101 protein-coding genes and 4 pseudogenes are annotated in these 112,990 nt (G+C 61.3%); 41 read left to right on the plus strand and 64 right to left on the minus strand.

What is annotated here, in order from left to right; translation table 11 throughout:
* Positions 1–46: 46 nt before the first annotated feature.
* Positions 47–1,210, minus strand: coding sequence for an acyl-CoA dehydrogenase family protein (locus VVT58_RS15705; protein ID WP_327754014.1), 1,164 nt, complete (start codon positions 1,208–1,210; stop codon positions 47–49).
* A gap of 2 nt (positions 1,211–1,212) precedes the next feature.
* Entirely contained in the window at positions 1,213–1,956 is a 744-nt protein-coding gene (locus tag VVT58_RS15710; protein WP_066563056.1) for a GntR family transcriptional regulator, read from the minus strand.
* A gap of 175 nt (positions 1,957–2,131) precedes the next feature.
* Between VVT58_RS15710 and VVT58_RS15715 the strand changes: the two genes are divergently transcribed.
* Positions 2,132–2,488: a hypothetical protein gene (locus tag VVT58_RS15715; protein WP_066563057.1), complete on the plus strand. Its 357-nt coding sequence runs from the start codon at positions 2,132–2,134 to the stop codon at positions 2,486–2,488.
* Between the two features lie 55 nt (positions 2,489–2,543).
* Here the strand turns inward: VVT58_RS15715 and VVT58_RS15720 are convergent, their stop codons facing one another.
* The 3 genes from VVT58_RS15720 to VVT58_RS15730 are packed head-to-tail and all read right to left on the minus strand — an operon-like array spanning position 2,544 to position 4,889.
* Entirely contained in the window at positions 2,544–3,251 is a 708-nt protein-coding gene (locus VVT58_RS15720) for a TetR/AcrR family transcriptional regulator (protein ID WP_066563063.1), read from the minus strand.
* Positions 3,252–3,258: 7 nt separating this feature from the next.
* Entirely contained in the window at positions 3,259–3,624 is a 366-nt protein-coding gene (locus VVT58_RS15725) for a hypothetical protein (protein WP_066563922.1), read from the minus strand.
* 14 nt (positions 3,625–3,638) lie between these two features.
* On the minus strand, positions 3,639–4,889 hold the full coding sequence (locus tag VVT58_RS15730) for an acyl-CoA dehydrogenase family protein (protein WP_206377302.1): 1,251 nt from the start codon (positions 4,887–4,889) through the stop codon (positions 3,639–3,641).
* 226 nt (positions 4,890–5,115) lie between these two features.
* On the opposite strand from VVT58_RS15730, the gene VVT58_RS15735 reads away from it, so the two are divergent.
* The 5 genes from VVT58_RS15735 to VVT58_RS15755 all read left to right on the plus strand — a co-directional run bounded on the left by VVT58_RS15735 (position 5,116) and on the right by VVT58_RS15755 (position 11,121).
* Positions 5,116–5,952 carry an SDR family oxidoreductase gene (locus tag VVT58_RS15735; RefSeq protein ID WP_066563066.1) on the plus strand — a complete coding sequence of 279 codons (837 nt, stop codon included), beginning with the start codon at positions 5,116–5,118 and terminating at the stop codon, positions 5,950–5,952.
* A gap of 26 nt (positions 5,953–5,978) precedes the next feature.
* Positions 5,979–7,556: an NAD(P)/FAD-dependent oxidoreductase gene (locus VVT58_RS15740; RefSeq protein WP_066563924.1), complete on the plus strand. Its 1,578-nt coding sequence runs from the start codon at positions 5,979–5,981 to the stop codon at positions 7,554–7,556.
* A 12-nt stretch (positions 7,557–7,568) separates the two neighbouring features.
* Positions 7,569–8,663 carry a phosphotransferase gene (locus VVT58_RS15745; RefSeq protein WP_327754016.1) on the plus strand — a complete coding sequence of 365 codons (1,095 nt, stop codon included), beginning with the start codon at positions 7,569–7,571 and terminating at the stop codon, positions 8,661–8,663.
* Positions 8,664–8,679: 16 nt separating this feature from the next.
* The gene (locus tag VVT58_RS15750; protein ID WP_327754018.1) at positions 8,680–9,822 is read left to right on the plus strand and encodes an epoxide hydrolase family protein; all 1,143 of its coding nucleotides are present in this window, start codon (positions 8,680–8,682) and stop codon (positions 9,820–9,822) included.
* A 150-nt stretch (positions 9,823–9,972) separates the two neighbouring features.
* On the plus strand, positions 9,973–11,121 hold the full coding sequence (locus tag VVT58_RS15755; protein ID WP_102999824.1) for a phosphotransferase: 1,149 nt from the start codon (positions 9,973–9,975) through the stop codon (positions 11,119–11,121).
* 81 nt (positions 11,122–11,202) lie between these two features.
* Here the strand turns inward: VVT58_RS15755 and VVT58_RS15760 are convergent, their stop codons facing one another.
* Positions 11,203–12,417: an aromatic ring-hydroxylating dioxygenase subunit alpha gene (locus VVT58_RS15760; RefSeq protein ID WP_066563070.1), complete on the minus strand. Its 1,215-nt coding sequence runs from the start codon at positions 12,415–12,417 to the stop codon at positions 11,203–11,205.
* 143 nt (positions 12,418–12,560) lie between these two features.
* On the opposite strand from VVT58_RS15760, the gene VVT58_RS15765 reads away from it, so the two are divergent.
* Positions 12,561–13,655, plus strand: a complete 1,095-nt coding sequence (locus VVT58_RS15765) for a phosphotransferase (RefSeq protein ID WP_066563072.1) — start codon at positions 12,561–12,563, stop codon at positions 13,653–13,655.
* 15 nt (positions 13,656–13,670) lie between these two features.
* Here VVT58_RS15765 and VVT58_RS15770 read toward each other — a convergent pair whose 3' ends face one another.
* The 3 genes from VVT58_RS15770 to VVT58_RS15780 are packed head-to-tail and all read right to left on the minus strand — an operon-like array spanning position 13,671 to position 15,767.
* Entirely contained in the window at positions 13,671–14,498 is an 828-nt protein-coding gene (locus tag VVT58_RS15770; protein ID WP_066563074.1) for an SDR family NAD(P)-dependent oxidoreductase, read from the minus strand.
* 59 nt (positions 14,499–14,557) lie between these two features.
* Complete coding sequence (locus tag VVT58_RS15775; protein ID WP_066563076.1) at positions 14,558–14,938, minus strand: VOC family protein; 381 nt, start codon at positions 14,936–14,938, stop codon at positions 14,558–14,560.
* Between the two features lie 16 nt (positions 14,939–14,954).
* A complete protein-coding gene (locus tag VVT58_RS15780) occupies positions 14,955–15,767 on the minus strand; it encodes an SDR family NAD(P)-dependent oxidoreductase (protein ID WP_226869983.1) in 813 nt (270 codons plus the stop codon).
* A 159-nt stretch (positions 15,768–15,926) separates the two neighbouring features.
* On the opposite strand from VVT58_RS15780, the gene VVT58_RS15785 reads away from it, so the two are divergent.
* On the plus strand, positions 15,927–16,559 hold the full coding sequence (locus VVT58_RS15785) for a glutathione S-transferase family protein (RefSeq protein ID WP_222886158.1): 633 nt from the start codon (positions 15,927–15,929) through the stop codon (positions 16,557–16,559).
* 4 nt (positions 16,560–16,563) lie between these two features.
* On the opposite strand, the gene VVT58_RS15790 is transcribed toward VVT58_RS15785, so the two are convergent.
* The 4 genes from VVT58_RS15790 to VVT58_RS15805 form a co-directional block, all read right to left on the minus strand.
* Positions 16,564–17,346, minus strand: a complete 783-nt coding sequence (locus VVT58_RS15790; protein ID WP_066563090.1) for a hypothetical protein — start codon at positions 17,344–17,346, stop codon at positions 16,564–16,566.
* A 34-nt stretch (positions 17,347–17,380) separates the two neighbouring features.
* On the minus strand, positions 17,381–18,223 hold the full coding sequence (locus VVT58_RS15795) for an SDR family NAD(P)-dependent oxidoreductase (RefSeq protein ID WP_066563091.1): 843 nt from the start codon (positions 18,221–18,223) through the stop codon (positions 17,381–17,383).
* An 81-nt stretch (positions 18,224–18,304) separates the two neighbouring features.
* Complete coding sequence (locus VVT58_RS15800) at positions 18,305–19,678, minus strand: phosphotransferase (RefSeq protein ID WP_102999822.1); 1,374 nt, start codon at positions 19,676–19,678, stop codon at positions 18,305–18,307.
* Positions 19,675–20,067, minus strand: coding sequence for a nuclear transport factor 2 family protein (locus VVT58_RS15805; RefSeq protein WP_066563095.1), 393 nt, complete (start codon positions 20,065–20,067; stop codon positions 19,675–19,677). Before VVT58_RS15805 ends, VVT58_RS15800 begins: the two co-directional genes overlap by 4 nt.
* Before the next feature lie 170 nt (positions 20,068–20,237).
* Here VVT58_RS15805 and VVT58_RS15810 point away from each other — a divergent pair, with 170 nt between their 5' ends.
* The 3 genes from VVT58_RS15810 to VVT58_RS15820 are packed head-to-tail and all read left to right on the plus strand — an operon-like array spanning position 20,238 to position 21,790.
* Entirely contained in the window at positions 20,238–20,939 is a 702-nt protein-coding gene (locus VVT58_RS15810) for a hypothetical protein (protein WP_066563097.1), read from the plus strand.
* Positions 20,939–21,520, plus strand: a complete 582-nt coding sequence (locus VVT58_RS15815) for a cytochrome c oxidase subunit 3 (protein ID WP_327754019.1) — start codon at positions 20,939–20,941, stop codon at positions 21,518–21,520. Before VVT58_RS15810 ends, VVT58_RS15815 begins: the two co-directional genes overlap by 1 nt.
* Before the next feature lie 12 nt (positions 21,521–21,532).
* The gene (locus tag VVT58_RS15820; RefSeq protein WP_327754020.1) at positions 21,533–21,790 is read left to right on the plus strand and encodes a cytochrome C oxidase subunit IV family protein; all 258 of its coding nucleotides are present in this window, start codon (positions 21,533–21,535) and stop codon (positions 21,788–21,790) included.
* 5 nt (positions 21,791–21,795) lie between these two features.
* Here VVT58_RS15820 and VVT58_RS15825 read toward each other — a convergent pair whose 3' ends face one another.
* From VVT58_RS15825 to VVT58_RS15845, 5 genes are all read right to left on the minus strand, one after another.
* The gene (locus VVT58_RS15825) at positions 21,796–22,236 is read right to left on the minus strand and encodes a nuclear transport factor 2 family protein (RefSeq protein ID WP_082749142.1); all 441 of its coding nucleotides are present in this window, start codon (positions 22,234–22,236) and stop codon (positions 21,796–21,798) included.
* Between the two features lie 41 nt (positions 22,237–22,277).
* Complete coding sequence (locus VVT58_RS15830) at positions 22,278–23,084, minus strand: SDR family NAD(P)-dependent oxidoreductase (protein WP_066563107.1); 807 nt, start codon at positions 23,082–23,084, stop codon at positions 22,278–22,280.
* Between the two features lie 71 nt (positions 23,085–23,155).
* On the minus strand, positions 23,156–24,208 hold the full coding sequence (locus VVT58_RS15835; RefSeq protein ID WP_066563109.1) for a hypothetical protein: 1,053 nt from the start codon (positions 24,206–24,208) through the stop codon (positions 23,156–23,158).
* Entirely contained in the window at positions 24,201–25,223 is a 1,023-nt protein-coding gene (locus VVT58_RS15840) for an LLM class flavin-dependent oxidoreductase (protein WP_066563111.1), read from the minus strand. Before VVT58_RS15840 ends, VVT58_RS15835 begins: the two co-directional genes overlap by 8 nt.
* 11 nt (positions 25,224–25,234) lie before the next feature.
* Positions 25,235–25,609, minus strand: coding sequence for a limonene-1,2-epoxide hydrolase family protein (locus tag VVT58_RS15845; protein ID WP_237230098.1), 375 nt, complete (start codon positions 25,607–25,609; stop codon positions 25,235–25,237).
* A gap of 218 nt (positions 25,610–25,827) precedes the next feature.
* Here VVT58_RS15845 and VVT58_RS15850 point away from each other — a divergent pair, with 218 nt between their 5' ends.
* From VVT58_RS15850 to VVT58_RS15860, 3 genes are read left to right on the plus strand one after another with little or no spacing between them, the layout of a single operon-like run.
* Positions 25,828–27,204, plus strand: coding sequence for a hypothetical protein (locus tag VVT58_RS15850; protein WP_066563113.1), 1,377 nt, complete (start codon positions 25,828–25,830; stop codon positions 27,202–27,204).
* Positions 27,205–27,220: 16 nt separating this feature from the next.
* On the plus strand, positions 27,221–28,633 hold the full coding sequence (locus VVT58_RS15855) for an acyl-CoA reductase (protein ID WP_066563115.1): 1,413 nt from the start codon (positions 27,221–27,223) through the stop codon (positions 28,631–28,633).
* Entirely contained in the window at positions 28,630–29,709 is a 1,080-nt protein-coding gene (locus VVT58_RS15860) for an aldo/keto reductase (protein ID WP_102999821.1), read from the plus strand. The genes VVT58_RS15855 and VVT58_RS15860 overlap by 4 nt, the downstream gene beginning before the upstream one ends.
* Here VVT58_RS15860 and VVT58_RS15865 read toward each other — a convergent pair whose 3' ends face one another.
* Genes VVT58_RS15865 through VVT58_RS15875 form a run of 3 tightly spaced genes read right to left on the minus strand, consistent with a single transcriptional unit; the run spans position 29,710 to position 34,318 of the window.
* Positions 29,710–31,422, minus strand: coding sequence for an amidohydrolase family protein (locus VVT58_RS15865; protein WP_066563116.1), 1,713 nt, complete (start codon positions 31,420–31,422; stop codon positions 29,710–29,712).
* Positions 31,423–31,436: 14 nt separating this feature from the next.
* Positions 31,437–32,894, minus strand: coding sequence for an acyl-CoA reductase (locus tag VVT58_RS15870; RefSeq protein ID WP_066563120.1), 1,458 nt, complete (start codon positions 32,892–32,894; stop codon positions 31,437–31,439).
* Between the two features lie 8 nt (positions 32,895–32,902).
* Positions 32,903–34,318, minus strand: a complete 1,416-nt coding sequence (locus tag VVT58_RS15875; RefSeq protein ID WP_066563121.1) for a hypothetical protein — start codon at positions 34,316–34,318, stop codon at positions 32,903–32,905.
* A gap of 256 nt (positions 34,319–34,574) precedes the next feature.
* Here VVT58_RS15875 and VVT58_RS15880 point away from each other — a divergent pair, with 256 nt between their 5' ends.
* Positions 34,575–34,976 (plus strand): nuclear transport factor 2 family protein, encoded by a 402-nt coding sequence (locus VVT58_RS15880; RefSeq protein ID WP_066563122.1) that lies wholly within the window; start codon positions 34,575–34,577, stop codon positions 34,974–34,976.
* Between the two features lie 14 nt (positions 34,977–34,990).
* Here VVT58_RS15880 and VVT58_RS15885 read toward each other — a convergent pair whose 3' ends face one another.
* The 6 genes from VVT58_RS15885 to VVT58_RS15910 form a co-directional block, all read right to left on the minus strand.
* Complete coding sequence (locus VVT58_RS15885; RefSeq protein ID WP_066563124.1) at positions 34,991–35,878, minus strand: AraC family transcriptional regulator; 888 nt, start codon at positions 35,876–35,878, stop codon at positions 34,991–34,993.
* Between the two features lie 84 nt (positions 35,879–35,962).
* Positions 35,963–37,261, minus strand: a complete 1,299-nt coding sequence (locus VVT58_RS15890; RefSeq protein ID WP_327754021.1) for an MFS transporter — start codon at positions 37,259–37,261, stop codon at positions 35,963–35,965.
* Between the two features lie 354 nt (positions 37,262–37,615).
* A complete protein-coding gene (locus VVT58_RS15895; RefSeq protein WP_066563125.1) occupies positions 37,616–37,873 on the minus strand; it encodes a hypothetical protein in 258 nt (85 codons plus the stop codon).
* Positions 37,874–38,064: 191 nt separating this feature from the next.
* Entirely contained in the window at positions 38,065–40,497 is a 2,433-nt protein-coding gene (locus VVT58_RS15900) for a TonB-dependent receptor (protein WP_066563126.1), read from the minus strand.
* 268 nt (positions 40,498–40,765) lie between these two features.
* Positions 40,766–42,160, minus strand: a complete 1,395-nt coding sequence (locus VVT58_RS15905) for a phosphotransferase (RefSeq protein WP_066563129.1) — start codon at positions 42,158–42,160, stop codon at positions 40,766–40,768.
* A 120-nt stretch (positions 42,161–42,280) separates the two neighbouring features.
* Complete coding sequence (locus tag VVT58_RS15910) at positions 42,281–44,656, minus strand: TonB-dependent receptor (protein ID WP_066563130.1); 2,376 nt, start codon at positions 44,654–44,656, stop codon at positions 42,281–42,283.
* A gap of 350 nt (positions 44,657–45,006) precedes the next feature.
* Between VVT58_RS15910 and VVT58_RS15915 the strand changes: the two genes are divergently transcribed.
* The 3 genes from VVT58_RS15915 (at position 45,007) to VVT58_RS15925 (ending at position 49,123) form a co-directional block, all read left to right on the plus strand.
* On the plus strand, positions 45,007–45,918 hold the full coding sequence (locus tag VVT58_RS15915; protein WP_066563942.1) for an SMP-30/gluconolactonase/LRE family protein: 912 nt from the start codon (positions 45,007–45,009) through the stop codon (positions 45,916–45,918).
* A gap of 95 nt (positions 45,919–46,013) precedes the next feature.
* Positions 46,014–47,636 carry a GMC family oxidoreductase gene (locus VVT58_RS15920; protein WP_102999818.1) on the plus strand — a complete coding sequence of 541 codons (1,623 nt, stop codon included), beginning with the start codon at positions 46,014–46,016 and terminating at the stop codon, positions 47,634–47,636.
* The gene (locus VVT58_RS15925; RefSeq protein WP_327754022.1) at positions 47,633–49,123 is read left to right on the plus strand and encodes an aldehyde dehydrogenase family protein; all 1,491 of its coding nucleotides are present in this window, start codon (positions 47,633–47,635) and stop codon (positions 49,121–49,123) included. The genes VVT58_RS15920 and VVT58_RS15925 overlap by 4 nt, the downstream gene beginning before the upstream one ends.
* A 133-nt stretch (positions 49,124–49,256) precedes the next feature.
* Here VVT58_RS15925 and VVT58_RS15930 read toward each other — a convergent pair whose 3' ends face one another.
* The 4 genes from VVT58_RS15930 to VVT58_RS15945 form a co-directional block, all read right to left on the minus strand.
* The gene (locus VVT58_RS15930; protein WP_237230100.1) at positions 49,257–50,012 is read right to left on the minus strand and encodes an SDR family NAD(P)-dependent oxidoreductase; all 756 of its coding nucleotides are present in this window, start codon (positions 50,010–50,012) and stop codon (positions 49,257–49,259) included.
* Between the two features lie 108 nt (positions 50,013–50,120).
* Entirely contained in the window at positions 50,121–51,299 is a 1,179-nt protein-coding gene (locus VVT58_RS15935) for a hypothetical protein (RefSeq protein WP_237230102.1), read from the minus strand.
* Positions 51,286–52,431, minus strand: coding sequence for a sulfotransferase (locus VVT58_RS15940; RefSeq protein ID WP_237230104.1), 1,146 nt, complete (start codon positions 52,429–52,431; stop codon positions 51,286–51,288). Before VVT58_RS15940 ends, VVT58_RS15935 begins: the two co-directional genes overlap by 14 nt.
* A 135-nt stretch (positions 52,432–52,566) precedes the next feature.
* Positions 52,567–53,460 carry an AraC family transcriptional regulator gene (locus tag VVT58_RS15945; protein WP_237230106.1) on the minus strand — a complete coding sequence of 298 codons (894 nt, stop codon included), beginning with the start codon at positions 53,458–53,460 and terminating at the stop codon, positions 52,567–52,569.
* Positions 53,461–53,796: 336 nt separating this feature from the next.
* Here VVT58_RS15945 and cysD point away from each other — a divergent pair, with 336 nt between their 5' ends.
* From cysD to VVT58_RS15960, 3 genes are all read left to right on the plus strand, one after another.
* Positions 53,797–54,714 carry a sulfate adenylyltransferase subunit CysD gene (gene cysD / locus VVT58_RS15950; protein ID WP_066563138.1) on the plus strand — a complete coding sequence of 306 codons (918 nt, stop codon included), beginning with the start codon at positions 53,797–53,799 and terminating at the stop codon, positions 54,712–54,714.
* Between the two features lie 122 nt (positions 54,715–54,836).
* Positions 54,837–56,750, plus strand: a complete 1,914-nt coding sequence (gene cysN, locus VVT58_RS15955; RefSeq protein WP_102999817.1) for a sulfate adenylyltransferase subunit CysN — start codon at positions 54,837–54,839, stop codon at positions 56,748–56,750.
* Positions 56,747–57,517 (plus strand): 3'(2'),5'-bisphosphate nucleotidase CysQ, encoded by a 771-nt coding sequence (locus VVT58_RS15960; RefSeq protein ID WP_066563142.1) that lies wholly within the window; start codon positions 56,747–56,749, stop codon positions 57,515–57,517. Before cysN ends, VVT58_RS15960 begins: the two co-directional genes overlap by 4 nt.
* A 520-nt stretch (positions 57,518–58,037) precedes the next feature.
* On the opposite strand, the gene VVT58_RS15965 is transcribed toward VVT58_RS15960, so the two are convergent.
* From VVT58_RS15965 to VVT58_RS15980, 4 genes are read right to left on the minus strand one after another with little or no spacing between them, the layout of a single operon-like run.
* Positions 58,038–58,559, minus strand: a complete 522-nt coding sequence (locus VVT58_RS15965; RefSeq protein ID WP_082749146.1) for a lytic transglycosylase domain-containing protein — start codon at positions 58,557–58,559, stop codon at positions 58,038–58,040.
* Complete coding sequence (mobF, locus tag VVT58_RS15970) at positions 58,556–61,471, minus strand: MobF family relaxase (protein WP_066563145.1); 2,916 nt, start codon at positions 61,469–61,471, stop codon at positions 58,556–58,558. The genes VVT58_RS15965 and mobF overlap by 4 nt, the downstream gene beginning before the upstream one ends.
* A complete protein-coding gene (locus VVT58_RS15975; protein ID WP_066563148.1) occupies positions 61,468–63,534 on the minus strand; it encodes a type IV secretion system DNA-binding domain-containing protein in 2,067 nt (688 codons plus the stop codon). The genes mobF and VVT58_RS15975 overlap by 4 nt, the downstream gene beginning before the upstream one ends.
* Positions 63,531–63,830, minus strand: coding sequence for a CopG family transcriptional regulator (locus VVT58_RS15980; RefSeq protein ID WP_066563150.1), 300 nt, complete (start codon positions 63,828–63,830; stop codon positions 63,531–63,533). The genes VVT58_RS15975 and VVT58_RS15980 overlap by 4 nt, the downstream gene beginning before the upstream one ends.
* 548 nt (positions 63,831–64,378) lie before the next feature.
* Between VVT58_RS15980 and VVT58_RS15985 the strand changes: the two genes are divergently transcribed.
* Both VVT58_RS15985 and VVT58_RS15990 read left to right on the plus strand, forming a co-directional pair.
* Positions 64,379–65,605 carry a tyrosine-type recombinase/integrase gene (locus VVT58_RS15985; protein WP_327754025.1) on the plus strand — a complete coding sequence of 409 codons (1,227 nt, stop codon included), beginning with the start codon at positions 64,379–64,381 and terminating at the stop codon, positions 65,603–65,605.
* Positions 65,598–66,752, plus strand: coding sequence for a tyrosine-type recombinase/integrase (locus tag VVT58_RS15990; protein ID WP_327754026.1), 1,155 nt, complete (start codon positions 65,598–65,600; stop codon positions 66,750–66,752). Before VVT58_RS15985 ends, VVT58_RS15990 begins: the two co-directional genes overlap by 8 nt.
* Before the next feature lie 87 nt (positions 66,753–66,839).
* Here the strand turns inward: VVT58_RS15990 and VVT58_RS15995 are convergent, their stop codons facing one another.
* From VVT58_RS15995 to VVT58_RS16005, 3 genes are all read right to left on the minus strand, one after another.
* Positions 66,840–67,769 carry a HEPN domain-containing protein gene (locus tag VVT58_RS15995; protein WP_327754027.1) on the minus strand — a complete coding sequence of 310 codons (930 nt, stop codon included), beginning with the start codon at positions 67,767–67,769 and terminating at the stop codon, positions 66,840–66,842.
* A gap of 76 nt (positions 67,770–67,845) precedes the next feature.
* Positions 67,846–68,046, minus strand: a complete 201-nt coding sequence (locus tag VVT58_RS16000; protein ID WP_327754028.1) for a sigma factor-like helix-turn-helix DNA-binding protein — start codon at positions 68,044–68,046, stop codon at positions 67,846–67,848.
* On the minus strand, positions 68,033–68,227 hold the full coding sequence (locus tag VVT58_RS16005) for a zincin-like metallopeptidase domain-containing protein (RefSeq protein ID WP_327754029.1): 195 nt from the start codon (positions 68,225–68,227) through the stop codon (positions 68,033–68,035). The genes VVT58_RS16000 and VVT58_RS16005 overlap by 14 nt, the downstream gene beginning before the upstream one ends.
* A gap of 168 nt (positions 68,228–68,395) precedes the next feature.
* Between VVT58_RS16005 and VVT58_RS16010 the strand changes: the two genes are divergently transcribed.
* Positions 68,396–68,620 carry a hypothetical protein gene (locus VVT58_RS16010; RefSeq protein ID WP_062118092.1) on the plus strand — a complete coding sequence of 75 codons (225 nt, stop codon included), beginning with the start codon at positions 68,396–68,398 and terminating at the stop codon, positions 68,618–68,620.
* Here the strand turns inward: VVT58_RS16010 and VVT58_RS16015 are convergent.
* From VVT58_RS16015 to VVT58_RS16035, 5 genes and pseudogenes are all read right to left on the minus strand, one after another.
* Positions 68,611–69,473 (minus strand): annotated as a pseudogene (locus tag VVT58_RS16015) (ArdC family protein). The gene VVT58_RS16010 and the pseudogene VVT58_RS16015 overlap by 10 nt on opposite strands.
* A 168-nt stretch (positions 69,474–69,641) precedes the next feature.
* Positions 69,642–71,803 (minus strand): annotated as a pseudogene (locus VVT58_RS16020) (integrase).
* Positions 71,800–73,587, minus strand: a complete 1,788-nt coding sequence (locus VVT58_RS16025) for a hypothetical protein (RefSeq protein WP_020818726.1) — start codon at positions 73,585–73,587, stop codon at positions 71,800–71,802. Before VVT58_RS16025 ends, VVT58_RS16020 begins: the two are co-directional and overlap by 4 nt.
* A complete protein-coding gene (locus VVT58_RS16030) occupies positions 73,584–74,933 on the minus strand; it encodes a site-specific integrase (protein ID WP_352000113.1) in 1,350 nt (449 codons plus the stop codon). The genes VVT58_RS16025 and VVT58_RS16030 overlap by 4 nt, the downstream gene beginning before the upstream one ends.
* 157 nt (positions 74,934–75,090) lie before the next feature.
* Positions 75,091–75,834 (minus strand): ArdC-like ssDNA-binding domain-containing protein, encoded by a 744-nt coding sequence (locus VVT58_RS16035; RefSeq protein WP_327754297.1) that lies wholly within the window; start codon positions 75,832–75,834, stop codon positions 75,091–75,093.
* A 1,048-nt stretch (positions 75,835–76,882) separates the two neighbouring features.
* Between VVT58_RS16035 and VVT58_RS16040 the strand changes: the two genes are divergently transcribed.
* From VVT58_RS16040 to drt3b, 8 genes are all read left to right on the plus strand, one after another.
* On the plus strand, positions 76,883–77,995 hold the full coding sequence (locus tag VVT58_RS16040; protein ID WP_352000115.1) for a reverse transcriptase/maturase family protein: 1,113 nt from the start codon (positions 76,883–76,885) through the stop codon (positions 77,993–77,995).
* A gap of 38 nt (positions 77,996–78,033) precedes the next feature.
* Entirely contained in the window at positions 78,034–78,588 is a 555-nt protein-coding gene (locus VVT58_RS16045; protein ID WP_352000117.1) for a group II intron reverse transcriptase/maturase, read from the plus strand.
* Positions 78,589–79,017: 429 nt separating this feature from the next.
* Positions 79,018–79,305 (plus strand): hypothetical protein, encoded by a 288-nt coding sequence (locus VVT58_RS16050; protein ID WP_327754378.1) that lies wholly within the window; start codon positions 79,018–79,020, stop codon positions 79,303–79,305.
* Between the two features lie 112 nt (positions 79,306–79,417).
* The gene (gene dcm, locus VVT58_RS16055; protein WP_327754379.1) at positions 79,418–80,638 is read left to right on the plus strand and encodes a DNA (cytosine-5-)-methyltransferase; all 1,221 of its coding nucleotides are present in this window, start codon (positions 79,418–79,420) and stop codon (positions 80,636–80,638) included.
* A gap of 3 nt (positions 80,639–80,641) precedes the next feature.
* Positions 80,642–81,094 carry a DNA mismatch endonuclease Vsr gene (locus VVT58_RS16060; protein ID WP_327754380.1) on the plus strand — a complete coding sequence of 151 codons (453 nt, stop codon included), beginning with the start codon at positions 80,642–80,644 and terminating at the stop codon, positions 81,092–81,094.
* The gene (locus tag VVT58_RS16065; protein WP_327754381.1) at positions 81,095–82,414 is read left to right on the plus strand and encodes an MvaI/BcnI family restriction endonuclease; all 1,320 of its coding nucleotides are present in this window, start codon (positions 81,095–81,097) and stop codon (positions 82,412–82,414) included.
* Between the two features lie 92 nt (positions 82,415–82,506).
* A complete protein-coding gene (drt3a, locus tag VVT58_RS16070) occupies positions 82,507–83,745 on the plus strand; it encodes an antiviral reverse transcriptase Drt3a (protein ID WP_327754382.1) in 1,239 nt (412 codons plus the stop codon).
* Positions 83,738–85,708 (plus strand): antiviral reverse transcriptase Drt3b, encoded by a 1,971-nt coding sequence (gene drt3b, locus VVT58_RS16075; RefSeq protein ID WP_327754383.1) that lies wholly within the window; start codon positions 83,738–83,740, stop codon positions 85,706–85,708. The genes drt3a and drt3b overlap by 8 nt, the downstream gene beginning before the upstream one ends.
* A 358-nt stretch (positions 85,709–86,066) precedes the next feature.
* Here the strand turns inward: drt3b and VVT58_RS16080 are convergent, their stop codons facing one another.
* The 5 genes from VVT58_RS16080 to VVT58_RS16100 form a co-directional block, all read right to left on the minus strand.
* The gene (locus VVT58_RS16080) at positions 86,067–86,315 is read right to left on the minus strand and encodes a hypothetical protein (RefSeq protein ID WP_157801323.1); all 249 of its coding nucleotides are present in this window, start codon (positions 86,313–86,315) and stop codon (positions 86,067–86,069) included.
* Positions 86,316–86,383: 68 nt separating this feature from the next.
* Complete coding sequence (locus tag VVT58_RS16085) at positions 86,384–86,746, minus strand: putative toxin-antitoxin system toxin component, PIN family (protein WP_327754384.1); 363 nt, start codon at positions 86,744–86,746, stop codon at positions 86,384–86,386.
* A gap of 156 nt (positions 86,747–86,902) precedes the next feature.
* Positions 86,903–87,793 (minus strand): plasmid partitioning protein RepB C-terminal domain-containing protein, encoded by an 891-nt coding sequence (locus tag VVT58_RS16090; RefSeq protein ID WP_327754385.1) that lies wholly within the window; start codon positions 87,791–87,793, stop codon positions 86,903–86,905.
* 2 nt (positions 87,794–87,795) lie between these two features.
* Positions 87,796–88,674, minus strand: a complete 879-nt coding sequence (locus VVT58_RS16095) for a plasmid partitioning protein RepB C-terminal domain-containing protein (RefSeq protein ID WP_327754386.1) — start codon at positions 88,672–88,674, stop codon at positions 87,796–87,798.
* Positions 88,671–90,221, minus strand: coding sequence for a recombinase family protein (locus tag VVT58_RS16100; RefSeq protein ID WP_327754387.1), 1,551 nt, complete (start codon positions 90,219–90,221; stop codon positions 88,671–88,673). The genes VVT58_RS16095 and VVT58_RS16100 overlap by 4 nt, the downstream gene beginning before the upstream one ends.
* 65 nt (positions 90,222–90,286) lie before the next feature.
* On the opposite strand from VVT58_RS16100, the gene VVT58_RS16105 reads away from it, so the two are divergent.
* On the plus strand, positions 90,287–90,652 hold the full coding sequence (locus VVT58_RS16105) for a hypothetical protein (protein WP_327754388.1): 366 nt from the start codon (positions 90,287–90,289) through the stop codon (positions 90,650–90,652).
* Between the two features lie 646 nt (positions 90,653–91,298).
* On the plus strand, positions 91,299–91,559 hold the full coding sequence (locus VVT58_RS16110) for a hypothetical protein (RefSeq protein WP_066563959.1): 261 nt from the start codon (positions 91,299–91,301) through the stop codon (positions 91,557–91,559).
* A 185-nt stretch (positions 91,560–91,744) separates the two neighbouring features.
* Here VVT58_RS16110 and VVT58_RS16115 read toward each other — a convergent pair whose 3' ends face one another.
* The 7 genes and pseudogenes from VVT58_RS16115 to VVT58_RS16145 form a co-directional block, all read right to left on the minus strand.
* Entirely contained in the window at positions 91,745–92,284 is a 540-nt protein-coding gene (locus VVT58_RS16115; RefSeq protein WP_352000150.1) for a DUF2493 domain-containing protein, read from the minus strand.
* Positions 92,241–93,047: pseudogene (locus VVT58_RS16120) on the minus strand (DUF2493 domain-containing protein); the annotation flags it as partial. The gene VVT58_RS16115 and the pseudogene VVT58_RS16120, both read right to left, overlap by 44 nt.
* 69 nt (positions 93,048–93,116) lie before the next feature.
* Complete coding sequence (locus VVT58_RS16125) at positions 93,117–93,605, minus strand: DUF736 domain-containing protein (RefSeq protein WP_066563159.1); 489 nt, start codon at positions 93,603–93,605, stop codon at positions 93,117–93,119.
* Positions 93,606–94,101: 496 nt separating this feature from the next.
* Positions 94,102–94,425 carry a hypothetical protein gene (locus tag VVT58_RS16130; protein ID WP_066563162.1) on the minus strand — a complete coding sequence of 108 codons (324 nt, stop codon included), beginning with the start codon at positions 94,423–94,425 and terminating at the stop codon, positions 94,102–94,104.
* Positions 94,426–94,447: 22 nt separating this feature from the next.
* On the minus strand, positions 94,448–96,142 hold the full coding sequence (locus tag VVT58_RS16135) for an ATP-binding protein (RefSeq protein ID WP_327754391.1): 1,695 nt from the start codon (positions 96,140–96,142) through the stop codon (positions 94,448–94,450).
* Between the two features lie 36 nt (positions 96,143–96,178).
* Positions 96,179–96,550, minus strand: a complete 372-nt coding sequence (locus VVT58_RS16140; protein ID WP_197672815.1) for a hypothetical protein — start codon at positions 96,548–96,550, stop codon at positions 96,179–96,181.
* A gap of 23 nt (positions 96,551–96,573) precedes the next feature.
* Positions 96,574–97,116, minus strand: a complete 543-nt coding sequence (locus tag VVT58_RS16145) for a hypothetical protein (RefSeq protein ID WP_327754392.1) — start codon at positions 97,114–97,116, stop codon at positions 96,574–96,576.
* 138 nt (positions 97,117–97,254) lie between these two features.
* On the opposite strand from VVT58_RS16145, the gene VVT58_RS16150 reads away from it, so the two are divergent.
* Positions 97,255–97,476, plus strand: coding sequence for a hypothetical protein (locus VVT58_RS16150; RefSeq protein ID WP_066563178.1), 222 nt, complete (start codon positions 97,255–97,257; stop codon positions 97,474–97,476).
* Here the strand turns inward: VVT58_RS16150 and VVT58_RS16155 are convergent.
* From VVT58_RS16155 to VVT58_RS16175, 5 genes are all read right to left on the minus strand, one after another.
* Positions 97,464–97,706 (minus strand): hypothetical protein, encoded by a 243-nt coding sequence (locus VVT58_RS16155; protein ID WP_066563183.1) that lies wholly within the window; start codon positions 97,704–97,706, stop codon positions 97,464–97,466. The genes VVT58_RS16150 and VVT58_RS16155 overlap by 13 nt on opposite strands.
* A gap of 233 nt (positions 97,707–97,939) precedes the next feature.
* Positions 97,940–98,146: a hypothetical protein gene (locus VVT58_RS16160; protein WP_066563186.1), complete on the minus strand. Its 207-nt coding sequence runs from the start codon at positions 98,144–98,146 to the stop codon at positions 97,940–97,942.
* Positions 98,147–98,231: 85 nt separating this feature from the next.
* Positions 98,232–99,428: a hypothetical protein gene (locus tag VVT58_RS16165; protein WP_066563187.1), complete on the minus strand. Its 1,197-nt coding sequence runs from the start codon at positions 99,426–99,428 to the stop codon at positions 98,232–98,234.
* 108 nt (positions 99,429–99,536) lie between these two features.
* Positions 99,537–100,286, minus strand: a complete 750-nt coding sequence (locus tag VVT58_RS16170; protein ID WP_066563961.1) for a hypothetical protein — start codon at positions 100,284–100,286, stop codon at positions 99,537–99,539.
* Positions 100,287–100,450: 164 nt separating this feature from the next.
* Positions 100,451–100,657: a hypothetical protein gene (locus VVT58_RS16175; protein WP_066563192.1), complete on the minus strand. Its 207-nt coding sequence runs from the start codon at positions 100,655–100,657 to the stop codon at positions 100,451–100,453.
* Between the two features lie 210 nt (positions 100,658–100,867).
* Here VVT58_RS16175 and VVT58_RS24420 point away from each other — a divergent pair.
* A pseudogene (locus tag VVT58_RS24420) lies at positions 100,868–101,242 on the plus strand (MucR family transcriptional regulator); the annotation flags it as partial.
* Positions 101,243–101,849: 607 nt separating this feature from the next.
* Here VVT58_RS24420 and VVT58_RS16185 read toward each other — a convergent pair.
* The 4 genes from VVT58_RS16185 to VVT58_RS16200 all read right to left on the minus strand — a co-directional run bounded on the left by VVT58_RS16185 (position 101,850) and on the right by VVT58_RS16200 (position 109,467).
* Positions 101,850–106,145, minus strand: a complete 4,296-nt coding sequence (locus VVT58_RS16185) for a strawberry notch-like NTP hydrolase domain-containing protein (protein ID WP_327754393.1) — start codon at positions 106,143–106,145, stop codon at positions 101,850–101,852.
* Between the two features lie 131 nt (positions 106,146–106,276).
* The gene (locus VVT58_RS16190; RefSeq protein WP_066563202.1) at positions 106,277–108,295 is read right to left on the minus strand and encodes a ParB/RepB/Spo0J family partition protein; all 2,019 of its coding nucleotides are present in this window, start codon (positions 108,293–108,295) and stop codon (positions 106,277–106,279) included.
* Positions 108,296–108,327: 32 nt separating this feature from the next.
* Complete coding sequence (locus VVT58_RS16195; protein WP_237230108.1) at positions 108,328–108,657, minus strand: toprim domain-containing protein; 330 nt, start codon at positions 108,655–108,657, stop codon at positions 108,328–108,330.
* Positions 108,658–109,230: 573 nt separating this feature from the next.
* Positions 109,231–109,467 carry a sigma-70 family RNA polymerase sigma factor gene (locus tag VVT58_RS16200; RefSeq protein ID WP_145907674.1) on the minus strand — a complete coding sequence of 79 codons (237 nt, stop codon included), beginning with the start codon at positions 109,465–109,467 and terminating at the stop codon, positions 109,231–109,233.
* Positions 109,468–110,201: 734 nt separating this feature from the next.
* Here VVT58_RS16200 and VVT58_RS16205 point away from each other — a divergent pair.
* The 5 genes from VVT58_RS16205 to VVT58_RS16225 all read left to right on the plus strand — a co-directional run bounded on the left by VVT58_RS16205 (position 110,202) and on the right by VVT58_RS16225 (position 112,914).
* A protein-coding gene (locus VVT58_RS16205) for an IS5 family transposase (protein WP_351999964.1) occupies positions 110,202–110,962 on the plus strand; the annotation gives its coding sequence in 2 pieces (ribosomal slippage) (positions 110,202–110,529 and positions 110,529–110,962; 762 coding nt in all).
* Positions 110,950–111,435 (plus strand): hypothetical protein, encoded by a 486-nt coding sequence (locus tag VVT58_RS16210; protein WP_352000120.1) that lies wholly within the window; start codon positions 110,950–110,952, stop codon positions 111,433–111,435. The genes VVT58_RS16205 and VVT58_RS16210 overlap by 13 nt, the downstream gene beginning before the upstream one ends.
* 64 nt (positions 111,436–111,499) lie before the next feature.
* On the plus strand, positions 111,500–111,844 hold the full coding sequence (locus VVT58_RS16215; protein WP_066563214.1) for a hypothetical protein: 345 nt from the start codon (positions 111,500–111,502) through the stop codon (positions 111,842–111,844).
* 57 nt (positions 111,845–111,901) lie between these two features.
* A complete protein-coding gene (locus tag VVT58_RS16220) occupies positions 111,902–112,342 on the plus strand; it encodes a hypothetical protein (protein ID WP_102999815.1) in 441 nt (146 codons plus the stop codon).
* Positions 112,285–112,914, plus strand: a complete 630-nt coding sequence (locus tag VVT58_RS16225; RefSeq protein ID WP_082749149.1) for a RadC family protein — start codon at positions 112,285–112,287, stop codon at positions 112,912–112,914. The genes VVT58_RS16220 and VVT58_RS16225 overlap by 58 nt, the downstream gene beginning before the upstream one ends.
* Positions 112,915–112,990 lie beyond the last annotated feature (76 nt).

Here is a 112,990-nt window from a genome sequence, read left to right on the forward strand (position 1 = left end):
TTCGGGTGGACATTGGGACACCGTCCACCCGCCAGGCACCTGTCTTTCAGAAGGATCGCGGCAGGCCGAGGCTCTCCGCAATGCCATTGCGCACCATTTCGTTGGTGATGGGGCCAATGCGCCACAGGCGGCTGTCGCGCCAGTAGCGCTGCATGTCGGTTTCCGCCGAATAGCCCATGCCGCCCAATATCTGGATGCCCATATCGGCTGCGGCATTGGCGTTTTCGGACGCCATGAGCTTGAGCATATTGGCCTCGACGCCGACATTCTCGCCCCGGCTCTGCTTGTCGGCGCAGTAATGCAGCATCAGTTCGGTCGTCTTCTGCATGGTCGCGATGTCGGCGATATAATGTTGCAAGCTCTGGAACCGGCCGATGATCCCGCCAAAGGCCTTGCGCTGCTTCATATAGTCGAGCGCGTCTTCCAGCACGCCGTCGATGACGCCCAGGCAGAAGGCGCCTACCATGATGCGCTCATTGTTGAGCGTGGGCAGCAGCATGTACCAGGCCTTGTCCGCTTCACCCAGAACATGCTCGTCCGCGACGAACGCATCCTCGAAATGAACGGAGCAGCTGCCCATCGATCGCATGCCAAGCTTGGCCAGCGGCGTGATCTTCACGCCCTGCGTATTTGTCGGCACCCAGAAGAGGGTCAGGCCCTGATGCTTCTTCTCGACGGTCCTGTCGCTGCGCGCAATCACCAGCAGATAGTCGGCGACATGCGCGGAGGAAGACCAGATCTTCTCGCCATTGAGCTTCCACCCGCCATCGACCCGATCCGCGGTGGTGGCCATCGCGCCCAGCAGGTCCGTGCCGCCGCCCGGCTCGGTAAAGGCGATTGCGGCCTTCAACTGGCCTGTCGCGATCAGTGGCAGATATTTCGCTTTCTGTTCGGCCGACCCATAAAGCCCGATGGATTTGGACCCGGCGAAGCTGGTGATGCCCCATATCCACGCCAGCCCGCCCAGCGACCGGGCCAGTTCCCGCGCCAGTAGCATCTGCATGACGACGTCGCCGCCCTGCCCGCCATAGTCTTCCGATATGCCGACGCCGTGGAAACCCGCTTCGGTGAACTTGTCCCAAAGGGCGAAGGGATAGTTATGCTCGTCCTTCTCCAGTGCGCGCGCCCAGTCCTTGGGCACTTCCTTGTCCACCCAGCGGCGCACCATGTCGCGGAAGGAACGATATTCTTCGGGCAGTTCGAAATCCATTGTCAGTCCTTTTGGTGTTGATCTTGATCGTCGCCCGGCACGGCTTCGCTATCACATAGGGCGATCAGACGCGCCGCCATCCGGTCGAGGCAGGCCAGCACGCCGTCCCGATCACCCTCCAGGAACGCCTGCAATATTGCCTCATGGTGGCGCAGACCGCTTTCGCTCAGAGTTGCAATGCCGTGCAGGAAAATGAAGCGGGCGATCAGCCCGCGCCGGTCCAGCGTCGAGCGCAACAGTTCGCGGCTCTCCGAGGCCTTGATGAAAATGGTATGGAAATCGAGGCTGGCCATGACCGCGGCCATATATTCGCCGCTCTCCACTGCCGCCCGATAGCGCGCGATCGCCCGCTCCAGTGCTACGATCTCCGCCGCGCCGATACGGGGCATGCCCCAGCCATAACCCAGCCGCCACAGTTCGGCCTGCACGCGGATCAGGTCCCGGGTCACGTCAGGGTCGATCGGTGTCGCCCGCTTCAGCCGGTGCGTTTCGACCTCGACCAGCCCCTCCGAGGCCAGCGTGCCCAGCGCCTCCCGAATGGGTGTCGCGCTCACATTCAGATCCTGCGCCAGCGCCGTTTCCCGCAGCAGAGCGCCGGGCGGAATGGCGCCGGACACGATCCTTGACCGCAGCACGGCCGCCACGGCCTGACGCCGCGTCGCCGGGGACTGTAACGGCTCGGCCGAATCGCGCCAATCCGGGGTCAAACCCCAATAGGGTTCGGAATATATGTCCTGCGATTCCATATTCTATAGAATGGAGCAGCGCAGAGCGGTCCGTTCCTCTCCAAGGATAGGGTGTCGTTGGGCCGGGCGCCTGTAGAGCGGCATGATGAAATGTCCCAGATGCAAAACGCCGCAGGAAGGTTATGGAGGGTGGTGCCGCGCATGCGGCCATGCCGGCGGTAACATTCGTCGCGCGATGCTGTGGACGCTGCTGCCCACAGCAATGATCGCGGTCATATTGCTCGTCCGGATCGGCTATGCCGAAATGACGCGGCAGGGCAGCAGCCGCAACATCTACAGCAACGCCATCGAAACCCAGAGTGCGACCGGCCGGAGCGCGGCCTTCGCCAAGCTCATGCATGATGCGGGACAGACATGCACGCGCACGTCCAAGGCTCTGTTCAGGGGCGATATCGGTCCCAATGCCGCCTGGGCGCTGCGGTGCGAGGATAGCGGCGACTGGCTGATCCTGATCGCTTCCAACGGCGCGACGCGCGTGGCCAGTTGCGGTCCGCTGGACAAGGCCGGGACGCCTTGCTGGACCCGGCTCTAGGGCATCGGCCACTCCTGGAGCCAATTCCTCTCCGATTGCATTCGGGGTCCGTCGGTCAGCCCAGCCCCTCCCCACTTCGCCACCAGCCAAGGCCGGGCGCGGCCTGTATCATCACATCCCATGCCCGCACGCTTGCCGCTTCGATGGCGGCAGGGTCCGCCCGAAGCCCGGCGAAGGTGCGTTCAATCATCTCGTCAATATAGGCGCGTGGCTCGACCGATCGGAGCATCAGGCGCCGCCGCGCCTCGATCGTCATGCCGACGATCAGATCCACCGCCACGTCGAGCGACCGGAACGTCATCTGCCCGCCATTCCGCGCGGCATCCAGCGCGTCGCGCACCAGCAGGTCGAACATGCTCGCCCGCGCGAAATAATCGACATAGTCGACGCGGCAGGTAAAACCGCCCCAGCGCGGATCATGCCATCCCCGCGCCATCGCCATGGCCGCGCCGCCGACCGCCCGGACCAGCGGGTCCGTCACATCGTCGAACAGCCTGCGGAAATCGGCGATCAGGTCCGCCGTCATCCGCTCGCCCAGTTCATTCACCGCAGCGTCAAGGGAGTCGAAATATTTGTAGAAACTGCCGCGCGACACGTCCGCGGCGCGGATCACGTCGTCGATCACCAGACTGCCGCTGCCCTGCCCCGGCTGATACAGGTCGAGCACGGCGTCCAGCAACCGCTCACGCATCCGTGCACGCCTGATTGCCGCCGCCGCCGTGCGCGGATCGACAGTGGGGGAAGCAGGCACGGCGTTGGTCATCGCCTCCCTATTGCATCGGGTGGAAATAGCGCGCAAGCAGGCTGCCATCCTCGCCGAATATATAATGTTCGATGCTGTGCACGCTGACAGGATGCCCGTTATAGTCGCCTTCATTGCGGACATAGATGACCGCTTCGTTGCCGCTCACCTTCACATCCTCGACGATCAGCTTCCATCCGACATATTGCCCGCACAGCGCCTCCAGCTTGTCCCAGCCTTCCTGCACCGGGCCGGTGGCCGGGTCCTGCACCTTGAAGCCGCCCGGCGCGATCGCGCGGAACGCCGCAATGAAATCGTCAATACGGCCCTCGCTGAACAGGTCGGCCTGCGTCTTCAGGAATGTCGCCATCTCCTGCGCGGTCGGTTGTGCCATGATATGTCCTCCTGTCATTTCGGTTCCGCCCAGACCGGGGCCGGCGTGATGTCGGGCAGCAGGGCAATATTGGACGGAAGGCCCGTGATCGCCCGGCCGTAAAGCTCCAGCGAAAGCTGACCGTTCAGTGCATTGTGGCGGGTGCCGACGCTCAGGTCGCGCCACATCCGCTGCAAGGGGCTGGAAAGGGCGAAGGCGCCCGGCCCGGCGACATCCATCAGCCGGTTGCCCGCCGCGCGCAGCAATTCCATCGCATAGCCGCAATCGGCCTGGAGCTGCGCCTTGTCAAAGCCCGTGAGCACGCGGCGTTGCGCGGTTTCGTCCAGCATCCCGGCGGCCCGGCGCACATGCAGCCAGGCCGAATCGATCTCCATCGCCGCGCGGCCGGTCATGCCGACCAACGCCTCCGAACCGCTCTGCCCGGCATAGGTCCAGCCCACCACCTGCCGCTTGGGCATCGCCTGCACCACACCTTCGAGCAGCGCCGTCGCCGCGCCCAGCATCGGCGCGAGCACGCCGAGGGGAAATAGCGGCTCCATTGGCCAGCGGTCGCGCGGCTCCAGCCCCTCCATCGCCAGGATCGCCTCGGCGGGCGGCCTGCGCGACGACCAGAGGATCAGTTCCTCCGGCACGAACAAATCCTGCGCGACAATCATGTTGCTGCCGGAGCCGGCCATGCCCGCGACATGCCAGTTGTCCTCGATCGAACAGGCCGCATCGCGCAGGTCCAGAAACGCCAGAGCCTGTTCGGCGCCCCGATCCGTATCGATCATGACGCCGTTCAGCGCCCAGTCGGCATGCAGGCATCCCGATCCATAGCCCCACCGCCCCGAAACGCGATAGCCGCCCGGCACCGCGACCGCTTTGCCAGAAGGCGCGGAGGCGCTGCAAAACAGTTCCTCGCCGGTTCGGAACAGCCGCCCAGTCATGGTCGGCGGCAGTGCGAGCGCGGTCCCGGTGATCCCCGACAAAAGACCATAGGCCCAGGCGGTGCCGACGCAGCCTTTGGCCAGTTCGACCACGGTCTCGATATGGGTGGTCAGCCTGTGTCCGGGGCCGCCCGCGCGCTGGGGCGCCGTGATATGGAACAGGCCGGACGCGCGCAACGCCGCCATCACCGGCGGAACGATCCGCCGCTCGCGTTCGCAGGCGGCGGCATGGTCCTCCAGCAAGGACCGCAGCGATGCGGCGATGCCCACGGGATCAGCGACGAAGGCCACAGGCCGCTTGTCCGCCATGCGCTTTTCCACTGCTTCAGATCGCATCCGAATCACCTCCTCTCATTAGCATTTTCATTTAATGACGTTTTTGTCATTATACGACAAGCACCCCTCCGACATTCTTTTGCCATGTGCCTCCCCATGGGCCGTTTCATTCCGATTTGATGCGGCCCTGCCTCCCGATAGGCTGTCGCGGGGCGCTCCTCTTCTAGGGTCCGCGCAATCGCCGACAGCGCCGATAAGGCCGGCACCAAGAGAGGACTTGCACGCGATGCGTAAAATCGACCTTCCGCCCTTCGACCGCGCCGCTTTCGCCGAAAAATACGGTCCCTGGGCCGTCATCGCCGGCGCTTCCGAAGGGACCGGCGCCTGCTATGCGGAACAGCTCGCCGCCATGGGCATCCATCTGGTACTCGTCTCACGCCGGCAGGAGGCGCTCGATGCGCTGGGCCAACGGCTGGCGGCCGAACATGGCATCGAATATCGGGCCATCACCGCCGACCTCACCGAACAGGGCATGGGCAGCCGACTGGTCGAGGCGACCGCCGATCTCGACATCGGCCTCTATATTTCCAATGCCGGCGCCGACGGCGCGGGCAACAGCTTCCTGGGCGCACCGGTCGATCGCTCGTTGCGGCTGCTGACGATGAACGCCGCCAATGTGCTGGAGGCGGTCCATGGTTTTGGCAATCGCTTCCTGAAGCGCGGCAAGGGCGGCCTCGTCGTCATGTCATCCGGCGCGGGCCTTGGCGGGCAGCCCTGGCTTGTCATGTATTCCGCAACCAAGGCTTTCGAACTCAATTTCGTCGAATCGCTCTGGGCGGAACTGGACGGGCAGAATGTCGACATCGTCGGCATGGCCGCGCCGATCATGGACACGCCGACCCTGCGCCGCGCCACCGAGGGGCTGGGGATGGATTATTCCATTGCCTATGATCCCGCCGAGGTCTGCGCTCTTGCCCTCGCCAGCCTCGGCAAGGAACCGCTGGTGATCGTGCCCGATGGTCCGGATGAGGGGAAAATCCCGCAGATCCAGGCCGATCGCAAGACCCGCCTCGTTGCGCTGGCCGAATGGGGCAAGGCCTATACCGCCGCCGCGAAGGGCTGACCGGGCACGAAGAAGGGGAACAGGAAATGACGGATCAGGTCGACGTCGTCGTCATCGGCGCAGGGCATAATGGCATGGCCGCCGCCGGATATCTGGCGAAGGCAGGCAAGAAGGTCGTCGTGGTCGAGCGCCTGGCCAAGGTCGGCGGCATGACCAGTTCGGGCTATATGATTCCCGAAGCTCCGGAGCATATGGTGACGCCCTGCGCCGTCGAACTGCTGTTCGCGCGCAAATCCGGCATCATTGAGGACTTCGACCTGCACAAATACGGCCTGCGCACTGTCGATCCCGATCCGACCTACGCCTATCTCCATCCCGACGGCAGCTCCATCGCGCTTTTCTACGACTATCATCGCACGGCCGAGGATATTACGCGCATCAACCGCAATGACGGCAAGGCCTATCTGGAGTTCATGAAGACACTGAACGTCATGATGGACATTGGCTTTCCGCTCATGATGGCCGAGCCGGGGCGGCCGGACGTCAGAAATCTCTCCAAGATGATCGGCAGCGCGGTCCGCAATGTCCGGTTGAAGGACGAGCTGATCGCCATGTCGAAGGCGACGGCCGACCAGATCGCGTGCGAGCGGTTCGAGCATCCGGCAACGATCGCCCTGCTGCTCGGCATCGCGGCAGGGGCTGGCCCCGTCGACGATGACGGCAATGCCGCCGCCTATATGATCTTCGCCGTCACCCATAAATATGGCACCGGCAAGCCGATCGGGAGCCTGCAATCCTTCTCCGACGCGCTCGCGCGCAGCATCGAGGCTTCGGGCGCGACGATCGAACTCAATGCGCCCGTCGCCGAGATCATCGTCGATGACGGCGCGGCAAAGGGCGTGCGGCTGGAGGACGGTCGGGTCATCCGCGCCAAAATGGTGATCGCGACCTGCGATCCCCGCACGGCCATGCGCCTCACGACGCCCGGCGGCGTGCCGCGTGCGCTGACACAGCGGATCGAACATGCCCCGGCGAACCGGTCGAACGCCGCGCCCTTCCTCGCCAACATCGCCATGTCGGGTCCGCTCAGCCTCAAGAAGCATCAGGACCTGCGCCATGATGACGCCGATCTCAACAAGGCGGTCGGCCTGATCGGCACACCGGAGGAAGTGCGCCAATCCTTCGCCATGGCGCGGCGCGGCGACATTCCCGACCGGCATGCCATGTCGCTCAGCCCGCTGTCCAATTCCGATCCGACGCAGGCGCCTCCCGGCGGCTCGCTCGCCTATGTCTACCTGCCGGGCGTGGCCGTGGATGCGCGGGAAGGCTGGTCGCCCACGCTCAAGGACAGGACCATGGCCTCTGTCATCAGCCATCTGGGTGAATTTTACGACGGTCTGGACACGGAGGTCGGCCGCTTCGTCGAGACCGCGCGGGAACGCGAAACGCGCCTCAACGTCACCAATGGCTGCGTGACCCATATCGACTTCGGCGCGCTGCGCTCGGGCGTCCATCGCCCTGCCACCGGCTTTGGCGGCCCCAAGCCGCCTTTCCCCGGCTTCCTGATCGGTGGCGCGGGCGCGCATCCGGGCGGCGGCGTATCGGGCATTGCCGGGCGGATCGCAGCCAACCGGGCGCTGCGCGAACTCAAGAAAATCAGATAAGGAACTTCCCGCATGTCGAGCATGCCCAATCCGGTCGGCATTCCCGCCCATCTGGACGATGTGACAGCGCAATGGCTGACGCAGATCATGCAGCCGCGCTATCCCGGCATCGTGGTCGAGGGGATGGAGGAGGTGTTCCTCCGCAACAGCCACACCACCAAATATCAGGTGAGACTGACCCTCAACGATGTCGGCAAGGCGGCGGGCATTCCCGAAAATGTCTGCCTCAAGGCCAATTGGGCGCAGTTCGACAGTCAGGGCATCTGCCGCCTCGAAGCCCGTTTCTATGAGGATTTTCGCCGCCACGTCGCCTTCCCCGCCCCGCGATCCTATTTCGAGGCATGGGACCCGCGCCCCGACAGCGGTCAGGGACTGGTCGTGATGGAGGATCTGTCCATTGAGGGCGGCCATTTCGGCATCAGCACCGACCATATGGGCGTGGAGGAAGCGGCGCGCGCGGTCGCCAGCCTCGCCCGCATTCATGGCGCCTTCTGGGACAGCCCCGTCCTTCACGCGGCTGACTGGCTGCCCGTCTCCATGGCGACGCCGGTGGACACGCAGCAACTGACCATGATGTACGGCTTTGCCGAGCAGAACCATGCCAAGCCTGACTATCAGGCCTTCCTGCCGGGCTGGATCAAGGGCGATCTCTCCCGCCTGCATCACGTCTACAACGCCCTGATCGATTTCGCGCGGACCAAGGAACAGGGGCCATGGTGCCTCGTCCATGGCGACAGCCATCAGGGCAACAGCTATGTCCGCCCCGATGGCGAGCGCGTTTGGCTCGACTGGCAGCTCGTCCGCAAGGGACGGCCGATCCGCGACTTCACCTATTTCGTGCTGGGCGCCCTCACGATCGAGGAACGGCGCGCCCATGACCGGGAATTGCTGCGCCACTATCGCCGCTGCCTGGTCGAAACGGGGGCGCTCGGCGTGCCGGACGACGACACGCTGTGGGAATATTATCGCCGCTGGCCGCCCTATGCGATGCAGGCGTGGATCGCGAACATGGACGAATGGGGCCAGAAGGGCACGCATATCGTCGAGCGCATCTTCGTGGCGGGCGAGGATCTGGGCACCGTCGCGGCGCTCAGCATCCAGTTTTGACGAGGGGGGTGATCGGATGACCGCCGCCATCACCGCCTTCCGCGCCAATGTTCCACAGGAGGCTCTGGACGATCTGCGCCAAAGATTACGCCGCACCCGCTGGCCCGAGACGCAGACGGTCAGCGACTGGAGCCAGGGGGTGCCACTCGCGGCGCTGCGCGATCTGTGCGCCTATTGGGCGGAGGGCTATGACTGGCGGCGGTGCGAAAGGACGCTCAATGCCCTGCCCCAGTTCACCACCCCGATAGACGGTCTTTCGATCCATTTCATCCATGTGCGCAGCCCCCGGCCGGATGCGCTGCCGCTGATCCTGACCCATGGCTGGCCGGGATCGGTGCTGGAGTTTCTGAAGGTGATCGGACCACTGACCGATCCCGCCGCCCATGGCGCGCCGGATGCCCCGGCCTTCCATGTCGTCATACCCTCCCTGCCCGGCTACGGCTTTTCGGATAAGCCAATGGCCACCGGCTGGGGCGTCGAGACAATCGCGGATGGCTGGATTCAGCTCATGCGCCGGCTGGGCTATGACCGCTTCGTCGCGCAGGGCGGCGACTGGGGCGCGGCGGTCACGACCGCCATCGCCATGGCGGCGCCGCCGGAATGCATCGGCGTCCATCTCAACATGCCGCTCGTCTTTCCGGTGGAAAGCGACTTTGCCGATCTGACCCCCGCCGAGGCCAAAACGGTCGAGCGGATGCAATATTATCAGGATCATGATTCCGGCTACGCCAAATTGCAGGGCACCCGCCCGCAGACGATCGGCTATGGCCTTGCCGATTCACCCGTCGCGCAGGCCGCCTGGATCTACGAGAAGTTCCAGGCGTGGACCGACAATCAGGGTGTGCCGGAGGATGCCCTGACGCAGGACGAAATGCTGGACGTGATCAGCCTCTACTGGTTCACCAACAGCGGCGCCTCATCGGCGCGGCTTTATTGGGAAAGCGCCAGTGCGTTTCAGGCCCGAAAACTGGACCTTCCGGTGGGCGTGAGCATCTTTGCGCAGGAAATCTTCCGTCCATCGCGTCGCTGGGCGGAACGCAGCTACCCGCGTCTGATTCACTGGAACGAACTGGATGCCGGCGGCCATTTCGCGGCCTTCGAGCAGCCGGCGCTTTTCGTCGAAGAATTGCGGACCTGTTTCGGCGCGATGCAAGGCTGACGCCCCCACGCAACGGCGGCTCCAATCGACCTACCGCCCGGCAGGCTCGATTTCCGTTCGGGCGACCAAAATCGCCTCTGCACCAGGATCATGCCGGATGACTGCATCGATGCAGAGCTGCGGCACGGTCCCCAAGAGAGAGGACATTGCATGAGCGAGCCTGCCGTCGCCCCCGTTGCCGTCATCGACCGGCATCTTGTCCCCCGTCCCTATCCCGCCCGCGCCGCCGCCCTGCCCCGCGGCCGGTTCACGCCGGACGCCGCGTGGCTGGGATCGTTGCTGGCCAACAAATATCCGGGAGTCGTCGCGCAATCGATGGAGGTCGTGCAACTGTTCGACAGCCACACCACGAAATTGCGCGTTGCCGTGGACTGGAACGAGGCCGGGCAGGCCGCCGGATTGCCGCGCAATCTGTGCATCAAGTCGAACTGGTCGGGCATGTTCGATGATGTCGACATCCATGCGCTTGAAGCGCGCTTCTATCATTTCCTGACGGACAAACTCACCGCCAACACGGCCAGCTGCTATTATGCCGACTGGGATGACGACGGGTCGGCGCAGGGCGTCATCGTGCTGGAGGATCTCACCGATCGGGGCGGGAAGTTCGGCCATTCGACCCAGCATGCCGGTGTCGAAGGGGTCGCGACCGCGCTGGCGGATCTAGCAAAACTGCATGCGGGTCTGTGGGACAGCCCATTGATCACCCCTCAAGCGGCGCCCTGGCTGCCGACATCCATGGCGGTTCCGGTCGATTATAATCAGGTTCGCATCATGTGGCACTGGATCGGCGAGAATCTGAAAGACCCCAATTTCCGCGCCATCGCGCCCAGACATTATCTGGACGACGCACGCCGGGTCGAGCGCGCCTATGACCGGCTGGTGGAATTCGAACGCGCCTTCGATGCCCCCTATTGCATCATCCTGGGCGACTGCCATCAGGGCAACACCTATATCCTGCCCAATGGCGAGCGCATGTGGGTCGACTGGCAATTGGGCCGGCGCGGGCGGCCATGGCGCGACCTCACCTATTTCACCGTCGGATCGCTGACGATCGAGGAGCGCCGCCAAAATCATCGCGACCTGATCGCCCATTATCGCGACTGCCTGATCAGGGAAGGCGCGACCAACGTCATCGATCTCGACACCATCTGGAATGAACAGGTACCGCGCTGGGTGATGTACGGTATTCAGGCCTGGGTGGCGAACATGGACCATTGGGGCCAGAACGGCCTGCCGATGAACGAGCGGTTCTTCGCCGCGGGCGAGGATCTGGGCAGCTGGAAACTGCTGGGCGAATGACGGTCATGGCCCCCTGCCGCGCACGGGCCGCGGCTGGGGGCCATCGATTCTAACGCCGCCGCCCCGCCTCGACCGGCGCGATCATGCGCTGCGCGGCGCCATGAAGGACGCGATGCGCGGCTGGACACGCAAGTCGGCGGGCACCCGGTCCGGCCCGATGCGCCGATCGATTTCTTCCTCGAACCAGTAAAGCGCGCGCTCCTGATAGCCCGCCCAGATTGACGGGATCGTCCCGTTCCTCAGCGATTGCTGGATATTTTCGAACAGGCACAGATCTTCGGACAGGATATGTTCGGTCGCCTCGCGCATGCCCTGCCAATAAAGCCTGTCATCCTCACTCTCGGTTGCCCACCCCATCTGACGCACTTCCATGATCGACCGATCGGAACCCACCGGCCAGAAGCATTGCAGGTTGAACCCCACCGGATCGAGCGAGAAAAACGTGTTGGGGAAGGTCGGCAGCGCAACCGTATTTTCCAGAAAAACCGGCGCGATGTCGTCCGGTTTGATCGGCGGGGTCTTGAACAGCGACTCCCCGCCCTTTTTGCGCGTGCCGAACCGCATATGACCGCCTTCATAGAGGGCAATCACGAAACTGCGGGAATCCAGATGCGGTGCCAGTGTTTTAGGATGAACCGTATTGACGTGATAGATCTCAAGGAAATTATGATAGGCGATTTTCCAGTTGCACGCCATTTCGATGAAGAAATGATCCTTCACCACCATTCGATCCAGCGGATATCCTTCGGTCAGCGCGACGAATTCACCCAGAAACTCCTGTAACGGTTCCGCGTCATCATCGAAATTGATGAAGATGAAACCGCGATAGGTGTCGCATCGCACTTCGATCAGGCCGTTCTCCGCCTTGTTGAGACAGGCGAAATCATGCTGGCTTGGCACCGATTTGAGTGTTCCTTCCAGATCGTAACCCCAGGCATGATAGGGGCAGATAAAGCGCATGGCCCGCCCCTGCGGTTCGAGCAGAAGCGGCGACCCCCGGTGACGGCAGGCATTATGGAACGCCCGTATCCGGCCATCCTTGCCGTGCGAGAGAATGACCGAGCGGTCCAGATGCTGGAACAGACGATAGGAACCCGGCTCCGGCAGGTCGGACGCAATGCCGGCCAGCAGCCAGGTCCGATTCCAAAGCCCGTCTTTTTCCAGCGCCTCGAAACGCGGGTCGGTGTACCGGCCGGCGGGAATCGGGGGAAGGGCCGGAAAATCGCTGGGATGCTCGGATCGCTTCAACTGCTCGTCCATCGTCCGGTTGAGCAGTTCCAACGCAGCTTCACGCATAGCTCTCTCCTGTACCAAAAGCCCGCAGGCTCCGTTTCGGTCAGACTGGCCACGTCGTCGATCAAGGAACCTGCAATTGGATAGGGTCGCTGTTGTCACGCCCTCGGCAAGCTGAACCGCCCTCTGTTCCGATGAGTATCCTTATGGCCTTGAAACATCCCACATCCACGGACGGGATCACCGTCGATTATATCAACCAGCTGCTGGCCACGACCGTAGCGGGCGCAACCGCCGTCGGCCTGCGCATCATCGATGCCAAGACCTATGGCGAGCAGATGGTGTCGACCGCCGGGCGCGTGTCGATCGAGGTCGATTATACCGATGACACACCCCCTGACCTGCCCAACCGCCTGGTGCTCAAGCTGACCCGGGCGGTCGATGAGATCATGGCGCCCTTCTACGCCAATGAAGTGGCCTTCTACCGGGGAATCCGGCCGGAACTCGCGATGGAAGCGCCGCGCTGTTTCGGTGGCGACTTCAATCCGTCCACCACGCATTTCGGCCTGTTGCTCGAAGAGCTGAGCGTGCGGGGCGCGACCTTCCCGAATACGACCGTGCGGACCGGGCCGGATGATGTGCGCTCCCTGCTGGATCAACTGGCCCGGCTGCACGCCCGCTTCTGGGAGTCGCCCCGCTTCAGCGCGGATCTGGCCTGGGTCGAAACGCATGTCGAAGGCGCGGTCGCAACGATGATGAATGAACTGGCGCCCGCCTATATCGCGCATGAGGTCGAGACCGAAAATTTCAAACGGGAGATGGTGCAGCGGCTGCGCACGACGCCGGACCGGCTGCTTGCCGGCGTGCAGGCGGTCCAGCGGCATCAATCGACCCTGCCCCAGACGCTGCTGCATGGCGACACTCATCTCGGCAACAGCTACCGCCTGCCCGACGGAACAGCGGGCCTGCTCGACTGGCAGCTCATGGTGCGCGGTTACGCGATGCACGACGTCAACTATATCGTGACCACCGGCCTTTCCATCGCGGACCGGCGGGCGCATGAGCGCGATCTTCTGGGCTATTATCTGGACCGCCTGGGACAGGAAGGCGTGGCGCGCCCTCCCGCCTTCGACAGTGCCTGGGAAGAATATCGGCGGACCCTGATATGGGGCGTCTATATCGGCTGGCTGACGACGCCCGTCGTCAATTATGGCTGGGAGATCAACGTCATGAATCATCTGCGGCTGACCACCGCCTATGAAGATCTCGAAACCGCGAAGCTTGTCGACGCGCTGCTATGACGGCGCGCTGGTCGGCTACAACTGATTGCTCCCCGATGCCTCGAACAGGCGTTGGAAATCGACCATTGTGGGCTGATGCGCGGTAAAGCCGCCGTCCACCGGGATCATCGCGCCGTTGATGAAGCGGGACTCGTCCGAGGCCAGAAAGGCAACGACATGGGCGATATCGCGAGGGCTGCCGAGGTCGGGATTGAGATGATGGTCGCGCAGTACGTCCTTGACCGCCTGCGGTGTGGTTTCGACGGCCGTATCACTGAGGACGAAGCCGATGGCGATCACATTGGACCGGATTCCCTGCTTGCCATATTGGGTCGCGAGAAAGCGGCTGAGATTAATAAGCGCCGCCTTGGACGCGCCATAGGCCGTCAGCGTCATTTCACCCAGCAGGCCGAAACCGGATGCGGAATGGATGAGCGAACCACCGCCCCCCGCGATCATGGCCGGCAGCGCATGTTTGCACAGCAGCATAGGCCCCCGCGCATTGACGGCAAAGGCCTTGTCCCAGGCGCCGGTGTCGAGATGGACGACATCGCGGTCGAGGGCGCGCTGCTCGATCGTCTGATAGGCGGCGTTATTGTGGATGATGTCGATCCGCCCGTGCCGGCCAGCGATCCGCGCGACCGCAGCGCAGACGCTGTCCTCATCGGTCAGGTCGAACGTCTCCGCCTCGGCACGAAGACCCTTGCCGCGCAGCGAATCCGCCGCCGCCTCCACCCGATCTGCCAATATGTCCGCCAGAATCACGGTCGCGCCGCGCTCCGACAGCACTGTCGCCACCTCCCGTCCGATGCCCTGCGCCGCGCCCGTCACGATCGCCACGCGCCCCTCCAATGATCCCACCATTCCATATCCTCCTGTTTCCCTGATGAGCGCCGGGCGCCCGACTATCGATAGCTGTGCGCCTATGGCGGGTCGAAGCAGTAGGCGCAGATCTTGTTGTCATCGGGGTCCAGCAGATAGGCGCCATAGGCATGGGGCACCGCTCCGCGCGGACCGGGCGGCCCGGCATCCTTGCCGCCCGCGGCCAGACCTGCGCGATGAAAATGATCGACCGCGCGGCGATCCGGCGCCTTCAATCCCAAAGTCGCACCGTTGGCGCATGTCGCCCGACCGTGGAGCGGGCGCAGGATAAGCAATTCGGGCACCCGTCTCCCATAGCCGATGCCCTGATCCAGAAACGGGCCAAGATTGACGATCCCCAACGGCGCAAGCACCGCATCGTAGAAACGGGCGGACCGTCCCAGATCGTTGCTGCCAAGGCAGACATGCGTGAATATGCCCATCCCGCCCTCTTTCCGGTCAGTGCGCCCGGTTCATGCTTTCCAGCATATCTGCGACATAGGGCGTGTGGTTAACGATACCGCCGTCTACCCCGATCACCTGCCCGGTGATGAAGGCCGCGCCATCCGATGCCAGGAACAGCACCGCGCCGGCAATATCCTCCGGCACGCTCTCGCGCGGCAGAAGGACATGCCGCTGGACCATGGCGATCTGATCGGCGGTCATCATCTCCCGGGCAAGGGGGGAGAGCACGAGGCCCGGCGCGACCGCATTGACCCGGATATTGAACCGGCCGAACTGCACGGCGGCATTGCGGGTCAGGGCGTTCACAGCCGCCTTGGACGCGGAATAGGAAGGATTGTTGATGTCGCCGGTCAATGCCACACCCGTCGAAGTGTTGATGATGGAACCGCCGCCGCCTGAAATCATGTGCGGAGCGACCGCCTTGATCATCAGCATCGTGCCCCTGGCATTGATGTGGAAGGCGCGATCCCAGGTCGCGGCATCGAGATCGAGAAGCGAGCCATCTGCCGCCATCTGCTCCAGCCGCGTATCGGCGGCATTGTTGTGAAGGATGTCGATGCGCTGGTGCTGCCGCATCACATCTTCGACCAGCGCCGTGATACTGTCCTCTTGCGCAAGATCGAGGAACATCCCCGTCGCCTGTCCGCCCGAAGCCTGGATAGATCGGGCGACGACCTCTGCCCGCTCGACCGCGATATCCGCCAGGATAACTGCCGCGCCGGCCTTTGCCAGGGCTCGTGCGCAGGCTTCCCCGATATTGGCGCCCGATCCGGTGACGATAGCGACGCGTCCCGATAAATCCGTCATGGGCATCTTCTCTCCTGTCTCTCATGGATGCGGGACCGCTGGGCTTCCGCCGCAGCGGGACGCTGCCACGGCGGACGCTCCGCGATACCTAGATAAAGATAGGTTTGGCGGAATTGATAAGCGGCGCATCTATGGCGCCCCTCAAGCGGAGAGCCCTTCATGAGCATCACCATCTTTCAACTTAACAGGTCCCGCTCCGAACGCGCGGTTTGGCTGATGGAGGAAGTGGAGTGGCCCTATGACATCCGCTTCTATGCGCGGCTGGAAACGCTCGCGGCGGAGCCCGCCTATAAGGCATTGCATCCGCTGGGTTCTTCACCCGTGATCGAGGCCGATGGGCGTCGGATCGCCGAGAGCGGGGCGGTCATGGAATATCTCGCCACGACGCAAGGGAAGGGCACGCTCCGCGCCAATCCCGGCGATCCGGACTATGCTGATTATCTTTTCTGGTTCCATTTCGCCGAATCATCCCTGATGCCGGCGCTGGTGACCGAGATCATGGCCGAACGCGCAGGCATCGCGCAGGATCACCCCTCCCGTGTCGCGGGACGGACCCATGCGGCGCGCCTGCTGACACTTGTCGACGACCGGCTTTCGCATAAACCATATATGGCGGGCGACCGGTTCACGGCAGCCGACATCATGATGACTTTTCCTTTCACTACCACGCGGCTGTTCATGTCCGTCGACGTGGAGGGACATCCGAACATCGCCGCCTATGTCGAGCGGATGGCGGCGCGCCCGGCCTATCGCCGGATGCGCACCATCGTCGATCGCCCCCCGACCGCCTGACGGATCAGCTCATCGCCAGCTTTTCCGTGCCGCCGGTGCGTACCCGGTCGCCCATTTGCGCCCGGGCGCGTTCTTCTTCCGCCAGGCCGACGGCGGTCGGATGCTGGACATCGTCCTTGGTGAGACGGGGTGTCGCACGGTCCCACCGCGTGATGCGTATCCCCTCGGGCCGGAGCAGGCCGCTGTTCGCCAGCAGGGCGTCCGCGCCTCTCCATGCTTGATGGGCAGCGTCCGGATCGTTGATCCTGTAGATCGCGACATAGCGATAGTCGGGCGTCATCGGGATCATCTGGCCAAAGGTGCGAAAGGTCAGGAAAGCGGCCGATTTGACGCCGGGTCGGGCGGCCGCCTCGCGAAAATAGCTTTCCGCATAGAAACGTCTGAAACGGTCATCGCTGCCCGCAAGCGGGTTGAATTCCTCCAGGATGACGCCGCCGCAATGCGCGACCTCCGGATCATTGTCCTGAAAGAGCAACGGATAATAATGAAAGTCATAGAGCAGGCTGTCATCAATGGCGTCCGACACCTGCATCCGCGATGTCAGCGCATTGTCCAGATGCTCACGACTGAAGCGAACCGGGTCGAATACGTCGTAGAAGGCGAGATACTGCCAGTCAAAGCCTTCGGGCGGACAGGGCTGCTCCACGGCGAGCCGGAAGCGCTGCGCCGTCACCGACCCCCGGAAACGCAGCGCGTCGCGAATATGGATGTTGCTGTACCAATCCTCCATATCGGCCTCCCGGCCCGGAACGGCTTTGGTCAGCACGACCAGCACGGCATCGATCATCGCTTTTGCCTTTCCTCTCCTGATTTCTGTCCTCTCAACCTTGCCGGACGGACGGCATGAAAGGCGTCGGCGCGCCCATCGTCGCCCGATAGGATAGGGGCTGCTTCCCGTCCGTATCCCGGATGCCGTAGCGCTCCCCCAGTTCCGCGCCGATCAGCGCCTGGCCCGACAGGGAGGCAAGGTCCGGGTCTTGCGCGAGCCGGTCGAGGACAAGGCCGGAAAATTCCGGCGTTTCCCAATGGGGCATGGCGGCGCGCAGGTCTTCGGGCATCATTTCGGGCGGCATGGCCTTCACCGCATCGGTGAGAATGAAGCCCGGCCAGAAGGAGACGGCGGAAACGCCATGCGGCGCAAGATCGACCGCCATGTCGGCCGTCATCTTGTCCGTCCCCGCCTTTGCCGCGCCATAGGCCGGCCCGTGAAAATAGGACACCGCGCCATAGAAGGAAATGCTGGCGATCAGGCCCTTGCCGGCCGCCACCATCATCGGCGCGGCATGATAGGCCGCGACATAGCTGGAGCGCAGGCCGATGGTGATCATGTCCGCCAGCCTGAGCGGCTTTTCCCAGAAACCGCCCGGCGCGACCAGTTCGGGTCCGTAAACCGCGGCGGCATTGTTGACGAGCAGGTCCAGCCTGCCATCCGTCCACTCGGCCAGTTGCGCGAACGCCCTTTCCACGGCGCGATCGTCATGGTGATCGCATGCCAGCGCGATGCCCTTGCCGCCCGCCCTTTCAATCTCCTTCACGACCTCGGCAAGCTGCGCCCGGTCGCGCCCGGTGACCGCCACCACATGGCCCCGCGAGGCCAGGCCCCGCGCCATGCCGCGCCCCAGCCCGCGCGTCGCGCCCGTCACCAGCACTATCTTTTCGCTCATATCCTGCTCCTGTCCTCCATATTGGCATCGCCATAAAGGACAGGGGCGTGACCTGTCCGACGGCAAGGGCGCGACCGCCCTTCAGTCCAGACGCGTCATCGGCAGGACGACATGGCGCGCCGCTTCGCCCAGCACAGTCGGCCCAAACAGTTGCAGCCGCCGCCCCTCGATCGTCGCGAGCAGGGCGATGAGCGCGGCGTCCTCCTCCGGTCCCGCTTCGATGATATGGGCCTCCAGCGCCTCGGCGGCGTCAGCCCAGCGGTCGAAGCGGCGACCAAGAAGCGCGGACACATCCGCAATATTGCGCGCGACCATGTCCGCCCCGTGATCGTCGGCGCGCTGCACCCATTCGATCAGTTCGGCAACCTGCGCCTTATGCGATTCGGCCGCCTCCCCCGTCACCGGAAGCGCCCCGAGCGTATCGGCCAGCTTGGCCAGCAGCGGCGCATTGTCACCCGTGCGCTGTTCCAGCGGCGGCAGTCCGGGCAGCGCATCGCCGGTCAGCTGCGACAGCGCCAGCAGGATGGAGCGGCGCAGCGCAAGATCAAACATGAGATAGACCGAATGCGGATCGCCGGGACATGGCTTGCCGACAGTCCCGGTGAACTGCATCGTGCCGAGCAGGGAGAATTGCAGGACGTGGAAAACCACCGCGTCATGATCGACCGGCTCACCCGTCGCTTCCTCATAATAGCGCACCAGTTCCGGCAGCGGTGCGCCCAACGGCTCATAGCTGTTGCGCATCCCCATGGTGGCGATGTCGACCAGCGGATCGCCGATCATCGAAAATTCGAAATCGTAGAGCTTGGTCATCGCGCCCTGATCGACCAGATATTGGCCCGAATCGAACTGGATGAAGCTGGCGCGCTGGCGGTGCCGCGGCACATTACGGCGAAGCCAGCCGATGACGAATTCCAGCAACGGCTCGGGCCGGCTCTTGGTTCGCCGGTAATGCGGCATATAGGCGTCCAGTCCGACCAGCGCGATCGCCTCGGCGCCCTCGGGCCGATGCACGCCGGCGGCCATAAAGGGTTCGACCGGCAACCGGTGCATCGCGGCAACCGCCCGCATATAGACGCGGCCGATGGCGCTTTTCGTGGCGGCATCGAGCGCCGAAAAATCTCGCGTCCCTTCGATCGCCTCCATCACGATACATGGCGGATCGGCAAGATACCCGTAAATCTCCGGCACCGGCAGTCCTTGGCTGTGAAGCAGGGCGATGACGTCGGCCTCGCGCTTGAGGTCGGGAAAGATGGACACGTCGCCGCCCCGGTCGCCGCGCAGGTGCAGGCGGCAGACCGTCCCCTCCCTTTCGACGTCGACGAACCAGGAGGGGCGCCAGCGGACGAGGCGCTCAAGCCCGACAACCTTGCCGCCGGTCAGTTGCTCGACAAAGGCGGTGATCCGGCCGACCGCCGCATCGTCATAATTGTTGAGCGGAGCGGCATGCGTCACTGCCCGCCCTCCCCCGCCGAAAAGGCCTCGGCCACGGCGCGGGTGTCCATATATTCCTTGCCGGAAATGATCTGCCCGTCCCGGATGATCAGCAGATTATGATATTCGTTGCGATAGACCCGGTCCGGAAAGACCATCTCGCCCCTGACTTCCACCGCCACCCGGTCCCCTTCGGCGGTTATCCCGACCACCTCGGCCGTTCGCTTCTGCGCACTCAGCAGTCCGCCTTTCACGCTGGCGATGAAGTCGGCCCGGCTCATGTCGCCATGGCCCAATATCCACCACTGGCAATCGGGATGCTGAAGGGCCTCGATCGTCTCGACGTCGCCCTCCTCCACGGCCCGCATGTAGCGGCGGGCCACCGCCTTGTTCGCCTCAATGTCGCTCATCACCCTCTCCGCTGCTCCTCTGTCGCCGCCTTTGCCGGTGGCCGTGGCAAGAATATTACCCTTGTGCAGGCGGGATCGCCGACAGGAACCCTATCCATGGGCGGGTGGCCTGGACGCGTTCGCTTCACAATCTTCCGCCTGCACAACAAAACAGGGCAGAGGGAGGCCGCATGACGACCAAGAGCATGACGATGAAGCTATGCACCTATATGGGCGCCATTGCCGGTACGATGATGTTCGTCGGCATATGGCCGGTCGCGCACATGTTCCCGCCGCTGGCCCCATCCATGCCCGCTGCGGAAGTGGCTGCTTATTATCGCAGCCACCAGATCGGCATATTGGCAGGCGCTATCCTGATCGCCTCTTCCTCCGTGCTGTTCTTCCCCTTTCTGGCAGCGGTCGCCACCTTCATGAAGAAGATCGAAGGGCCGGTTTCGCCTTTGACCTGGGCCTTTGTGATGGTCGTGGCCTTTGGCTTCGTCACTTTATTCTTCGCCGGGCTGATCTTCACGGCGGCCGCCTATCGGACCGACCGGCCGGACGCCGTTATCGGTGCGTTGAGTGATATCGCCTTCCTGCTGTTCGTCATGCCGGCCGTGCCCGCCTTCGTGCAGAATCTGCTGACCGGTTTCGTCATTCTGGGCGACCGCCGCGCGCAGCCCATCCTGCCGCGTTGGCTTGGTTATATGAACCTGTGGACCGGCGTGCTGCTGCTGCCCGGATTGGCGATCGGCCTGTTCAAGACCGGACCCTTTGCCTGGAACGGCGCCCTGGCTTTCTGGATGCCCGCCGTCGTGTTCGGCATCTGGTTCAACCTGATGATCTTCGCCATGCTCGGCGCGATCAAGCGCGACGCGCTGGGCGGCGAATAATGGCTGCTTCGCAAGCCGCCGCTTCGCCTCCGCGCGGCCATGTGCCGGGAGAGGAAGGCGTATGGGTGTTCATTGGCGGCGATCTTGTCGTCTTTGCCGTCTTCTTCATCACCTATGCGCTCGCTCGGCAGCGGGAACTGGCGCTGTTCGAAAGTTCGCAGGCGCTGCTCGACCGGAGCCTTGGCCTTCTCAACACGCTTTTGCTGCTGACCAGCAGTCTCCTTGTCGCACAGGCCGTCGCGGCGGTACGCTGTGACGACGACAAGGCGCGACCGCTGCTGCTGGGCGCGGTCCTGCTCGGCAGCGGCTTCGTCATCGTCAAGGCGTTCGAATATTCAGCGAAGATCGCCCAGGGCTTCACGCTCAACAGCAACAGTTTTTCGATCTATTATTATATGTTTACCGGCATCCATCTGGTGCATGTGCTGATCGGCTTGGGCGTGCTGTGCTTTACCCTGTCGCGCTTCGACCGGACCGGCCGGATGCAGGGTGGTGCCGCCCTGATCGAGGGGAGCGGCGCCTTCTGGCATCTGGTGGACCTGCTCTGGATCATCCTCTTCGCCCTGCTCTATCTGCTTTAGGGAATCCGTTTCATGGCCATGATCTGGCGTAGCCGCATCACACTGGTCTGGGCGATGCTGATCGCCGCGACCTTTCTGTCGTTCGAGACGATGGCATTGGGCAATGCGTTCCTGCTTCGCTCCGTCATCCTCGTCATCGCCTTCACGAAGGTTCTGCTAGTCGGGCGCGAGTTTATGGAGTTGCGGCACGCGCCGCGCTGGCTGCTCTGGGGATTTCAGATCTGGGCGATCCTGACCTGTGCAGTCCTGATCGCCCTGTTCCGCGCCTGACGCAATCAGGCAGGCACTTCCGTACCGCCTGCCGCGGCTTCGTCTATGCCCATCTTGCGCGTAAGGTCCGCCATATCGAGATATTCGCGCCAGCGTGAAATCAGCCCGGCCCCGTCAAACTCATAGATGGCGACCATCTGATGCGGACAGGGCCGTCCCATGATGATGGCAGTGTCGGACCGTTCCTGCATCACCATCCGGTCGTTGGAGAGGATGTTCACCTCATTGCATTTATTGTTGGTGGCGAAGGCCATTTGCCGCTCAATCTCTGCGCGCAACGCCGTCTTGCCCTTCACGACGGGACCGCCGGGAACCCAGAGCTGCCATTCGGCATCCTCCGCCATCATCGACAGAATTTTCTCTACATTGGGCCTGCTGGCATCGCTGCCGTCGCCCCAGGCATCGCAAAATTCCCGTACCTTCTGTTCCAGTTCGACGCCCATCATCCTCTCCTCTTCTGTTTTCCTCAAATCTGGGATTGCTGCATTCACCCTCGGGAAAGCGCCCGCGTCACGCTGATGAACGGCACGGTGCAGCTCTGACCGCCATCGACCGGATACAGCATGCCGTTGACGTAGCGGGACTCGTCGGACGCAAGGAAAAGCGCCATGGCGGCAATGTCTTCCGGCTCGCCGATAAAGGGGGTGTTGAGCACCTCCAGAAACAGCCGATCCATTTCCGGCGTGGACCATTGCAGCTTGGCGGGCGTCTGCGTCGGACCGGGAAGGATCGCATTGCTGCGGATGCCCTGTTTGCCATAGGTGGCGGCGATCGCCTGCACGAACCAGTTGAGCGCGGCTTTTGACGATCCATAGCTGTAGGCGGTGATATCCCCACCCATGGAACTGCCGGACGAGGTGGAGATGATCGACCCCACCCCGCGCTCCAGCATGTGCGGAATGACGAGCTTGCTCGCCAGAACCGCTCCCAATACGTTGACCCGCACATTGGCAAGGAAGATGTCGGGGTCGAAAGCCAGGAAATCCATGTCACGCATGGCGTGGTCCTGATTGACATAAAGGGCATTGTTGAAGAGCACGTCGATGCGGCCAAAATCGGCGACGGTCTGGCCGATCATATGTTCCAGATCGGCCTGTTCGCCGACGTCAACGGTCATCGCGCGCGCCGATCCTCCGGCGTCGACAATGGCCTGCGCGGTCGCCTCGGACGCTTCGGCGCGAATGTCCGCGACGATCACCGTCGCGCCTTCCCGCGCGAACATCAACGCGCTGGCTCGTCCGATGCCGCTCCCGCTTCCGGTGATGATGCAAATCTTTTCTGCAAGGCGGGCCATGCTGCTTCCTCTCCCTTTTGGTTCATTGCCGATGCCGCGGACCGGGCACCCCGCTCAGCGGAGATCGCGCTTCAAGCCGGCTTCCTGATGGACAGGATCAGGATGAAGGCACGGCTGCGCTGCGGATCTGCCTCAACGCGGGCGGCCACACGCTGCACCAGACTGGCCAGCAGCGCGTCCCGATCGCGGGACGCAGCGACGCGTGCAAGGAAGTTGGGGCCGTTGGCCGCACCCATCATGGCCGCCCACTGCCGCCCCAGTTCGGCCGCATTGCCGGTCTGTTGATAGCCCTCCCAATAGGGATCGGGGGACGGGATCGCGGCGAGATGCTCCAGCACCAGATCGGGCACCAGCCCGGCATCGAAAGGCGCCCTCACCTGATCGGGCGAACGCCCCGCCGAAGGCGCTGTCATCTTCAGCGTTTCGTCGGCGCTGAGCAGTCCTTCGCCTTCCATGTCTACGATCGATTGCCAGAAATTCCCGGCCATCCATTCAAATCCGTGGCTGTCGGGGCCTCGACCCATGAACTGGCAGATCAGGCGCCCCCCCGGCCGCAACTCAATGACGCGCGCTTTCAGGAAGCGAAGCCAGTCCTCCGCCAGCACCGCATCGACGGCGGCACGCGCCTGCGCGGACCGGCTGAAGATCGCCCAGCCATGATCCGCGACGTCGACCGGATTACGGCTCATCCAGTGCAGCGCATTGGAGGACCAACCCAGATCCACGCTGCCGGGTGGCAAAATCGCATCGAAATAGGATCGGCCTATGGCGGAAGGAAAGACGCCCTGCCGGCCGTTAAGATAGCTGGCCGGGTCCTGATCCAGCAAGCCGAACAGCGACGTGAAATCGTTGGAGGGCAGGTCCGTATGCACGACCTGAACCGGCCGCCGCGCATCATTCGCACGAACCAGATCGATGGCCGTCGCCATCGGCGCCATCGAATTGCGCCCTTGCGATGCGCCATAGTCGACTATGGTGACAGGACCGACGGAGGCATCGCCAATGGCTCGCGCCGCATCCTCCAGCAGGGGGAGCGCGGATTGCAGATTGGCCTGTTGCAGGCCCGAATGCCGGTTGTAAAGCCCACCCCCCGCCATGGCCGCGACAGCGGTGGAATCAGCCATAAAATGTCTCCGCTATACGCTGCGTGTAGATCGCGCTTTTTTCGGGCGACAGGCCATAATGCGGGATCAACGGCGTAATCGCGTCGGCCAGCGCCGCGCGCCGCGCAACCCGGGCCCGCACTTCATCGGCCGTTCCGACCACGGCGATGCTTTCCACCATGGCGTCGGTGCAGGCAGCCGCCATGCCCGCCATGTCCCCCTGCGCGAAGGCGGCCTGAATCGCCGATGCCTCCCGGCCGAAACCGATTTCCTCGAAATAGCGCAGATATTGGGGCGACTGGCTGTAATAAGCCACAGTCCCCCGGCAATCCTCGATCGCCTCTCGCCTGTCGTCAGAAATCGCCGTGAATATCGAAATGTTGAGCGAGAAGTCCTTGCGCGCCCGGCCGGCCCGATCCAGCCCCGCCTTCATATGAGCGGCCACTTCCCGCTCAATCCAGCCATCGTTCCACAGGGGATGCCCAAGCAGCCCGTCGGCAATTTCCGCCGCCTGCGCGCAGGCCTTCTGGAACACCGCCGGCAGCACGATGGGAATGTCGCCGCGCACCGGCTTGTGCAGCAAGCGGAAGTGCGAAAGGTCGAGACGGTGATAGTCTCCCGCCAGTTCGGTCAGCTCGCCTGTATGCCCGCGGGCCACGACAGCGCGGATCATGCCCACGATCTCGCGCATATGGGCGAGCGGCTTGCCATAGGCGCTGCCGAATGATCCCTCGATCTGGCTCTGCGCGCTCGACCCCAGTCCCAGCACCATCCGGCCGTTGCTGATGAGGTCCAGGTCGATGGCGCTGCACGCGGTTTCCAGCGGACTGCGCACGAACGCCAGCGCGATGCCGGTCCCCAGCTTGATACGCTGCGTGGCGGGCGCGACGGCGGCCAGCGTCGTGAAGGGCGCGCCGAACATTTGCGGCGCCCAGACCCCTTCCACCCCCGCCGCTTCATAACTCTGTGCCAGCGCCGCCAGATTGGCCCCCGGCATCGGGACGATCTGCGCCCAGACAGCCTTGCGATCGGTCATAGCATCCCCCTTCAAAAGCCGCTTGTGTCGAAATAGTCGCGCCAGGCGACGATATGGGGGCCGTCCATTTCCAGGGCGCCCATCAGCCGCAGCGACAGCATTTCCTGCCCGTCTGGCCCATAGAAAATATCGCTGCGCTCCGTCAGGACGACATGGCCCGCGGCCGCCGCATGATGGACCACGACCGCGCAGCGTTCGAACGGAATCCGGCCAAGAAAGCCGTCGATGAACTGCCTCGCCTGATCGACCCCGACGATCGTCGCCACGCCGACATTTTCCCAGCGTGTATCCGCCGTAAACCGGCGCTCCATGGCGGACAGCATGTCTTCGCGCGAGCCGCTGCTTTCCCGAAAAAACGCCAATACTTCGTCCAGTGGACCGGGCATGTCACCCCCTGCTCCTGTGTTGCGCCGGCATCATGGCCCGGGGTGCCCGCCTTCTGCCCTGCCGAAAGATAGCAGCCTTGTTTTGGCAGGGGATCGGCACGCCATCGGGCGGAAAGGTCATGCTGAGAATAGTATGTCCTCCCCATAACAGTGAATCGAGCGGCTAAATATCGGGCATCGCCTATACTTCCCGGCAAAGCTGAGAGGAGTTTTCACTGATGAGCGCCGTTGACGAATTGATCGCCCTTGCCCGGTCGCCCGATCCGTTCCGGAACGCCCCGGACAATCTGGCCGAACTGCAACTGGAAGCGGCGCGCGAACGCTTTGCGGAGCGGCGCCAGCAGATCCGGGTGCTCGACAAGCGGGCGAAAGAAGCCGGTATCGACAGCATCGACAGCCTGGCCGACCTCGTCCCGCTCCTGTTCGCCCACACCAATTATAAAAGCTATCCGGAGGCGTTCGTCGACAATGGCCAGTGGAAGCATATGAACATGTGGCTCGGCACGCTGAGCAGCTATCCGACGGACAATATCGAGGTTGCGGATGTGCGCGACATTGACGAATGGCTGGACCGCGCCAAGGCGGCGGGCCACCATGTCTTCGCGTCGAGCGGGACCTCGGGCAAATCCTCCTTCCTCAACCAGTCGACGCAGGACCGCGACCTGTCGCTCGCCGCCTGTCTGGCGGCGGCCGACCTGTCGACACCGGCCTATGTGCCCGATCACGGCCGCTCGGTCTTCACCATGATGCCGCCGCGCGGCACCCACAAGATGATTGAATTCTGCAATGTCCATTTCCCGCGCTGGGCCGCGCCCGGCGAATTTCATCGCCTGAGCGACTATCCGATGCGCGCCTTTGATGCCATGCGCCCCGCGCAGCTGCGCCGCCTGCTGGCTGCCGGCAAAGTCGGTCCCGGCGAGATCGCCGTCTATGAGGCGGAGGTCGAGGCCCGCCAGCAGACGCGGGCAGGCGAGTTCGACGCATGGATGGACCTGCTTGTCAGCCGCCGGGATCGCCCGCTCTATATCGGCGTCATGTATGGTGTCGCCTGGCAGATCGTGCAGGCCCTGCGCGCGCGCGGGATCAAGGATGGCGATTTCCATCCCGACACGCTGATGAGCTTTGGCGGCGGCACCAAGGGGGCGGCTGTCCCGGCCGACTATAGGGAACAGATTATGAGCTTTTTCGGCGTCACGCCGGACCGCATCACCAGTTCCTATGCCATGGTCGAAATGAGCGGCTTCTGCGCCAAGATCCAGCCGACCGAATCCTATGCGGTGCCGCCATGGATCATCCCCCTCATCCTCGACAAGCCGGGCGAAAAGCTGCTGGGCACGACGAAGGATGTTGGCCGGATCGAAGGCCGAATGGCGTTTTTCGATATATTGGCGGACGGCCGCTGGGGCGGCATCATCTCTGGCGACAAGGTGCAGGTGGAGTTCGGCTCCGGCCTGGAGGGCGTGAAGACGCCGGTCGTTCACGCGATCGCCCGTTACGCCGATCTGGAAGAAGGTGAGGACAAGCTCAGCTGCGCCGGATCGATCGATTCCTATGTGCGCGGATCGATTACCGCACCCCAGCCGGTCGCGGCCTGAACGACAGGAGGCAGACATGCTGCATGAAATCATCGCCGATAATGACCGGCTGCTCGTTCCCCATGTGATCAAGGGCGTGGTCCAGCTCGACGCCGCCGTCGAGCACCGGTCGCGGGCCAGCGGCACGACGGTCATGACCCCTTCGATCGATCTGGACTCGCTGATCTGGCCGCGAAGCCAGCCCGGTCCCGCCTTCGACACGCCGCTTGCGGAGATCGTGGATTTTCTCGTCGAAGTCGGCAAGGCGCTCGATTTCGACCGGAACATCTATCTCCAGGAGGCTGCGGCCTATAATCTGCGCTGCAACACTCTTGGCGCGCGCATCCTGGAGAATTGCTACCGCGATATCGCCTGGTTCTTCACCCGCGAGGCGGTCGAGGCGGAAGCCGAACAGTCGCTGGGATCGCTCGACGTGCTGGATGGGTGGGCGCGGCGCGACATTCAGGGCACGGCCTTCGACATCCGCGCCTTCCCGCCCCGCATGGTGCATGTTCTGGCCGGCAACGCCCCGATCGTGCCGCCGGTCACGATTGTCCGAGGAGCGATCAGCAAGGGCGTCCATCTGCTGAAAATGCCGTCCAACGACATGTTCACGGCGACCGCCCTGCTGCGGACGATGGCGGATGTCGGCCCCAACCATCCGGTGACGCGCTCCTTCTCCGCCGCTTACTGGCGCGGCGGCGATGCCAGCATCGAAAACCACATCCTGCGCTCGCAATATTTCGACAAGCTCGCCGTCTGGGGTGGCGAGGCGGCGGTACGCCATGCCATGCAATATGCCGCGCCGGGCTTCGAGATCATGTCCTTCGATCCCAAGGTCTCGATTTCGCTGATCGGCCGCGAAGCCTTTGACGACGTCCCCCTCGCGACCATTGCCGAACGGAGCGCGGCCGACATCATCGCCTTCAATCAGGATGCGTGCAGCTGCGCCCGCTTCCAGTTCATCGAAGGATCGGACGAACAGGTCGATCGCTATTGCGAAGCGCTGGTGGAGGCGATGGGCAAGGATATCCGCTATGGCGCCGGCCCCGACGGCCCGCTGCCGCCCGCCATGCTGATCGACGAACTGGACATGCTGGGCAATCTGGAACCGGTCTACCGCCTGTTCGGACGTCCCGACGGCCGGGGCATAGTCATCCGCTCCAGCGAACCTGTGTCGTTCAATCCCGGCGGCAAGCTCGTCAATGTCGTCGCGGTCGACCGGCTTGCCGATGCGATCCAGCATGTCACCGTCGCGACCCAGTCGGTCGGCGTCTATCCCCCCTCCCGCATTGCCGAGGTGCGCGATGGGCTTTCCTCGGCGGGCACCCAGCGCATCGTCGGTCTCGGCAATATCAACACCGGAAAATTCGGCGGCCTGCCGCACGATGGGGGATGGCCGGTGCACAAGATGATGCACTGGGTCGTCACCGAAGCAGCGAAAGATTGAAAACGACCATGACACAGACAAACATTCAGACGCTGTCGCTCGACAGCTATCGCCTGCTCGGCCGCTCGGGCCTGCGGGTTTCCCCGCTGGCGCTCGGGACCATGACCTTTGGCGAGGAATGGGGCGCGGACGAGCAGGAATCCCGCCGGATTTTCGACAGCTATGTCGACCAGGGCGGCAATTTCATCGACACGGCGGGCTATTATGCCGACGGCGTGTCGGAAACGCTGACCGGCAAGTTCGCGGAAGCCAAGCGCGAACGGCTGGTCCTGTCGACCAAATATTCGCTGACCCGATCGGTCGGCGATCCCAATGCTGCCGGCAACAGCCGCCGGAACATGATGCAGACGGTCGAAACCAGCCTCAAGCGCCTGCGCACGGACCGGATCGATCTGCTCTTCCTGCACGCCTGGGACGATACGACGCCTGCGGATGAGATCATGCGCGCGTTCGACGACCTCGTGACGCAGGGCAAGATCCTGTATCTGGGCCTGTCGGATACACCTGCCTGGCAGATGGCCCGGCTGCAAACCGTGGCGGAATTGCGGGGATGGTCCCAGTTGGCGGCCTTGCAGGTCGAATATAATCTGGTCGAGCGCACGGCCGAACGCGAACTCATCCCCGCCGCCAAGGCGCTGGGTATCGGCGTCATGCCCTGGTCGCCGCTGGCGAGCGGCATGCTGTCGGGCAAATATGCGACCGGCGGCAGCGCCCATGCCGGCGAATCTGGCGGTCGCGGTGCCCTGCTCGAAGCGGCAGGCCGTGTCGACGCGCGCGTGGTCGCCATCGCCGATGCGGTGAAGGGCATCGCCGACGAGATGGGCGTCACCTCGGCGCAGGTGGCGATCGCCTGGACCCTTACCAATCCGGCGGTCGTCTCGCCGCTAGTGGGCGCGCGGACGATGCGGCAATATGCGGATAATGTCGCCGCGCTTGGCGTCACGCTGGAGGCAAGCCAACTGGAACGTCTGGATGCGTTGAGCCGCACGCCGCTCGGCTTTCCGCATGATTTCCTCGCCTCGCCCTTTATCCGCCATGGACTGACGGGCGGCACGACCATCCAGCCGCGCGCCTGATCAGGCGGCGCGGATCAGCCTTCCGGGACGCGCGCCAGTGTCGGCGCCGTCCCGCCGGGTGATCACGCCGCTGACCATCGTGGCGCGATAACCGGTCGCCTGCTGCGCCAGACGGCGCCCACCGCCGGGCAGGTCATGGACGACATGAGGGGCATGCAGCCTGAGCGCGCCATGATCGATCAGGTTGATGTCGGCCTTCATCCCCGGTTTCAGCCGCCCCCTGTCCCGCAGCCCCAGGAAATCGGCGTTGTCCGCGCTCAGCGCCTTGACTGCCGCAGGGATCGTCAGTTGCTCGCCGACCCGATCGCGGGTCCAGTAGGACAGCATCGTCGTCGGATAGCTGGCATCGCAGATGATGCCATAATGCGCGCCGCCGTCGCCCAGTCCCACGATGCTGTAGGGATCGCGCATCATTGCAAGCGCAGGGTCCAGCGACTTTTCCGCATAGTTGGAAAAGGGCATCAGGATCAGCGCATGGCCCTCCTGCTCCAGCATCAGATCATAGACCAGTTCGACAGGACCGACGCCGCGCTTTGCGGCCAGCGCGGCGATGCTCCGGTCCGGTGAAGGTTCATAGTCCGGCTCGGCTCCGAGCGGATAGATATTGTCCCATGTGCGTAGCAAGCGATGCAGCGGCGTCGGCGTCTCATCCGGCTCCTCCGCGATCAGTCGCGCGCGGAAGGCGGGATCGCGCATGATGGCGACCTTTTCAGCCAGCGGTCGGTCCGCAATCGCACGATAGCTTGCACAATGGCTGAACGCGTTGGCCGACGTCGACAGGCCGCACATCGCGCCCATCGGCCGGGGAAAAACCTGCGCCAGCACCGGCGCCGCGCTGGTGCGATTATGCTCGGCCAGCGCATCCATGGTGCGCCGCCAGCCCTGCGGATCGGTCGACCATTGGGCGAGCGAATAGGTCAGCGGACGCCCCGAGGCGCTGGTCATGCGCTTCATCAGGTCGAGATCGCTGGCCCAGTCGGCGGTATCGAGATTCGGGATCATCTGAAGCACGCCGCGCCCCGCATCACCCACCGATCGGGCGATCGCCACCAGTTCATCGCTTTCCGCCTGAAAGGACGGGATGAAAGCGCCATCGCCGCGCCGATGCACCAGCGAACGCGATGTCGCGAAACCAAGCGCGCCGGCCGCCATCCCCTCCGCCACGAGCTGCGCCATTCGCGCGACATCCGCCGCGGTCGCCGGCTCGCGGTCCAACCCGCGCTGGCCCATCGCATAGACCCGCAGGGGCGAATGCGGAATATAGGCTCCCACATCCGCGTCCCAGGCACGCGCTTCGAGCGATCGCAGATAATCCGGGAAGCTCTCCCAGTTCCAGGGCAGACCCTTCGCCATCACCGCTTCGGGAATGTCCTCCACGCCCTCCATGACATTGACCAGCGCCTCGCGGTCCTCCGGCCGGCACGGCGCGAAACCGACGCCGCAATTGCCGATGACGACGGTGGTGACGCCATGTTCGGCGGAAGGCACCAGACTGTCCGACCAGGTGACCTGCCCGTCATAATGGGTATGAACATCGACGAAGCCGGGCGTGACGAGGAGGCCACGGGCATCGATCTCCTCGCGGCCTTGACCGACATCAGCACCGATCGCCGCGATACGGCCGTCGGCAATGGCGATGTCCGCCTCGAACGGATCACCGCCTTGCCCGTCGACCACCGTTCCGCCCCGGATCACCAGATCAGCGTCCACCATGTCCTTGGCTCCCCTCAGCCTGCCAGCGCGGCCAGCATCTCGCCGGATGCCTGTTCTTCGGTCACCCATTTCAGCATGCGGCGTACTGGCTCGATCGCATCCTGCCTTTCCATATTATGCTGCATCGTCGCGGCCCCGCCCAGCGACACGATCCGCTGCGCGCCCTGAAAGGCGAGACGGTCGCGCAGCTCATCCTTGAGGCTTTCGGGAAAGATGCCGATCGTCTGGGTATAGGCGTTGACCGCGCTGACGGCCGTTTCCCTGCTGTCGATGGGCACGATATTGCCCACCCGGCAGGCGAGCGTGCGGGAAAAGTCGACCGGATAATCCTCCTGGCTGACGATCACCGCGCCCTCGTTGGTCCGACCGCCGAAGATGCGATAATCCTCGTCATTGAGGCGGATGCCGTCGATCTCGGCCTTGAGCGCGCCGTCGAACGCCTTGTGCGGCGTGCTCAGGTGATCGGGCAGACGCTGGAGTGCATCGAAGGTCATCTGCCCCAGCCGATTGGCGCGCTCCAGCCCGGCTTCGTCCGTGCCGCATTCGACATAGATGACGCGCGCGGACACGCAGCCTTCCTGATTCTGGGCGCCGATGTCGAGCGCCAGACGGCGTGCCACCTGACCCAGCGTCGCTTCATCGGCGAAGGCTTCGCGACCGATGATCGTTCCCGACAGCTTGGGGTCCTGGGTGATGAGGTCGATGCCCGGTTGCAGATAGCGGGTGATGTGCTTGACCGAATCGAACCCGCCCCAGGCGACGATCTTTTCGACCCCGCGCGGATCGTAAATCGCGGATTCCACCTGATCGTCGCCGCCCTTCCAATAGGCGACGGAGACATGTTTCGACAGCGGATGGTCGGGGTCCATCTCGACCATGGTTCGCACCAGCGCGGCGGCCGTCAGCGGATCGTTGGACGGCAGCTTGATGATCGCGTCGGACCGGGTCAGCGCATTGCGGATCACCGTCAGGATCGACACGATCGGCGCATTGCCGGCAATGACATGCACGGTCCGCGCGCCGAAAGCGCGCGTGCGGGCGGTCAGGCCCGGAAATCTGCCAGCCCCCTGATCCACCCAGCCTTCCAGATAGTCGACGCCGCAGGAGCGCTCCATCATCCGCCGCATTTCGGTGCGATCGAAGGCGGCGCCGATATGCTGGAAATGGACGCGCAATATGCTCTCCGACAGGCCGGAGGTCAGACAGGACAGACGAAACGCTTCCTGCAAATGCCGGTTCTGCCCGAAATCCAGCCGCTCCCCCAGGGCGACGAGGAAATCCAGTATCTCGTCGAAGCTCAGCGAATAAAGGTCGGCCATGGCCGAGGGCGTCCGCAGGGGCAGGCGCGCGACATGCTTGGCGATGTCGGGCGCCGAGAAGCTGACGCCGCCCCGGCGGCCGCCATAGTCGACTTCAGCATCATCGATGATCTGGCCTCGGATGATGAGGGGAACGCGGAATTGATCAGTCATGGCTCTACTCACATCGACAGTTCGGCAAGAAATTCGAGGGCGCGATCATGCGCTTCGGGGGCGCCGGCGCAGACGATGCGGTCATCGCCGCCTTCCTTCTCGCTGTAGCGGCGTACCGGCGGAATGACGTGCGGCCCGGTGCGGCCACAGGCGCAGGGCTTTTCCCAGCCCGCCAGCGTGATCTCATCCCCCGTCACCAGCCCGGCCCAATAGGTGTTGGGCATCAGGTCGAACGAGGCGAAGCGGCCGGTCAGGCCGTCCTTGCGCGGCAAGGGCTTGCCGGTCGCCGGATCGAGCAGGAACGGAATCTGGATCGGCGGGATGTGATAATGGCCATGCTCGCACATCATCGACAGACCCATCTGTTCGGACGTGGCGTACATTTCATAGATGGTATCGAAACCCAGAAACTCGAGTACGCGCTCGCGCCAGTCGTCGGGCAGTTCCTTGCCCTTCTTGCCGCCGCCGGTCAGCAGCACGCTGCCCTTGCCGAAGACGTTCTTGAGGCCACGCTTCAGCCCCTCCTCCGCCCAATCGTAGAGGATCGCCCACATCGCCGTCACATAGACGTCGCGCCCGCCGAAGCGCCGCTGCGCCTCGCTGAAGAAATGCTTGAGGTCGTCGGGCCGGCGGCGCTCCAGTTCCAGCAGGGCCTCCCGCCGTTCCAGCAGGACCGGCGGAATGTCGATCATGCCGGCCTCACCCCGTGCCTCCGCCGCACGCAGGCGGCCGCCCAGCGAGGCGATGTCCGCGCTGAAGCGGGCGTCGGGGTAGAGGAACAGGGTGTTTTCCTCGCCCTTGGCATAAAGATCGACCTGGATGCCGTTACCGCGCTGCATCGCGGCGGCGCCATAGCGATAGCCCGGAATGATGATCGGCATCCCGTCCTTCAATATGTCCGGGCCGCGACCCGGCCACCAGTCGCGGATAATGACCGCCGAATGGACGATGGTTTCGCGCCACTGTTTCTTGGTGCGGGGGACAAAGCTCAGCTTGCCGGTCGTGCCCGACGTATGCTGGATAGTAAGATCGGTTTCCGCGTCGAGCAGGTCGATCCAGTCGTCGATCGTCTCGATCCCGCTGGCATCGACATGGGAAATGTCGCTGGTCGTCAGGCCCGCGAGCCATTTGGTCAGCTTGTCGAAGCGGCTGCGCTCCAGATAGCTGATCGGATAGGATTTGTAGACGGTGTGCGGAAACAGCAGCGGCGCCAGATCGTTGATCGTCTCGATCGTCTCGATGCCCTGCTCGCGCGCCAGCTTGTCCAGCACCGACAGGCCAGGACGAAGTTCGGCAAAGCGTTTGCGCGCGCCTTCCAGATGCAGCCTGTCGATCTCGTCGCGGCTGAGCGTGAAGGCCTGCGCATAGGGCGCGTCGTGGAAACTGGTGGGATCGGCGATCAGTCGATCGAGATAGCTGGTCATGGAGAGAATCCGCCTTTCTGTCGGAGACGGATTGTGGCGGCGACAGCGCGATCCCCGCAATGCCGATGCCTACAGCCGGAACGCCCAAACATCGTCAGGCGGACATGAAGCGCATGGGTTCGGGCCGGCACGGCCGCCGCGGCATTGCACTGCCATCGCGGCCGCAGCATGGTGCAGGGGACGTGGACGCTCGGCTCCGGCGAAAGGCGGGGCCTGCGGCCAATGCCATCTCTATGCAGACAAGGAGGATGAACCGATGGGACTGAGCGTAAAGGACCGGCTGAACATTTACGATCTGTTCGCGCGCTATTGCCAATATGTGGATAGCGGCAGGGCGGCCGAATGGGTGAACCTCTTCGCGGAGGATGGCTGCTTCGAGATTGTCGGCCAGATGACCCTCCGGGGTGCGGGACAACTGGGCGGAATGCCGGCGATGCTCGCGGAAAGGAGCGGCGGCAAATGGCGTCACCAGATCACCGACATCATGATCGACGCAGGCCCATCCGATGACGCCGCCCATGTCGGCGCCTCCGGCCTCGTGACGGACTGGAACGATGGCGGCCGGGTCATCATGTTCGCCAATTATCAGGGCGCACTGGGCAGAGGCGACGGACGCTGGAGGATCGCCAGATTGACCGCAACCATGTTGACGGGCTGAACGGCGAAAGCAGCCTATCGACCGGCGCCGCGTTCTTCCCGAAATTCGCGCGGCGTCATGCCGGTGGCCTTGCGGAAAGCGGCGGAAAAGGCTGCGGCGCTCTGGAAGCCGCAATTGCCGGCAATCACCTTGATCAGCACACCGTCCCGCGCAAGCTGTTGCTGCGCATGGGCGATCCTGCGGCCAGCGATATAGTCGGACAGGGTAGTGCCGGTGGTCGCTTTGAACGTCCGGATCAGGTGCCGGGGGCTGGTGCGAATTTCCGCCGCCAGATCCGCGACCGACAGATCGCCTGACAGTTCGGCTTCGATCCTGTCCTTGATCCGGCGCAACCGCCAGCCCGGCATTTGTCCATGGCCGCTACGGTCGTCCTCCGGAGCCTGCCGGAAATGCCGGCACAGTTCGACGACCAGCAACAAAGCCATGCTCTCCAGCACTATATTCTGTCCGAAACTGGGGTTGCGCAACTCTTCCAGCAGGCGCGCAAGCCCCTGACGCACCCGACCGATCTGCACATCGTGGCAGGGCGTCAGATCAGCCAGACTGTCATCCTCGAACAGCTGCATCGCCCGTTCATTTTCAAATGTCAGGCACAGCAGGCTGTGTTCGCCCGGTTCGCTCAACGCCGAAAATGCGCCGCCCTTGGGCAGGAAAACAATATCGCCCGGCGGGTCGGCGAGCCGGCGGTCGGCGCTGAAAAAGCGCGAATTGGTACAGCGCGGGCCGATGGAAAAGTCCAGATAATAGGAATCGGGCTGGTAAACCGCGCGGCTGCTCTGGGTCCAGCCGAAGTGCCGGATATCCGCAAAAATTCCGTTGGCGTGAACCTGTCGTTCGACATGGAAATGCGATGCCGTACGCGGCGCGCACAGGGGCAGATCAGTGCCGATTGCGTTCTGCATCCTCAACCTCCTTGCCATCAGTCGAGTCTGTTCCCGACCTGGAAGGGCCGGGCTATTATTTGCCAATTGGCCGCGGATGGCAAGTCAGGGTTGATCATGATCGTTCACATCGGCGATCATCCATCGGCTCGCCAGCGCGAACAGGCCGGCGGCAAGGATGAAGAAGCAGGATCCGAAGCTGAGCGACAAGCGCAATCCCTGCGCGCTGGCGGCCTCACAGGCCTCGACCGGCCGCTTCACGCAGTCGGCGAGGCTGAGGCCCGCGGACACCCGTGCGGCTTCCCCCAATATGTCGCTGACAAGGCCGATCAGCGGCGGCCCCAGACCATAGCCCAACAGCGAACTTGTGGCGATGATGATGGCCGACGCCATGGCCCGCATATGCGGGGGCGCGACGTCCTGCCCGTGCGCATACATGGCGGGCATGTAGAAATGCTGCCCCATCGAGGCGAACACCATCAGCGCGACGGCAAGACCGACCGTCGGCAGCTGAAAGGCGACGGCATAGAGCGACCCGCACCAGAGCAAGCCGACGGACGGCAGCCACGCCTTGATCCGTGGATAGCGCCGCCCTCCGAAATCCATCAACGGTCCGCCGATAAGCGTGAAGACAATGCCCACGCCCCCGATCACCAGCCCCATCAGCAGCGACGCGGTTGCCAGGGACAGGCCATGTCCGCGCATGAGGAAGGACACCATATATTGCTGGTTGGCATAGCTGCCGATCCCGGCAATGCCGCCCGCGACCGCCACGAGGGCAAAGCTGCGCCGGACGAGCAACTGGCGGACCGTATCGATGAAAGACGCCGAGTGAGAGGGCCCGGGCTGGCTCCGCTGGGGTTCCGGCACAGTGGCACGGAACAGCAGAGCGAGGACTATGCCGGCCATTCCGCAGAGGAGGAAGGCCGTGCGCCAGCCAAAGGCAGCGATAAGGGCACCCCCTGCCACTGCGGCGACAATGGCTCCGACCGGGCCGGCCACCCCGAAAATGGCAATGACAGTCGTCCGGCGCCGTGCGGGAAATGCATCGGAAATCAGGGAATGGGACGCTGGTGTGCATCCCGCTTCCCCGATGCTGACCGCTGCTCTCCCGACAAGCATCTGGAGGAAATTGGCCGCTATCCCGCAAAAGGCCGTCATGACGCTCCACAGCATCAGCGAAAAGGCAATGATTCCGACCCGTCGGCCACGGTCGGCCGCCCGCGCGATCGGGAAGCTGAAAAGCGTATAGAGTATGGCGAAAGCCGGTCCGCCGATCAGGCCCAGTTGAAAATCGCTGAGGTGAAGGTCGACCTTGATCATTTCCTGCGCGACCGAAAACAGCAGGCGATCAATATAATTGAGACAATTCAGGAGAAACAGCGCGACAATTGTCCACGACAATACCGATCGCCTGCTCGCCGGAAACGACATTTCATAGGGCGTCGCCCGCTGCGTAGCATCCATGGATGAAGGATTGTGCATCACTCGTCCAAATCCGTTATAACGACCTTCCTGAGGACTATGTCAATGCCGCGTCGCATTCCCTCGTCACGGCTATCGCCGGCAAGACAAATATCGCGTAATGGACATATTCGTCCGGAAAATGCCTACTGCCCGGATCTTCCGCAAGGTTGCAGAAAAGCCATCGGCGAAATATCGAAATTCTCCGAGTATCGCCAACACTTGCCAACAACTTCGACCTTTCATCCACGCTCTGTGCGACACGGCCGGATCAAGAGTTTGTCGAGCTAGCCCTCATAGGCAGCGACGCCGCTTCCCGCCATATCGTTTTCCGCAATATTCATTCAGATCGCGCATTTCCTTCGCGGCCGCCACCGCCTGTCCTCGATCACAGGGGAATTCCTTTTCGATAAAGGAACGAGATTCCACTCGCTCGCACAATTCCTCAATATCACACCGCGAAAGAATGTTTTTTTCCCGCAAATAGAAGATAAGACTTTGCAATATAATCAAAGCCTTGTCTCCATTATCGACCGATTGATTGACATCCATTCCACGATCCTGGATTGTTAAAATGACGGAACAATTATGCTTTCATGAATTGATTCAGCAGTTACGCAGAAGAGGAGCCGTTAGGCCCCCGACGAAAGATAGGGTTCGCCCTCGCGTGTAAATCGGGATGACCGGATCATAGCGATCAGGTGAAGCGGACATCGCCGCCGCACCTGATCGACGCACTTATGTCAAAAGCGGTAAGAGACCGTTGCCCCCCAAGTGCGCGGCGCCGCAGTAAACCCGATCGCGGTGCCGAACGTGCCATAACCGTTGAAGATGGCGTTGTAATATTTCTCCTGAGTCAAATTCCGTCCCCACAAGGTGAACTCCATGCCGCCGTCGAGCTTGAAGCTGATACTGCCGTTCAGCACGCCATAGGCCTTGAGCCGGCTGAAGCTGTTCTGCGTGTTGATAAAGCTGACAGCCGCCGCGCGCTCTGCGGCGTCGTTGACACCGTCGTTAAGCGCCGGAGCCGTCAGATCAGCGGTGGCATAATCCTGATAGACGGCTGAGGTATAGGCATAGTCGGCATGCAAGGCGATTTCGCCGCCTCTGACTGGAATGCGCTGTGTGGCGCCGACGTTCCAGGTCCATCTGGGCGCGCGCGGAACAATTTCACCGCTTCGATCAACCGTGCCCCCCAGCCCCGCCGCGGTGAATGATCCCGCAGCATATTTCGCCTTCAGCCAGGATATGGCGCCACTGACTTCCATACCCTGCCACGGAATGAGCGTGCCTTCGAACTCGACGCCATAAGCTCTCACATCGCCCGCATTCTGAACAAACTGCGTCAGATTGCCGCCGACCAGAGCATTGACGATATTCTGCGCACCGTTCCGCCAGATATAGAAGCCTGCCAGGTTGGTCCGCAAATGCCTGTCGAGAAAGTCGCCCTTGAACCCGATTTCGGCATCCTTGACCTTTTCCGGCGCAAAGGAACTGGCGTCGGGCGGAGTCGGCCGTGAATTAAGCCCGCCAGCCAATGCGGCACCGCCCGTCTTCGCATAGACGAATTTGCCATTCCCCAGTTCATAGTCGATGCTGACCAGCCATGCGGGATAATCAAATTTGGCGGTCACGGGGTCCGTACAATTGGGGCCGGGCGGGACGAGATTGGCGTTGGTGCCCACGGCGCACAGACCCGTCGGCGGAAGCGTGATCAACCTGCCGTTCGACACGAACGAACCGGAAAAGCCTGGTATCCCGCCAATATAGCCCATGCGGTTGATAGAGCGTTTGTCCCACGTATAGCGAAATCCGCCCGTCACCCGCAACCGTTCGGTCAGATTGTAATTGGCCTGAGCGAACAATGCCTTGGACTCTGATTTATAAGTAGCAAGATTGGTGTTGGCGGGCGCAAGGTTGAAACCGAAATCGGTGTCCTGGAAGACGAGGGACTGCGATTGTTCGTCGCCCGTTTCCTTGAAATAGAATGCACCAAGAATGAATTCCAATTTCCCCAACGTACCCGAGAATTGAAGTTCCTCACTGCGCTGTTTCTGGGAATAGTCGCTGGCATAGGACGCGATCTTGGCGGGCGTACCGTCCAGATCGGTGCCGTCCCCGGTTTCCGCCTCTCGATAGGCCGTTATCGATTTTACCTTAAAATCCCCCAGATCATATTCTATCGTCGCACGAAGGCCCCATGTCTTGTTGTAATTGAAGGGCGTATCGATGTTGGGATTACCCGTGTTGGGGTCATTATAGGTTGTGTAGAAACGACTTTGGGTTTGCAGGAAGCTGGCGAGGTCAAATTGATGGGAATAAAGAGCGAGGCCCGGACCTGTCGGATTGATACCACGCAGAGCGACATTATTGTAAGTATCCTTGATGTCAGCCCAGTCGGCCGACAGGGAGACCGTCAGCGGGACCGCCGAAGGTTCCCAGTTCAGCGTGGCGCGGGCCGCGATGTCATGATCGATACGCGCCGCATCGACCCCCCTGATGGGGTTCGGGCCAAAGCCTCTGCCCCGCTCACCATAGCGCCCCGCCAGACGTAACGACAATTCGTCGCCGGCGATCGGCAAAGTCAGCGCGGATTCGATCGACCAGCTTTCATAATTGCCGACACGACCGGTAATATAGCCGCCGAAATGGCCGTCCGGCTGAACGGTCGTCATGTTCAGGGCGCCGCCTGTCGTATTGCGTCCGAACAATGTTCCCTGGGTACCGCGCAGGACTTCGACGGACGCCAGGTCGAGAAGACCCAGATTGCCGGCAATGGGTCGTCCATAATAAACGCCGTCGACATAGATGCCGACCGCAGGATCGGAAAATGAATTGGGACTGTTCTGAGCGTTACCCCGGATGGCGAGATATATGAGGGACGCGTTCCCGGTGCCGCCCGACTGAACAGACAAACCCGGCGCGGCCCGGCCTACATCCGCCACTTCGACAATCTGGCGTTCAAGCAGGGCGGTCGGATCAAGCGCCGTGACGGCCACGGGAACTGTTTGAAGATTCTCCGAAGTCCGGCGCGCCGTCACGATGATATCGCGCACCGCGTTATTGTCGCCGCCACTGGAGCTTTGCTCGACCGCTTCTGCCGCCTGGCTTATAGCAACACCGCACGCGCTCCACGCGGCGCCGGTCATAAGGATTACCCGGAATATCTTACCCATTTCATCCCCTCCTGTGGTGACTATATTTAATTTATGACGACCTGTTTCTATTTATTGACCGAAATGATATATTTTTATCTTATTATATTTTCAGATAATATTTTATCTTGGCACGATCCGTAGATACTGATTGGGCAAGCATATACTGATTGCCCAGACCAGCTACTCCCTGATCGCTCAATCTGCGGGACGAAGCACATATCGTCGGATAGGTACCATCCCTCGGGCTGGCCAGACGCCCATGCGGGCATATTCAATACCCACACGCCTAATCCCGCCGCAGCGGCTCCATGGGCACCAGAACCAGATGATCGGCGGGCGCGCCAGGCCCCGCGATGACCAGACAATGCCGCAGCGTCCTTCGGTGGAAGAAACGCGTCAGGGCGATATCATCGGCTGGCTTGCTCTTTTCGATGAAGCGCATCAATGCGGCCTCACCCTCGACCGGATCGGCATAGGCTGTACCGAGCAGCGCCTCGATATCCTTGCCATCCTCGTCCCGCAGCCAGTCCCGATAGCGCAGCTGATCCCGGAGATAGTGCGGTATGGATGCGAGAATGTTACGTTGCCAACCCTGTAACGATCCGCTTTCCGGCAGGCGCTCGATTTCCGCCTGCAATTTCTGGAGCGCCAGATCGTTCTGGTCGATGGCGGCGGGCGGCGGGAGCGCGATGTCATCGAGCGTCATGCCCAATATCTCGGCCAAAGCCTCCATGCAGCGCCGTCCGATCATCGGAACCTGCACCGCCGCCTCGACCCAGTCGCCGCCGCGTCCCGTTTCATGAAGCCCGAACAGGGGACCATAAATGGCTTCGGCCAGGAAAGAGACGGTGTGATAAGCGATTGCGTCATAATCGAGCGGCACGCCGATCGCGCGTTCATAGTGATGGAACAATGCGGCGACGTCGCCCATATTCTCGATCGGATGGCGTCCCCGGAAGCAGGCGAGATCGCGCATGGGATCGCCCAGATGACCGATTTCCACATCCAATATGCCGGTGACCTGGGCGCCGTCCGAAAGGAACTGGCCGCAATCGCCCGTGACGAAGGAAATGGATTCCCGATGCCGGGGATAATTACGGCGCAGCCAGCCTGCGCAAAATTCCAGCAGCGGATCGGTGATGCCCTGCTCTGCCGTCATGGCATGAAAGCGCTCGAAATTGTGCAGGGCAATCTCGCGCGGCCCCTGCGGCAAATGGGCTCCCCCTTCGACGAAGGGGCGACTTGGAAGACGATGTATGTCCGCCAATATCTCCATATAGCGCAGGGATGCGGCCCACCGATCGTCGGTCATGACCGATGCGCTTTCGATCGCCTGCTGAACCAGGCCGGGGTCCCGCCCACCTTCTATCCATTCCATCACGATGGTGTTGGGCTGGTCGCACATGCCCAATATGGCGGGAATGGGGACGCCATTTTCATGCAGCGCCCGCTGCATGCGCATTTCATAATCGAGCGGATAGGGATGGGTCGGCCAGGTACGGTCGCCCTTGAGCAGAAAGTCGCGCTTCACACCATTCTGCTGCACGCTGGCGCGCCAGACCGGACGCCAGCGCCGTTGCTTTTCCAGCATGACCTCAGAACAGCCCAGCACATCCTCAAGCCATCGGCTGAGCTGTTCGCGGCTTTCGGCCTGATCCTGATCGGCTTCGGTCTGCGCCATCGACGGTCCTCCCCATAATCCTGCCCTGTCCATTATGGCCGGTGCGTCATCCGCCTTCGTTGGGCCGCGCTGGCCTTTGCGGACAGGACGAGACTGACGCACCGTCCTCAACTCTTGCGGTCAGTCGCCGAACCGATAGCGAACCTCCACGCCATAGGTGCGCGGGGCTCCATAAAACCCGCTGAATATGCCAAGCGCCGCTGATCCGACATTGCTCGAAGCCAGATATTTCTTGTCGAACAGGTTGCGCACGAAAAAGCTGATGTCGGCATTGCTGCCGCCCACGCCGTTCAGGTCCAGCCGTCCGTTGACCAGATCATAGGCGGGCAGAACCTGATCGGAGGAGCGGACTTTACTCGAATGGTAATAGTCCATGCTGACCACCGTTTCCGCAAGCGAGCGCGGTACGGGCAGCGTCCAGCGCAGCCCGGCGGTCACCGTCGTCTTCGCGACCAGATTGAACGGCACCTTGAGCGCTGCGAGATAGGATTGCAGTGCGGCAGGCACCGTCAGCGACCGCGACTTGAGGTCGAGGAAGGTCGCCCCCGCGTCGAATGACAATGTCGACGTCGGCTGAATCCGGGTCGAAAGGTCAATGCCCGCGACACGGGTTTTGCCGGCATTGACGAGCAGCGTCCCGCCGCTCGGATCGTTGCTGGCGTCGCAATCGCCGTCCGGTGATTTTGGCGGGTTCGTGCCACCGGCGGCCGTCGTGCTGCAACTTGCCTGCGTATTGAGGCCGGAAATCGGCACCTGCACATTATTATACCAGCCGACAAAAGGCGACGCGTTGAACTGGAGCTTGACGTCGCCCATGGTGAAGTCGGAGCGGATACCGACCTCCACATCCGTCACCTTTTCCGGTGCGAAGGACTGGAACGGCGCCAGCCTGCCGGCCAGCGTGGGACTGTTGATTCCGCCCGCGCGATAGCCCCGGCGGGTGACCGCATAGAGGAAGATCGCATCCGACGCCTTCCAGTCGACGCCCAGCTGCCAGGTCAGCGCCTTGGACGAGGTTTTGTTGACGCTCGAATTGCGGATAGTTGCCGCCCCGTCCGCGCATTCTTCGGGCGAAACGACGGGCTGGTTATTAAGGCCGCCGCCGACGCAGGCCTCGATCTTGTCCCAGGTGTGGCGCACGCCCAGATTGACGTGCAGCCCGTCCGCGATCTCATAATTGACATTGCCGAACAGCGCCCGGCTCTTTTCGCTGTAGAAACTGTAGTTGAAGCGCGCATCGGTAATACCGGGCAGGATGAAGACGGGAATATAGGTGCCCGACGGCCCGAGCGGCTTGCTGTCAAGGTAGAAGGCGCCGACCAGCCAGTCGAGGCGATTGCCGAGTGCCGATCCCTTCACCTGCACTTCGTCGCTGAGCTGCCGAACATCGGATGTCTGACGGCCGCCGACGATTGTCACCGGAAGCCCGGCGGGGATCGCGCCGCTGCCGTCGGCGATCAATGTCGGCAATCCGTCGACACTGGAATAATAGTCGATCTTGGTGCGCCGATAGCCGAAGATATTGAGGAAAGTGATGTCGTCGGACAGATCGAATTCAGTCCGATTGGTAATACCAAAACGCTTGACCCTTTCGAACGCATCGACGTCCGAATTGATCACGCGCGGACCGCGTGCGCGCTGCAACGCCAACTGGACCAGCGCTGCATTGGCCGTGCCCGTCGCCGTCAGCCCGTTGGGACCGGGCAGCACATCGGTCAGCACGGACGCGCCGCCGACCGCTTCATTGTGATAATAGTCGACAATGACCGTGTTGCGGAACGCGGCGCTCGGCTCGAACAGGATCGATCCGCGGATCGCACGCGAGTTGAGATCGTCGGGGTCGCCGCCGATACCGATATTCCTGGTCCAGCCGTCGCGTTTCTGGATCTGACCGGCGATGCGGATGGCCAGCGTATCCGATGTCAGGGGTATATTGAGTGCGGCTTCCAGCAGCCGGGCGTCGTAATTGCCGTAGGACGCCTTGGCATATCCCCCCAGCTTATAGTCCGGCGCGGTCGGATAATAGAGGATCGCGCCGCCGGTCGTGTTGCGGCCAAACAATGTCCCCTGCGGCCCCTTGAGCACCTGAACCGAGGACAGGTCGTAGGTCGGGATGCTGGAACCTGTGGTGGGGGAAGGCACTTCGGCGAAATAGCTGATGACGCCCGGCGCGCTGTTGCCGGCCAGCGCCTTGGACTGACCCCGGATGGAGAAATTGGTGTTTTCGCGCCCGCCCGACCCGGCCAGGAAAACGCCCGGCGTCTTGATCAGCAGATCCTGCGTATCGCGGATATTGGCCTGCCGCAGCGAATCCGCCCCGAAAGCCACGACGGAAACCGGCGTCTCCTGAATATTCTCGGCGGTGCGGCGCGCGGTCACCACGATGTCGCTGGTAGCGCCCTCCTGCGGCGCAGCGGTGGACGACTGCGCCAATGCCGTCTGCGACGTCGTCAGCAACAGGCCCAATGGCAGTATGAAACCCCGTATTCCCTTCATTCTTCTTCTCCCTGATGGTCAAAGGATGACCGTTCTGATTGAGAGCCGGTCTGTTGCCGGCCTTCCGCCTCTATAGGTTGGCAGCATGGTCGTTGCCGCCTGCCGCCGGTCAGTTCCCGTCGCCGACCGCACTTTCCGGATTGTCGCCTATGCAAATCTGCCTGCGAGCCACGTCGCTATCCTCTCGGCATTTTCCCCATGGATCGGGTGTGCGGCGGATATGACGCCAATTCGCGCCTTCAATTACCTGTCGAAAGGTGGGTCCGATGTCCGATCATGCCGATATCCACCAGATTTGAGGGCGGCGCACGGTCCGCAGATGCCGTCGGCCCCTAATGGGAAAGGACGAGATGACCTGTTTTGCAAGCGGACTGCTGATGCCAGAGGGACCGATCGCGCAGCCCGATGGTAGCCTCATATTGGTGGAGGTGCTCGGCGGCCGCCTGTCCCGCCTTGGCCCGGACGGCGCGCGCACCACTATGGCCGATCTGGGCGGCGGTCCCAATGGCGCGGCGATCGGTCCTGACGGGCGCATCTATGTCTGCAACAATGGTGGCTTCGGCAAAATGACCCTGCCAGATGGCGGGCTTCTGCCGATCGAGGCGCCTCTCGATACGCCGCCCGGCATGATCCAGGTCGTCGATCCGGCCAGCGGCGCCTTCGAAACCTTATACGCATCCACCGAAGCAACGCCCTTCTGGGGACCGAATGATCTTGTCTTCGATGCAGAGGGGGGCTTCTGGTTCACCGATTTCGGTAGGGATCGCGGCGCGGCGCGAATGCGGGGCGGGCTTTATTATGCCAGGGCGGACGGGTCGGAGATTCGGCTGGCCGCCGGACCATTGGACGGGGCGAATGGCGTCGGCCTCTCGCCCGATGGACGCACTCTCTACGTCGCCCTCACCTATGAGGCGCATCTGCTGCGCTATCGGTTGTCGGCGCCCGGCGTGATCGATAAATCGGCGTCGCCCTCCCCGGACGGGCACAGCATCGTCGGCCGGGCCGGCCCCGGTCAATATCTCGACAGTCTGGCCGTGGACAGCGCCGGACGCATCTGCTGCGCCTCGCCCGGCGAGGGCGCGATACTGATCTTCCCGCCGGAAGGCGGAACGCCCGAGCAGATCGAAACGGGCGACTTTCTGACGACCAATATCTGCTTTGGCGGCGCGGACGGGCGCGTGGCCTTCGTCACGCTGGGCAGTTCCGGCAAGGTCATATGTTTCGACTGGGACGTGCCCGGCCTGCCCCTGGCATTCGGCTGACCTGCTCAGGTCGAACAGCGCCGCCCTGCCGTCTGGCAGGTCAGCCAGGGCCCGCATTGCTGTTTCATCGCGACATGCCTGAGAAAAGAGCGAACATGCCGGCTGATTGCTATGACTATATCATCGTGGGAGCGGGTTCTTCCGGCTGCGTGCTGGCCAATCGTCTGTCGGCCGACCCGACCGTCAGGGTTCTGCTGGTGGAGGCGGGACCGGACGACAGCAGCCCGTTGATCGCCATGCCCCGCGGCATCGGCAAGCTGCTGGCGCCGGGCAATCCCCATGTCTGGGATTACGCCGTTTCGCCCGGCGGGAACGCACCCCAGGAAATATGGCTGAAGGGCCGCGCGGTGGGCGGGTCCAGTTCGATTAACGGCATGGTCTATGTGCGGGGCGCTCCGGCCGATTACGACGGCTGGGAAGCGGCAGGCTGCACCGGCTGGGGCTGGCAGAGGATGGGCCAGCATTTCGTGACGCTGGAGGACCATGTGCTGGGCGCCAAGGCGTGGCGCGGCGCCGGCGGCCCGCTCAAGATCAGCGTCCACCCTTCCGGCGACCCGCTTTGCGAAGCGTTCCTGACCGCCGCCGAGCAGGCCGGGACGCAACGGGTGGATGACATGAACGACATGCCGGCCGTGTCCGAGGGCGGCATGGCCTATCAGCCGACATCTACCTATCGCGGCAAGCGCTTCTCCGCTTCCCGCGCCTTTCTCAAGCCCGTGCGAGGCCGGCCGAATCTGGACGTCGTGCCGCGTACCGACGTCCTGCGCATCCTGTTCGACGGGCAGCGGGCGAGCGGCATCCTGCTGCGCAACAAGGATGGCGTGCATGAGGTCGCGGCACGGCAGGAGATCATCCTCTCCGCAGGCGCGGTGCAGAGCCCCAAGCTGCTGCAATTGTCGGGCATCGGTCCCCGCGCCCTGCTTGAATCGCTCGGCATCCCGATCGTCGTCGATGCGCCCGGCGTCGGCGCCAACCTTCGCGAACATCGCTATCTGGGCTTTACCTACAGGGTTCGGAGGAACAGCCTGAACCAGAAACTGTCCGGCCTGGGCCTCATCATGTCGGCTTTGCGCTATGCTTTCGGATCGAAAGGTCCGCTGACCCATGCGGCGCATGAGGTGGGCGGCTTCGTCAAGACCGATGCCACGCTCGACCGGCCCGACGCGCAGGTCGGCCTGGGCCTCTATTCCTTTCACACGGACGACAAGGGGGCGGTGGCGCTCGACCCCTATCCCGGCATGACCGTCATCGCCTATTATATGCGGCCCGACAGCCAGGGCCATGTCAGGATAAGCTCGGCCGATCCGGATGTCCCGCCGGTCATCGACGCCAATCATCTGGCCACCGATGCCGACCGGAGCCATTTCGTCGCCCTGTTTCGCTGGCTCCGCTGCCTTGCGCAACAACCCGCGCTGAAAGACTGGATCGTCGAGGAAACAGGAAAGACCGTCGGTATAGAGGCGGACGAGAACATTCTTGCCAACGCCATGGCGCTTGGCGGCACATCCTTCCACATTTGCGGGACGTGCCGCATGGGCGCGGATGAAGCCTCCGTCGTCGACCCGCAACTTCGCGTGCGCGGCGTCACCGGCCTGCGCGTGGTCGATACCTCCATCATGCCGACCATCGTGTCGGGCAATACCAATGCGCCGGCCATGGCCATCGCGCTCAACGCCGCGGACATGATCCTGCGGCCCAGTCAGGACCCTGCCCTATGACCGTGCCTTTCACCGCATTCGACAAGCTGTATATCGATGGCGCCTGGGTCGATAGCGGGAGCGAACGCGACGCTATCATCAACCCCGCCACCGAAGCGGTCATCGGTCGCGCGCCGGTGGGCAATGCCGCCGCCGTGCAGGCCGCGATCGCGGCCGCGCGCGATGCGTTCGACACGGGCATCTGGCCGCGCATGGCCATGTCCGAGCGCGCCACGTACCTGCGCCGGATGCATGCCGCCCTGGATGCCCGCAGGCAGCAGATCGCGGCGCTGATCGTCGCGGAAGTCGGCTGTTCGCAGGGCATCACCCAGGGCATGCAGGTCGCCAATCCGCTCGACCATTTGCTGGCCGCCGTCGAACATTCGACGCGCGACGACAGCGTCCGCCTGCCCATCGACATCACCCCCGATCCCTTCAACCCCGACGGGCCGAAGAAAATAGGCGGGACCACCGTGGTGCGCGAGCCGGTGGGCGTCGTCGCAGCCATCACCGGCTATAATTTCCCTTTCCTCATCAATCTGGCGAAGATCGTGCCCGCGTTGCTCGCCGGCAATACGATGGTGCTGAAGCCGTCGCCCTTCACACCCTTTTCCGCGCTGCTGTTCGGGGAGATTGCCGAAGAGATCGGCCTGCCCAAAGGCGTGCTGAACATCGTGACCGGTGGACCGGAGGTCGGCACGACCCTGACCAGCGATCCGTGCGTCGACCTTGTTACCTTCACGGGTTCCGAAGGGGTGGGCGCCGCGATCATGGCGCAAGCCGCACCGACATTGAAGCGCGTGCACCTCGAACTGGGCGGCAAGTCCGCGCTGATCGTCCGTCAGGATGCCGACGTCGCCCGCGCCGCGGGCATGGCGGTCGCGGTACTCTCGGTCAATGCGGGCCAGGGTTGCGCCCTGCTCACGCGCCTCGTCGTCCATAACAGCATCAGGAAGGCGTTCGTCGAAACCGCCTGCGCCATCGCCAGCCAGTTCAGGATCGGCGATCCTGCCGATCCCGGCGTGGCGATGGGGCCGCTGATCCGCGAATCCCAGCGGGAAAAGGTCGAAAGGCTGATCGCCATCGGCCGCGACGAAGGGGCGCGGATCGTGCATGGCGGCGGGCGTCCGGCGGGCCTCGACAAGGGTTTCTTCACGGACATCACGATCTTCGACGATGTCGACAACAGCATGACGATTGCCCAGGAAGAGGTGTTCGGTCCGGTCGGCTGCATCATCGGTTTCGATAGCGACGAAGAGGCGATCCGCATCGCCAACGATTCCCGCTATGGCCTGAATGGCGGCATCGAAACCGCCGACGCCGCCAAGGGCTATGAGATGGCGATGCAGATCCGCGCGGGCAGCGTCATGCTCAATGGCGGGACCGGGCGGATGACCTATGCGCCAATCGGCGGCTACAAGCGCTCCGGCATCGGACGGGAATATGGTCCGGACTGGCTGCACGAATATCAAAATCAGAAGTCGGTCTTCTATCCCATCGGAGGATAGAGAAGCTGCCTAGAGCAGATTCCGATCCGATTGCATCGGCTCGATTGCTCTAGTCTTTTGATTTGACGCGTTTTCCGAGCCAGCAGGTGATTGGCTTGGCCGAACTGGCGTTTCCACCCGCTTCGAAAACGCTCTAGCCGGCGGTAATGCCGCCGTCGACCGCCCAGCAGGCGCCATGCACATGACGCGCGCGATCGGACGCAAGGAACAGAAGCGGTTCGGCCACATCCTCGGGCGGACAGGGCGGGCGCATGCCCGTGTAGCGCGCGAGCAGCCGGGGATCGGCGAAATCGGGGAAGGACATGCCCTGCGTCATTTCCGTCCGCATCGGGCCGGGCGAGAGGACGTTGATCCGCACGGGACTGTCCATCATCTCCATCGCGAGCGACAGCGTCAGACCGACCAGTCCGAATTTGGAGGCGGTATAAGGCGCCAGATAGGCCTGCCCCATGAAACCGGCGGTCGAGGCCACACAGACGATATTGCCCTTGCTCTCGATCAGGTGCGGCATGGCCGCCTGCATGAGAAAGAAGGGACCGGACAGGTTCGAGGCGATGGTCCGGTGCCATTCCTCTTCCTTGATGTCCAACAAGCGGTGAAACATGACATCGGCGGCGATATTGCACAGCACGTCCAGCCGGCCGAACGCCGTCATCGCCGCTTCGATCGCCTCCCTACAGCCACGCGGCTCGCCAAGATCGCAAGCCAGTTCGACACATCGGCCACCCGCGTCGCGGATCAACCGCCCGGTCTCTTCCAGCTTGGCCCGGCTGCGCCCGACAAGGCACAGTGCCGCGCCTTCCCGAGCAAAGGCGAGACTCGCCGCCCGGCCCAGGCCCGACCCGGCGCCGGTGACCAGTACGACCTTGCCTGCAAAGTCCATCCGCATAGTCTTTCCCAAACGGGGCGGCGGCGGGATCAAAAGATGCCGCGCTGAACGCCTGTCATATCGGTGATTACGACGCGGCCAACCTTTCGCCGGATGGGGTCGATCCCGTCACCAGCGCCGTCGCCATTGCGCGCCACGCCGACGGTTACGGATCATCTCGTCCCTCTGCTCCGGCGTGACCAGCGGCGTGTCGCCGGGAAGATGCGACCGAAGCTCTGCCGCGGGCACGAGTCTGAGCGTCGGCTCCGGCCCGGAACTCGCGCCGGTCCAGCGCAGCATCAGCGACCCTTCGTTGCGGCCTGCCGGATCGAGCCAGTTGGGCACGCCCGGATCGTCCAGTGCGATGACGGCGCGGAAGCGGCCGTCGCCGTCGAGCCGCGCCTGCGCTGCGTTGAGGCTGCTCTGATGGTTGATCCAGTCGATCGTGTTCCACAGTGGATCGTTGAGCTGCACGTTCCAATAGCGCACCTGATCGGGCACCGCCGTATCGATGATCATCGCTTCCCCCGGTTCCAGCCGGAAGATGCCTTGATAATAATGCTGCCCGGCAACGCCGCCGCGACCGGCCCAGTCGTCATATTCCAGCCTGTTGACGAAGCCCTGCGCCCGCTGTCGCTGACCATAGCCCAAGGCGAATGCGGCATAGCGTTCGACGAAGGCCGACAGGCGATCGAGCCGATGGGCGATCTCGGCCGCGGGCACGGGACCGCCGCCCACGCGCCGGTCGACCCGTTCGATCGCGATGCGCAGATCGCGCCCCGCGCCCCAGTCATAATAGGCATGGCGCAGACCAATGGTGACCGCGCGCGGGTCGAGCGGGAACCAGTCGCCCGCATGACCCTCCGGCCGCTCGCCGCCCAACAGGATGTCGAATGCGCCGTCCGGTCCCAATGTGCAGGCATCCAGATCGATCATGCCCACCGAAGCCCCCATATCCTCCATCGGTCCCAGACCGCCCGCGACCAGATCGAGAAACACGAAAACCCCATCCCCGCGCGTGCCGGACAACCTGTAAACGCCGCTGCCGTCGATCCGCGCCGCGCCATAGATGAAGTCGGGATTGACCCCGACCGTGTTCAGCACGCTGCTGACCGACGGCACGAAATCGGGATGATCGGGATCGGCGAAGGCCGTCTGATAGCCGGTGGCGAGGATGGCGAAGAACAGGCGGTGCGCCTCGGCCCGGGCCTGTGGATCATCGGGATCGGCCAGCCTGTCCAGCACGCTTTCCGCCCCCGCCATCTGCTCCAGCCAGGCGCGCCACTGGGACGTATTAGAGATAGGCATGGTAGGTCTCAATATATTCGGCGAACCTGTCGCTCACCTGTTCGGCGGTCAGGCCATAATCGGCCAGCGTATAGCTGCGCGGCCCATGCTTGCCCGCCGGATTCTCCCGCAGCCAGCCCAGAATGCCTTTTTCCGAGTCCGGCGTGAAATCCCAGCCGAAATGGTGATAGGCGGCCCGGATGGTCGAAACCGGGTCGGCAACGAGATCCTTGTAGCGCATGTCGTAAATCGGCAGGTCCGGATGCGCCTTGCGGTAATCCATGCAGCACTTCACCCCGTCCCACCAGAGTTGCAGAAATTCGGCGCCCAGCGCATGCAGGTCGAGCCGGTCGTAGGAGGGCCCACGGATGACGCTGATCAGTTGGGAGATGGAGGCGATGACGGTGGTCGGGTCGCGATGCGGCTGGATGAAGATCGCATCGGGATAGACGTGGCGCAGCGCCGGGAGCTTATACATATGCTCCTGAATCTTGAGCACCCAATGCCTGCCGGGATGCCGCCAGCCCAGATGCTGAAGCCACATCTTATGGACCTCGTAACGAAAGGTCGCGTCGATGCCCTTGAACCAGTCGTAGAAGCGGGGAAGATGCTGGAACATGCACGGATTGCTGCTCTGAAACGACGTCGTCATGAACGATCCGCATTCTTGCGGGATCTTGGCGCCGAGCGGATGGGCTTTGAGCAATTCGTCGGCATCACCGCCCAGTTGCGCGCGCAGATGTTCGTCGAAACGGGCGATGCGCGGGTCCGTATCGGCGGTTGCGGCTTCGGGCGGGGGCGATGGCTCGGCCACTTCCCACATCAGCGGCGTGCGGATCTGCGGGTCGCCTTCCATCAGGGCGTGCAGGAAACTGGTGCCGCACCGGGGCAGGCCGAGGATGAAAAGCGGCTGCCTGATTTCGACATTGGCAATGTTGGGATAGCGCGCCCGATCGTCGGCGATCGCCTTCAGCCGGGACAAGTCATCGGCGATGATATGCAGCGCCCGGGCATGGCCATTGGCGTTGAGTGCCCGGTCTTCCTCCATCGAGGCGAGCAGTTGTTCGAGCCCCGGCCGCACATTGTCCCGTAAATAATCAGGCAGCGGATATTGCGCCAGCAGCGCGTCCGCGTCCGGAAATCCAAATGTCATTGCCATCCTCTCTCAAACCGGTCTGACGACCATTTTGGGCAGGATGACCGGTCCGGGCACCGATGAAAAGCGCAGGCGGCCTCGATGTCGCCTATCGGAAACAGATGTCGAAAATTGCGGCTACACCAATGGGCGTCAGTGGATCAAAAGCCGGTCGCGGAACTGCTGCGGCGAACAGCCCTCCATCTGGCGGAAGGCCACACTGAAACTTGCCGTATTGGCAAAACCGCAGCGATAGGCGATCTCCTTGACCAGAAGCGATCGGTCCATCAGCAAGTCCTTTGCCAGAGCCAGCATATGACGGCGACAAAAGGCTGCGGGACTTTCGCCCGTCGCGGCGCGGAACAGGCGTTCATAATGACGGACGCTGATGCCGCGTTCCGCCGCCAACTGCCCGATCTCGACCCTGCCGGGCTGCTCCCGGATATGTGCGACAAGGCCGGCCAGATAGCGCTGGTCGAACGTCCGGCGACTGGTGAATTCGGCTTGCGTTTCCGGGCCGAATTGCTGCACCATTTCGGCTGCAAGCCCGACGCTGATCGAATCCAGAACGAGTTGCGAACACAGCCCCGGCGCCACCAGTTCCTGCTGCGCCCTTAGAAGCAGCGCCCTGACGTGGGGATTGCGCATGTCTATGGTGTCGCGCAGTTGTTGATCGGAAAGTTCCATCGGCAATCCGGTAATCGCGGGAATATCTATTCTGCAAAATAGCGATCTTTGCTCGCGTTCCTGCCAATGCATTTGGAACGGACGCGCGGCCGGATAAAAGCGCACTTCGCCCTGCTCGCAAAAGTCGCAGGCAGAAGCGAGATAACGACCCACGGACGGGAAGTGGGTCAATTCGAAATAGCTGCACGGCGGCGTGAAGACGATCTCGTTCCGTTCCCGCCAGAAAAACCGCCGGACTTCAAAGCGGGCACCAACTGTAGCCTTGGCCGCTTCGAGAGACGTTTCGAATTCCTGCGGGAATATGAAGTCCAGTCTTGTGCCCTCAGCATGACGGGCAGCGTCATAAGGTCTTATCGACATATCGGCCCTTACCTGCGCTCTCTTCTCTCCGGATTATCGTGATGATAGGCGATCGACCTTATCAGGAGAAGCTGATTTATCGGACGATCTCTTCTGGTTCCAAAAATATAATCGGATGATTTCCCTGATACGCGGTTACGGGAAATATTCATATTTTTGACGATAGATACCCAAGATGTTACTGTTATCATCATTCGGATCGGCTACGATCGTACTAGCCTATCCTTGACGGAATCGCTATTCATTTGGCACTTTGAATGCTGATCGATAGCTCGGAATCGACACCTTATATTGCTACCGAGCAGATAGTGTCCATTTGCTATCGGCAGGAATTTCATGATCAAAGAGCCACGGATAGGGCTGACGCATCTCCAGCGCCTGGAGGCGGAGAGCATCCATATATTGCGGGAGGTCGTTGCGGAGGCCGAAAAGCCCGTCATGCTGTATTCCGTGGGCAAGGATTCGGCGGTGATGCTGCATCTGGCGCGCAAGGCCTTCTACCCCTCGCCGCCGCCCTTTCCGCTGCTGCATGTCGACACGACGTGGAAGTTCCAGGCGATGTACGATCTGCGCGACCGGATGGCGCGGGAATCGGGGATGGAACTGCTGGTCTATCACAACCCCGAAGCGCAGGAGCGCGGGATCAACCCGTTCGATCATGGCGCGCTGCACACGGACATGTGGAAGACGGAAGGCCTGAAGCAGGCGCTCGACCTCTATGGCTTCGACGCGGCGTTCGGCGGCGCGCGGCGCGACGAGGAGAAGAGCCGGGCGAAGGAGCGCATCTTCTCCTTCCGCACCGCCAGCCACGGCTGGGACCCCAAGAACCAGCGGCCGGAGCTGTGGAACCTCTACAACGCCAAGAAGAACAAGGGCGAGAGCATCCGCATCTTCCCGATCAGCAACTGGACCGAGCTGGACATCTGGCAATATATCCATCTGAACGACGTGCCCATCGTGCCGCTCTATTTCGCGCAGGAGCGCCCGACCGTGGAGCGCGACGGCATGCTGCTGATGGTCGATGACGAACGCTTCCCGCTGAAGGCTGGAGAGGAGCCGGTGATGCGCTCCATCCGGTTCCGGACATTGGGCTGCTATCCGCTGACCGGCGCGGTCGAGAGCAAGGCGAAGACGTTGCCGGAAGTCATCCAGGAAACGCTGCTCACCACCACATCGGAACGGCAGGGCCGCGCCATCGACAAGGATGCCGGCGGCGCCGGCATGGAGAAGAAGAAGCAGGAAGGGTATTTCTGACGCACTACGGAATGCGAAGCGTTCCCAAGCGTCAACCCCAGCGCAGGCTGGGGTCTTTCGCCTCCTGATACGAACCAGACCAATGCGACCCCGGCCTTTGCCGGGATGACGGGACAGATGACATGACCGACACGCTCGACGAACCTATCTACAAGACCGATGCCCTCATTGCCGAGGACATCGACCAGTATCTGCAGGTGCATGAGCACAAGACGATGCTGCGCTTCATCACCTGCGGATCGGTGGACGACGGCAAGTCGACGCTGATCGGCCGCCTGCTCTACGACAGCAAGATGATCTTCGAGGATCAGCTCGCCGCGCTGGAGGCGGACTCCAAGCGCGTCGGCACCCAGGGGCAGGAAATCGACTTCGCTCTGCTGGTCGACGGCCTTGCCGCCGAGCGCGAACAGGGCATCACCATCGACGTCGCCTATCGCTTCTTCGCCACCGAAAAGCGCAAGTTCATCGTCGCCGACACGCCGGGGCATGAACAATATACGCGCAACATGGTGACCGGCGCGTCCACCGCCGACCTTGCCGTCATCCTGATCGACGCGCGCAAGGGCGTGCTGACGCAAACCCGCCGCCACAGCTATCTGGCGCATCTGATCGGCATCAGGAATATCGTCCTCGCCATCAACAAGATGGACCTGGTCGACTATGACCAGGCGGTCTATGACGGCATCGTCAAGGATTATACCGAGTTCGCCCACTCGATCGGCATCAAGGCCTTCACGGCCATGCCCATTTCCGGCTTCAAGGGCGACAATATCACCGGCCCGTCGGCCAACACCCCCTGGTACAAGGGGCCCGCGCTGATCGAGCATCTGGAGACCGTCGAGGTCGATCAGGTCTCCGATCAGGCAAAGCCCTTCCGCATGGCGGTGCAGTGGGTCAATCGCCCGAACCTCGACTTCCGCGGCTTTTCCGGCCAGATCGCGACCGGCACGGTGCGCAAGGGCGATGCGATCCGCGTCCTGCCCTCCGGCAAGACCAGCACGATCAGCCGCATCGTCACGCTGGGTGGCGATCTGGACGAAGCGATCGCCGGTCAGTCGGTGACATTGTGCTTCGCCGATGAGATCGACTGTTCGCGCGGCGACGTGATCGCGGCGTCGGACAATCCGCCCCAGGCCGCCGACCAGTTCGAAGCGACCATCGTCTGGATGGCGGACGAAGAAATGCTGCCCGGCCGCCCCTATTGGCTGAAGATCGGCACCCAGACCGTCACCGCCACGGTCCAGCACCCCAAATATCAGGTCAACGTCAACACGATGGAGCATCTGGCGGCGAAAACGCTGGAGCTGAACGCCATCGGCGTCGCCAACCTGTCGACCGACAAGCAGATCGTGTTCGAACCCTATGAGACGAACCGCACGCTGGGCGGCTTCATTCTGATCGACAAGATCACCAACGCCACGGTGGCGGCGGGGATGCTACACTTCTCGCTGCGGCGGGCGCAGAATGTCCATTGGCAGGCGACCGATGTCAGCCGCGATTTCCATGCGGGCCTCAAGAACCAGAAGCCGGCCGTGCTGTGGTTCACCGGGCTTTCGGGCGCGGGCAAGTCGACCATCGCCAACCTTGTCGAGAAGAAGCTGGCGCGGATGAACCGCCATACCTTCCTGCTCGACGGCGACAATGTGCGTCATGGGCTGAACAAGGATCTGGGCTTTACCGATGCCGACCGGGTGGAGAATATCCGCCGCGTGGGCGAAGTCGCCAAGCTGATGACCGATGCGGGGCTGATCGTCATCACCGCCTTCATCTCGCCCTTCCGCGCCGAGCGCGAGATGGTGCGGCAGATGATGCAGCCGGGCGAGTTTGTCGAAGTGCATATCGACACGCCGCTGGCCGAGGCCGAAGCACGTGACGTCAAGGGCCTTTACAAGAAGGCGCGCACGGGTCAGCTCAAGAACTTCACCGGCATCGACAGCCCCTATGAAGCGCCGGAAGATCCGGAGATCCGCGTCGACACCACCGCCATGACGGCGGAAGAAGCGGCCGATGCCATCGTTGCGAGGCTGATCCCATGAGCGCGGCGGTGGAAAACATGACCGACGCCGATCTCGCCGCCCATCTGGCGGAGATTGCCGGGCGCATCCTGATCGATGTGCGGGAAAGCGGCCTGTTCAGCCCCAAGGCGCTGGGCAAGGCGGGGGACCAGACGGCGAACCAGTTCCTGTGCCACGCCCTGCGCGAGGTCAGGCCGCAGGACGGCCTGCTCTCCGAGGAGGAGAAGGACAATGCCGACCGGCTCGCCATGAGCCGGGTGTGGATCGTCGATCCGGTGGACGGCACCCGCGAATATGGCGAGGAGCGGAGCGATTGGGCGGTGCATGTGGGTCTGGCCCTCGACGGGCAGCCTGCCATAGGCGCAGTCGCACTGCCGGGTCTGGATGGCGGCACGCTATTGCGCTCCGACCAGCCGGTCACCGTGCCGCCTGCCCCGGACAGGCTGCGCATGGTGATCAGCCGCACCCGCCCCGCCGCCGAGGCGGTCGCGGTCGCGGAACGGCTGGGGGCGGAGCTGGTCCCCATGGGCAGCGCCGGCGCCAAGGCGATGGCGGTCATCCTGGGCCAGGCCGATATCTATCTGCACTCGGGCGGGCAATATGAATGGGACAGCATGGCCCCGGTCGCGGTCGCGGTCGCCCATGGCCTCCACTGCTCGCGGATCGACGGCTCGCCGCTCGTCTACAATAGACAAGACGTCTACCTCCCCGACCTTCTCATCTGCCGCAAGGAGCATGCGGGGCAGATTCTCGAACTGATCGCGGAGGTCACGCAGGTCGCCGACTGAAACGGCCGATCCCGCCAGAGCGGGTCATATGCCCGGTAAGCGTTCACCGATTGTTCGCCCTTAGCGTTGTCTGACGTGCTTTCCACGCTATGTCCTCTATATGGCTTCCTTCAACATCAGATGCCTGACCGAAATCTGCTGGGCCCCGCTTCCAAGCCGATCCACGCCGATGATCGCCGTTTTCACCCTGATTTTTGAACGTCGAGCGATTTTGTCAAAAATTGGCTAACGGGAGCAACCGACCGGTTTCCCCCGTACAATCAAAATCTCAATGGTCGCAGTTACGGCGTCGAAGGCAACGGGAATCGCATTACGTCAACGCTCTACGGCTCCAAGACTGACCTGGGTGGCGGCGGCGCCCGAACAGCCGGCGGTCAACTGATTTGCTGCACCATATGTTGCCGGAATGGCGGAATTCAGCCGCTTTGCGGGTGTGGGAACAAGTCCACTGGCGTTATACATATTGGGGAAGACGACGGTGCCTCACCTACGCCTGCATCCGCTTGAGCAGGAATAGGCATCAGGGCATATTTGCTCCTTTTCCGAAAGCATCAAGTCCAAAACGTGCAACAAGCCGCCTCCATACATTCTGAATATAGCTAGTTTTCCTCCATGTAACCCGACTATGATAGTGGCCGATCGCTGCCCAGTAATCTCGGGCGTCCTGCAAGTCGGTCAGAAATATCCAGCGGGCAGCGTACACATTGAAGCAGGTGTCATGTTGAAGCCGATGCCATATCTCAGATTCCGATTGATGAACCAAGGCCGAGATTTTCGGTACCCACCAACTGTTGATTTGCAATGGGCCCAAATCGTAGCTGCCGTCTGTGTTCCTGATCTTGGCGCCAACCCATCCCGCTTCCTGATCTCGTAGGCCCCAAAGCGTCTTTTCCAGCCAGCCCTTTCCATTTGATGCGAGCCGAATGCACCGCGCCACCTCGACATCCCCGGCAAACTGCTTTGCGTTAGCTGGGGCTGCATACAGGATTGTCAGGCTCATGACGATCAGCCCTGCCAATACCAGGCCTTTCGGCCCACTCATCGATCCAACCCTTTTGACCGATCATGCCCATGTTCCTGATCTTGAGTCGGTTCCGGCCTGGACCGGTCGCGTCCAATCAACGAGCGCAGAAAGGAATCAAGCTGTTCGGCAACGGACCGTGCCCGGCCTGCAAGCTTTTCGGGCAGCGTCAATTCCTCCGCTTGCGATCGGGAGCTTGCCGAACCCAAACGTTCTCTTCTCTCCTGCCGCTGGATTTCCTGATCCATGCGCTGACGACGCAATTTCTCCCCATGACGCGCCGTGAAACTGCGTCGACTGTCTCGATCAAGACGACCAAGACCTTCAAGAGATGATGTCTTTTGACCTGAGTTTTGCTCCAATTTCTTGGCCAGCTTATCCCTGTCTTCCGTCCATAGCTTCACGCCAAGGCGCGCGCGGGTGATCGCCGTGTAGAAATTCTGACCATTGACGAGACTTGATCCGATGGGAGCCAAAACATAAGCCCGTGCATAGGTCTTAGACTGAGACGAATACACGGTTTCGGCGTAGCCATGGTCCCAAGTCTTGTGTATCGACAAATCTACGGTCTGGACTCTATCATCCCGATCCCATCTGATTGTTGCCAGCAATCCATCGAGCTGTTCGACCGTGCCTCGCTCAGCATTCTTCAGATCGAGCTCCTTGTTGGCCAATCGCCATTGAACGCGATCCCCGGACGCCAAGTCCCGCTCACCTTGGTCGAAGACATTGACCTGACGGGGGCGCGTCGATCGGGGGTCCCACCGGATAATCCGTCCCTGTTCATCGGCTAACCGAACGATTTGCCGGCCGTTCTCATTGCGGCCAAGTCCTACCACGCGATATTCCACGTCCCGGGCGATACCGACCTCGGCAATGTCGCGCCCAAATTTCACGACCTGCCCACGCGAATAAAAGCGCGCGAACCGCTTCTCTTCGTCGGTCATCCCCGCCGGCGACACAATCTGGAGACGACTCTCCTCGATGGCGATGCCCCCCTCCTTCTGGAGCGCTTCCCGTATCTGGGCGTTCACAGCCAGACGAGTGGCATTTTCAAGCACGAGAATGTTCGTGCCAACGCGATGCTCCGTTTTGAGCCGGGTCCACTCCCTCACCATGTCCTTGGCAAGTATGTCCACGCTCTCCCCGCTTACGACCTTATCGAGCGCGGCGATCGAAGCGGGATAGTCACCCTCGCGCGCATACGTAACCGCAGCTCTCATCGACTTGGTTTCCTGCCGTACCGACTCCTTGAGTTCCGCGGTCGGCAAACCCAGTCGTTGCAGCAACCAGAAGGCTTTGCCCTGCTCGATGGCGCCGGTCTGGTGATCGTCACCCAAGAGGAGAAGGCGGGCACCCGTTTTGCGACTGATCTCCAGCACACGGGCAGCTTGCCGATTGCCGAGCTGCCCAGCTTCATCCAGCACCAGCACATGGCGATCGCTGATCCCATGACCGCCCCCGGCAAGCAGACTGGCAACGGTCCGGGACTCGATGCCGGCATCCTGCCCAAGCTTCAATGTCGCAGACGAAGTCGGGGCGGTCGCAATGAGGATGGTGCCTGGCTCCGCAGCCTCTTTGAGCGTCTTGACCAGCGTTGATTTCCCCGAGCCGGCCACCCCATGGATGCCATTCACCCGATCGCGCGAGATCGCGACATTCACCAGCGCCTGTTCCTGGGCCGGCGTCAAACCAGCCTTTTCGAGCGCGACCAGCAGCCGGTCCGCAGACGCGAGGGGCCGAGCATCGCTCAACGCAAGCGCAAGATGCTGCGTCAATTCCAACTCAAGACGCGCGGTTTTTCTCGTCGTGCGGCCCCGGGTCAATATCTGATGGCCCGTTTGTTCGCGCGTTGCCAGAAGCTTGCGCCGTGCCTCATGGGCTTCGATCATCGGGCGGACGTCAGACAAGCGCACTTCCCCAACATGGGAAGCGAGGCCAAGACGGAATATGCGTCCCAGATTGTTCACCGCTTCGCGCGTTTCCGCCTGTCGCATGCCGAACAGAGCGGCCCGGCCAACGTCGGCCGCGCGCGGAACGATCTCCCTGCTGTCCTTGCCGCTCAATAGATCGAGATCTTCGCGGTATCGTTCCGATCGGTGCTGCCATTGCTCCCGCAGCGCCTCGATACCGACCTTCTGCTTGGGAGGGCGGGTCGCATAGAAGGAGGCCTGGCGTCCGGCCTGCCCGGTCAGCCCCTCTTCCCGCGCATGGGCATCGATCTGTTCGGCACGCCTGGAAAATGCCTTCACCAGATCCTGCGGAACACCCCTGATTTCGAAGAGGCCGTTGCGAGGATCATGGTCGATCTCATAACCCAGCTCCCGAAGGCCATGGGCTAGGTCGTTGCGATACACCTGTCCCGCGGTCATTTGCTCCGCAAACATGGCGCGAGTTTCCAGACTTGCCATGTGCGCCTCGCCCTCCCTGCCAGTGATGTTCATGACAACCACATGGGTGTGGAGATGGGGGTCGAGTTCCCGGCTGGCATGTTCGGTGAAGCGAGCAAAAATCAGCCGGCCGGTCGTCTCATAGACAATCTCGCCGGCGACGCGGCGCCGCAGGGCGGCATGTTCTTCCAGATAGTCCAACGCTGTCCCGACCGCCTTTTCATGTGCAGCCAGTATCCGCTCGTCTCCCGCGACCAGCGCCATGATGGAAACCGACTTGGGCGCGTTGACCGCGAAATCCCAACCGGGATGATGCTCGATCTCCCCATCCTTGTGGTGCCTTCCAAGCTGCTGCTCCCTAACCCAGCCGGAGAGCAGTTGCTCGAATATCTCGGGATCGACCTTTCCTTCGAGGCCAAGGTCACGCGCAATTTCCCCTCCCCATTCGGAATGCTCATCGGGACCCTTCTTGTAATAATCGCCGAGCGCATAATAGCGGACGACATTGCCGGGTTTGCCATATAGGCGGACGGGATTGATCATGCCGGCCTTGCCTGTTCGCGGGGGCCATCGGCGCGGCCATGCTGGACGAGGTTCGACTGAATGCTGCCCTGGCGCGCAGCCAGCAAGGTCCAGGCATCGCGCGGCGGGATCGGCAATTTACCCTGCTCCGCGCCGAGAATGGCATCGACCTGCGCCGCCTCACTCTCGACCGCAGGCGACCCATCCACGCTCGGCGCACCGGTGGCAGAAGCACTGGAGCCCTGCCCCTCCTTAGCGGGAGGACGCAGATCATCACCCTGCCCCCTTTCACGCTCGAGCGCCTCTCGCACCCGTGCCTCGGCCTTGGCCAGTTTGACCAATTCGTCCGCCTTACTGAGCCGCTCCGGCGGACCCACACGTTCGACAAATGCAGGTTCGTCCGAGGAGACGACATTGTACCGGTCCGCGAACTTGACGACCGGAAGGTTACGCCCGAACCGGAGGAAACCGGAAAGATTGGGAAGGTTCGTGACCTCGGTGTGCATGACAAGCGGCCGGGTCACCTGTATCCGGGAGAGATTGACGCCGTCCCGCATGTCGTTGACGCCATAGCTCATGCCTTCATTGGCTTCGACCTGTTCGACCTGACCCAGATTTTCGGAAACATGCTTGGCGGTCGGGGTGTCATTGGCGCGCAGCGCCACCCAGGTCGAGCAATAGCCGGTGATGGCGGCAGCATCCTGAATGCCATAGGTGGCCTCAAGCTGCGGGTAACTCTGATAACCCAATATGCCGCAGCCACCATATTTGCGCGCCCGCGCGAGGAAGTCGCTCAGGGAGGGCAGCTTCTGGAGCGTTGGAAGTTCATCGATGACGCAATAGAGGCGCCGGTCCCGATCCGGCATGAGACTCATGATGGCGCTGATGGCGATGTCGAGCCAGACCGTGATCAGGGGACGCAGCGAGGGAAGCTGGTCCGCCTTCACGGTGATGAACAGCCAGCTTCCCGGTTCCCCTTTTTCCACCCAGTCGCGGATCGAGAAACCATCCTCCGTGTCATCGAGATAGGAAAAGCTGCGCATGACCGAGGCCAGTTCCGCCTGGATGCCGGCCGAGGTCCGGTCCCCTTCCATGCTGAGAAAAGCGGCAGCATCGGTGCCGGCGGCGAACGCCACGAGATCCTTGAGCTTGGACCGGAGCAACCGGTCAAGGAGCAGAGAGACATAGGTATGCTTCTGCCGGGCGAGCTTTCGCAGGACTGCCACCAGAGTCCCTCTCGCCGCCTTCGCCCAGAAGGGATCACCCCCCTTATCCGGGATCGTGGACTCAGCGATCTGGTCATAATGATAGTCGCGCGGGACATCGACCCAAGGGGACCATCGCGCGGTCCGCTGGTCGAGGGGATTGAGCAGCGTATCATATTTGGGGCGGTAGAATTTCTCGACGAAGGTGCCTGCGGTATCATAGACGATCGCCCGTCGACCCGATGTGCGAATGCCCTCCAGCATCTTGACGATGAGATTGGTCTTGCCGGTGCCGGGCGCTCCGCAGAGGAGGATATGCTCGGGCTCGAAAGCCTCCGGCACCGGGACTCCCCCGATCGTGAGCGGCCCCTTCTTCTGCCAGAGAAGCGCCCGCTTCAACTGTCTGACGGTGCCGAAGCGGGCGCCGCGCAGGAATTGATTGGAGCCAAGGCCGCGTCCCGTGCGGGTGAAATAGAACCAGGCCCAAAGCAGCATGGCGAGGGCGAAGACACCCGACAGAGCAGCCCCGTGCAGGAGGTAGCTTTCGAAGGCCGCGAGGGTCTTGTGGGCCAGCCGGGAGTCGAGCAGCGCCTTGGGCGTGGTCCAATATTGCTGGCCCGTTGGTGTCCTGAACAGGATCGGCGTGACATTGCCGGGAACCGCGTCTCTCATGAAGGTCGCCTGGCCGATCTTCACCAGCACGAAACGCTCATAGTCGGAGGATTTTTCGAGCGCATACCAGACGATACCGCCGATCCAGATCACGAGACCGGCAAGGCAAGTCTGGTAGAAGACCTGGGTGGTCATGCGGACATTGTGAACGATGGCCTGTCCACCCCTCGTCCAACTGCCCAGCGTGTCGTTGCGGAAGATGCTCATGAACGTCCCTCCTCAGACAGAAGGCCCCGCTCATCGAGCAATTGGCGGGCATAGCCTTGCCCCTTTTCCAAGGCCTGCGGCGCTCGTTCGCCGACCGCGGTCACGAGGATCGCGAACGTCTGGATTACCACCGCGAGGATCTCGTCTTTCGACGAGTAAATATAGGCGCGATCAGGATCGGCGGCCCTGGTCAGGACTGACCGGATGAATGCGGAAAGACTGAGATCGGCCCCATTGGCGCGCCGAAGGAGGCGCCGATGGAGGGCGTCGTCGAGACGAAAAGTAACTGTGACCATGCAGAAGCTCCGATGATACGGAGCCCCTACCGGGGAGGTGAAGCACAGCTTTTATAGTTGAAATGAAGGGATTTTTCAACACCCCGAGGACGGCGCGTTCAAAATGTCAGGATACGGAAAAATAATACGGATCATACCGCATCATTTCAGTATCTTATCAAGAAAATGCGATGGCCCGGTCATACCGGTATGACGATCTGCGGTGCATCGGTAATACCCGTATGACGCCCGCAAAGCCGCAGAAATGCTGGGCAAACGCCACGCAGCACCCGTGCGTGGGGTGCATTACAATTTACGCCTTTCAGGCGTGCGTCCGGCCTTTCGCATGAGCTTGCGAATGCGCCAGATGATAACTCGAAGTGGTGGGTAACATGCTGATCCTGAACGGTAATTCAAATCCGGGCGACGATCGGTAACAGCCCTTCCCTGAGAGCGATGCCCGTCACGTATCGATGCCGCCGATAAGTTCCCCGCGTGTCCTGGGGAACATACCCCGGACGCGCTTCCACCGGCCCGCAAGGTGCCGGAATTTTTGGAGCCAAATTGCCATGCCCAGCGGCACGAAGATCGACTTTGAAGCCATCGATATTCTTTCCATTGCCCTTCCCGCGCGGGGAGAGAAGCTACTCTACGATGCGCGGGCGAAGGGCCTCGCCCTGCGCCTGCGCGCTTCGGGCGCCCGCACCTGGATCGCCGTCGAGCGGACGGCGGCCCGCACCGTCCGCACCACGCTTGGCGATGCAAGGCACCTGCCCCTTGAGGCCGCCCACCGCCTGCTGGCCGCCGGGCCGCAGAACCGATCCGACGTCGCAAACGATGCCCTCTTTGGTCCCGATGCAACGATTGCGGAAGTCTTGACCCGCTTCCTCGCTTCGGGCGAGGCGGGGCGTTGGAAGCCCGGCACAATCCGCAACATGAAGGCGGTCACGAAAATGCATATCCTCCCCCATTTCGGGGGACATGAGGTTCGCGCGTTGACCCCGGAAGAGGTGAACCGCTGGCATCTGGACATCACCGCGAAGAGCAGCGCCGTGCGTATGGCGCTGTCCACTTTATCGGGACTGATGCTCTATGCGGAGGACCATGGATTGCGTGAACCGGGATCGAACCCCTGCCGTGGCCTGCGCAGGAAACAGCACGGCAAGCGCGGCCAAATGATGTCTCCCGATGCCGTCCGGAGGCTTTGGGCCGCGCTCGACAGATTGCAAGACCGGATACCCGACGCCTGCGATGCGGTGCGCCTCCTGTTCCTAACCGGTGCCCGGCGTAGTGAAATCCTCTCTCTCGAATGGGACCGGATTGTCGGTGCCCGCGCCGTTCTGGAGGACTCCAAGGCTGGCCCCCGCACGATCTGGTTGAACGCCCCTGCCCGCGAGTTGCTCGCCATCCGCAAGGGCACGGCAAAGGGCCAGTTCGTATTCCCGGCCCCGAGGAGCAAAGGGCCGATGAAAGTGCTTGATCGGGCATGGACATTGATCCGGCAGGAAGGAGGCTTGGGGAACATCCGCGTCCATGATCTGCGGCATCATTTCGCATCGGTCGGGGTATCGAACGGCATCGACCTGCGGCTGATCGGTCAGCTTCTCGGGCATAACGACATCGACAGCACCATTGGCTACGCGCATCTCGCGACGGACGCATTGGCGCGCTCGGCGTCGAAGGTGTCCCGACGCATTGAACGCTCCCTTCGGGGCGACGGGCATGGGCGGCCCGTCCGCAAGCGAAAGGCCGATCCGGTCCGGATTCTCTCCGTGAAGGAGGCCACACATGCTTAACCTGCGCCTCTCCCTGACCGACGCCCTCTGCGCCCGCGCGGAACCCGGAAACCGGGAATATGCCATGCGCGACACGCGCCTGCCGGGCCTCGCCCTGCGCGTCCAACCCTGCGGGTCGCGAAGCTGGGTGATCCGCGCCCGCATTGACGGAAAGGCAGTCCGTCGATCGCTGGGTTCCTTCCCGGAAACAGGCGTCAAGGCGGCCAGAGCGACGGCCCGCGCCGTTCTCGCGGGCGAGACTTTGACTCCGGCCACGCCCCTCACCGTTCCGCACTTCGCGACATTCCAGATTGAACATGAACAGCGCTGCGGGGTCTTCTATAAATCGCAAGGCCTGCGCACCTACCGCGCCTATATCCGATGTGAATTGCTACCTGCCTTCGGCCATCAGAGGCTCGATGCCATCTCGCGTCAGGATGTGATCCGGTGGTTCGAAGGGTACAGCCTGCGAAGGCCGGGCGGTGCGAACCGCGCCCTCGGAATTTTGGCGCAGATGCTCGGGCGGGCGAAAGCCTGGGGCTATATGCCCGACGGCTGGCGCAATCCCGCGAGGGGAATCAGGATGAACCGCCGCAAAGTCGTCGGCACCTTTCTCAGCGACGATGAAATGGCGAGGCTGGGCAGCGTGCTGGACAAACGGATCAGGACAGGATGCACGGCATCCGCCCTGCTCCGCTTCCTTACCCTGACGGGATGCCGGGTCAGTGAGGCCATCCATCTCGAATGGGCGGACTTATTGCCCGACCGGCTCCGATTGCGCGACAGCAAAACCGGACCGCGAGACGTTCCCCTCGGATCGCCGGTCCGACGCTTCCTGCAGTCGCACCGCGCAAATATCCGCAGAAACGGTGGGTGCGCATCTGGCCATGTGTTCCCACTCGCCGGTCGCCAACACTATGAAGGGGTGCGCTCGATCTGGTTCATTGTCCGCCGCGAAGCCGGTCTGCCGCTGAAATTGCGCATCCACGATCTGCGACACAGCTTCGCGAGCCATGCGGTGATGTCAGGGGAAACGCTGTTCACAACCTCCCGGCTCCTCGGGCACAGCAGGGTTCAAATGACCGCGCGCTACGCCCATCTTGCGGATGATGTCCTCGCAGCCACCTGCGAAAAGCTCGGCGCTCTTCTCATCGCTCAGACCCGGTAGAGGAATAGGTTCGCGTCGCGGCGGGCGCGCGTCAGCGCGCCCGCCGATTCCAACAAGAGCAACATATAATCAGCATGACAGCTGATGTCAGGCGGCGTCGGGCCGTGCCTCCAGCTCGGCGATGCGTGCGATGCACAGTTCACGAACCAGCCCTTGCAGATGGGCGACCCTCTCGCCCAGCCATGCCAGCTCCTCATCGCTGATGCTGAATTCGCGGGAGTAGCGCGCCTTGATATAGGCCTCACGCAGCAGGTTGTAGGCGCGTTTGTGCAAACGGCTGTCCATTGGCCAGACAGCCCGGAGCTGGGGCTCAAGCTGCTCCGTCAGCGCTCGCAGCCGATTGAGGTTGTGGGTCTTGGGCGAATAGAGGGTCCGCACGAGGAAGACACAATGATAAAGGCGTTCGGTCGCTTGATGGAGTTCAAACGCCGCTTTCTTGAAGCGCCCCTTCCCGAAGTTCGACTGAAAATCTTCTACAAACTCGGTGGCGCTTTCAAACCATTCTTCAAAATAATCCCGCGTTTCCCGGAGGGCTTCCCCCGCTGATAGCTGCTTCGGCTCTGCAAAGGGATGGTTCGGCTCCTCGTGCAGGACGATGCCGTCCTTGAGGATGTCCATGAAGAAATAGCGACCGAGCCGCAGCTTCTCGTTCACCTGATCAAGACTGTGATAGATCAGGCTGACCTGTGTGCGCAGCGCCTTGCCCTCGGTCAGTTCCTCCAGCAGCCGTTCTTCGGTCTTCGCCCAGAATTCCGGAATGTCGGTAAGGTCCTCATGGTCGACCACCACGAGGATATCATAGTCCGAGAAATAGCGGCCAACGGGGTCTTCGACCCAATCGCCACGCGCATAGCTGCCGAACAGGACGATCTTGAGGATATGGCCGTCACGAAAGCGCGGCTGAGTCCGGTGGCGGATGGCGCGCGCAAAGCCCTCGCGGACGATGGCGACGACATGGGCAAGCTCCCGGCGCTTCGCGTCGGGCAATCGTACATCGGGATCGTCGAGCCTTCTCATAATGCCGCGTAGAATCGCGGCAAATCATCACCTTGCCAAGCCCCTTGAGGCTGGCAAGGCGATTTAACCCATTTTATCACAAATCGCGGGCGATAATCCGGATGGCCCGGAGCATGTGCCGTCGCACCTGCCAGCGGAACAGCCCCTCTCGCCGGGCAATTTCGGCGTAACTCAAACCTTCCACCCGATTGGCGAAAAAGATCATCCGGGTTCGGGCAGGCATGCGCTCCAGCGCTGCTTTCGCCCGGGCGACTGCGGCAGCATCAGGAGCCGACATCCTCGCCTCCCTCATCGCTGGAAAAGGCCAATATCAAATCCGCCGCCTTGCTTGCATGGCTGGCAGCACGAAAAATTGCCTTGCTGTCCTCACGCAAAACGGTCAGCCATGAACCGATATAGTCGGCATGACGGACGGTCGGCACGATCCCAAGCTCCGCGCAAAGGAAGGCACTGGCCATCTCGGCGATATATCCTGACAGTCCAGCGAAAAATGGCGGTTGAAAGGTGAAAACCATCGGTGCCTCCTGCACTGCCTAAAAACCCCATGGCTCCCCCGAGGCGGGGGTGGGCGGCGAGAACGACCGGAGAGGCCCGCGCAAGCGGGGGGCCGCACCCGGAGGGGCGAAATGCAATGGAGCAGCGCGGCGAAGCCGGGCTTGCGGCGCGCCGTGGCGGGCCTAGCAGGGAGCGCCGACCAGACCCGCATCGAGGGAGGCCCAGAAATCAGCGCCGCCGCGCCAGCGGCGTCCGCTGGTGAGCGGGCGAAGCCCGCGCATCGCCGTGCGCGACGAAGCGGCCGAGCCCGCGAGGGATCGGCCGCTCGGCTTTGGTCGCTGCTGGATCATGGCTGACGGGCGTGCATCCAGTCGGCCGCTGCCTGCGCCTTGCTCGCCGCGGTGAAGATCGCGCGGGGCTCGTCCTTGAGCAGTTGCAGCCAGGAGGCGATATAGGCCGCGTGATCGGGTCGCGGTTCGTGCGCGATCCCAAGATCGGCGAGCAGGAACGATGCGGTCAGTTCGGCGGTCGCTTCCTCCATGGCGAGCGCGTGCCTGGTCCACTTGGCGCTGAAATCCCGGTCGAGCCGGTGAGCTGCGCCACTGGCATGAGCCGCCTCGTGAATATGGGTGGCGTAGAAGCCGTGGGCATCGTGGAAGGCGCTGAAATCCGGCATGTGGATGCGGTCTTCGGCGATGTGATAATAGGCGCTGGCCGAGCCGTAGACGGTATCGATGCCGAGGGCGGCGATGAAGGCTTCGGCGGCGGCGAGGCGTTCGCTCTCGGGCAGGTCCGGCCCCGGTTCGGGCGCATAGCCATCGACCTGATCGGCGTTGAACAGGCTGAACGCCTTGGCGAAAAGCCGGCGGTGGTCGTCATCGTCGCCGGCGTCGTCATCCTTCGCGCGAAACTCCTTCCAGAGGACGCCGAGGCTGGCCTGCTCGCCCTTGCGGACCTGCGCGCCGAGCGTCTGCCACTGGCGATAGGTGCCCCAGACGCCGCTCGCATAGCCGCTGCCATAGGCGGCTGCCCAGAGCGAGACCGTATTTATGCCGCGATAGGGCTTGCCGCTGGCGACGTTCGTCGGGCGGGTGACGTCGGCGCCAGAATGATGCCATGGCATGCGCCGGTGCCGGTGCCGGCTTCGATGGCGTCGACGATCGCTTGCGTGACGCGAGCATAGACGTCGACACGTGGTGAGGCTGACATGATCTGTTCTCCGTTCTCGCGCCGGGGACCATCCCCGGCGGCGGAGGCCCGTTCGCGCCGGGCACAGGGGGCTCGCGCACCCGTCAGGGCCGCAGCGAAGCGAAGGACGGCGAAGCCGTTGCGCGGGCGCGCCGACCGGCGCAGGACTCCGCCAACAGCCGGGGTGGTCTACGGCGTGGGAGGATCGATCCCGGCAATCACCGCGGTCAGGCGATCAAGCTCGCGCTGGAGAGCCTGACGCTGAAGATCGGAGATGCGCCGTTCGCGTAGATGCGCCCTGGCATCGGCCGCCGCGCGTTCCCGGCCGGCCTGTGGCGGGCGGTGATGCAGGCGTTGGGACAGCGGGTCGGCTCGCACAGGGCGGTGAGCGGCTGCGCGGGATCAGGGGTCGTCACGCGCTTGAGGCAGAGCGCGGTCGCGGGATCAAAGAAGCAATCCGCGAGCGGGCCGACATGGAAGGTGCGCGCGACGCTGGCGAGCATGACGCGCAGGCGGGCGCGATCGGCGATCATGGCGGGCAAAGGCCCTTGTCTGACGGCGGCATCGTCGAGCGTCCGCGCGATGCGCGGTCCCGCTGGGCCGCCGAGCGATGCGCCGCCCTGACGGCGGTCGAAATAGTCCAGCAGATCGTCAATCTGACCGAGCCGGCGCTGCGCTTCGACCTCGGCGCGAAACCCCGATGCGCTGGTCCCGGCATAGCCCTCGAAAGCGGCGACCGAGGCGTGCTTGTACTGGATCATGCCGGCGATGGTGCCGAACGGGCGGTTGGCGATGTGCCACGCGATCGTGCGCCGGAACTGCCGTGTCGTGATGCGCCACGGCTTGCCGTCGGGACCGCGCGGGATGACCGGCATATCGGGGTTGCCGAAGGCGGTGTTGAGGTGGTCGCGGAAGGCGTTGAGCTGGCGGACCACCTCGCTCGACAGATGCGTCTTGGAGACGGCGCTCGCGCGCAGTACCGGCCAGAGCGTATCGCTGCCGCTGGCGCGCGCCGGTCCTGCCGACAGGCGTTCGAGCACCGTGATCGCATCGGCGACCGGCTCGATCGTCACCCAGCTCGCCACTTCGCCCACCGCCGCCCGGCGCTTGTAGATGGTCGATCGGATGCGATGCCGTTCGATCAGGCCGTCCTCGCTGCGCGCGATAGAGACACACCCGCGCCGCATCGCCTGCACCTCGCAGTCGCGCATGCCGGTCAGATAGGCGCACACGATATAAGCGGCGGCCTGGAGCATCCGTTCCTCGTGTGCGAGAGTCTTCGCGTCGAAGCGCTCGCGCCATGGCCGACCGCTATCGGGATCGATCGAGATCGGCGTGTCCATGCCGCCGACCTCCACCCCCAGCTCGGCCGCCACTGCATCGATCAGCCTCGCTTCGCCGCCGGTCAGCATGAGATGTGCGTGCGGTTCCGCCTGCACGTCGATCCCGACATGGAGATGTAAGAGATGGGCGTTGATCGGTGGGGTCACGCTGCCGGTGTTGGGGTCGACGCGCAGCTTGCCGTTATGAGCGGTGGCCCAGATCGGTGCGCCGCGCCCCTCGCGGCGTCGGCGATCGAAATAGGCCTTCAGGCGGGTGCGGCGACGTTGCCGGCGATCAGGGTCCGAGAGGCCGGCGTCGGCGGTGACAAGGCGATCCCGGCGCGCTTCGAGCCGATCAAGCTCGCGGCGGGCGGCGAGAATATCGTCAGCGAAGACGGTGACGTAGCGCAACGACCAGGCGAGCAGCGCGGCGATGACCTCTTCCGGGAACCGTGGGGTGCGGTTCTCCCGGACATGGCGGTAGCCCGCAACGCGGGCGGGCGCCTGTCCGGCCCAGGGCTCGAATACAAGGCCTCCGTCAGCGAGGTGGTCACGATAGTAATAGAGATCGGAGACCACTTCGAGGAGGTGACCGACGATGACGGGTCGTCGGGCAGGATCGTCACGGAGATGACGGGCATAGGCATCGACCAATGGCTGATCGATACGGGAAACGTCGAGCCGTCCGAGCCGCTCACGGGCGAAGGCGAAGAACCGGCGGGCACGGTTGAATGCCTGGCGGATGCAGGCGGGCGGTAACTTCGTCCGATAGCCGGGGAGATCGGCGTTGAGGCGGGCGTAGAGATAGGCGCGCATCGCCGCCTGGACATCGGCATGTTCGAGCACGTCGAAATGCACGGTGACGTGGCAGCGCCGGGCGTTCTCGCGGAATACGGCGGGACCGAGATCCCAGCTCGCGTCGCCGACGCGCGACAGATCTTCGCGGGCGTGACCGGCCTTGAGCGGCGCGCTCGCCAGCACGGCGCGATCGTCGAAGGCGGGCGCCTGGACATGGGCTGGCATGGTCATGTGCGTGCCTCCGGCGGCAGATAAAGCCGTTCGCCTTCCATCTGCCGGCGCGCATCGGCGATGACGGCATCGGAGAATGCCGGCAGGACCTGGGCGGTGATGCGGGCATGGACGCGGCCGAACTTGGCCGCCCAATCGTTCGCGGGCAGGCTCAGCCTCTGCTCTTCGACGAATGCGAGGAAAGCGAGGATCGCGGGGAGCTTGCGCGCGGTGATGACGGCGTTGGGACAATCGAGGCAACCCCAGAAGGGCTGCGCGCAGGGTGATCCGGCATCGGCGAAGGGACTGCTATGGAAGCCCGCGCAGGCGGCGAGCCAGACATCCTGTTCGCCGTCGAGCAACGGACCGACGGTATCGGGCGGCATCAGCGGCGCGGCCTGATCGGGCGATTGGCGCAACGCCTTCTCGGCGGTGGGCGGCAGCACGGTCGGCGTCGCGGTGGCGACCGCTTCGCGAAAGGCGTCAGCGAGGGTCTTCTCGTGCAGGGACCGAAGCGACGGCAGATCGGCATAGTGGCGCCCCGCAACCTCGCGCGAATGACCGACTGCGAAGCGGGCCATGTGCCCCTCAGTCTTCGTGTACCACAGCGCCTTGTGGGTCTTGCGGAGCCGGGAGAGCAGCAGGTGGAGCGGCTTGCCGTCGTCATCGACAATAGCATGCTGTGCTATCCAGGCAGCGATCCGCTCCTTCGGATGAGCGATACCCGCCCGCAGGCCGCCAACGTTGTGATAAACCCAAAGACGATCATCGGTCAGATGCTCGCGGGCTGGCGCGGTGACGTCGATCAGGCGACGGATGAGGCCGCCGGGCGTGCCACCACCGCCGTCGCGGACGCGCATGCTCTTGTGCTCGGCGCCGCGGGCGCGGCGCTTGAGATAGCGCAGTTCCACCGTGCCGGCATGGGGGTTGGTGAGACAATCCACGGTCAGCGCCTTCAGGCACTCGGGCTCGAGCCCGGTATCGAGCGTGAGCAGCACGAGCAGCGCCGGCAGATCGCGCGCAAGCAGGTGATGGCGGCCATGCAGATCGTCGATGAGCGTGCTGATCGGCAATCCGCGTCGCATGCGCATGAAATAGAGGCTCTTCAGCGCGGGCTGGTCTGCGACGATAAAGCCCTGCCGCGCGATGATCGCTTCGACCTCGGCGCGCACGCTGGCGATGACCGGGTCGCCCTCATCGGTGCGGTCGTCGGCACCGAGACGGCGGAACATCGCTTCGACGTCGGTCCTCGCGGCGTCGCGCAACGCGCGGGCAACGAAGGGGCTATAAGCATCGCGCGGGGTCGAGCGGCCCGCCGACGTGGCCAGTGTGTAGCGCAGCCGCTCATGCAGGTCAGGCGCGATCCGATCGGGCCGGTCTGCCTCGATCGCGCGCAATGTGTTGACGATCTTGCCGACCGTTATGTGCCGGTGGATCGCGCCCATCCCGCGGCGGTCGAGCGCGGAGGCGAACCCATCGATATGGGCTGCGCGCAGGTCGCCGACGCCAGCCACGTTCAGCGCTTCGTCGCCAAGCCAGGCGAAGAACAGGCGGTAGGCATTTACATACTGCTTGATGACGCTCGCCGCACCGATCGGTCCTCCGAGCGCGGCCGACCGTCGCAATGCGCCAGCAAAGGCGATGGCGAGCGGACGAGGATCGAGTGCGGCCATATCGATCAGGACCGTCCCGCCATGCCGCGCCTCGATGGTGAACTTGAGGCCGAGCACGGGATCAGGCTGCACGGGCTCCGGCGTGATCGGCACGAAGGCGACGGGCCGGCCCTTGCGGGGACGACCGCTCATGCGCCCTGCGGTCCCGGCAGCAGCGCAAGCAGCTCCTCGACCGCCGCATCCACCGTATCGGCGCGGGTCGCAATATGGTCGAGGTAGATATAGGTGGTGGTGAGGCTCGCGTGGCCGAGCAGGCGTTGCACCTGTTGCAGCGGGTCCCCGAGGATCAGCCGGTAGCTCTCCATCGGCCCCGCCGGCAATGCCGCTTCGCGCAGTCGCTGCTGGATCAGCAAGGCAAGCATATGGACTGCGAACGTGTGGCGAAGCTGGTGCGGGTTGATCGACAGCGGGAAGCCGTTCTCCGCGCACCGGTTGCCAGCACGGGTGAAGATCACCTCCCACGAGTTGGGCCGAACAGGCTGCCCGACCTCGGTCAGCCACAGCGCCGCCGGCTCGCGGGGCGGTCCATCCTCGTCGCAGAGGATCAGGCGGCATCGTTCCTCCGGGGTGCAGATATCGCGCATGCGGTCGAGACCGGCGCGGGTGACAGGGATCGGTCGTTCGAGCTTGGTCGCGCCGTCTCGCGCGGCGAACTTGGCGATGCCCGCGGCGCGCTCGACGGCGACGTAGGCGGCAATCTGACGAAGCAGCCGACGCGGGAGCAGGACGCTGCGTCCCCGGTCGCCCTTGGTCAGCGGTGGCGGGAGAGGCAGCCAAAGTTGTTGTGCATCGCTGTCCTCGCGGTCGATCGCCGCGAGCTCGGCGGCGAGTAGACCCGACGCCTCTTCGAGGCGCAGGCCGGTGGTGACGAGAAGATCGGCGAACAGCGCGTTGCGCAGCCCGTTCCGGTCGCGCGCGCCGGGGCGCTCGGTGCCGTCAGGGGTAAGGCCGCGCAGGCCGACCTCGCGGAAAATGCGGTAGTCGTCCATCGTGACGAACCGCACATCCGATCGCCTGGCAACACGTTCATAAGCGTCATTGCGCGCCGCGATCATGCCGCGACGGCCACCATGCGCCGGTCGCCACACGGCGCGGCGGCTGAACGGCGCGTCAGTGATCAGCCCGTGCTGCTCACCCCATCGGTAAAGGCGATCGAGACTGGCGACGGCACGGTTCCAGCTTGCGGCCGTTATCCGGTGATCGGCCTCGTCGCGGCGTCGCTCACGATGATAGGCGTCGACATCGTCGCGGGTCGCAGCCCACACGGTCTTGCCGCAGGCATCGAGAAAGCGAAGCCAGACTACGACATCATAGGCATAGGCGCGCAGCGAATGGCGCGAGCGGACGCCCGACAACGGCAGGTCGAGAAAGAAGCGATCCAGATCGGGATCATAGAGCGCGTCGCCGCGCAGGATCAGCGGCACATGCGCATCGAGGCCCCTGGCCTCGCGGCGCTCGCAAACAGTAATGATCGACACCGGCGCGAAGCCCTCCCCCCGGACCCCCCACCCGGAAGCTGACCTTCACACCGTTGCGCACTATGGCCTGGCAGCAATCAGGCTGGCCTCCGCCAGCTCTTGGGTCAGCGCTACGGCCAGCCTGATTACTGCCTACCGTGGGCGTCCATCGCCGACCTTACTGCAAAGTTGCGAGCGGCGCAGACTGTCCAGATAACGCGCAAAGCTCTTCCCTTGCATAATCCTCGCTGCCGAAATCTGCGCCGGTCAGCCGGTCCAACCGGCTCTGATGCCCTGTCCAGTGACCCAGCTCATGGAAAACGGTCCGATACCAGTTTATGCGATCATGATAGGCACTTTGCGGTGGCACCCGGACATAGTCAGGTCCGGGGGCATAGAACGCGCGTTCTCCGCCGACACGCACATCTGCGCCACTTGCCTTGATGAGGCGATGCGCCAGCGGCACAATCTCCTCGACATCCAGCGCGACGGGCGCGGCAATCAATTCCTCTGGCAGCCCCTCGCACTGCTCGACGTTGAAAACCGTGAAACGCTTGAGAAACGCGACCTGACGCGCCTCGCGCGCCTCATCGCGCGCCCTCCCCTCCTCGTCCTTCGGCACAAAGCGATCAGCATAGCAGACCGTCGCACCCTCTTCGCCGCGCCGCACATGGCCACCCAGCGCCTGTGCCTGCCTGTAGGTCAGCCAGCGCTGGGCGCCATATCCCCTCTCGAAAAGACGCAACCACAGAATCAGCACATTGATCCCCGAATAGCAGCGTCCCGTTCCCGCATTGCGCGGGAGACCGATCGCCGCCTTGCCGCTGTCCCACGGCTGCACCCAGGGCAAGCGCCCCTGCTCCAGTTCCGCGATGATACGATCCGTCACCTCTGCGTAGAGCGACCCATGATCCTTGCGCATACTCACTTCTCCCTGCCGTCACAGCACCGGCCGCCGGAAAGGCGGGGTGGGCGGCAGGAGGCGCACGGAGGGGACGGGCTATGAGCCGGGCCGCATCCGAAGGACCGAAACGCAGAGAAGGAGCCGGAACGGCTTGCGGCACGGCGGCACGGCCCCAGAGAAAGCCGACGCCCACCCCGCCATTCTGGTGGCCACAAACCGATCAAACGTCAGCGCGCCCGAAGGCGCGATGGCTATCCGCGCTGCAAAGCGGCGCCCAGCGTCAGCGATCGTCGCCCGAAAGGGGGTGCGCCGTTGTGGCGCGAAGAAGAAAGGAGTGTTCGAATGAACTGAGCTTATTGGCATAGCTCATGCCTGACCGACTTACCGGGGCCGGTGATGAATCGGCTGAGACCCCGAAAGGGGGACGGGACCATAGCATGTCGGGGTAGGGATCGAAGTTGGGCGCCGCAGCCTGACAGCTGACCAGCAGGCAAGATGCGCATGGTGAAGACTGGATTGTCTGAATCCCAGTTTCCAACGACCACTAGGTAGGTGACGGTGAACGCGGCTGACACATCGTCTCGAGCGGAGCGAGGAGCACGTCCCAGTGAATCGCTGCCAATCCGTTCGGCGTGGCCCTGTCAGGGGACTAAGGAAACGAACGGGGCACCTAACCGCATCGCGACCTCACTCGCGCAACTGCGGGATCGCCTAAACAGGACGGCTCGCCGGACCTGCATGGCGACGGAGCCGTCATAGTAGTCAAACGCCCGGTGTAATGGCCGGGACAGCCGCCGCGAGGCGGACGGGGTAGCGGTATAAGCGGGAGCGATCCTTGTCGAAATCCGCTGCGTCCGGGCGAAGGACGGCAGTTCTGTAACTCGATGGATCAATGGAAAGGGACTGCTGATGCAGACCGCTACTATCCTGAGACGGATCGAGAAGCTTCCGGCCCTGTCGCGGGCGGGCAAGCGGATCAATGGTCTCAACCGCCTCATGCGGTCCCGCTGCTTATATGAGCGGGCCTATGACAGAGTATCCCGGAATCGGGGTGCGATGACGCCGGGTGGACGGACAGACCTTCGACGGCATGACGCTGGCGAGGCTCGACCGTCTGGTTCAAAGCGTGGCGGAAGGCCGTTACCGCCCTCGTCCAGTGCGACGGGTCTATATCCCCAAGGGCAATGGTAAGATGCGCCCATTGGGTATCCCAACGGCGGATGATCGCATCGTTCAGGAGGCGGCGAGGATGGTCCTCGCGGCGATCTATGAACCTGTGTTCTCGAAACACAGCCATGGGTTCCGCGCGGGTCACTCCTGTCACACGGCTCTCGAAGAGATCCGTAAAACCTGGACGGGCGTAAAATGGCTGATCGAGGTGGATGTCCGCGGGTTCTTCGACAACATCGACCATGACATCCTGCTCGGCCTCTTGGCCCGGCGGATCGATGATCCAGTGTTCATCGATCTGATCGGGACAATGCTTAAAGCCGGGTGCATGGACGACTGGAAGTTCGAACGGACTTATAGCGGCACCCCACAGGGCGGGGTTATCTCGCCCCTGCTCGCCAATATCTATCTCCATGAACTTGACGAGTTCATGGAGTCGATGCGGCGGGGCTTCGACAAAGGCGACAGACGGCGGGCGAACCCCGCGTATGTTGCCTGCTCTCAGCAAATCGCCGCTCTCCGCAAGGAGATCGATGCAGTCCGTGCCGATGGTGCGGGCGATGGCGAGGTTCGCGTCCGATTGGCGCTAATCGAAGCTGTCAAACAGGATCGGCGGAAACTCTCTTCCGTCGATGACATGGACCCCAACTTCCGCCGCCTGCGGTATTGTCGCTATGCTGACGACTTCCTCGTTGGCGTGATCGGCAGCAAGGCGGACGCTGTCCGGATCATGGCCGATATACAGCGCTTTCTCGCTGATCGGCTCAATCTGGCGGTGTCACCGGAGAAAACCGGGGTTCGCGATGCATCGAAGGGATCGCCGTTCCTTGGCTTCCATGTATGCGCCTTCACGTTGCGCTCCGCCGGAACAATGGCGGGGCGGCAAAAGACCGGCGGTGGAACGCGTAGCGTTCTTCGTCGGCCGACGCGAGGGAATATCAAGCTGTGGGTGCCACGGGATCGGGTCTATGCGTTCTGCAGGCGCAAAAGCTCGGCAACCTCGACATGAGGAATGGTCGGGTGCGCCCGCAGCTCATGGAATCCAGTGTGCCGGAGATCATCGTAGCCTACAACTCGGAGTTCCGAGGCTTCGCGAACTACTACGCGATCGCCGATGGCGTGAAAGCGTCACTCGACAAGTTGGAACTGGTCATGCTCAGGAGCCTCTTCGCGACTGTGGCATGCCGGCGACGCTCGACGAGGCGGCAGGCCGAGGAATATCTGAAGATGGGGTCGGACCACGGGATTACGACCGTGGTCCGGGGCGAGCCGCGCGTTCATAAGGTGTGGAAACTGAAGCATCTGATCGTGAAGACGTGGGATAACCCCATCGTCGACACCATCACGGTAGGCTCTCGCCTTGCGCAGAGTCCGAACGATCTGGTCACGCGTCTTAGTGCCGAGCAATGCGAGGCATGTGGCGATACCGATGGTCCGTTCGAGATGCATCATCCCAATCGCTTGAAGGACAAGCGGCGCGACCAACTGACGCCTTGGGTGCAATCGGCACGACGGCGCAGGACAATCGTCCTGTGCCGAAAGTGTCACGTTGCCCATCATGGCGGCCGGATGCCCAGCGGAATGGAGAGCCGTGTGCATTGAAAGGTGCAAGCACGGTTCGGGGGGAGGCGCTGGGGCGTCCTCGAAAGAGGCGTCTCGCGTCTACCCTACCGAGACAGCATAGCTGGCTCGATGCAGCGCAGCGGAACAGAGCGCGCTGCTCCGTCAGGAGGAGACGCCAAGCCTGAGGTCCGTCCAACATCTAAAACTTTACACGTTCAGACGACGTAGAAAGAAAATGGAGAAATCTTTACACATCGGACCCTCGGCGCCCCAACGCGACGCCCAGCGTCAGCGACCGTCGCCTGGAGGAGTCGAGACAATCGGCACGCGAAGGCGCGACGGAGCGAAGCAAGGCAGGGCACGGTCTTTCCTCCGGCAAGAGGCACCCTCAAACTTTGTGTACAGTTGATTGTCCGGATCTGACGGCTCTTCATTGTATGAATGGATATGGCGTGGCATCAGTCCCGCATGAAGAAGGATGCCGATGAACTCGAATTGGTTATGGCCAGGCTGAGAGCAGAACATGATGTGCTGCCTTTTATGCAGCAAGTTTTTGCGTCCGGCGAAATGAGCCTCCGTCTCTTACCCGCAGAAATGGAGGCGGTCCTTCTGCGATCAGGCGATTTTCAAACACCGGCCCCCGGAAGTGGGCCGGTCTGGCTTCAGGTCAGCACCAACGACGATGAAGCCGATCTGGTTGTCTATCGAACGCTATCCGGCACGCTGTACGTTGCGGCTCCATTATCCTCATCATAAGGGGAGCCGCATAAATTCGCGATATAGGAACAAATTAAGAACTTTTTTCATCGCAGGGCTTGCCTTCCGGGACGGATATGGACACTGTGTCAAAAATCGTCCCCGAGGGTCTATGCTCAACGAATTTGCTGCACTTCGTATCTCCGCTGGTCTGTCAGTAGAAGACCTTGCACTGATGACCGGTTATAGCACCCGGCAGATTCAACGCTGGGAAACCGGTGAAGGTAAACCGAGGGAAGCGGCCCTCACCGTCCTGCGGAATATGGCCGCGGACGGTGGAACACAATCAGTCAGCCGTTTCAATTTCATCGACCTGTTTGCAGGGATAGGCGGTATCCGCAAGGGCTTTGATGCCATCGGCGGCCATTGCGTCTTTACGTCCGAGTGGAACAAGTATGCGCAGCAAACCTATGCCGCGAACTTCCGCGACAATCATCCGCCGTATGGGGATATCACGACTATCCCAACCGACGAAATTCCCGATCATGACGTTCTGTTGGCGGGTTTCCCTTGCCAGCCATTCTCGATCGCAGGCGTTTCCAAAAAGAACTCACTAGGCCGAAAGCATGGTTTTCTGGATGAGACACAAGGCACATTATTCTTCGATGTAGCCCGAATTCTCAAGGATAAACGCCCCTCCGCATTTCTGCTTGAGAATGTCAAAAATCTCACAAGTCATGACAAAGGCCGAACATTTGAAGTGATCCTTAAAACTCTGACTGATGAACTAGGCTATAATGTGTGGCATAAGGTAATCGATGCTCAGCATTTCGTTCCGCAGCATCGGGAGCGAATAGTGATTGTCGGCTTCCGCGACGATGTTCCATTTAGCTGGGACGACCTTAAACTCGCACCGAAAGGCAGTGTGCGCCTGAAGACAATTCTTCACCCCGAAGATGCGTCTGAAGAGGTCGAAGCGCCTTACACGCTTGGTCCGAAGGCTGCTGTTAATGGTAAATATACGCTGACAGACAAACTGTGGCAGTATTTGCAAGGTTATGCTGACAAGCATAAGGCCGCTGGCAACGGCTTCGGTTTCGGCCTCGTGACGCCGAAGGACGTTGCCCGCACCCTTTCCGCCCGTTATTATAAAGATGGCTCAGAAATCCTCGTCAGTCAGGGTAAAAACAAGAATCCACGCCGCCTGACGCCGCGCGAATGCGCGCGCCTGATGGGCTATGGCGATGATTTCCGCATACCCGTATCGGATACACAGGCTTACAAGCAATTTGGCAATTCCGTTGCTGTGCCGGTCTTCGAGGCTGTTGCCCGGATAATGCAGCCCCACATTCAAACGCTGATGGAAGCAGCCGAGCAGCGTAAAGCAGCCTGACCTTTGGCGGATGTCCACGATATTGCGACGCGCAGCCGGAATATGGCAGCCATCAAAGGCAGCCATACCAAGCCCGAGCTTCTGATCCGCAAGGCCTTGCATGCAGCCGGATTCCGTTACCGCCTGCATGCAAAGGACTTGCCCGGCAAGCCTGACCTCGTTTTGCCGCGCTGGCAGGCTGTGATCTTTGTACATGGCTGTTTTTGGCACCAGCATGACTGTCATCTTTTCAAATGGCCGGCGACCCGAGAAGATTTTTGGCGGGCAAAAATTGGCCGCAATGCCATCAACGATGACAAGGCCGTCCGGGCACTACATGAGGCTGGCTGGCGTGTCGGAGTCGTCTGGGAATGCGCCTTAAAAGGCAGAACCAGACTGGACTTTACTGAAGCTATGCAGAGACTTATAGCTTGGATACTGTCCGATGAACGGGCGATTACGATCAGGGGCTTGTAGTTGATATCTTCATTCGGGCAGTTGCAGGGATTGATGCGCCAGCACGGCGCAACTCGCATTTACGCAAAAAGGCTTGCTCCGAATGACAACTCGAAGAATCAGGTCTATTTGGGCGGAGATTTCTCGGCGCTCAATATCATTCCCCATGGGCTTATTTATACTGACGATGCCGAAACTGCGGGCGCTGTCCGTGATCGGGCAAAAGCGGCAGTTGACTTCTACTGGATCGACGAAAACGGACGCCATCGCGCTCCAAATACTGGCCTGATCCTCTACCCGAAATATCCGGAAGTTCGCATGTCGGGCTTTCTGTCAGGATGCCGCGAGGCACCCTCTGATATTATGCGCGTGCGGGACGAAGGACGTGTCTTATTTTTGGGCATGACACAGCAAGGCGAAGTGCTTGGCTACGCAACCGCTCTCGACAATCCAATCACAGCAGAGATCACTAATCGCGTCTGGCCAGCGGTCGGCGTCTTCATAGAGCTTCCGCTTACTCCCCATCAGGTGGACAGCCCGAAAACTCTGTTGCTGAACGAGCTTCGTCGGATCTTTCACTTGCAATGGATCACATCCCAGAAGTTGGCCTCCGATGGTCAAAAGGCGCACTATTCCGCCAGGAACGGAGGGGGCTACACGCTGGAAGCGGAACTCGGTATCACACCCAATGGCTATGCTGAACCAGACTATATGGGCTGGGAAGTGAAGCAATATGGCGTTGTCGATTTTGTGAATTTTAAACCGAAGTCACCGGTTACGCTAATGACACCGGAACCGACAGGAGGCATTTATCGAACCGAGGGCGTAGCTGAATTTGTGAAGCGGTTTGGCTATCCGGATCAGGCAGGCAAGCCTGACAGATTCAATTTCGGCGGGCGGTACGACTGCCAACGCACGGCGAACCATCTGACTGGCTTGCGCATGATTTTGAACGGTTACGACGTCGATGCTGGTAAAATGACCGACCTTGATGGGGGCATGGCGCTGATCAATGCTGGTGACGAAGTGGCTGCTTCTTGGACGTTCAAAGGCATGATGGCGCATTGGAACCGGAAACACGCGCAAGCGGTATACGTGCCTTCAATGTTTCGCGCTCCGCCGCCCGAGTACCGATATGGCGCGCATGTACTGCTTTGCGAGCAGACAGATTTTCTCCTGTTTCTGCGGGCGTTCGCATCAGGAACGGTTTATTATGATCCAGCAGTCAAGGTTGAGAATGCCTCAACCTTGAAACCGGTTGTGAAGCGACGCAGCCAGTTCAGGGTCGCACACGATGATTTGGTCCAATTATACCAAAAATCTGAAAAGATATTACTTTAAACCATGGCAATATCTCGCAAAAATGCGAAATATTATATCACAAATTAAAATTATTTATTTATTGTTTATGATCAGCGTAATGGGGCAACGCTTTGTTAGATACAACCATTCATGAAAAGACGATTTCGCGGCAATTCCGTCGGAGCGATTTCCATGATAGTTCTTGGGGAATCAGCGTAGACGATAAAGATGAGATTGTTTCTGATGCGCTACGTACGGCAACAACTGGATTTACAACGATTTCGCTTAGACGAAACTCGATCGGCGGCAAACCCATCTACCGACATGCAGTTCTGCACGAAGCATTACTCATTAGGCATATTTCTGAAGGGCTACGGCGGATCACCGGCGTCCAACAATCGGACAGAAAATCGATCGTTAAATCGCTTATAGCTCTAACCAGCGAGGGCGTTCCGTTCACCATTCTCAAATTCGACATTAAGTCTTTCTATGAGACCGTGGATACTGACGCACTCGTTGAGAAGCTACGCCGAGATCCGGCTTTCTCTCGCCAGTCCATCCGATTGGTTGAGTCCTTTTTCAGCGCCCTCCAGAGCCAAGGAATAAGTGGACTACCTCGTGGCATCGGCCTTAGCGCGACACTTTCCGAGTATCTTCTGCGCGGATTTGATCATGCAATCTCTAATTTCCCGGGCGTCAGATTCTACAGCAGATATGTAGACGATGGCATTATCGTCGCGTCAGATAAGGTGGATGCCGACGACCTACTGAGTTTTGTAAAGAACCTCCTTCCTACAGGATTACAACTAAATCGAACCAAAACGAAGTCATATGCGTTTGGTCCATATGTAAAAGGCACACCTGACACGGTAGAACATAATATTAAATTTCTCGGATATAATTTAGATATAAACTATATCGTGCGGGCTACTGATAAGCGCTTTAGCAGAAAGGTTCACGTAGATATTTCCGATTCGAAAGTATTAAAAATAAAAAGGCGAATATGTTTATCTATATTGAATTTCAACAATGGTGGTAATTTCAACGACCTTCATAATCGGATTAAATTGCTAACTAGCAATTATGGTTTCGTTGACGACTCCACAGGGCAGCAGAGATTTTCAGGCATAAAGTATAACTATGGCTTGATTGATCCAACTAATTCCCCACAATTGGCAGGTCTCGATCGTTTTCTTGTCAATATTATTACGTCTAAACATCCGAATAATCGGATACGGCCAAATCTTACCACGATTGAGCGGTCTAGAATTCTGGGATTTGGCTTTAGCTCGGGTTTTTTGGCTAATCGCTTTTTCACATTTGACGAAGATACACTAAAAAATTTAATTGGGTGCTGGGCGCATGCGTAAAAAGGTTGTTTCTAAGGGCAATGTAAGGCGAGCCGACTATCTTCGGGCAGTCGTCACCGACACGTTACCAGAAGAAGTTCCGATCATATTCTCTAACGACGGCTTTTACAGTAACCTGACCAACCGCGTTCCGCACTCAGCTGAGGCCGCTCTGTTCGTTGAAACGCTGCTCTCCCCCGAACGCTCTTATACCAAACCGTATCGGTATAGCGTATTAAGAGACGCCTGGTCTGCTCGCGGCCTCAGCCTTATCCATCCCTCTGCCCAGCAAGCCACGGCTGAGTTTTACCAAAAATTTGACTCGCTGATATGTTACTATGGCAACAGGTCAGAGGCCTCCCTACGTGCGCCCGTGAAAGTAGGCAGCACTTTTTTCGTCAAAGGCCCTGCAAGCGGTCGGAATAGGCACCGCCGCAGTGGCGTCGACACTGTCACGATCGAAAATTCGGTATCAAATCCCGCATCTTACTTTGCTTATAATAAGATTAGTCGCGCTCACGAGTTTTTCGACTCTAATGATTATCTACATTTGGAAAAGAAATATAAATTTTTCCGATCTTTAGATGTAAGTAAGTGTTTCGGTAGCATCTACACTCACACGTTATACTGGGCCGTTTCTGACGTGCAAACCGCGAAGGACAATACAAACTCGTCTGGATTTGCCAACGAGTTTGACCGCCTTATGCAGTCAATGAATTATAACGAGACAAATGGCATTTGTGTCGGACCGGAGATCAGTCGCATATTCGCCGAGATTATATTCTCTGAGATTGATAGAAGAGCGATCCAATCTCTTTCGTCACGCGGGCTATCATTTAAAACAGACTATGAATTTCGTCGATATGTAGATGATTATTATGTATTCTCCCAAGATGAACATACAACAGACCGCGCAACCGCAGCCATTCAAACATGCTTAAAAGAATTCAATCTACATTTAAACGAGGCGAAAACAATTACCATTTCTAGACCATTTTCGACAAAGAAATCTAGAATTATAGCCGAGACAAATGCAGCGGTTACTAAATTCTTCAACCGCTTTCTTGAAGAACGATCAGACGGCGACGACACGGCCCTCGTCCCCAAAATTATTATTCGAGCCGACGCATTGCTACGCTCACTCGTGAACGCAGTTAAGGCCATATGTACAATCCATGATACCGGATACGATACGGTTTCTGACTACATTGTATCGGCCGCGAGCAGGAGGATGACAGAGCTTTCCGATGGCTATGCTCTGCTTGAAAACTATGAATATGATAAGGAAAAATATGTAGCATCTTCAATGATGCTTATAGAGGTTATATATTTCTTTTATACTGTCAATCCCACGGTAAGATCATCACTAAATGTTGCACGCGCAACGATAACAGCAACTCGACTATACAGCGAACATTTTCCTGATAGACTAGCCCATCTGTCAGAAAGCATAGTGCGCTGGACCCTTGACTTAGCGAAGTCAATTCGACGAAATTCGCGCCATGAGGATTTGACCGCTGTTCCAGTTGAAGTTCTCAACATCTTAATTCCTATGCGAGAAATTGCAGCTTCAGAACCACTGGTGAATGAACTCATAGAGACAATGTGTTCCACGGTAGACGGATTCGATTATTTTGAAATCGTCTCGTTCCTATTTCTGTCTGGAGGGAGCGTGCAACATCGCGCACTCATAAGACAGCTTTTTGACCGAGCGAAAGCTATTGTCGCGGCGGGCCTCGGTCCCCGCGTTGATTCACAATCGGCCCATCTCGCTCTCGATATTTTGGCTTGCCCCTATATCCCACTCCCAAAACGCGCCAGTTGGTTTAACGTCCTGCGTTCGCAATGCCAACTCCCGCGCATTTCGGCGGCAGATGCCCGCAACGTAGTTTCAGAAATCGAAGCCCATCCATGGTTTGTTCGGTGGGCGACGATCGATCTACTTAGCATTTTGCGAAAAAAGGAGTTGAGCGCTGTCTATTAATGAGCCAAAAGCATGTCGGGTTCTGTCCTTCCACTTGAGAGCAGTCCGCTGCTCTATTCTCCCGTTCAAAGGCAATCTCGTTGCTAGATTTTGCCGGGCGACGATGATGAGCCTCCGTGCACACACCAAATGTGGCTGGACAGGGCCCACCCTTAACGGCTAATGAGATATCGCCAAAGGCAACGCTCAAATTGCTTGCAGAATTTCGTGTGGAGACACAAAGTGTGTCTTGAGACATTCTGATAAGTCTCGCAACGTTTTGATTTTAAGTCACTTTTGGCAGCACAGGTGCGTGGGGTGAATGACCGCGCGGGACGACCCACTTCAGTTCTGGCCAAGGATCGGGAGCTGCGTTGCCTCAATGGGTTCCGGGCAACTCATCGCCAACAAGCGGCACCCGATCCGGCGTCCGCGTGAGAATCTCCAGTGCCGCAGCCGGATTGGCACGCTCAGCACGGACCCGAATGTCCGCTATCGCCCTCAATTCACCAACCCGCTCCGCAATCAGCGACGACAGAAATTGGTTGAGCGAGGTGCCGTTCAGTTCCGCAAGATGCTTGGCTTCGGCCATAACGTGGTCAGGCAGTCGCAACGGATAATTACTCATTTCGTCTCTCCTCGCTCGAGGCGCAAAAACAATTCACCGGGCTTAATCACATCCACGCGGTACAATTCTCACGCAGGGACAAAGTCCCGTACATTCATCGTGACGATCGCATCTGCGCCAGCTTGGACCGCGCACTCCAATACCATATCATCGGCCGGATCGTTGAGCGTCGGACGCAGCTTAGTTCTGATCGGCATAATCCTCCGTGCCTGTCCGACCAACGCATCGAGCACCGTATCCAACTCCGCCTTCGATGCCCAACTCGCCTCGCGCATCGCTGCACGATTGAGCACTGCTTCGTATTCCAGCACCAGCGCAACAGAAACTGCATAAGCGAGCTCGCCCCTAAGCGCGCGCTCGATGATACGATACGATGCTCCCGATCGCGACCAGAGCGCGGCGACGAGTATATTCGTATCCAGCACGTACATGACGTCATATATAACGTCACTCCCCTTGATTCGCAATAGCCGCGAAATGGGCAAATTTATGACCGCATTCGGTTCGGCTCAATCGCGTCGAACAACCGTCTGCCCGCCATTTCGCAAGGATGAGGCATCATCCCAAAGAATAGGCAAACCCCCGGATCATTGTGCCGATTGCTCCAAGGACGCGTTCGATATTATAGTCCGAAATTCAGCGCTAATTTCAGGGTGGCGCCGTTCGAGGTAGGCGGTGATGCGCTCATTCGCCAATAATTTGCCCAGATAACGAGAGGCGACAACGAGATGCAAAACGTCGTCGCCTAGACCGTCTTCCACCGCCTTCATATCGCGGCTGAGGTTCTCCATCTCTCTTTCCATCCGTGCCATTTGGTCGGGGGTAAGGCCCCCAACCCGTCGTTTGCGATTTGGCTTGGTCAGATCCTCCTCGTTCGTTGCCGCCAGTAACGCTTTCGCGTACGAGTGAGAGAAATTATTCAACGACACCATTAGCTCGGCGGCCTCAAATTGTCGGGGCGCCTTCATTTTTTTCAACACTTCGAAGGTCTGGATACTGATGTGTCGATCGGCAAGAAGGTTGGCGACTTCTGCCGTGATACCCGTCAGGAGGTTTCGCCGCCGTCGCACAACATTGACTTCTACGCCAAACGCTCGCGCAATCTTCTCCTCCGAAGCCCCACGCCTGACGGCACGGTCAATCATGTAATGTTCCTGCACGGTCGCGAGCCGATTTACCCGTTTATTGTAAGTGAAGGCCTCGTCGTCGTCAGAGACGATGCACCGAACCTTTGTATCTCCTCGCTTCAGGAGCGCATAATAACGAAGGTGACCGTCTACCAGCAAGTACGGCTCGCCCTCTTTTTGCCTGGCGACAACGAGGGGTTCGGCCAGGCCGACTGTGTCAATGGAAGCCACGATCCGGCCGAAGCGTTTCGAGATCTCTATCGCCGCCGTAAGCTGACGAAGTGGCAGGATGTCCGCCAATTGCAGTTCGATCACCACGCGGTCAAACGCGACCTTAACCTTCTTTGGCATCCTCAAGCCTCCGATATGCCAATACGCTCCGCCAGAGGAAGCGGAAGCGTGCCCATAGATTCTGCGCGAAGAAGGGTGACGAAATGTTCTTCTGAGAGTAGTTTCTTCATTGCATTCACAACGAACAATAACCGGCTCTGCGCGAGGCTCGCCTTCTTCACAAGCAGCTTCTGACGCTGAACCTCTTTTTGATAGACGCGGACAAGAGAAGTGGCCGTCGGCTTGAGCCCTTTTTGGGAAGAACCTCTTGCGGACCGCATCGTTTTGCCAATCTGGGAGCGTTCATCAAGAATCCGCCGGATTTTCACGATCTGCGAGATCGTAACAAGGCCCTTTTCGTAGGCTTCTGCGAGGGCACTCTGAGTATCCGTATCTCCCGCCATTACAATCTCATAAGCAACCGAATGGGGTATCATTCCACGTTCAACCGCGTTGAGAAGACGTTCTTCTCCACGGTCAAGCATTGTACAGATCATCGACACATATTCGTTGCTGAAACCGATCTTATCAGCCACCTGCTGGTTGTTGTATCCTCGATTTCTTAGCGCACCAACTTCTCGGATTAGTTCCAGCGGGCTGTGGTTCCGCCTAGCCATGTTCTCCACGAGGCTAAGAATGTAACTATCCTCTCGTGACACTTCGATCACAATGGCGGGAATGCGTTCTTGCTTCAACTCAATGAATGCTTCGAGTCGGCCTTGGCCGCAGACGAGCGAAAATCCGCCCTTGGATGCTGGAGTCACAGTAATCGGCTTCTTCAAGCCAAGCTTGGAAATGCTATCTACAAGCTCCTCAAAGATGCGCTTATTGCGCTTCCGGGGATTGAGAACCTGAATCGCGTCGATGGGGATCATAACGATCTCTTCGTGCGCTTCGCTCATGCGACATCTCGAATCTGAAATCGCCGGGACAGGTGGTAGAGTGGTGAAAGATCATCCGCCCGGTAGGCGTCCAAGCCAATTCCATTGTGCTCAGCGAGCCTCAGTGCGTCGCCGCCACCTACATCGATCCACGGAAGCAGATAAAAATCCTTTGGTCGCTGATTACCGGGTGCCATCCTCACAGCCACCGTGATGTCTGGCTCAAGCCCAGCGTCGAGACGGATTTTCCACCTATGAGAGCCGGTGGCGGTTTCAAAACATCGAGACAGAACTAGAGATAGCGTGAATTCGTCGTTCACACGTAGCAGGTCGGTCGTCGAGTCGATCGTGACCGCGCCGCCCACCCTTTCGATCTCGGACACGGTGTCGGCAACGATCTGAGGATGCATGATCCGCAGGGCGCGATTAGTCTCAAGATAACGATAATCGCGGCCGGAATCATATCCAATCAGAGAATAGGCATTCACCAGGCTACCAAATCGGTGCCGGTACGCGGATGACGATGGCATGTCCTCTTCCTCGTCGATAACGAAGCCGGACAATGCGCCTTTCCGAACACGGAAATCTTGAAGCATCGAAAGCAGTTGCTCATCCGTGAAGCGACGGGTGCGCTCGGTGATAATGTGCCGGGCGGCTTCAAAAAAGTCGGCCTCGACAATCGGTTGGAACACCCCGTCTGCGCGCACCCACATGTCCGGTGAATTGACCACGCGCACCTTCTTTAACTTGAATGAGACACGGTTATAGACGTTGTTTCCGATATACTTCTCGTTTGTCAGTATCTGATGAATGATGCCGCGCGTCCAGCCGTGGTCGAGGCCGGTCGATACCCGCTCTTCGTTTAGTATTAACGAGATTTCGCGTTCGGACCTCCTTTGCAACACGAACATTCGATAAATACGGCGGACGATCTCTACCTCATCCGGCGGTCCCGGCACCAAGATCACGCGATCCGTTTGCAGGCTCTTATGCTGGCCTTTCTCAAGCGGCGCCTTGAGCGTTCCATGTTCGTCAACAAGGTGCCTTCTCAATCCATATCCAGCGGGTCCGCCTTGACGATAGCCGAGTGTGATGAGGCGGCACTGCCCAGCAAAAACCTTGGTCGATAACTCGCGGCTGTATTCGCCCGCCATGACGCGCTTCACGCTCTTGATAAGCGTCGCGCTGAGGCTTCCGTCGTTCTCAAATTGCTCCGCGCAATAATGAACGGTTATCCCTGCCTGACGGCAGATGAACTCGTAATAGGCGCTTTCATCCGCATCCTGAAATCGGCCCCATCGACTAATGTCGTAGACAAGAATGACGTCAAAGTCAGCAGCTCCCGATCGAACGTCTTCGATCATTCCTCGGAGGGAGTCCCTTCCCGCGATGTTCAGACCACTTCGCCCTTCATCGGCATAGGTTCGCACTATATCCATATCCCGCTTCTCGGCGTACGCGGCAATCACGTCAGCTTGGTTTTCCGTCGAGTATTTTTGTAAATCGGTGGACATACGCACATATTGCGCGGCCCGAGTTCGTTTCTTTGGAATCTTCCCTGACTTCATTGCGCTGACCCCAATCTGCAATCAATTCAAGCTATTGCGCGCTTCTTACGATGGAGGACCGTGACATGTCGCTGTCAGGAATGGACCGAAAAATTCCACACCCGCCCTCGCCATCCGAGCGTGATCTGGCATCAGAAATTGCCGCTGCGCTGCGCCGAGAATATGGCGACCTTCCGGCAACAGTGAAATCGATCGCGCGCTTGGCAAACGCCAAAGAGCGAACGGTCAAAAACTGGCTGGCCGCAAACAACGGCCCAAGCGGTGACAAACTCGTGGCACTTATGCGCCACTCTGATCAGGTGCTAGAGGTTGTGCTTCGAATGAGTGGTCGCCATGACCTGCTTCGGTCATCAGCGGTTGGCGACGTTTTCGCAAAGATGCAAGCTTCGCTACGGACCATGGAAGAACTTTTCGGTCAGAATACCACCTGACGCCGAGAGCGTTGCCCCTCTGCGCGAGCGAGAGCGGGATACCGGGCTTCCGATCACGTTACCGTGCGTGATCGCGCATGATCACGAAGCCTGTCGAAATACGCATTGTAGACGGCATCTGTCGGCGCGATCAATGCGCCTTCGACAAGAGCCTTTACAGTGCTGACAATCTTGATCTCTCTTGATCGTCTCGCACAGCGTGCCCATCACCTACTGCTCGACATCAGATTGGCAGGGTTCCGGTAATGAGACATTCATCGTGCTCATGACTGATGATATAAGTTTCAATGGCAAAAATTGCCAAGAATGCCTTGACCAAAAGTTCGCCAAGGAACAAAGTGTGTCCTGAGAGGTGTTTGAAATTCCCAATAACCTCTTGATTTAAAGCCATTTATTGGCAGCATTCATGCGTGGGGTGCATTACAAACGGCCAGCGGTCGTGCGTCCTTTCTTCGCAGCGCGCTTGCCCGCTGCGTTGCCTCGTGCCGGAAGGCGCGGGGCTCCCCCGCAGGGGGTCTTGTTCTTCCCGGCGGCACGCCGGGCAGCAACTCTTTCCTCGCCTGTGCGCGAGACCTGGATTGCAATCATGATGTTCTCCATCGATAATGAGGGTTGGCGGGCAGACCATCCGATGAGGAAGATGATCATGCCCAAATTGACTGACCGGGAACGCCTTGCGGGCCTTGAGGCGCAACAGAAGAAGATCGCGCAGGATATCCTGGACACCCGCCGCACCCTGCGCGGCAAATATGCCGCCATGCTTGCCGATATGGAGATCGAGCGACTGTCGGAACGGGAGTGCCGCGAAATCCTTGTCCATGCGATCCGGGCGGGTGGCACGGCCTCGATCGCTGCTCTTAAAAGCCTCTCTGCGACACATCGCGCCGAACCCGACAAGCGCCCGTAGGGCGTCCCTGCGACGAGCACGGCGGAGCCGCGCGCAGGAGGCCCGCGCCGCATGGCGCGGCCTCGTCGACCGACGGGACCGGCGCTATCGCGGCGGTCCTTGAGGGCGACGAAAGGGTGGTGGAAAGGAAAAGAGCGGGACCGATCCGGGAGAAACCCGAACCGGTCCCGCTGTCCTTGGCGGGTTCAGTCGACCCAATGCGCAGGCCCTCCATAAAGGGTGAGCAGGATGGGATCGACGCCTATCGAGCGCATCACTCGTACAAGTTGCGCCTGGACCCCGCTACCCTCCGCAATGACGGCCTCGACCGGTCGCAGCCGGGCGATCTGGTCGTTGCGCACGAACCCCGCCCGATTGCCCCAGCGCCCCTTGTCGATGCCCAGCCTCACCACCGGTGTCCCGGTCCGGGCGGCCCAGGCTTCGGCGATGGCGTCCCCTCCGCATTTCTGCGCCGTGGTCAACAACACCATCGTCGGGCGCACCGCCTTGATCCGATCGAGGGCTTTCCAGATCGGCGTATAATCGGACCATTGGCTGCCACCGGAAAAGGCCACCAACGGGCCGTCGGGGTGATGCTGCCCAATCCGGCGTTGACGGCGCGCGGCGAGATAATCGGTGCCGTTGATGACGCTCGCGGTGCGCTTGGAGGATACGCCCCGCTCCCGGCAAGGTGTAGGCGACAAGCGGAACCTGGCGGTCCCCCGCCCATGCCGCGACGATGGCATCGAACCCCTTCCGTTGGGCGGTCGTCACCAGCATCATATGCGGTATGCGTTCGAGAATGAGGTCGAGACGCTCCCAGATTGGTTGCCAGTCATGCCAGACGGCATGGCCCGAGGCGATCACGATCGGTCCCGTTGGCAGATAGCGCTCGCGGGCGGCGAGATCGCGAGCGCGCAGATAGTCCTGCACGGCGACCTGGGTTGCGCTCGATGCTTGCAGCGCGCGAGCCGAACGGGTCTTGCTACCCTTTGAAGGGGACCAGGGCCAGCCGGACTGGGCGCGATACATTTCGGCCGCATAGTCGCGCATACACTCGACCGCCTCGCGCTGTTCGGTGGTGGACTGGCAGAGGAGCTGCTTATCCTCCAGTTGCTGATTATAGACCTCGGAAAGGTCGGGCCTGTTCGCCATGTCGCGCAGTTCATCGGCAAGCGCATCCTCACGCCGTTCCAGCTTGTTAGCCACGAAGTGGAAGGAGTTGACGAAGCCCCAAGCGATCTCCGCGGCGAGCGGTTCAAGCCGCGTATCGGCGAGGAGGTCGAAGATGGTGGCGATCACCGCCCCGCACTCAGCCTGCGCCGCGAGCGGCTCGGGCATATCATGATCACCCGGTTCTTCGCCCGGCTCAACGATGGTGAGGGGTATGGGATCACCGAAGGCGCGCTGGAAATCGGAGCTGGCGGTGATCGCGGCATAGAGGCTCTTCAGGTCAGCGAGGCTGTCCACGCTGCGGGGATGAATGTCCGTCATGGGATATCTCCTCATGGGATGGGCAAAGAAAAAGGGCTGGAGAAGCAGCGCTTCCCCAGCCCGATTGCTGCGATGATCGAACCCTCAGTTGCGGAAATCGTCATCGAAATCGGCACCGGCGCCGGCTAGCTGGCCGCCCAGTTCCGCAGTGCTTGCGCCGAAGCCACCTTCGCCGCCCGGTTGATAGTCGGAACCGCCGCCGCCCATGCTGTCGTAATTGGCGGTGCCAAAGCCCGAACCGCCGAAGTCGGACCGGAGCGTGTCGCGCCGCCAGGCGATGGAGTAGCCTCCATTCTCGATCGGGAACAGCGCAATCGCCAGCGGTTCGGGGAGGCTCGGATCATCGATATTGCCGGCGAGGAAGACTTCTCCGGACCTTTTCGCGGTTGCCTCCCACAGCGCGCCCACCTGCACCCACCGCCGCGCGACGTTGAGGGCGATGACTTCATAGACGGGCGCCCTGGGGTTCATGCTATCGACCTTGCGCAGGCCGATCCGGGGGAGATCGATCGTGCGGGTGGCGAGACGGCCTTCGAGACGACCATTGACGAGATGAACTTCACCGATATTCATTGACTTGACCTTTCATTCTATCGCTCGAAACCCATTCCCGGCGACAAAAATCTCAGATCCCTCTCTTCTCTGGTCCCCGACCGTAGGGCCTGACGCATCCCTCTCGGCTCTGGCGTACGCCACCAAGCAACCGCTTCCCCCTTTTCGCGCATGTGCTGAACGCCCGACAATCTCGCGACCGCGATACCCTCTGGCCCAGCGCGGCAGGGATGACCGCCCGCCAGGGCCGAGACCCGCGCAGCGGGGCTCGGGGCGAAGCCCGTCAGCCCGGCGTCCGCGGAACGCGGGCGGCCGCCCATCCCCCTTACAAGCTACAAGACCAACTCCTGCACGGCTCCACGCAACGCGGACATAAGCCGCCGGCCATGCGCAAAGGAGAATGAGGGGCCATTTCTTCGCGATCGGCGCATAAAGTCGATTTCGAAATCATCCGGGTTTCGATCTCCATCGCGGCATGAGAGCATCGATATTCGCTGCCAAGCACTCGGACATCCCGTCAGCTGTGGTCATAGGTTGGCCAAGCCGATGATGGCGGTTCGTCGCGGTCAAATAGAACCCAGGACGCGTCGCCCTGAAAGGCGGCCTCAAGGATCGTCCAGAGTTCGCGTGACACACCAAGCGGCGGTTCGACTTCACCCAAAACCACGCAAGTGTGAACGAAAAAGCCGTAGAGATGAGGCTCGATCACCAGCGCGCCGTGGTCGACCACGACCCGGCCGCCTTCATTGCGGGGGGCATTCAAGATGAGTTGATCGATGGCGTTCCGCTCGGCCTTGGGCAGGTGGGCGGTAGAAACGACATAAAGTGCCGACAGACGCATAAGTACCCCTTCGAAACAGATTTCAGGCGGGCTTGTCGAGCGTGACGGAGAGGCTGTCGCGCGTCGCAGTCAGCGCGAGAGTTCGCCCCTTCGGATGCAACCACTGGACCTTGCGTTCAACCGCATCGCGAATTTGCTCTATCAGTGCGGCTTCCTCGCCAAGCAGAAGCGCATTGGCGAGATCGCGTGCGTCGCGCTCAAAAAATTGGCTCTGGGTTTTCCAACTATCGCTGTTGGCATCGTCGGACGCGCAGAAAATGCAGCTCTTCATCCACCAGGCAAGCAGGGACGGCGCTATCTTTGCCTTGGCATCGAATAAGATGATGGCTTCATCCAGTTCAGTTCCACCATTGCCGCAGACGAGCATCTCCAGTGGATAGCTGAGATGGTTTCTTCGTGCTTCCGGCAAAGTAGATTCGGCAATAACAAGGTCGAGGTGGATTGAATCGACGGGTCCGGAAGCGAACGCAGCATCGAGGGGATCGTCTCCATAGACCGCCTTCTCGCCATTCCGTTCGATCGAGAATGTAATCTTGTCCAGTCGGGGGAGCCGGTCATACCAGCTATAGCCAGCAAATTGTTCCTCGGCGCATACCACTTCACCGCCCATTCGCGCGGCATCTTGCAGTATCGGGGCTGCGCCTTGCTCTATATCCACATCGAACCGGGGCACGATGATCATCGTTGCTGAACGCACAGGGCCACCGCATTCTCGACCCTGGCTGTCAGCAGTGATGGGCATCCACGCTTCGAGCCATGGAGCCGCCTCAGCCAGGGTCACGCCCAATTGCTCAGCACGTTTCCAGCGCTTGAAGGAAAGACGATGGTTGGACTGCTGCGCAATGACACGATAGATGCCGGTTTCCGCCTCGAGCCGAAGCGTGGCAAGGGCGTCATTCTCTACCATCTCCTTTCGGGCCGGCAAAACGAGTTGCAGGTCCGGCGCATCGACGATGTCGATCTTGACGTGCCAACGGTCGAAGGTTCCGATCTCCAACACGGACGGCATTAGGCATGGCGCGGTGACACCATGAAAATTGAACCGGGGTGCGTCATTGGGATCATAACCGGCGGCCGAAAATATCCCGATCCTGCATCCCCGGCATTCTTCGATCCGAATAGCGCCGGCCAGAAAATCTTCTCTGGGCAACTCAGTTCCGTTAAAGATGACAGGGAGCGGGAAATAGCGCGATGCTTCGCGAACGGAATCCGGTAAGCGCTCGATCCACTGTTCAGGGAGCGTGATCTCAAGCTGAGTGCCGGCAGTTCGGGAAGAACACTCCACGGCAAGAGCCATGTCGCCCTCCCAGGCGTTTTCGGGAATTTCGACCTCCCAGCCCTGCCCCGCAGCGCGCGACCAGGATCTGATGATGACGTGGTGACCGGCAAGACCGAAAACACCCATGCCAGCGGGATCCTCGCGTCGCGCGATGTCCTTGTCCCAGCCGGAATAGCCCAATGTCACAAGGGCTGACGGATCATCGATGCCGGAACCGTCATCGGAGAAGATCAGTTTCTGGACCCCATCGATGTCGGTCACATCGATGTCGATCCGGCTCGCGCCTGCGCGGCGGGAATTCTGTAACAGTTCATGAAGGACGTCATGAATTGTGCCGTTGAACAGGCGCGAGACGCGGGTGATCAGCGACTGACCGACGGACGGCTGAATGCTGGCTGGAAGCGACATATCGTTATGCTCCGTGGGATGGAGGTCCATTCCTCCGATCCATCCTTCAGTCCCCCTCCTTCCTCCCTATTGCGGGCCTGCGGGTTCCGGTGGCACGCATGGCGTGAGCAGCTCTATTGGGTCCGACTCTTTCGATATTCGATGTGGATTTTCAGCATCCGACCAGTCGATATTGTCGATCACCCAGCCCGGCACAAAATCCCAATCAAAGCAGAGCGGATAGGTCGCGCTGACTTCCTGCCAGGCTTTCTCGACAGCGCTCGTCCAACCCACGACAATCAGGCGCAATGCAGCGGTCCCGACGGTCTCGAAACTGCGCGCAATAGCCGCAGCCAAAAGCTTTGCGGCCTGATCGCCACTGGTCTGGTCCCGCAAAGCGAGCACGGCTTCCCAGAGGCACGCCGCAGTTTCGAGACTGAACTCTTCACTCTGGTTCATATGCTGATCCTTTCATGTGAAGCTCAGGCCGCGTTTTGGGCGCAGCCCTGGTAAAGTCCGAGATCGCATGCCATCAGCGCATCGACAGCCGACTCGAGCCGATCGAATGCATTGGCGAGGTCAATAATCGGAACGCAATGGCAGGCATCGCCTGTCCCATGATCGCCGCGATAATGGATCGGCAGCATATCGGCAGTCATTTCGGGAAAAACCGCTCGAACAACCAGCGTTTCGACCCGGCGGGCCACGAGACCGACGCGACGAGCCAGATAGGACCGTTCAGGTTCCCGCATGGGAAAATAGCGATCGGGCGCGATCAGCGGTGCTAGGCGTACACATTGAAGCCGGCCCCCAATATGGGGACCAAGGATCGAGGGAAGCATGGCCTGTCGGCCCGCTGCAAGTGCCGTCCAGGGTACCAACGCGCGATATTCGAACAGCAGCGCCGCGCCCGGAAGCCGGACGCGCGTAACGATAATGTCCATGTTAGACCTCCGATGAAAGGGGGGCACGCCACGAATGACTGAAAAGAACGGATCGATCAGATTATCGTCGATCGCCGGCAAAGGTCGCCGTTGCCGTCAGGCGCATCAGATATTATTCTCGGCGCATGCCGGACTCGGCGTCGATGGCGATCGTGCCCGACCCGGCCATGCTCCAGGATTTCAACCACCCTCTGGATCGACACGGATCGGGGAGGATTTATGCGCGAACTCGACGAAGAAGAACGTGAGATACTCCGCATGTTGGACAGCGGAATTTCCACCCCGGACCTGATCACGATTGTCCGTGATCTTGGCGATGTGCTGCGGCAGCAAGGCTATGTGATCCAGGCCAATGTGGCCGAACTTGCCGCCGACCGCCTGATCTATCTCCAGGCACGCCTGAAGGCACTGACGGCAGGACCACTCCCCTACCAGTCATGAACGGGCAGTTCCGGGAGGACCGGACCGTCGCAGTCGAAATGCAGCAGACCAATGCCCCGGCTGCGTGCCAGGCGGATGGCAGCCATAAGATCCTCGGGAAGCGAAAATTCCCGCGCAGGATCGAACTGCCGCGTCGCGACGAACCAGCCACGCGCGTTGCGCGCAACGGTGATCGGCGCCTCATGCGCATGGCCATTGGTCCAGCTATCGAGCATCGCCGCTGTGGCCATAGAGAGATGAGTGGTGGCAAGGACGCAGTAACGCCCGATTTCCGCCCCTGGCAGCGCTGGGAATTCGCCGTTCGAACTTCGCAGCTCTGGATGGGTTCCGGTTGAGGATGGAGAAGCTGACAATAAGGATGCCAGCCCGCGTGAGGAACGGGACATGGGAATTGCTCCGGATTTGAAGGGTCCGACACAGAGGTAGACGGCGGGACCGATCGCGGGAGATCGATCCATACTTCTCAGACCTGCCTGGCAACAGCGCGTCGCCGCAAATCAGGGATCAGCGCGTTATCATAGACGCTCTCGCCCGAGCGTTCGAGCGCATGCTGTTCGGCACGATACCAGTTCGGCGCGTCGATCGTGTAGAGCTCCATCCCATATTGCTCGTCGCCGCTCAGGAACTGGACTTCGACAATGAAGGTCTGGATTTGAGGGGAAGCGCCCATGGCGGTATCCTTTCGCAAGAGAAATTGCGGCCCCGGCGGGCGCCGGAGCCGAAGCGGATCGAAAAAGCGGATTTACGTCGGGCGCTCAGTGCGCCTTTTCGAGGAGCTTGCGCCCCTTGGCCTCGAGGTCGAGGCGATTGTCCTGATTGGATTTCGTCCGCGCGTGGGCGGTGATGCCCTGGACGAAATCGAAGAGACTGGCGGGCGGATGGCCTTCCTCGGCCAGCACCGTGGAAATGATCTTGCCGGTTTCGGCCTTCGAAAAACCCTGCTTACGCAGGAACGTTTCGCGATCCTCGTCGGTGCGCGCCACGATCCGCTCGCGCGCGGTGCGAATGCCATCGATAAAGCTTCGAGGGGAGGAATCCGCGAAATTTTCAAGCGCCGGCGCAGTTTCATGGGCGAAGCGATTGGCCGCGAATTTGGAGTGCCGGATCGAGATTTCCTCGAAATTCTCCGCGCCCCAAATGTTCCTGTTCATGCATACCGCGCGGAGGTAAAACGTCGCCATGCCAAGGGTTTTGGAGCCGACCTCCGAATTCCAGCAATAAAATCCCCGGAAAAAGAGATCTGGATCGCCATTGGCAAGACGGCCCGCCTCAATCGGATGGGTGTCGTCAACCAGGAACAGGAAGACATCGCGATCGGACGCATAGAGGGTCGTCGTGTCGCGGGTCACATCGACATAGGGGTTATAGTGCATGCTGCCCCAATCAAGTACGCCTGGAACTTTCCAACGCGTATCACCGACACCATTACCCGCGATCTTCATCACCGCGGAGACCAATTCATAATCCCAGATACGGCCGTAATCCGGCCCGGTAACGGCCCGAAGTTCCGTGCGCCCCTCTTCGGTCTGGAGCAGCTTCACCTGTTCACCGCGATGAGCGAGCAGGCCGTGCTGGAGATTGATGCCCGCTAGGGCCGCCGGCAGTGAGCGGAGATAGGAAGCCGGCGCGCCGACCAGGCTCGAAAGCTGGCCAAAAGACCAGTTGGTGGGCGCAACAGGGCGATCGTCACCGGGAACGAAAAGGCTGAGGCGCTCGGCATCTTCGGACCGCGCCTCGACCCGAACCGCCCTGCTTTCGACGATCCGGGTCGTGGCGCGATCGGCGCGGGCGCGGACGCTGTCATAAAGGTCGGTCAACGAGAGGAACTTCTCGTCATCGGGTCGCGAATACCATTCGGAGGAAACCCGGCCGATATTGCGGCCCCGTGAGATATCGACGCGATAGGCACCGCCAACTGGCGATGCATCACTGTGCTGGACGAGATTGGACATGGGATGATCTCCTCATTCGAGTTGGACCTCGGGCGCATCCACACCCGGTCCGCATCCATCCCACCCTCTTCCCTCCCGTTCCTGTCTCGCTGCCCGGCCTGCCCGGCCTTACAGTCCGCCCGGTTGCTCGGGCATGCTGATCGCATCGGCTTGACACTGATCGGTCGGGAGCCATTCATACAGGAGATGGGCATCAGGTTCATGTTCAGAGCCAATTGCGATGCGGATAAGCCTGCCATCGCAGGCAAAGGCGCCGGCGCGAGGGAAGTCCATGAAAGTGCGGCCTTCGAACACGAAATCTCGCGATCTGATGGCTGTGACGGTCCGCGTCGTGCCGAGCGCCCGATGCCCCTTTGGGCCGTACAGAAGCGTCATGCGATCACCGACCTTGAGTTGCTTGCGAAAGGCGGCAAGCGAGATGCGGCTGACAACGGGATTGGCAGCACCACGCCGGGCAGACAGGGCCGCCCAATAGGCCCTGCCGATCCTGATATCGGTATAGAAGGCGCAACTCATAAAGTCCTGAAGGAGGTTGGAACGGGTGAAGCCGAAGCGCTCGACCTGATCACGGATCATCACGATGAAAGCATGACGCGCTGGTGGGTCGGTGAGGTCCGCCGGCGCATCGAGCAACTCAACGATGATCTTGCGACCGCCGGTGAAGACCTGGCTGCTCACCGAGAAGCGGGCGCCTGCAATCAGCCCCAACAGATGCTGCTCGATACGATGACACAGCGCCGGCAGCGCTTCACCCTGCCGGTAGAGATCGCCCTCATAATGGAAATTGCCCCGGCTGTCGGGTTCTGTCTGACTGTAGGAAAGGATCGGCGCAGGGAGGATGTTTGGCGCTACGGACATGGACGCTTCCTTTTGCGGATTGAGGGGACGGACAGGCGGATGCGCAAACCCTTGCGACACGCGCGCCGCACAATGTCGCCACACCCACTTCCCTCCTCAGGCGAGGTTCCCCGATGCTGACTCGTGAGATTGCCAGAGGAGGCACGTCGGGTCGGTGCCAATATTCAGGCGAGGAGCGCAGGATCGATAGCTTCATCCTCCGCGAAGTCGGTCGTCCAGATTATGGCATCGACAAAAGCCATCCCACACTCGATGACTTCGACTTCAGAAAGAAGGATGATTTCGCCCTCGGCATTCTCAATGAGACAGAAGGGTTCACCATTTCCACGGGAGCGAACCATCGCCCGCTGCTGCATATGGGGAATGATCATGATCAGATTTTCCTTAGTAGCATCCAGATAGGATGCTCTTCCTTCTGGGCTGTTGCACCGTTCGACTTAGGATGATCAATTGCGACGGATATTACCTCACCCTATCGCCTTTCCTTTGACTCATTGAACTTAACGCGGCATGGTTTTACCGTTTCGCAACTGATCCGACTCCAGGGTCAATCCATTCTCAATATTCCAGGAAATGTCCTCATGGCCGACACCCAACAGCCCGACTACACGACTTTGACGGTTCAACTGCTGAGCGCTTTTGTTTCGAAGAACAGCGTCTCCAGCGATGAACTTGCTGGTCTCATCCATGCGACCCGGACGGCCTTGATGACTGATACAGCGCCTGTCGTCGAGGACGCGCCCCAATATGTTCCGGCTGTCAGCATTCGCAAAAGCCTTGCATCCCGCGAGCATATCATCAGCCTGATCGACGGACGTCCATACAAGACCCTCAAGCGGCATCTCGCGAGCCATGGTCTGACGCCGGACGAATATCGTGCCCGCTATGGTCTGCCCCAAAGCTATCCGCTCGTTGCACCGAGCTATTCCGATCAGCGCCGTGAAGTCGCGAACAAGCTGGGCCTGGGCCGGCTCCCCGCCACTGCCAAGGTGGCGGAGGCCGCACCGGCTGCAAAGGCAGCGGCGCCAGCTTCCAAGCCCGCCACCAGCAAGAAGGCAGACACCAAGGCCGCCGCCGCGCCCGCGAAGAATAATGCCACTGCCGAACCCGCCAAGACACCGGCAGTTGTGACAGTCAGCGATAAGGTTCCGGCCAAGGCAGCGCCGAAGGTGGTAGCGCCTTCGACTTCCAGCAAGGCTCCCGCCAAGACATCGAAGCCCAAGGCGCAAGCGAAGCCCGCAAAGGCGGCTCCTGAAAAGGCGGCAAAACCAGAGGTGAAGGCGAAGGCGAGCCCGGCCGCCGCGAAGACTGGCAAGAAGCTGGTTGCCGCCAAAGCAGTCCCTGATGCCAAGGCGACGACGCCTGCGGCGGACACAACCAAGTCGGCACCCAAAGCTGCGCGCAAAAAGCTTGGCATCAAGATTCCCTCGGACGAGCCGACATCATCGGCGAGCGGCGAACCGGCGGCAGCAGTAACCGAAACCGCATGAGGCTGAATGCCGCCTTCGGCTGTTTCAACGGGTCGAAGGCGGCATGATCGGGATGAAATCCGAGCGGCGGCTGTCAGGATCGTTCAACGATAATAGCGTTGAGGATTGTTTCCGCCTTCTCGGGTGGCAGAAATAATCTCGTCTTATACTGGATGATTTCACTGAACGCGCCGCGCGCCTTCAGCCATTCCCTGTCATGAGGCTGGAAGTCCCGTATCTCTATTCTGCGACTGCCGTTGACGATCGACGATATCAGTCTCGCCCCGCCAAGGCCGGGGACAAAAGCCCCCTCTCCATTTTGCGCCGCGGCAATCAATTCTTCAGCGCTCAGCTTCATGGCCCGTTCAAGCCCAAACGCCGATTGCAACTTGTCGAGGGCCGATGGCCTGATGATACGGCCCAGCACCGATAATCCCGTGCCATCGTCGATCCGCCAGACACGAACGTCGTCTTGCGGCAATTTGTGCCATACAGGTAACAGCAGACCGGTAGCGACGCTGATGGTTTCCACGTCGAGCCGTGCCTCGGTCTCAGCGACTTCAGCATCCCAGAGGTCCTTGAACGTCGGGCGGCTGATCACGGTCCAGTGGCTATGCCCAAGCGCTGCGATTTCCATGCGTGATGTACCGGTCGGCCGGACCAGCTGGCACATGGCAATGGGCCGCCCGTCCTCGTCCGTGATCGACCAGGATGGCACGCGCAAGGCGACGCGACCGGACCGACCGTTGCGCAGAAAGGCGATGTCGCGGGTCTCTTCCCAGAGATGCATGAGGCGGTTCCAACTGGTCGCGTGCGGACGCAAATGGAGTTCCAGGCGCATGAGCTTTGTTTCCGCGCCCGTCACCGGATCGGTCCGAAGGACCTGATCCGACAAGGTGACGATCTTCTCCGCACGGATCGTTTCGACGCCAAGATCCAAGGTGCCCGCCTCACGCGCAGCGTCCACGCGGGCCTGGATGAGGCCCATATATTCTTCGAAGATGGCGTTCTGGGTCGCGATCCGCAGAGCCAGGATGCGATTAAGCCAGCGCTGGATCGGCGGGAGCCGTTCGAGCAATGCGCCGCCATCGTCGACAAGCTTGAGACCGGTCATGTCCATGAAGTCGTTGAGGGTGACACTGGCGAGCTTTCCCGCGCCCAGCTGATGATACCATTGCGTCAGCGCTTCGCGCGCATAATCGCTTTCGAGATTGTCGGCCGGATCGAAGAGATTTTGTCCACCGGTCTGACGCTGGCCGCGCGTCAAAGCGCCCAGGCTGTCGAGGCGCCGGGCAATCGTGCTGATAAAACGCCGCTCGCCTTTGCAGTCGGTCGTCACCGGCCGGAACACCGGTGGAAACGCCTGGTTGGTACGGTGCGTGCGCCCCAGGCCCTGGATCGCAACGTCCGCGCGCCAGCCCGGTTCGAGCAGGAAATGAATGCGGCGCTTGTGCGCGCTCTTGCAGGCAAGATCGGCATGATAGGATCGGCCGGTCGACCCGGCGTCGCTGAAGACCAGGATCGACTTGATCCCATCCATGAAAGCCCGCGTTTCCGCAATATTGGCGCGGGCACTGCGGCGCTCGACCTTCTGGCGGCCATGGCTGTCGATGACTATGCGTCGTGAGCGGCCTGTTACCTCGGCGACCATATTGGTCCCGAAATGCGCGATCATGGCATCGAGCGCGGCGGGCACAGCCGGCAGGGAGCATAGTTCCTCGATCAGGGCTTCACGCGCCGCGATCGCCTCCTGGCAGTGAACCGGCCGCCCCTCGGAATCGGCCATAGGCTCCGATCGCATGCTGTCGTCGCTCGCGCGGAAGACCCGCATCTGGCGCGTGGGGAAGGCGGATGTGAGATAGTCGATAAGGATCTGAAGCGGTGACAAATCCAGATCCAGCGTAGCGCGTTCTTCCGCCGACAGGCCCGCAAGACGACGATCCAATATAGCTTCCGCAGTGGTGACGAGTTGGACGACGACCGCGTGCCCTGCGGCGATCTCGGCCTCGAACGCCTTGATCGCCGTGGGCATCTTCATGGAGATCAGCAGCTGCGAAAAGAAGCGTTGCTTGGCGCTCTCAAACCGGCTGAGCGCCGCCCCCTTGGCCTGGGCGTTGAGGGTCGCACCCGACATGCGGTCGACGATGTTGGAGGCTTCCAGGACTTTCTGGAGTCCGCGATGGACGATCGCCCAGCTATCCGCGTAAGCGTCGTAGATCGCAATCTGATCTGCGGTCAGCTTATGTTCGAGCGGCTCATATTCGACGCCGGCGAAACTCAATGCCCGGGCGGTATAATGCCCCATGGCTTTCAAGTCGCGGGCCACGATTTCCATGGCGGCAATGCCGCCGTCGTCCATGGCAGCCATGAAGGCATTGCGATCGGTAAAGGCGGTGCCCGGTCCCCACAGACCAAGCCGCGAGGCATAGCTCAGATTTTCAGGCTTGGTGGCGCCGGTCGCCGAGACATAGGCGATGCGTGCGCGGGGGAGCGCATTTTGGAGCCGGACGCCAGCCAGGCCCTGGTCCGAGCCCTTTGCGGTCCCGAAATCATTTTCGGTCCCGGCGGCATTGCCCATGGCGTGGGACTCATCGAACAGGATGACCCCCTCGAAATCCGATCCGGTCCATTGAAGGATCTGTTGCAGGCGGGTGGCGGTCTCATGGCGCGCGGAGCGCAACGTTGCATAGGTGAGGAAGAGAATGCCCGAAGCCATGCTGATCGGCTGCCCGATGGGGAAAGCGTCCAGGGGCTGGATATCGATGGGAAGGCCGCCAAGGGCGCTCCAGTCCCGGCGCGCATCCTCGAGCAGGGCTGCGCTCCGCGATATCCAGATGGCGCGGCGATTGCCCCTGTTCCACTGGTCGAGGATGCAGCCGGCACCCTCCCGGCCCTTGCCGACGCCCGTACCGTCGCCGATGAAATAGCCGGAGCGGTAGAACCGCCCCTGCGCATCCTCATGAAGCTGGTCGCCGGCGCTATTTGGGGTGAATGTGCCAGGCAGGTCCCTCGCAAAAGCTTCACCGGCGTGGATGATTGTTTCGAGCTGCGCCTCGGACAGCTGCGTCCGGGCGCTGCGCTGAAGCATCGGCCGCCAGTTCGGCGCGGGCGGCAGGACCGACGCCATGGCCATGGATTCGACAAGCTGGTCGGGATGCCGCGTTGCCCCCTCAATTGTCATCCGGGCAAGCCGCCAGGGCGTATAGAGCCCAACCGGCTCACCGGGCGGCACGGGCTCGTCCAGGATCTGATAATCTAAGGGTTCCGGATCATCCTTCTCGTCAGGCCATCGCGCCGGTGGAGCAAGGCGCGGCGATGCAAGCGCACTGAAAAGCGGCGACGGGGCAGCGCCGCGTGGCGGCCGAGGCCGGAATCTTGCCACGGGCGCGGATGGTTCAGGTAGTGAAGAGCCGTCCAGCCTTGGCGGCAGTGCCAGGACAGGGGCCAGCGCCGCGCGGATATCGGGCGCGCAATGACAGGTTGCAGACCCCGTCCAACCCTTGTCGAACAGGAGCAGGCGGACGGCGATGCTCGTCCCGTGTTTGGCATAGGGCGATCCCAATATCGTGATCTCGGCGCGGGGCGGCACTACCTCTGCCACCGAAGCATAAGCCGCCGCGCCGCTGCCATCGGCGGCAAAGGTTGAAGGCATGATCGCAACGCAGCGTCCACCTGGCGCCAGGCGCAATAGTGCCGAACGCAGATGGCGGGCGCCGCCATGTCGGTCCCGGCCCCTGCCCTCGCTGCGGCTGAAAGGCGGATTGATGAGGATGACGGAGGGACTGATGTCCACCGGCAAATGGTCATGGATGAATTCAGCGTCATGGGTGGTGACTGCCTGCCCCATGACAAGCGCGAGCAGCGCGGCGCGGGCCGGATCGCGTTCGTTGAGCGTGATTTGCGCTGGTGCCGCCCCGCAATGGGCCAGCAGCATGCCTGTGCCGGCCGAAGGCTCCAGGAGGCGATCATCGGTGCCGATCCGGGCCGCCTGGTTGACGAGCCAGGAGAGGGCAAGCGGCGTGCTGAACTGCTGCATCGCCACCTGATGTTCGGACCGATAGCTGTGGGTCGGAAGCCGGTCCTGGAGGAACAGCAGATCGTCAAATCGCGCTTCAGCCGTCCGGCTTTCCGCTTCGCTGGCCCCGCTCTCGCGAAGGAAAAGGACCTGAGCGGCTTCGAGTGCGTCATAGGCGTCACGCATCGACCAGTCGCCCCATGCATCGCTGGTTCCAAAGCTTTGCGTCATCAGCCGCTTGAGCGTCTGACGGCTGGGCGGCCGGGAGGCCGCCAGCAATGCGGACACGGCTTGGGCAACGTCGAATAGCTGCCGGACCTTTTGAGGCACATCTGCATCGGGCGCCTCGACGGGCGCGAAGAGTGGAAGGGTCATGAAATTTTCCTGGCTGGGGACCGGTTCGGTCGGTCGGCATCCACCTGCGCCGGACATGCGACCGGACAGGGCGGATGCAAAAAGGGGCCGCAGCGCAAGGCGACAGCCCCAAGGATGATCAATGCAGGCTGTCAGGCTGCCTGGGCGATGTCGTCGTTCTCAGCCGGGGGCAGCACTTGCGCATCCGCGGCAATATCTTCACCGCTTGCGCCCGGTTCGATGTCGTCTTCATCCGGCTCAACCGGCGGGCTGAAGCGCATTGCGTCGGGCAGCCAGGCCAACGCCTTTTCCTTGAGGTCAGCCTCGATGATCAGCGCGCCGGAGAAAAGCTTTTCGGCCGACAAGGCGAGATCATGCTTTTTCGAGGCGCTGTAACGGCTGCTGAGTTCAATCCCGCCAATCCCCTCGAACTCCGACAGGATCGACGCCTTGCTGATCCGGTCGAAATAGTTGTTCGCGGTGGGCCGCCACCATGAAGCGACGTCGATTTCCAGTTTCTGACCCAGGTGATCGATAAAGTGACTCCCGGATTGACCAGCAGGAACGGCCTGCATCGTACGGGCAATCAACCAGCCGAACCAGGCGGCTCGGGCTTCCTCAGCAAGCGCGCAAAAGGCGTCATAGCGTTCCCGCTCATCGGTAGGTTCGGTCCAGCTGCGATCAAGGCTGGCGTCGCACTTCATCCACTCCTCGGCTGCCGATGTCCCACTCTTATAGTCGGTGAGCCGGGAAAAAGGCGCATTGGCACGCAACTCGGTGGCAAGATCACTGGTCCGATATTTCCGGGTCGCAGCGTCAGCCATATAGAAGGTGGCGAGATCGAGCGCGAAGCGGGGATCGCTGGCGACATGGATACGGAGCAGCTCGGCCTTCATCTCAGCCAGTTCCTCGGCCAGACGCTGGCTGATGCGAGGCTTGGCCGAAACCTCTTCATCCGATGCGGCCTCTTCCTCCGCATCCTCGCCGGATGGCTCTTCCTCCTCATCGACAGGCTCGGCCGACGGGGCGATGTAGAGCTGCTCATGGATGCGCGGCTGCCCGTCCTGCCCGATCACAACATAGGCCAGAGCGGAGGCCTTCTGTTCTTCGGTCAGAATCGGCGCGCGTTGCTGGATCGCCTCATATTCCGCATTCAGCCGATCATAACGTGCCTCGGCCTCTTCCTCGCTTTCGTCGGTGTCGGCGGGATTTTCGAAGCCTTCAAGTTCCGTTTCGATGTCGGCCAGACGCTGTTCCTGCTCCTGCGTCAGCGGCGGTTGCTCACCATCGACAGGCTTCAGACCCCAGGTGGCGCTATAAGCGATATGGGTGGTCGGCACGACGCGGATTTCTCCAAAGCCTTCCCGTTCCTGGATCGCCTCGGCGGCCTGCGCCAACTTGTCACTCGCAATTTGGCTGAGCAGATCGCCATCGATCCACATCTCGGTGGCGTTGTCGGTGAAGAGATCGCTGTCGATCCGGCCACCAGCGGCGAGATAGGCCTCGCGTCCGACGAGTAGGGCTTTGGGATCGCTGCCCCGATAGCTGCCCTGTGCCAGCTGACGCCGAATCTCGCTCACATTGGCGCGGTAATAGCCCTGGCCCAGCTCTTCGAAGACGTTCGCTTGGCGCGCGGGATCGGGGCTACTGCCATAAGCCATGGCCACCTCGATGCTGATTTCACCATCGCGCAGTGCGTCAAACACGCAGGGCGCCAGATCAGCGAGGCGAAGCCGGCCAAGCACGAAACGCTCGGTCAACCCGAACCGTTTGGCGATCTCGGCCGGCGTCTTGCCCTCGGTCTGGACGATATCCTGAAAGGCCTGGCAGGTGTCCGCAGGCGACATGCTTAACTTGAAGAAATTCTCTTCAAGGCTGGTCGCGATCGCATCCTTGGCTTCGCGAAGGACGAGGACGGGAACCTGATAATCCGCCGCGAAGATTCCCTTTTCGATCAGGCGATGGACTGCGTCGAGGCGTCGGCCGCCCGCAGCGATGCGGTAATGGCCCTTCTTGCGGGAGACGGGCAGGCCGATGAGATTCTGCCTTATGCCCTTGGCAGCGATATTGGCTTCGAGCTGAGCATCGGCGACGGGGTCGCTGGCCTTGCGGACGTTAGACGGCGATTTGGTAAGGTTCGCTGCGGGAACGAGTATAGGAAGCTGGTTCATGGAATAGTTCTCCTGGCGAGGGAACCTGACCATCAGGCCCCCTCTCGCCACCAGTACCTCCCCCACTTCCCTTCCATCTTGTGGACATCGTTCCAGTCGTTCATGCCCATGGGCGGCCAGATCGTCTGTACCATTCGGCCAGGGTCTTGATAGGCGATAAGGGCTTTGGCCGCGCTCAATTGCCCGGCCCGATCATTGTCGGGAAGCAGGATGAGGCGCGTCACCCGAGAGGGCAGCGCGATATTATGGAGACGTTCGCTGCCCAGCGTTGCCCAGACGGGGATGTCGAGCAGGGCCATGGCCGAGATTGCAGTCTCGATGCCCTCTGCCAAGCCGAGCGTATCCGTCGCTGGAGCCAACATGACCGCCCCCTGTCGCGGTCCTCCTAGCATCTGCCGCGGATTGATCAGATCAGGTGCGAGACAGCCAGAATGCGGGTCGAGGAAAGTCCGGTGGACGGCAACGAAGCGGCTGCGGTCGTGCAGGGCTGTGATGATAGCCGGCCTGAATGTGCATGATTGTTCCCTGCCGAGGGGTGTTCGGGGATGGAACCGCAGGGAGCAGGGAGCCGCCTGGATTGCGCGGCTGCGGAGATAATTTTCCCCGATCGTTCCAGCGAGGGGCATGCTGGACTGCCAGAGATCATGCGCGCGCTGCAGATTCCAGGATGAGGGCCGCGACCGGGTCGGCGAAGGGATGGCTATCGATTGTAGGGTGCCGCGATCAATAGCCCGGACGATCCGCAGCACGTCTCTCGTGTCGCAGCCAGCGAAACATTTGAACAGAAGCGCTCTCTCGCCGACCCGCACGGATAGGCTGGGCGTATGGTCATCATGTGCGGGGCAGCGGCACATTCCACCTTGTGGTGTCCATATTCCACCCAGCTTCTCGACGATCCTGCGCCCTTGCGCGTCCAGCAGCGAAACCATCACAGGTCAGCCGGGAAAATCCATGCCCTCATGCGCAGACGACTGCGCAACGGTGCGGATCGCACGCCGCAGGTGCATGCGTATTTTCCAGCGAGGGATCGCAAATCGCTCGGTGATTGCATCGACTCCCATGCCATGATGCACCCGAAGAGCGAGTATCGCCGCAGTCAGCGGAGGCATGGCATCAACCGCCGACTTCAGCACTGGGTCCAAAGGCCGTTCTAATCCGGTTTCTTCCTTCACCCTCCGACACATTGGGTCGCTCCTAACGAATGGAAGGTCTTCGGGATCGTGGGCGCAGACTCGGTCACAGGGATCCGTCAGCACCGATCGCGGCCCATTTTGATCATGCCGATTGTGACTTGCGGCGGTTGCAAGATAGACCCTGATCGCCCGCGCTACCGCAGCGTCGCTACCAGAGCCGCGACGCCAGGGACGGACCGACATCAGACCACGCAATGCCTGAAAACCCAGCCACCATCTCATGGGAATCTCCGAGTTGAAGGAACGAGTGCAACCCAATGGCCGCATCACTCCCCCTCCCCCTTTCCTTCCCATGGCTGGGCGGTATCCAGATTCCTAGATCATGTCGGCCATCGGCCTCGCGTATCCCACACCATGGCGGAAGAATTTGGCAGGCCCGTTCTGCGCCCATTCTCCGTTGCTTTTGTGTTTCAGTTTCATGACACTGCAGCCATGCGACACCGACCGCGCATGGATGTCCGGGGCGAATTCGAGACGGTCAGGATGTGGAGGTAGTGACGAACATGCCGCTCGACCCTGACGCGATCGACTGGGAGCCTCATCGAGAGCAACTCGAACGCCTTAACAACCTTGAGCGCGAAGTGCTTAAAAGGTCCGGGCATGGATTTAGCGCGAAGCAAATCGCCAAGCAGGTCGGCACTAGGGCGTAGTGACATTTTAGGGATTCACGTCGTCGCCGATTTGTGATTCACCACTGGCTTTTGGAGGCTGGTGTGGAAGGCGAAGTGCTTCGGGACGATCAATGGGAGCGGCTGCGTGAGTTCGTTCCGGGGGGACGCAAGGGCAAGCGCGGCCCGCGCAGTAACGGGCGTTTGTTTCTCGATGCGTTGCTTTGGCTGGCCCGGTCAGGCGGACGCTGGCGTGATCTGCCGGAGAAGTTCGGCCCCTATCAGACGGCCAAGCGGCGTTATTATCGCTGGGTCCAGCAGGGCGTGATCGACCGGATCTTCGAGGCCGTGTCGGATGATCCCGACATTGAGTGGCTGGCGATCGATGCGACTGTGATCCGCGCTCAGGCCCAGGCGGCTGGGGCACGGGTTAAAAGGGGGGCGCTCAAGCCCAGGCTCTCGGCCGCTCGCGAGGAGGGTTCGGCACCAAAGTACACGCCGTAGTCGATGCACTTGGCTTGCCGATCCGCTTCATCCTCGGCCCCGGTCAGCAGAACGACATGGCACCCGCCCATGATCTGATCCGCGGCATCCCGGCCGGCAAGGTTCTGGCTGACCGCGCCTACGATGCCGACAGCCTGCACGACCTCATCTACGAGCAAGGCGGCGAACCGGTCATCCCGCCTCGCCGCCATCGCAAATATCAGCATCCCTACGACCGCATCGCCTACAAACACCGCTGGGGCATTGAGGGCTTCTTCGCCAAGCTCAAACAATGGCGACGCATCGCCACCCGCTATGACAAGCTCGCCGCAAACTTTCTCGGCTTCGTCAAACTCGCCAGCATCATGCTATGGCTCAAATGATTAAATCGTCACTACAACCTAGCCAAAACATGGTCACCAAGGCGATCTTCACAGGACGCACGCGCCTGGGCGGCCAATATTCAAAAGCTGAAGCGGGACGCATTGTGATTGCCTGGGAAGCTGCCATGGAGGCGGCCAAGAAAGCGGCCGAAGAAGGGGTACATTCTTTATACCCCCAAAAATTATACCTTCCGCAGCGCGATGATTTCGGACCAGATGAACCCGCTGATGTCCAAGCGGATGCACAGATTCCACATGCAGAGCCACCGGCGTTGGAACAGGATGCTTTGTCCAGCTTCCTCCGCCGTCTGGCCCGTCGGAACATTTTGATGCTCCGCACAAGCGGGAGGCAAGATAATGACCTGAAGCTATTATTGACCCTGGCCGTCATTGCGGCCGTTGCCGTCCTCGCTCTTGTCATGGCAGGGTCGGCCGCTTCGCTGCTTACAGCGCTCAATAGCGCATATACTTAAGGCAGCCTTTTCCACATCGTCAAATGCAACGACCCGCTCCGTCCGGACGCGGGAAGGAGAAATCATGCGCTCACAACGTCAAACCATCGCCAAATCCGTGGCCGGAAAACTCTTTGCCGCCGAAGAGGCCATCGACATCGCGGCAGCCAGGATTGCAGAGCTCAACGCCGCCCTGCCGATTGCCAGGCTGGATGCCCGCTTTGCAGCAGCCATCGGCCAGAATGCGCTCGTCAGTTCGGCATCGGCTGTCATGCTGATCGCCCAGACGCGGCAGGAGATCATCACGACCCACGCCAATCTCAAACAGACCAACGACGATGTCGGGCTAGCAGAGGTGGGCTATGGCGACCTGTTCAAGGCCGAGCACAAGCAGCAGCCCCCAGAGGGTCGCCATCTGCGGGCGGCATGATCCCAGCGGGCGGCAGCGGTTGACGGGTGGAAGCAGTTATGTGCTTTTCATACTGTTATGACACGACAATCTGGATTTCTACTGCTGCTGATCCTGAGCTGCCTCTATGCAATGATGAGGGGCGGCCGACCCGAAAGGATCGGGGCGGCCACCCTCTTCGGCGGCGCCTGCCTATCCGTGATCGTCGTTGATCCGTTTGGCGGGCGGTTTCGTCACATTGAGCCGGGTCTGCTTTTGACGGACTTTGCAATGCTGGGCATTTTTCTATGGCTTTCAGTCCGAAGCACGAGATTCTGGCCGCTCGGAATCGCGGGATTGCTGCTGGCGGAAGTGATTGTTCATGCCGTGCGGGGAGCGATGCCGAACATCGTTCCCAAGGCCTATATCGATGCGGTCGGCTTCTGGAGCTGGTTCGCGCAATTATTTTTGGTGGTGGGGACATGGCGGCACGGAAAACGCATGAGACAGCGGAATGTCGACAAACCCTGGAAGAGCTGATCAGGCTTACCTGCCCGGGTCGCGCGAATGAACTGTCCAATCGGCTGGTGGATCGCTTCGGTTCGCTGGGCGACGCAGTAGCAGCGCGCACGGCAGACAGAACCGCAATCCTGGATGGCGTGCCCGAGGTGGAACGGACCATTCAATGCCTGCGAAAGGCCATGAACCAAATCCTGCACGGTCGAATCCAACAAAGGCGCGTCATGTCGAATGAGAGGGCGCTGCTCGATTATCTCCGCATGGCCATGGCGTTCGAACCGATCGAACAGTTTCGGGTCATATTTCTGAACGCAGCCAATGAGTTGCTGGCGGATGAGATACTGGGAATTGGAACCGTGTCCCGAGTCCATCTCTATCCGCGAGAGGTGATGAAGCGCTGCCTCGAAATTGGCGCCACGGCCATCATCCTGGTGCACAATCACCCAGCCGGAACCGCTGAGCCGTCACGGGCCGACCGGAATTTAACGCAACAGATGATGGCCGCGGCGCAACCGCTCGCCGTCACGGTTCATGACCATCTGGTGATCTGCCGAGATGGATATGTGAGCTTTCGTAAAGCTGGTCTGATGTAGGTTCCGGCGCCCTGGCTGGGTATCGCCCCAGCCCCACGCGGCACCATCAGCACGCACCAACAATTCGTCATGAAAT

The organism is Sphingobium sp. SJ10-10, assembly GCF_036038995.2.
GTDB lineage: Bacteria > Pseudomonadota > Alphaproteobacteria > Sphingomonadales > Sphingomonadaceae > Sphingobium.

What these genes read in the sequence shown, in the direction of transcription:
- VVT58_RS15705 (WP_327754014.1), bottom strand. Translation starts at nt 1,210, where the DNA reads ATGGATTTCGAACTGCCCGAAGAATATCGTTCCTTCCGCGACATGGTG.
- VVT58_RS15710 (WP_066563056.1), bottom strand. Translation starts at nt 1,956, where the DNA reads ATGGAATCGCAGGACATATATTCCGAACCCTATTGGGGTTTGACCCCG.
- VVT58_RS15715 (WP_066563057.1), top strand. Translation starts at nt 2,132, where the DNA reads ATGCTGTGGACGCTGCTGCCCACAGCAATGATCGCGGTCATATTGCTC.
- VVT58_RS15720 (WP_066563063.1), bottom strand. Translation starts at nt 3,251, where the DNA reads ATGACCAACGCCGTGCCTGCTTCCCCCACTGTCGATCCGCGCACGGCG.
- VVT58_RS15725 (WP_066563922.1), bottom strand. Translation starts at nt 3,624, where the DNA reads ATGGCACAACCGACCGCGCAGGAGATGGCGACATTCCTGAAGACGCAG.
- VVT58_RS15730 (WP_206377302.1), bottom strand. Translation starts at nt 4,889, where the DNA reads ATGCGATCTGAAGCAGTGGAAAAGCGCATGGCGGACAAGCGGCCTGTG.
- VVT58_RS15735 (WP_066563066.1), top strand. Translation starts at nt 5,116, where the DNA reads ATGCGTAAAATCGACCTTCCGCCCTTCGACCGCGCCGCTTTCGCCGAA.
- VVT58_RS15740 (WP_066563924.1), top strand. Translation starts at nt 5,979, where the DNA reads ATGACGGATCAGGTCGACGTCGTCGTCATCGGCGCAGGGCATAATGGC.
- VVT58_RS15745 (WP_327754016.1), top strand. Translation starts at nt 7,569, where the DNA reads ATGTCGAGCATGCCCAATCCGGTCGGCATTCCCGCCCATCTGGACGAT.
- VVT58_RS15750 (WP_327754018.1), top strand. Translation starts at nt 8,680, where the DNA reads ATGACCGCCGCCATCACCGCCTTCCGCGCCAATGTTCCACAGGAGGCT.
- VVT58_RS15755 (WP_102999824.1), top strand. Translation starts at nt 9,973, where the DNA reads ATGAGCGAGCCTGCCGTCGCCCCCGTTGCCGTCATCGACCGGCATCTT.
- VVT58_RS15760 (WP_066563070.1), bottom strand. Translation starts at nt 12,417, where the DNA reads ATGCGTGAAGCTGCGTTGGAACTGCTCAACCGGACGATGGACGAGCAG.
- VVT58_RS15765 (WP_066563072.1), top strand. Translation starts at nt 12,561, where the DNA reads ATGGCCTTGAAACATCCCACATCCACGGACGGGATCACCGTCGATTAT.
- VVT58_RS15770 (WP_066563074.1), bottom strand. Translation starts at nt 14,498, where the DNA reads ATGGTGGGATCATTGGAGGGGCGCGTGGCGATCGTGACGGGCGCGGCG.
- VVT58_RS15775 (WP_066563076.1), bottom strand. Translation starts at nt 14,938, where the DNA reads ATGGGCATATTCACGCATGTCTGCCTTGGCAGCAACGATCTGGGACGG.
- VVT58_RS15780 (WP_226869983.1), bottom strand. Translation starts at nt 15,767, where the DNA reads ATGACGGATTTATCGGGACGCGTCGCTATCGTCACCGGATCGGGCGCC.
- VVT58_RS15785 (WP_222886158.1), top strand. Translation starts at nt 15,927, where the DNA reads ATGAGCATCACCATCTTTCAACTTAACAGGTCCCGCTCCGAACGCGCG.
- VVT58_RS15790 (WP_066563090.1), bottom strand. Translation starts at nt 17,346, where the DNA reads ATGATCGATGCCGTGCTGGTCGTGCTGACCAAAGCCGTTCCGGGCCGG.
- VVT58_RS15795 (WP_066563091.1), bottom strand. Translation starts at nt 18,223, where the DNA reads ATGAGCGAAAAGATAGTGCTGGTGACGGGCGCGACGCGCGGGCTGGGG.
- VVT58_RS15805 (WP_066563095.1), bottom strand. Translation starts at nt 20,067, where the DNA reads ATGAGCGACATTGAGGCGAACAAGGCGGTGGCCCGCCGCTACATGCGG.
- VVT58_RS15810 (WP_066563097.1), top strand. Translation starts at nt 20,238, where the DNA reads ATGACGACCAAGAGCATGACGATGAAGCTATGCACCTATATGGGCGCC.
- VVT58_RS15815 (WP_327754019.1), top strand. Translation starts at nt 20,939, where the DNA reads ATGGCTGCTTCGCAAGCCGCCGCTTCGCCTCCGCGCGGCCATGTGCCG.
- VVT58_RS15820 (WP_327754020.1), top strand. Translation starts at nt 21,533, where the DNA reads ATGGCCATGATCTGGCGTAGCCGCATCACACTGGTCTGGGCGATGCTG.
- VVT58_RS15825 (WP_082749142.1), bottom strand. Translation starts at nt 22,236, where the DNA reads ATGATGGGCGTCGAACTGGAACAGAAGGTACGGGAATTTTGCGATGCC.
- VVT58_RS15830 (WP_066563107.1), bottom strand. Translation starts at nt 23,084, where the DNA reads ATGGCCCGCCTTGCAGAAAAGATTTGCATCATCACCGGAAGCGGGAGC.
- VVT58_RS15835 (WP_066563109.1), bottom strand. Translation starts at nt 24,208, where the DNA reads ATGGCTGATTCCACCGCTGTCGCGGCCATGGCGGGGGGTGGGCTTTAC.
- VVT58_RS15840 (WP_066563111.1), bottom strand. Translation starts at nt 25,223, where the DNA reads ATGACCGATCGCAAGGCTGTCTGGGCGCAGATCGTCCCGATGCCGGGG.
- VVT58_RS15845 (WP_237230098.1), bottom strand. Translation starts at nt 25,609, where the DNA reads ATGCCCGGTCCACTGGACGAAGTATTGGCGTTTTTTCGGGAAAGCAGC.
- VVT58_RS15850 (WP_066563113.1), top strand. Translation starts at nt 25,828, where the DNA reads ATGAGCGCCGTTGACGAATTGATCGCCCTTGCCCGGTCGCCCGATCCG.
- VVT58_RS15855 (WP_066563115.1), top strand. Translation starts at nt 27,221, where the DNA reads ATGCTGCATGAAATCATCGCCGATAATGACCGGCTGCTCGTTCCCCAT.
- VVT58_RS15865 (WP_066563116.1), bottom strand. Translation starts at nt 31,422, where the DNA reads ATGGTGGACGCTGATCTGGTGATCCGGGGCGGAACGGTGGTCGACGGG.
- VVT58_RS15870 (WP_066563120.1), bottom strand. Translation starts at nt 32,894, where the DNA reads ATGACTGATCAATTCCGCGTTCCCCTCATCATCCGAGGCCAGATCATC.
- VVT58_RS15875 (WP_066563121.1), bottom strand. Translation starts at nt 34,318, where the DNA reads ATGACCAGCTATCTCGATCGACTGATCGCCGATCCCACCAGTTTCCAC.
- VVT58_RS15880 (WP_066563122.1), top strand. Translation starts at nt 34,575, where the DNA reads ATGGGACTGAGCGTAAAGGACCGGCTGAACATTTACGATCTGTTCGCG.
- VVT58_RS15885 (WP_066563124.1), bottom strand. Translation starts at nt 35,878, where the DNA reads ATGCAGAACGCAATCGGCACTGATCTGCCCCTGTGCGCGCCGCGTACG.
- VVT58_RS15895 (WP_066563125.1), bottom strand. Translation starts at nt 37,873, where the DNA reads ATGGATGTCAATCAATCGGTCGATAATGGAGACAAGGCTTTGATTATA.
- VVT58_RS15900 (WP_066563126.1), bottom strand. Translation starts at nt 40,497, where the DNA reads ATGGGTAAGATATTCCGGGTAATCCTTATGACCGGCGCCGCGTGGAGC.
- VVT58_RS15905 (WP_066563129.1), bottom strand. Translation starts at nt 42,160, where the DNA reads ATGGCGCAGACCGAAGCCGATCAGGATCAGGCCGAAAGCCGCGAACAG.
- VVT58_RS15910 (WP_066563130.1), bottom strand. Translation starts at nt 44,656, where the DNA reads ATGAAGGGAATACGGGGTTTCATACTGCCATTGGGCCTGTTGCTGACG.
- VVT58_RS15915 (WP_066563942.1), top strand. Translation starts at nt 45,007, where the DNA reads ATGACCTGTTTTGCAAGCGGACTGCTGATGCCAGAGGGACCGATCGCG.
- VVT58_RS15920 (WP_102999818.1), top strand. Translation starts at nt 46,014, where the DNA reads ATGCCGGCTGATTGCTATGACTATATCATCGTGGGAGCGGGTTCTTCC.
- VVT58_RS15925 (WP_327754022.1), top strand. Translation starts at nt 47,633, where the DNA reads ATGACCGTGCCTTTCACCGCATTCGACAAGCTGTATATCGATGGCGCC.
- VVT58_RS15930 (WP_237230100.1), bottom strand. Translation starts at nt 50,012, where the DNA reads ATGCGGATGGACTTTGCAGGCAAGGTCGTACTGGTCACCGGCGCCGGG.
- VVT58_RS15935 (WP_237230102.1), bottom strand. Translation starts at nt 51,299, where the DNA reads ATGCCTATCTCTAATACGTCCCAGTGGCGCGCCTGGCTGGAGCAGATG.
- VVT58_RS15940 (WP_237230104.1), bottom strand. Translation starts at nt 52,431, where the DNA reads ATGACATTTGGATTTCCGGACGCGGACGCGCTGCTGGCGCAATATCCG.
- VVT58_RS15945 (WP_237230106.1), bottom strand. Translation starts at nt 53,460, where the DNA reads ATGTCGATAAGACCTTATGACGCTGCCCGTCATGCTGAGGGCACAAGA.
- cysD (WP_066563138.1), top strand. Translation starts at nt 53,797, where the DNA reads ATGATCAAAGAGCCACGGATAGGGCTGACGCATCTCCAGCGCCTGGAG.
- cysN (WP_102999817.1), top strand. Translation starts at nt 54,837, where the DNA reads ATGACCGACACGCTCGACGAACCTATCTACAAGACCGATGCCCTCATT.
- VVT58_RS15960 (WP_066563142.1), top strand. Translation starts at nt 56,747, where the DNA reads ATGAGCGCGGCGGTGGAAAACATGACCGACGCCGATCTCGCCGCCCAT.
- VVT58_RS15965 (WP_082749146.1), bottom strand. Translation starts at nt 58,559, where the DNA reads ATGAGTGGGCCGAAAGGCCTGGTATTGGCAGGGCTGATCGTCATGAGC.
- mobF (WP_066563145.1), bottom strand. Translation starts at nt 61,471, where the DNA reads ATGATCAATCCCGTCCGCCTATATGGCAAACCCGGCAATGTCGTCCGC.
- VVT58_RS15975 (WP_066563148.1), bottom strand. Translation starts at nt 63,534, where the DNA reads ATGAGCATCTTCCGCAACGACACGCTGGGCAGTTGGACGAGGGGTGGA.
- VVT58_RS15980 (WP_066563150.1), bottom strand. Translation starts at nt 63,830, where the DNA reads ATGGTCACAGTTACTTTTCGTCTCGACGACGCCCTCCATCGGCGCCTC.
- VVT58_RS15985 (WP_327754025.1), top strand. Translation starts at nt 64,379, where the DNA reads ATGCCCAGCGGCACGAAGATCGACTTTGAAGCCATCGATATTCTTTCC.
- VVT58_RS15990 (WP_327754026.1), top strand. Translation starts at nt 65,598, where the DNA reads ATGCTTAACCTGCGCCTCTCCCTGACCGACGCCCTCTGCGCCCGCGCG.
- VVT58_RS15995 (WP_327754027.1), bottom strand. Translation starts at nt 67,769, where the DNA reads ATGAGAAGGCTCGACGATCCCGATGTACGATTGCCCGACGCGAAGCGC.
- VVT58_RS16000 (WP_327754028.1), bottom strand. Translation starts at nt 68,046, where the DNA reads ATGTCGGCTCCTGATGCTGCCGCAGTCGCCCGGGCGAAAGCAGCGCTG.
- VVT58_RS16005 (WP_327754029.1), bottom strand. Translation starts at nt 68,227, where the DNA reads ATGGCCAGTGCCTTCCTTTGCGCGGAGCTTGGGATCGTGCCGACCGTC.
- VVT58_RS16010 (WP_062118092.1), top strand. Translation starts at nt 68,396, where the DNA reads ATGCAATGGAGCAGCGCGGCGAAGCCGGGCTTGCGGCGCGCCGTGGCG.
- VVT58_RS16025 (WP_020818726.1), bottom strand. Translation starts at nt 73,587, where the DNA reads ATGAGCGGTCGTCCCCGCAAGGGCCGGCCCGTCGCCTTCGTGCCGATC.
- VVT58_RS16035 (WP_327754297.1), bottom strand. Translation starts at nt 75,834, where the DNA reads ATGCGCAAGGATCATGGGTCGCTCTACGCAGAGGTGACGGATCGTATC.
- VVT58_RS16050 (WP_327754378.1), top strand. Translation starts at nt 79,018, where the DNA reads ATGAAGAAGGATGCCGATGAACTCGAATTGGTTATGGCCAGGCTGAGA.
- dcm (WP_327754379.1), top strand. Translation starts at nt 79,418, where the DNA reads ATGCTCAACGAATTTGCTGCACTTCGTATCTCCGCTGGTCTGTCAGTA.
- drt3b (WP_327754383.1), top strand. Translation starts at nt 83,738, where the DNA reads ATGCGTAAAAAGGTTGTTTCTAAGGGCAATGTAAGGCGAGCCGACTAT.
- VVT58_RS16080 (WP_157801323.1), bottom strand. Translation starts at nt 86,315, where the DNA reads ATGAGTAATTATCCGTTGCGACTGCCTGACCACGTTATGGCCGAAGCC.
- VVT58_RS16085 (WP_327754384.1), bottom strand. Translation starts at nt 86,746, where the DNA reads ATGTACGTGCTGGATACGAATATACTCGTCGCCGCGCTCTGGTCGCGA.
- VVT58_RS16090 (WP_327754385.1), bottom strand. Translation starts at nt 87,793, where the DNA reads ATGCCAAAGAAGGTTAAGGTCGCGTTTGACCGCGTGGTGATCGAACTG.
- VVT58_RS16095 (WP_327754386.1), bottom strand. Translation starts at nt 88,674, where the DNA reads ATGAGCGAAGCGCACGAAGAGATCGTTATGATCCCCATCGACGCGATT.
- VVT58_RS16100 (WP_327754387.1), bottom strand. Translation starts at nt 90,221, where the DNA reads ATGAAGTCAGGGAAGATTCCAAAGAAACGAACTCGGGCCGCGCAATAT.
- VVT58_RS16105 (WP_327754388.1), top strand. Translation starts at nt 90,287, where the DNA reads ATGTCGCTGTCAGGAATGGACCGAAAAATTCCACACCCGCCCTCGCCA.
- VVT58_RS16110 (WP_066563959.1), top strand. Translation starts at nt 91,299, where the DNA reads ATGCCCAAATTGACTGACCGGGAACGCCTTGCGGGCCTTGAGGCGCAA.
- VVT58_RS16115 (WP_352000150.1), bottom strand. Translation starts at nt 92,284, where the DNA reads ATGCCATCGTCGCGGCATGGGCGGGGGACCGCCAGGTTCCGCTTGTCG.
- VVT58_RS16125 (WP_066563159.1), bottom strand. Translation starts at nt 93,605, where the DNA reads ATGAATATCGGTGAAGTTCATCTCGTCAATGGTCGTCTCGAAGGCCGT.
- VVT58_RS16130 (WP_066563162.1), bottom strand. Translation starts at nt 94,425, where the DNA reads ATGCGTCTGTCGGCACTTTATGTCGTTTCTACCGCCCACCTGCCCAAG.
- VVT58_RS16135 (WP_327754391.1), bottom strand. Translation starts at nt 96,142, where the DNA reads ATGGACCTCCATCCCACGGAGCATAACGATATGTCGCTTCCAGCCAGC.
- VVT58_RS16140 (WP_197672815.1), bottom strand. Translation starts at nt 96,550, where the DNA reads ATGAACCAGAGTGAAGAGTTCAGTCTCGAAACTGCGGCGTGCCTCTGG.
- VVT58_RS16150 (WP_066563178.1), top strand. Translation starts at nt 97,255, where the DNA reads ATGCGCGAACTCGACGAAGAAGAACGTGAGATACTCCGCATGTTGGAC.
- VVT58_RS16155 (WP_066563183.1), bottom strand. Translation starts at nt 97,706, where the DNA reads ATGGCCACAGCGGCGATGCTCGATAGCTGGACCAATGGCCATGCGCAT.
- VVT58_RS16160 (WP_066563186.1), bottom strand. Translation starts at nt 98,146, where the DNA reads ATGGGCGCTTCCCCTCAAATCCAGACCTTCATTGTCGAAGTCCAGTTC.
- VVT58_RS16165 (WP_066563187.1), bottom strand. Translation starts at nt 99,428, where the DNA reads ATGTCCAATCTCGTCCAGCACAGTGATGCATCGCCAGTTGGCGGTGCC.
- VVT58_RS16170 (WP_066563961.1), bottom strand. Translation starts at nt 100,286, where the DNA reads ATGTCCGTAGCGCCAAACATCCTCCCTGCGCCGATCCTTTCCTACAGT.
- VVT58_RS16175 (WP_066563192.1), bottom strand. Translation starts at nt 100,657, where the DNA reads ATGATCATTCCCCATATGCAGCAGCGGGCGATGGTTCGCTCCCGTGGA.
- VVT58_RS16185 (WP_327754393.1), bottom strand. Translation starts at nt 106,145, where the DNA reads ATGACCCTTCCACTCTTCGCGCCCGTCGAGGCGCCCGATGCAGATGTG.
- VVT58_RS16190 (WP_066563202.1), bottom strand. Translation starts at nt 108,295, where the DNA reads ATGAACCAGCTTCCTATACTCGTTCCCGCAGCGAACCTTACCAAATCG.
- VVT58_RS16195 (WP_237230108.1), bottom strand. Translation starts at nt 108,657, where the DNA reads ATGTTGGCTCCAGCGACGGATACGCTCGGCTTGGCAGAGGGCATCGAG.
- VVT58_RS16210 (WP_352000120.1), top strand. Translation starts at nt 110,950, where the DNA reads ATGGCTCAAATGATTAAATCGTCACTACAACCTAGCCAAAACATGGTC.
- VVT58_RS16215 (WP_066563214.1), top strand. Translation starts at nt 111,500, where the DNA reads ATGCGCTCACAACGTCAAACCATCGCCAAATCCGTGGCCGGAAAACTC.
- VVT58_RS16220 (WP_102999815.1), top strand. Translation starts at nt 111,902, where the DNA reads ATGACACGACAATCTGGATTTCTACTGCTGCTGATCCTGAGCTGCCTC.
- VVT58_RS16225 (WP_082749149.1), top strand. Translation starts at nt 112,285, where the DNA reads ATGGCGGCACGGAAAACGCATGAGACAGCGGAATGTCGACAAACCCTG.